Here is a 115343-nt window from a genome sequence, read left to right on the forward strand (position 1 = left end):
AAACTGGAGCCGCTGCACTTAAGTAAAATTGAAGCCACCATGAGCTTCACCATCGCTAAAGGCATGGTGATGCAGACGGCGGGTAAACACTATCCGGCGCCCATCACCGCGGAGAAAACCATCGAAGCCGCCGCACGTCTGGGCCGTGACGAAGCACTGAAATTAGAAAACCAAAGTTTCGTTCCGCTGGCTCACACCAACGAAGCGCGTGCCCTGGTGGGTATTTTCCTCAACGATCAGTTCGTGAAGGGCAAAGCGAAGCAGCTGACCAAACATGTCGAGACGCCAAAACAGGCTGCGGTGCTGGGTGCGGGCATTATGGGCGGCGGTATTGCGTATCAGTCGGCATGGAAAGGCGTGCCGGTTGTCATGAAAGATATCAACGACAAATCCCTGACGCTGGGCATGACGGAAGCGGCCAAGCTGCTGAACAAACAGCTGGAGCGCGGCAAGATCGACGGTCTGAAGCTCTCCGGGGTGATCTCTACTATTCATCCGACGCTGGAATACAGCGGTTTCGATCGCGTGGATGTGGTCGTCGAAGCGGTAGTTGAAAACCCGAAAGTGAAAAAAGCGGTGCTGGCGGAAACAGAAGAGAAGGTTCGCCCGGAGACTGTGCTGGCATCCAACACCTCTACCATACCAATCAGCGAACTGGCCAGCGTGCTGAAGCGCCCGGAAAACTTCTGCGGTATGCACTTCTTTAACCCGGTGCACCGTATGCCGCTGGTTGAAGTGATTCGCGGAGAAAAGACCTCCGATGAAACGATCGCCAAAGTGGTGGCGTGGGCCAGCAAGATGGGCAAAACCCCGATTGTGGTGAATGACTGCCCGGGCTTCTTCGTCAACCGCGTGCTGTTCCCCTACTTTGCCGGTTTCAGCCAGCTGCTGCGCGACGGGGCGGATTTCCGCAAGATCGACAAAGTGATGGAAAAACAGTTTGGCTGGCCAATGGGCCCGGCCTATCTGCTGGATGTTGTCGGCATTGATACCGCCCATCACGCCCAGGCAGTAATGGCGGCTGGTTTCCCGGCGCGGATGCAGAAAGATTACCGCGATGCCATCGACGCACTCTTTGAATCGAATCGCTACGGTCAGAAAAACGGCCTCGGCTTCTGGCGTTATAAAGAAGACAGCAAGGGCAAACCGAAGAAAGAGGAAGATGCCACCGTGGACAGCCTGCTGGCAGAGGTCAGCCAGGCGAAGCGTGATTTCAGCGACGAAGAGATCATTGCCCGCATGATGATCCCGATGGTCAATGAAGTGGTGCGCTGTCTCGAAGAGGGCATTATCGCCAGCCCGGCGGAAGCCGATATGGCGCTGGTGTACGGCCTGGGCTTCCCTCCGTTCCACGGCGGCGCGTTCCGCTGGCTGGATACGCTCGGCAGCGCCCGCTATCTGGATATGACGCAACAGTACGAGCATCTCGGCCCGCTGTATCACGCCCCGGAAGGTCTGCGTGCCAAAGCGCGTCACAACGAAGCGTACTATCCTCCGGTTGAGCCTGCCCGTCCGGTTGGCGCAATCAAAACGGCTTAAGGAGTCACAATGGAACAGGTTGTCATTGTCGATGCAATTCGCACCCCGATGGGCCGTTCGAAGGGCGGCGCATTTCGTAACGTGCGCGCGGAAGATCTCTCCGCACATTTAATGCGTAGCCTGCTGGCGCGCAACCCGGCGCTGGAAGCCACCGCGCTGGACGATATCTACTGGGGCTGCGTACAGCAGACCCTGGAGCAGGGTTTTAACATTGCCCGTAACGCCGCGCTGCTGGCGGAAATCCCGCACTCAGTACCGGCTGTCACCGTCAACCGCCTGTGCGGTTCGTCGATGCAGGCCCTGCACGATGCGGCACGCATGATCATGACCGGCGACGCGCAGGTGTGCATGATTGGCGGTGTGGAACACATGGGCCACGTGCCGATGAGCCACGGCGTCGATTTTCATCCCGGCATGAGCCGTACCGTGGCGAAAGCCGCGGGCATGATGGGGCTAACGGCAGAGATGCTCTCCCGTCTGCACGGCATCAGCCGTGAAATGCAGGACAGCTTTGCCGCCCGCTCGCACGCCCGTGCCTGGGCCGCGACGCAGTCCGGCGCCTTCAAAAATGAGATCCTGCCGACGGGCGGCCACGATGCCGATGGCGTGCTGAAACAGTTCTACTTCGACGAAGTGATCCGTCCGGAAACCACCGTTGAAGCGCTCTCCGCGCTGAAACCGGCCTTTGATCCGGTGACCGGCACCGTGACGGCGGGCAGCTCTTCCGCCCTCTCCGATGGTGCTGCCGCCATGCTGGTCATGAGCGAAAGCCGCGCCCGCGAGCTGGGTCTGACGCCGCGCGCCCGTATCCGCTCGATGGCGGTCGTGGGCTGCGATCCATCGATTATGGGTTACGGCCCGGTACCGGCCTCAAAGCTGGCGCTGAAAAAAGCCGGGCTTTCCACCAGCGATATCGACGTGTTCGAGATGAACGAAGCCTTCGCCGCGCAGATCCTGCCGTGCATTAAGGATCTGGGCCTGATGGATCAGATCGACGAGAAGATTAACCTCAACGGCGGCGCCATTGCGCTGGGTCACCCGCTGGGCTGTTCCGGGGCGCGTATCAGCACCACGCTGATTAACCTGATGGAACGTAAAGATGCTCAGTTTGGTCTGGCGACTATGTGTATCGGCCTGGGTCAGGGGATCGCGACGGTGTTTGAGAGGGTGTAATCGAAGAATATTCCCCTAAATCATTCGCATTGCATCGCGGCGGCAACTGCGCGAATCCCCGGGAGCATAGTTAACTATGTGACCGGGGTGAGCAAAGGCAACCAACAAAGAGGCAGCGTGAATGATGACGGGGAAAGTTTTAGTTGCCGTTTTCCCGCCTGTCAGGGGCGGGTTTTTTTCGTCTCAAATAAAGGCAAATGCGTCGCCAAACAGACGATCTTCACGCGCGCCACGTTCATTGCAGAACAGGTTACGGGCAATTTTCGCCATTTCGAAACGACCGGCAATATAGATATCGTGATTTACCAGGGTGCCATGATCCTGCAATACCGCCGTTAACACGGTGCCGCTGCGGCCGCGCCATCCCTCTTCCGGCTGCTCCACCACCGGCTCAACGCGCAGGTTTGGATGGGTCACGCTCAGCGCTTCCAGCTCGGACAGATCGTAAAGGTGCTTCGACTCGCGGCCACCCCAGTAGATGGTGATATCCCGGTCCGGATTACGCGCCAGCGCCGTCAGCAGGATAGAGCGCGCGTAGGAGAAACCGGTGCCGCCGGCAATCAGGATGAGCGGACGCTCTTCGTCATCGCGCAGCCAGGCTTCCCCGTGAGGCATATCAACTTCAATCACGTTCTCTTTCAGAATGCGATCCATCACCGCCATCGCATACAGGTTGAGCTCCGACGCCCCAATGTGCAGCTCGATAAACTCTTGCTCATCCGGCGTGGAGGCCATTGAGAAAGGGCGCTTATCCCGTTCATCCATCACCACCATCAAATACTGGCCAGCGCGGAAGGAGAACGCCGATTCAGGTACTAAACGGACGCGATATACAGTGTCGGTGATAGCGTCTACCGAGGTCACTTTACAGCTTAAGGTTGTCATTCGCTCTCTCTGTCGGGAAGTCTATAGGGCATAACGGGCGCATTCAGGCGTCTTTACCGTTATTCATTATGGCCAGTTCATCCCAGATCGCGTCAATTCGCGCAGTCACCTCAGGATCCTTTTTGATCGGTCGACCCCATTCACGTTGGGTTTCGCCGGGCCATTTATTGGTGGCATCCAGTCCCATTTTTGAGCCAAGACCGGAAACCGGCGAGGCAAAATCCAGGTAATCAATTGGCGTGTTTTCGACTAACACGGTATCGCGTGCCGGATCCATACGGGTGGTAATGGCCCAGATTACGTCATTCCAGTCTCGGGCGTTGACGTCATCATCGCAAACGATCACAAACTTGGTATACATAAACTGGCGCAGGAAAGACCATACGCCCATCATCACCCGTTTAGCGTGACCCGCATACTGCTTCTTAATGGTTACTACCGCCAGGCGATAAGAGCACCCTTCCGGCGGCAGATAGAAATCAACGATCTCCGGGAACTGTTTTTGCAGAATAGGCACAAACACTTCGTTGAGCGCCACGCCCAGTACGGCAGGTTCATCTGGTGGACGGCCGGTATAGGTGGAGTGGTAAATCGCATCTTCCCGCTGGGTAATGTGCGTCACGGTAAATACCGGGAAGTTGTCTATTTCATTGTAATAGCCGGTGTGGTCGCCATACGGCCCTTCCGGGGCCATCTCTCCAGCTTCGATGTAGCCTTCGAGGACGATTTCAGCGCTGGCGGGCACTTCCAGATCGTTAGAAACGCACTTCACCACTTCGGTTTTGGTGCCACGCAGTAACCCGGCAAAGGCATATTCCGACAGCGTGTCGGGCACCGGCGTCACTGCGCCGAGTATAGTGGCCGGATCGGCACCCAGCGCCACAGAGACCGGGAAGCGTTCGCCCGGATGCGCAGCACACCACTCCTGGAAATCAAGCGCGCCGCCGCGGTGCGACAGCCAGCGCATAATGAGTTTGTTTTTACCGATCAGCTGCTGACGGTAGATCCCAAGATTCTGGCGCTCTTTGTGCGGCCCGCGCGTTACGGTCAGGCCCCAGGTGATCAGCGGGGCGGCGTCTTCTGGCCAGCACTGCATGATGGGAATTCGGGTCAGATCGACCGCATCGCCTTCCACGATTTTCTGCTGGCAGGGGGCACCACGCAGCCGTTTGGTCGGCATGTTCAACACCTGCTTAAACTGCGGCAGCTTATCAAAGAGATCGCGAAAACCTTTTGGTGGCTCAGGCTCTTTCAGAAAAGCCAGCAGCTTACCTACTTCACGCAACGCGCTGACATCCTCCTGCCCCATCCCCATCGCCACACGCCTCGGTGTGCCAAACAGGTTACAGAGCACCGGCATGGTGTAGCCTTTCGGATTTTCAAACAGCAGCGCGGGCCCACCGGCACGCAGGGTGCGGTCGGCAATCTCTGTCATCTCCAGATAAGGATCGACAGGCAGGGTAATACGTTTGAGTTCGCCCTGCTTTTCCAGCAGTTCCAGGAAGTCGCGTAGATCGTTGTATTTCATGCAGTTAGTCAAGCTCTCTCTGTATGCGGTTCATTATACGGCGTAAGACTGCGTGATGCTGTATTTTTGTTAAATTAGCGTGAAGATTCACGGCTTCTTCTGCGTACTGCCATTATAATCAGCTTAGCGATCCCGCCAGGGTTTTGATATGCTTGCCGGCATAACAAGCGGAAAAGAGTCATTATGCGGGCCTGGTATTTACTGTATTGCAAGCGTGGGCAACTTCAGCGTGCTCAGGAACATCTGGAACGCCAGGCAGTGAACTGTCTGACGCCTGTGATCACGCTGGAAAAAATGGTTCGCGGTAAACGTACAACCGTCAGCGAGCCGCTGTTTCCTAACTATCTGTTTGTTGAATTCGACCCTGAAGTGATCCACACCACCACCATCAATGCGACGCGCGGCGTCAGCCACTTCGTGCGCTTTGGCGTTCATCCGGCCACGGTGCCCTCTTCCGTCATCCACCAGCTCTCGGTTTATAAACAGCCAGAAGGCATGACCGATCCTGATACGCCCTTCTCCGGCGATGATGTGGTGATCACCGAAGGGGCGTTCGAAGGGCTGGTAGCGATTTTCGCTGAGCCGGATGGGGAAGCCCGCTCCATGCTGCTGCTGAACTTGCTGAATAAAGAAGTGAAGCAGAGCGTGAAAAACACCAGTTTCCGCAAAGTTTAAAAGTCGACGCCAAACAGACGACGCACGTTGTCATCCGTCTGCGCAGCCAGCCACTGCGTCTCTTCGCCGCGCCAGTGGGCCACCCGCTCAAGTATATGGCCCAGCCAGGCTGGCTCATTACGCCGTGAGGCCGGTTTAGGGCTGAGATCGCGCGGCAGCAGGTACGGCGCATCGGTCTCAATCAGCAGGCGTTCGGCAGGAATAACCGGTAACAGTTCACGCAGCGCCAGCCCGCGCCGTTCATCGCAGACCCAGCCGGTGATCCCCAGATATAAGCCACGATCCAGACAAGCTATCGCCTCCTCACGCGTGCCGGTAAAACAGTGCAGCACCGCGCCGGGCAGTTTATCCAGCCAGGGTTCCAGCAACGCCAGAAAGCGTTCGTGAGCGTCACGGCAGTGCATAAATACTGGCATACCCAGCTCCGCGGCCAGTGCAAGCTGGGCGCTAAAGGCATGCTCCTGCTCGGTGGGGGTGGAGAAGTTGCGATTAAAGTCGAGGCCACACTCTCCGATTGCCACGACCTCAGGCGAGGCGGCTAACGCCCGCAGCGTATCTGCGCTCTCTGTCGTCCACTGGCTGCTGTCGTGAGGATGAACGCCTGCCGTTGACCAGCAGCGATCGTAACGTTGCGCCAGCTGCTGCGCCTGCTCACTTTCATGCAGGTTGGTGCCCGTCAGCAGTAAGCCCTTTACCCCGGCAGCGAAGGCCCTGGCAACGACCTCATCGCGATCCTGGGCAAACTGGGGACTGGTCAGGTTCAGACCGATATCAAACATACTCGCTCCCATATGACAACCGCCCTGGCGGGCGGTTGGTTTTATTCTTCTGACTCTTCCTCGTGATCTTCACGTCGCTTTCCAATATAGAAGCGCGAGAAGAAGACGCCGACCTCAAACAGGCAATACATCGGGATTGCCAGCAGGGTTTGCGAGAAGACATCCGGCGGCGTTAGCATCATGCCAATGACGAAGGCACCCACCAGAATGTACGGACGCTTTTTACGCAAGTCTTCCGGCGTGGTGATCCCCACCCAGCAGAGCAGCACGATGGCAACCGGCACCTCAAACGCCACGCCGAAGGCCATAAACAGCGCCATCACAAAGCTCAGATAACTGGCAATATCCGTCGAGACCTGGACCCCTACCGGCGCGGTGTTTGCCAGGAAGCCAAAGGCCAGGGGGAAAACCACGAAGTAGGCGAAGGCCATGCCGATATAAAATAGCAGCGAGCTGGAGACCAGCAGCGGGATCACCAGACGGCGTTCATGCTTATACAGCGCAGGGGCAATAAAGGCCCAGACCTGGTAAAGGATCACCGGGGCAGAAGCAATCAGCGACACCCAGAAGGTCAGCTTAATCGGCGTGAAGAAGGGCGACGCGACATCGGTCGCAATCATGGTTGCACCCAGCGGCATCTGTTTAATCAGCGGCGCAGAGACCACCTGATAGATGTCGTTGGCGAAATAGACCAGGCCTATAAAAATGAGGAAGACCGCAATAATGCAGTTCAGCAGGCGCTTACGCAGCTCGATCAGGTGCGTAATCAGCGGTTGAGTTTCATCTACTGCCATATTTACGCTTTATCACTCGACGAGGGGGACGCATCAGCGACGGGGGCAGGCTTCTTCTCTGCGGACGCTGGCGTCGGTTCTGAATTTTTGATCACCGGCTCTGAAGGCGTCTGTTCGGGCGCACTGGCCTGGTGTTCTGCGGTAGCAGGCGTCACGCCTTCGTGCTGCGCTTCGTTATCTTTGACCAGCGGATTGCGAATGGTGTTGGCTTCATCACTCGCTTTTTCCGGGTCGTTAACGCTGTAGGAGCGCTTCATGGATTCCGCCGCTTCGCGCAGTTCATCCATGGAGGCTTTGAGTTCCGGCGTCAGGTTATCCATGCTCGCCTTCTCCACTTTTTTCAGGCTGTCCTGAAACTCCTGCAGCTTAAGCTCCTGCGCCAGCTCGTTTTGAACCGTTGTCGCAAGCGAACGTAGCGCCCGCACCCAGCCTGCAATTGTTTTTACTGCCACCGGCAAACGCTGTGGCCCCAGTACAATGAGGCCAATCACGAATACCAGCAGCAGTTCGCTAAAACCAATATCAAACACGGATTACACCTGCTCGTTATCGTGGCGTTTAGCATTTTCCTTTTTGACGTCGTCTGGTTTATCGGCGATAGATTTAGCAGTGAAATCCGCGTCCTGGCTGGATTTGTCCTGCTTCTCGTCATCATCTTTGATCGCTTTCTTGAAGCCTTTGATGGAGGCGCCAAGATCGGAACCGATAGAACCCAGTTTTTTGGTACCGAAAAGCAGCACGACGATGACGGCAATAATCACCAATTGCCAGATACTGATACCACCCATACTTCTTCCTCAGTTGTAGATGATAAATTAATCAGGCCGCATTATACGTTATGCGGCCCTGCGATAGCGATGCAATTCAGCGTGTTTTACGCCATCCTGCCAGCCAGACCACCACTCCACCGGCCATCAGCCAGGCGGGCATCAACTCCCAGTCAGGACGGTTGATTAGCAATAGCGTGCCGCTTAACAACAGCGTGGCGCCTATGCCAAACAGATACCGTGACTGGCCCTGACGCACATGATTGGTTTGCAGCTCACGAGCGATTTTATCTACGCTATGTTGCAAGTTTTTGCTCTGACGCAAACTGTCGTACACCAGTTCCGGCAGTTCGGGCATTTTTTCGATCCAGAAAGGTGCTTTCTCTTTCAGGGAGCGGACCAGGGCAGGCAGCCCAACCTGGTCTTTGATCCAGGACTCAAGGAACGGTTTTGCCGTTTTCCATAAGTCTAACTGAGGATAGAGTTGCCGCCCCACCCCTTCAACGTAAAGTAATGTTTTCTGAAGTAAAACTAATTGCGGCTGCACTTCCATATTGAAGCGTCGGGCGGTATTGAACAGGTTCAGCAGCACATGGCCAAACGAGATCTCCGCCAGCGGTTTCTCGAAAATAGGCTCACAAACCGTCCGAATAGCGAACTCAAACTCTTCGACGTTGGTGTCCGGAGGAACCCAACCGGAGTCGACGTGCAGTTCAGCCACTTTACGGTAATCGCGATTGAAGAAGGCGATAAAGTTCTCGGCCAGATAGCGCTTATCTTCTTTGTTCAGCGAGCCGACGATACCGCAGTCAATGCCGATGTATTGCGGATCTTCCGGGTGCTCGTAGCTAACAAAGATATTGCCCGGGTGCATATCGGCATGGAAGAAGCTGTCGCGGAACACCTGGGTAAAGAAGACCTGTACGCCACGCTCGGCCAGCAGCTTCATGTTGGTGCCCTGCTTTTCGAGGGTCGCGACGTCCGATACCGGGATGCCGTAGATGCGCTCCATCACCATCATGTCCTGGCTGCAATAGTCGGAGTAGACCTCCGGCACATACAGCATCGGGCTATTTTCAAAATTGCGGCGCAGCTGAATCGCGTTCGCCGATTCACGCAGCAGATTCAGCTCATCAATCAGCGTCTTTTCATATTCACGCACCACTTCCATCGGACGCAGGCGACGGCCATCAGGCAACAGACGCGGCACCCAGCGAGCCAGACGGTAGATGAGTCTCATGTCGGCTCTGATGATCGGCAGAATATCCGGGCGGATCACCTTGATGACCACCTCTTTGCCGTTCTCTTTCAGCCGCGCGGTGTGAACCTGGGCGATAGAGGCCGAAGCCAGCGGTTGGATGTCGAAGTCATCGAACCAGCTTTCTACCGGGATATCACCCATCGCCTTTTCGATCTGCCGCTTTGCCAGCCGGCCATCGAACGGGGCGACTTTATCCTGCAGCAGAGCCAGCTGATCGGCAATCTGGGGAGGGAAGAGATCGCGGCGGGTCGAGAGCATCTGGCCGAACTTGATCCATACCGGACCCAGCTCCTGCAACGCCAGCCGCAGCCGCTCACCGAGCAGCTTGTCTTTATGGCGATTTGGCATCCAGAATAGCGTTTGCCGCCAGAGGCGCAGCGGCAAGGTAATACGCATTCGAGGGATCAACTCATCGAGCCCGTAGCTCAAAAAGGTGCGGATGATAAAATAGAGGCGCCGAATTTCACCTGGCGTCATTTGCCCTCCAGCTTTTCAAGCCTTTTAGTCAGTGCATCAACCGAACGTTCAACCGCTGCGGTTTCTTCTGCAAACCATGCTGCTTCCAGCGGCCCGGGAGCCATGCGCCACTCTTCGGTAAGCACCTCCGCAGCATAGCGCTGCTGACGCTGAAAACCTTTTTTCAGCAATGAGGCACCGCCGCGCAGCACTTTACTGATCCCCTCTGCGGCAATATCGCCCGTCCAGGGAGCCAGCAGTTCAGCCGGATCAAATTCCGCCAGGTCAGCCAGCGAAACGAAGTTTTGTACCACCTGGATATCGCCGTCGACTTCCAGCTCACCGCTACGGATGAGGGCGGTGAGCTGCTGGCGATCGCGCAGTTTAGGCAGCGTACTCATATGGGTGATAACAGAGCAGTCAGCCTCGCCCTCCCACTCGCCCAGCACGTCGAGCTGACGCTCGCTAAATACCAGCACCAGCGGGGTCGAAAACTCTTTTACCACCACGCGCAGCACTTTACCGTTCAGTCGCTGGCGTGCCGTTTTGAGCGCGGGCGAGCGATACAGAAAGGTATTGAGTACGTTTTCAACACCGGCTGTGATCAAGGGTTTAAACGGCATCTGCCACCTCCACTCAGAACTTGTACCCGCGATGCAGGGCGACAACGCCCGCGGTCATGTTGAAGTAATCAACATTGTCAAAGCCCGCATCCTGCATCATAGCCTTTAACGTGTCCTGGTTAGGGTGCATACGGATGGACTCGGCCAGGTAGCGATAGCTGTCGGCATCGTTAGCAACCACTTCACCAATGCGCGGCAGAATGTGGAAAGAGTAAGCGTCGTACGCTTTGCTCAGGGGCTCAATAATCGGTTTAGAGAACTCCAGCACCAGCAGGCGTCCACCCGGTTTCAGCACGCGGTACATGGAACGCAGCGCTTTCTCTTTATCGGTGACGTTACGCAGACCGAACGAGATGGTGATGCAGTCAAAAGTGTTATCCGGGAAAGGCAGCGCCTCGGCGTTCGCCTGGACGTACTCAACGTTGCCGACCACACCGAGATTGCGCAGTTTCTCACGCCCCATTTTCAGCATGGAGTCGTTGATATCAGCCAGCACAACGCGGCCTGTTTCCCCTACCAGACGCGAGAATTTCGCGGTAAGGTCGCCGGTCCCGCCCGCCAGATCAAGCACGGTTTGCCCACGACGCACGCCGCTACAATCAATAGTGAAGCGCTTCCACAAGCGATGAATGCCGAATGACATCAGGTCATTCATTACATCGTACTTCGCCGCCACGGAATGGAATACGTGGGCCACCATGTCAGCTTTCTGCGCTTTAGCGACAGTCTGAAAGCCAAAGTGCGTTGTGTCTTGTGAATCTTCAACCATCTCAGAGCCTGCTTATCAATCAAATGTACGAGAAGTGTAACAGATTGGGCGAATTTGCCCTACGATTCAACCACCCCAGGAATAACGCCCTACAGGTCTGCCGACGCGTGTGCCTCTGCTAACGTATTGTTTGTCTTTTGAACATCGCCCTCGCCACGCAACCGGTACTCTTCATCCTGCGCGGTGGCCTGCTCGACTAAATCCGGATTAATCTCGCGTTTAACCTCCACGCCAAGGCTGCGGAACGATTCGGCCTGAGCCAGCAAGTTGCCGCGACCGGAGGCCAGCTTTTTCATCGCCTGACGATAGTTATCCTGGGCGCGATCCAGACTCTGCCCAACGGACGACATGTCATCGACGAACAGGCGCATTTTGTCGTACAACCGGCTGGCGCGATCGGCAATCTGCTGGGCATTGCGGCTCTGATGCTCGTAGCGCCAAAGATTAGCAATGGTACGCAGCGCCACCAGCAGCGTGGTCGGGCTGACCAGCATAATGTTGTTTTTTAACGCTTCGGAGATCAGCTCCGGCTGGCGGTCCAGCGCCAGTAAGAAGGCGGGTTCAACCGGGATAAACATAAGCACATAGTCAAGCGAACGCAGGCCGGGTAACTGCTGATAATCTTTACGCCCCAGCAGGCGAATGTGGTTCCGCACCGAGGCGATATGCTCCTGCAACGCCGTCTCGCGGGTGTAGTCGTCCTCGGCATTAAAGTAACGCTCATAGGCCACCAACGTCATTTTGGCATCGATGACCACATCCTTCTCCTGCGGCAGGCGGACAATGACATCCGGCTGCATCCGCGCGCGAGATTCTGTTTCGATACTGACCTGGGTCTGATATTCATGCCCTTCACGCAGGCCGGAAGCTTCCAGTACGCGGGTCAACACCACTTCGCCCCAGTTGCCCTGGGTTTTATTGTCGCCTTTCAGCGCCCGGGTCAGGTTGATCGCTTCCTGGGCCATCTGGGCATTTAGCTGCTGGAGATTGCGAATTTCATGGGCCAGCGTGTGTCGCTCCCGCGCCTCCTGGCCAAAGCTGTCCTGCACCTGGCGACGAAAACCGTCCAGCTGTTCGCGCAGGGGAGTCAGCAGACCGTTCAGGCTCTGACGGTTTTGCTCGTCAACACGGCGGTTGCTCTGCTCAAAGATGCGGTTCGCCAGGTTTTCGAACTGCTCGCTCAGGCGCTGTTCGCTGTTGATCATCTGGCGGATTTTATCTTCCGCATGCAGTTGGGTGGATTCCAGGCGGGTGGTGACTTCGCGCAGGTCGGCTTCCAGCGAGGTGTTGATATCCCGCAGATTACGCAGTTCGTTATTGAGTAGCTCGCACTCGTCGCGCCAGTGTCCGCTTTGCGCCGCCTGTTGTTTCAGCGCGCTTAAGGCAGCCACCATCTCCTCACGTTCGGCCAGCTGATCGGCTTTTTGCTGAGCATGCTGATAGCTGGCGAACAACCAGCCCACGCCGACGCTGACCAGCGCGATAACGACATAAAAAAGGATGGAAATATCCACGACGCCCCCTGCATCAAGGTATGACCCGCACAAAATAGAATTGTGCTGTATAAACGTCCAGTTTGAAAAGGGTTTTCTGCGAGGGGCTACGCAAAGAAAAAGGCCGAACGGGTCGGCCTTTGGCAAAGAAAAGGAGTAATTAAAGCAGGCGGCGGGCCGCTTCCACCACGATTTTCACCGCGTGGCTTTCGGTCTGCTTCATGGTCTCGGCGTTCGGGATCTCTTGCTGGGTACGGTTCACAATGACACCCGCAACCATACCGGCACGCAGACCCTGGCTTGCACACATGGTCAGCAGCGTAGCGGATTCCATTTCATAGTTCATAACGCCCATAGACTGCCACTCTTCCATCGAGCCTTTGAAACGGCTGACCACGCGACCGGAGAAGGTATCGTAGCGCTCCTGGCCCGGGTAGAAGGTGTCTGAGGAGGCGGTCACGCCAACGTGAGTGGTTGCGCCGACGGATTTCGCGGCTTCCACCAGCGCGGTGGTGCACTCGAAATCGGCCACTGCCGGGAACTCCATCGGGGCAAAGTGCAGGCTCGCGCCGTCCAGACGCACGGACGCGGTGGTGACCAGTACGTCGCCAACGTTGATGTGCGGCTGGATCGCACCGGTCGTACCGATACGCAGGAAAGTACGGATGCCCAGCTGTGCCAGCTCTTCAACGGCAATAGAGGTAGACGGGCCACCGATACCGGTTGAGCAGACGATCACCGCTTTGCCATCCAGCTCTGCCCGCCAGGTCGTGAATTCGCGATGGGCTGCCAGCTTAACCGGCTTATCCATCAGCGCGGCGATCTTTTCCACACGCTCAGGATCGCCAGGGACGATAGCGAGCGTAGCCCCTTGTAAATCATTTTTAGTGAGGCCGAGATGAAAAACATCAGACTTAGACATAGAAAACTCCTCTGTGGGTCAGTTTGTCAGCAGAAGCAAAGCGGTACTTTACCGGAGCATATAGCTTAATTTCGTGACAGATATCACCGCGAATGAAATTGATTGCATTTAATTACCATGAAATAGTGATTAACATCACATTAACGACTTATATCGTTATCTGTTGCACAAAAGATAGCCTGTTTCGGGCACTGTGGATTGTTAACCTGCGGACTATATTTACTTTTGCGCTAATTGGTACGGAGAATGCCATGACTGGAACATCTGGATTTGCCCCTGCTGCTGATCTGCAAGCCTCAACCGTTGTCACTACCCCCGACGAGGCGATTACCGCCGGGGAGACCTCGATTCCGACCCAGGGCGATAATATGCCTGCTTACCATGCCCGGCCCAAAAATGCGCAAGGGGCATTGCCGATCGTCATCGTGATTCAGGAAATTTTCGGCGTACATGAGCATATTCGCGATATCTGTCGCCGCCTGGCGCTGGAAGGCTATCTGGCGGTCGCGCCGGAGCTCTACTTCCGTCAGGGCGATCCGAACGAGTACAGCGACATCCCTACCCTGTTCAGCAATCTGGTCAGTAAAGTGCCGGACGCGCAGGTGCTGGCGGATCTCGATCATGTCGCCAACTGGGCAGCGCGCAACGGTGGCGATCCTCATCGTCTGCTGGCGACCGGTTTCTGCTGGGGCGGACGGATCAGCTGGCTCTATGCCGCCCATAACCCGCAGCTGAAAGCAGCCGTGGCGTGGTATGGCAAACTGGTCGGCGAGAAAACCCTGAACTCACCAAAGCATCCGGTGGATGTGGCTACCGATTTAAACGCCCCCGTGCTGGGGCTCTATGGCGCCGAAGACACCGGCATTCCACTGGATACCGTCGAGACGATGCGTCATGCCCTGCGCGCGGCGAACGCAACGGCGGAGATTGTGGTCTATCCGGGAGCGGGTCACGCGTTTAATGCCGATTACCGTCCGAGCTATCACGAAGAGTCAGCGAAGGATGGCTGGCAGCGGATGCTGGCGTGGTTTGCGCAGTATGGCATTAAAAAATAATACCCTTACGCCCGGCACGTCTGCCGGGCGTACAATCCATGGTTATTAATTCCAGCAATATAAACATCTATTTATATATTCTACAGAGAGGATCACTATTTAAATAACAATCGCCTCCCTGATTTTGTGAGCCATCATAAATTACAAACGCTTTAGGAAATTAACCATACAGTTATGCTTTTCTCTCCTGTATGTGGGGCGTACGCTGGCATTCATATTACTTGCCAAACAGGAGGTTACAGGATGGCTATACCGGTATATCTTTGGTTAACAGACCATACAGGAAATCAGGTTAAAGGTTCAGTTGATATACAAGGAAGAGAAGGAAGCATTGAGATTATAGAGTTTATGCATTCTGTCGATCTTCCCACGGACAACCTTACAGGTAAAATTACTGGCAAACGTATCCATGGTGACTTTGCTTTAATCAAAGAAATTGATAGCTCATCGCCTTACCTTTATAAAGGCGTATCTACTGGTCAAAAATTTAAGCAAGCAGAGCTTAAGTTTTTCCGTATCAATTATAATGGTCAGGAAGAGGAATATTTCCGTATAATGATGGAAAATGTCAGGGTTAATGGAATAGAACCGTTAATGTTCGACATTAAAAATACCACCTTTGAAAGGCACAATCACCTTGAAGCCTTTTATTTAGCTTATGAAATAATCACATGGCACTATCTGGATGGAAATATTATTCATACAGACAGATGGGATGCTGAGGAGGAGGCTACGGTATGACGTGGGTTTATAAAGTAAGTTCGCACTCATTTTATCTGGATGGCACTTATCAGTTTGATGGTCAGTATGCAGGTAGGCCTGGGTTTAAAAACGACTCAGCAAATGAATGTGTAAAAAACAAAGGCCCGCTACCAAGAGGAACGTATACAATAGGACCCGCTTTTTATCATTCTAAAACCAAAGCATGGACAATGAGATTAACTCCCTACGCCGGGAACGATATGTGCGGTCGGGATGGCTTCATGATACATGGGGAAAGTTCATTGCATCCGGGAGAGGCATCCGACGGATGTATCATCCTAACTTTATCCAGTCGTAAAATCATTGCTGCAAGCAGTGATAAAATACTCGTTGTGGAGGATTAATGCTTAATAAAAAATCTCTCTACCTATTGATTATTTATCCTTTTCATACGCACGCAAATAATAATGGATGTGCTATTGTCGGTGCGTCAATGGAGACCGCTTTATTCAATGCCATTTCGCGAGACTTACAAATTGATACGTCGACTATTCAGCGAAACAAAACAACCATTAAAATTATTGACCTTTCTCCTGTATCAAAACTGTACGCGCAATCATTAGCAAAAATCGATTATGAAATGGCTGTGGCACAGGGAAAAGCGACAATACCCGAGGGTGCTTACCTGGACAGTTATTATGAAAACAACACTCAATCCCTCACTGTAAAATACACTTATATCAACAAGAAAAAAAAGGAAGATATATTCATTGCTTCTAGCCTTATAAATGACGATGAATGCTCAGTCAGGTTTAATGGTTATATGGTAATAGCAAGAGAGTTTTAATTATTCAGGAGGGTCATACTTAGGCCGGGCAGGCCTCGCGCCGCCCGGCAATTATTCTCCGGAATTAACCCTGCCGCAAATTCTGCGCCGCTTTCACCATATTCGCCAGTGCGGCGCGCGTTTCAGGCCAGCCGCGGGTTTTCAGGCCGCAGTCCGGGTTCACCCACAGGCGCTCTGCCGGAATGCGCTGAGCCGCTTTTTGCAGCAGGGCTTCAATCCACTCTACGCTCGGGACGTTCGGGGAGTGAATGTCATAGACGCCCGGGCCGATCTCGTTCGGGTAGTCGAACTCTTCAAACGACTCCAGCAGCTCCATATCCGAGCGTGAGGTTTCGATGGTGATCACGTCGGCATCCAGCGCGGCGATGGAGTCCATGATGTCGTTGAACTCGCAGTAACACATGTGGGTGTGGATCTGGGTCTCATCCTTCGCCACCGCAGCGTTGATGCGGAAGGCTTCCACCCCCCACTTCAGATAGGCATCCCAGTCGCTGCGACGCAGCGGCAGCCCTTCGCGCAGTGCCGGTTCGTCAATCTGAATGATGCCGATACCAGCGGCTTCCAGATCCGCCACTTCGTCACGCAGCGCCAGCGCGATCTGCTTCGCGATGGTCTCACGCGTCACATCCTCACGCGGGAAGGACCAGCAGAGAATGGTCACCGGCCCGGTCAACATGCCTTTTACCGGTTTGTCGGTCAGGGACTGGGCATACTTCGCCCACTCGACGGTGATCGCTTCCGGGCGGCTGACGTCCCCGATCACCACCGGCGGTTTCACGCAGCGGGAGCCGTAGCTCTGCACCCAGCCATTCTGGGTAAAGACGAAACCGTCCAGATGCTCACCGAAGTACTCCACCATGTCGTTACGCTCGGCTTCGCCGTGGACCAGCACATCCAGCCCCAGGCGCTCCTGCTCCACAATCGCCTGCTTGATATGTTCGGCGATGCCGGTGCGGTAGTTGCCTGCATCCAGATTGCCCTTTTTGAAGTCCAGACGCAGGCCACGGATCTCGGTGGTCTGCGGGAAGGAGCCGATAGTGGTGGTTGGCCAGGCCGGGAGTTTAAAGCGGGCACGCTGGGCTTCAGCACGCACCTCATAAGGACTCTGACGCTGGCTCTCCTTCGTGGTGATGGCGGCCAGACGTTTCTCAACCGCCGGGTTGTGCACGCGGGTAGAGTGGCGGCGGGCCTGAATTGGCGCGCTCCATGCGGTAATCGCCGCCGTATCGCCGCTGTTCAGCGCATCGCGCAGCAGGGCCAGCTCTTCGCATTTTTGCAGGGCAAAGGCAAACCAGCTCTTCACTTCGGCATCCAGACGGGTTTCGACGCTGAGGTCGATCGGGCTGTGCAGCAGGGAGCAGGATGAGGCGATCCACAGATCGCGTTTGCCAACGATCTCTTTAATCTGACCATATTTTTCTGTCAGATCGGCGCGCCAGACGTTGCGACCGTTCACCAGCCCGGCAGAGAGCAGCCAGTCGGACGGCAGACGGGAATGGAGTTCTGCCACGTCATCTTTACCGTGCACCAGATCAACATGCAGTCCCTGCACCGGCAGCGCAGTGATGGTATCGAGATTTGGCGTCACGCCTTCGAAATAGGTGGTGAGCAGCAGCTTCACCTGGCCCGCGAGGGCGTCGTATGCCGGTTTGAAGGCATCCAGCCATGCCTGCGGCAGCTCCAGCACCAGCGCCGGTTCGTCGATCTGTACCCACTCAACGCCGCGTTTCGCCAGTTCGCCCAGCACCTGCTGGTACACCGGCAGGATCTCATGCAACAGGCTCAGGCGATCAAACTGTTCGCCCTTCACTTTACCGAGCCACAGGTACGTTACCGGCCCCAGCAGAACAGGTTTCACCTGATGGCCGAGGGCCAGGGCTTCGTCCACCTCATCCAGCAACTGGGTCCAGGTCAGTCTGAACTGCTGGCCCTTCACGAACTCCGGCACCATGTAGTGGTAGTTGGTGTTGAACCATTTGGTCATCTCTGCCGCCGCCGCGGGTTCACCCGTTGGCGCACGGCCACGGCCAATGCGGAACAGGGTGTCGATATCTACCGAGCCATCGTTGTTCTGATGACGAGCCGGCACGTTGCCCAGCAGCAGGCTGGTCGTCAGAACATGGTCGTACCAGGCGAAATCGCCCACCGGCAGCAGGTCAATGCCCGCCTGCTTCTGCTGATCCCAGTGGCGGGCACGGAGTTCGCGTCCCACCGCCAGCAGTTCATCACGGGTGGCGTTACCCGCCCAGTAGCTTTCGAGCGCTTTTTTCAGCTCGCGGCGCAGGCCGACGCGCGGGAAACCGAGGGTATGGTTGCGAATTGTCATGATGTGCTCCTTATGGAATTTTCAGTATTTAGCCGTCCAGATGTTTACACTTCCATAATGTGTAGGTACTGTATATTCCTCAAGCGCAAATTGTTCATGGCGAAGTGAAGGACATTCATGATCGAGATAAAACACCTGAAAACGCTCCAGGCGTTGCGGAACTGCGGCTCTCTTGCGGCGGCGGCGGCGGCGCTGCACCAGACGCAATCCGCCCTTTCCCACCAGTTCAGCGATCTGGAACAGCGCCTTGGCTTTCGTCTGTTTGTGCGTAAGAGTCAGCCGCTACGCTTCACGCCGCAGGGTGAGATCCTGCTGCAGCTGGCGAATCAGGTGTTGCCGCAGATCGCCAGCGCGTTGCAGGCCTGCCATGAGCCCCAGCAAACCCGGCTGCGCATCGCCATTGAGTGCCACAGCTGTATCCAGTGGCTGACACCCGCGCTTGAGAACTTCCGCCAGAGATGGCCGCAGGTGGAGATGGACTTTAAATCCGGCGTGACCTTTGACCCGCAACCGTCACTCCAGCAGGGCGAGCTGGATCTGGTCATGACCTCGGATATTCTGCCGCGCAGTGGCCTGCACTATTCGCCGATGTTTGATTTTGAAGTACGGCTGGTGCTGGCCCCGGATCATCCGCTGGCTGCCAGAACGCGCATTACGCCGGAAGATCTGGCGACCGAAACGCTGCTGATCTACCCGGTCCAGCGCAGTCGTCTGGATATCTGGCGTCACTTCCTGCAGCCGGCGAGTATCAGCCCGCAGCTGAAAAGCGTGGACAATACTCTGCTGTTAATTCAGATGGTGGCGGCCCGCATGGGTATTGCCGCGTTACCACACTGGGTGGTGGAGAGCTTTGAACGCCAGGGCCTGGTAGTGACCAGAACCTTGGGCGAGGGATTGTGGAGCCGGTTGTACGCCGCCGTACGCGATGGCGAGCAGCGTCAACCGGTTACCGAGGCCTTTATTCGCTCAGCGCGGAATCACGCTTGCGATCATCTGCCGTTTGTCCGGAGCGCGGAGCGACCCAACGGCGATGCACCCACAGTGAAGCCAGGATCACCGTCCCCCCAATAATGAAGCTCGGCCAGTGCGGTTGTTCCTGCCAGATGGCGAGGTTCACCAGCAGGCCTGCCGGGACGTGAACGTTGTTCATAATCCCGAGCGTTCCGGCATCAACCTGCGTGGCGCCATAGTTCCACATGAAGTAACCCAGCCCGGATGCCACCACCCCCAGCCAGACCAGCACGCTCCACTGCACCGTCGTGGTCGGCAGTTTTTGTGGGTTCCCCAGCATAAACCACGCCGCGACCGCCACAATCGCCGCCCCCATATAAAACCAGGCAAAGGCGTTGTGCTGCGGCATCGGACGGGTTTCCATCAAACGCTTATACCCCACCATGCCGATGGCAAAGCTGATGTTGGCGAGCTGGACAAACATCAGCCCGGTCCAGAAGTGGTCGCTCACTTTGTCGTAGCGAATGATCGCCGCACCCACCACCGCCAGCGCCGCGCTCAGCAGGTAGCCCCAGCGCAAACGGCGTTTGCTCAGCAGATCGTAAATCAGCGTGATATAGAGCGGCGTGAGCACGGTAAACAGCAGGAATTCCGATACCGACAGGTAGACGTAAGCGCGGAAGCTGAACAGGTACATGATGCCGAGCTGCATCGCGCCTACCAGCATGTACAGCAGAAGGGTTTTCAGCGTTTGTCCGCGCGTACGCAGGAACGGCAGGAACACCAGCGCCGCCAGCCCTACGCGCATCAGCACCGAGAAATAGCTGTCGACATATCCGGCGAGATATTCACCGATAAGGCTAAAGGAGAAGGCCCACAGAATAGTGGTGATAATGAGTAGCGCCACAATGCTTGTCTCTTGAAAAGATGGACAGGCATTGTAGCGAACTCCGCGGTTGACAACTGAACGTTAAACAACCAAATGAAGATTATTCAAGAAACAGCTTACGCAGATATTTTGGCACCGCGTTATCGCCGTTAGTGCCGATCACTTCCAGCTCCGGGTGCAGATCTTTCAGGCGCTGGTGGGCGTTTTCCATGATGCAGCCCTTGCCCGCCATGGAGAGCATTTCGGCGTCGTTCATGCCGTCGCCAAAGGCGATGCAGTCCTTAAGATCAAAGCCCAGGCGTTTGGCTACCGCTTCAAGGGCATGCCCCTTGGAGACGCCGCCCGCCATCACTTCCAGGCAGGTCAGCGTGGAGAAGCTAACGTTAACCCGATCGCCCCAGCGGGCGTTAATCGCCTGCTCCAGCGGCAGCAGCGCTTCGTGGCTGTCGGTGGTGAAGAACACCTTGCTGATGCCTTCCGGCTCCAGCAGACCCGGCTCATACAGCGAATAGTTGAATACCGCCTCTTTAAAGAAACGCATCTCGTCCGGGCGGTGACGGTTCATAAACCACTCGTCGTCGCGATAGACGTTGGTGATGATGTCGGGGTTGTTGTGCATGATCCCGAACAGATCGGTGGCGATGTCGCGATCGAGGTTATGGGTGAAGATCAGATTACCGTCCAGATCGTGCACGCGGGCGCCGTTGGAGGTGATCATATAGGATTTGATCTCCAGATTATCGCGGATCTGCCCCACATCAACGTGGTGGCGACCGGTGGCGAAGACAAAATTCACGCCTCGGGCGGTCAGGAGTTTCAGGGTCTCTTTCGCGTAGGGCGATAAAGTGTGATCGGGGGAGAGCAGCGTGCCATCTAAATCAGACGCGACAACCTGGTACATAGAAAAATTTAACCTCTGGTGAATATCAGTTATGCCTGTCGAAAAAGTCGACGATGGCGTGGAGTGCGACCGATCGCATGGCGTCCTTTTCGAAAAGGATCTCATGGTACGCGCCGTTTATGACCAGCGGTTTACCCCCTTCGCAAGGGTGACCGGCTGCGGCCCGGCGTTCACAGAAGCGGTCGTGCATGCGGTTATCCACCACCCGCTCCTCTTCAGCCTGAAGGATGAGCGTGGGCGTATCGTCCTGACCGGCACCCGCCAACACCTCTTCACCCGCCAGAATACCTTCGCGTACCCAATGCCAGGTGGGGCCGCCAACGCGCAAGCGCGGCTCATCGGCATAGAAACGCAGGTTGCGGCGATAACGCTGCTGGCTGTGGGTTAAGACGTTGATGGCAAACGGCAAAGCCCGCCAGCGTCCTGTTCCGATGGCGTAGCCTTCACGAATGCGCTGATGGCCCTCAGCCCAGTCGAGAAGATGGCGCACCATCCAGTCCGGAAAACGTATCACAATGCCATACATCGGCGCGGTAAGCGCAATGGCATCGCACTGGTGATCGTAGCGCTGCAAAAAGAGCGTAGAGATGGCGCCGCCCATGGAGTGCGCAAGAATATAGCGCTTGCGCCACGGGCCGGGCTGCACTTCCTGCTGCCAGAATGCGGCCAGATCGTCGACGTAATCGCTGAAGTTTTCCACGTGGCCACGATGGGTATCCGGCAACATCCGACCGGAAAGTCCCTGCCCGCGATGGTCGATAATTAACACATCAAAACCCAGATGGAACAGATCGTACGCCAGCTCGGCATATTTGATGTAGCTTTCGATACGTCCGGGGCAGACGACAATCACCCGGTCATTTTTTTCATCACGGAAACGAACGAAGCGTACCGGGATATCCCCAACGCCCGTAAACTCATCTTCCTCGCGCTGGCGCCAGAAATCGGTCAACGGTCCCATGGAGAAAGCAGCAAATGCCTTTTCTCGCGTTTCCCAGTCCTTATTCAGCTGAAACATCGGGTTTACGCCCCTGTAAGCCAAGGAATATCGTTTTTTTGTGACAGGCCGTAAAATGACGCAACATTAGCGTATTGTGGCATAAAAATAGACGATTCGGGAGTTTCAAATGACCTTTGAGTGGTGGTTCGCCTACCTGCTGACATCCATTATCCTCAGCCTTTCACCGGGCTCAGGGGCGATCAATACCATGACCACCGCCATGAACCACGGCTATCGCGGCGCAGCGGCGTCCATTGCCGGCTTGCAAACCGGGCTGGCTATTCACATTGTGCTGGTCGGCGTGGGGCTCGGCACGCTCTTCTCCCGTTCGGTGCTGGCCTTCGAAGTGCTGAAATGGGCCGGGGCAGCCTATCTGATCTGGCTGGGTATTCAGCAGTGGCGCGCCGCAGGGTCCCTTGACCTCAACACGCTCGCCCAGACGCAAAGCAGGGGAAAACTGTTTAAGCGGGCGGTATTTGTGAACCTGACCAACCCGAAGAGCATCGTCTTTCTTGCCGCCCTGTTTCCGCAGTTCATCGTGCCGCATCAGCCCCAGATCATGCAGTACGTGGTGCTCGGCTTGACCACTGTTGTGGTCGATATCATTGTGATGATTGGCTATGCGACGCTGGCTACGCGGATTGCGGCATGGATTAAAGGGCCTCGTCAGATGAAGGCCCTGAATAAAGTGTTCGGTTCGCTGTTTATGCTGGTGGGTGCGCTGCTGGCATCAGCAAGGCACGCTTAACGCGACAGGATCAGGTGAATGCCGAAGCCGGCGAATAACGCGCCGGCAACGCCGTCAATCCACTTCGCCAGACGTTGGTAGCCGCGTCGCATGGAGGGTAACGCAAACAGGCTTGCCACCACGGTGAACCAGGCAAACGTCTCCAGGACGATCAGCAGGAAAATGCCCCAGCGCGCCCCAGCACCGACATCCTCACCCACGAACAGTGAAAATACCGAGCCGAAATAGATAATGGCTTTTGGATTAGCGAGGTTCGTCAGCAGCCCTTTCACAAAGCTGCGTCCGCTGGCCGCCAGCTCCATTTTAGGCTCAGACGCTTCGTTATCCTCTTTTTTGAACGCCCCGCGCAGCATCTGATAGCCCATCCAGCACAGATAGAGACCGCCGCCGACCATAATGATGTTATGCAGCCAGGCCATCTTAGCGAGGATCAGGTTCAGGCCCAGCAGGGCCAGGGCAGCCCAGACCATAACGCCAAGCGTAATGCCCAGCACGCCCATCATCGCCTCTTTGCGCGAACGGCTCACCGCCGTTTGGGACACGAAGAAAAAGTCGGGGCCAGGGCTCATCAGCGCCACAATATGCACCAGCGCCACGGTCAGAAACAGGGTTAACATAATTAACTCGCGGGGAAATAGTTCAGGGAGCAATCATCCTGGCACTTTTTTGCCGGGCTGACTACTCCTCATCATCACCATCGGTATGAGAACGAATAAGCGCCATAAACTCTTTGCCGAAGCGCTCCAGTTTGCGGGTGCCCACGCCGTTGACGCTGAGCATTTCGCTGGCGCTGAGCGGCATCTGCTCGGCCATCTCAATCAGCGTGGCATCGTTGAACACCACATAAGGTGGGATATTCTCTTCGTCGGCGATGGCTTTGCGCAGCTTACGCAGCTTGGCAAACAGCTTACGATCATAGTTGCCGCCGTAGGATTTCTGCATCACACGCGGTTTCAGCGCCACCACGCGCGGCAAGGCGAGCTGCAATTCGACTTCGCCGCGCAGCACCGGACGGGCGGCTTCGGTGAGCTGCAGCGCGGAGTGCTGGGCAATGTTCTGGGTGGCAAAGCCCAGGTGGATAAGCTGGCGGATCACGCTGACCCAGTGCTCATGGCTCTGATCGCGGCCAATGCCATACACCGGCAGCTTGTCATGCCCCATCTCGCGGATGCGCTGATTGTTGGCGCCGCGCAGCACTTCCACCACGTAGCCCATCCCGAAGCGCTGATTGACGCGGCCAATGGTGGAGAGCGCCTTGCGGGCGTCCATCAGCCCGTCGTACTGCTTCGGCGGGTCGAGGCAGATATCGCAGTTGCCGCACGACTCCTGGCGCCCCTCGCCAAAATAGTTCAGCAGCACCAGACGGCGACAGGTTTGCGCTTCGGCAAAGGCGCCCATCGCGTTGAGCTTGTGACGCTCGATATCCTGCAACTGCCCCTGCGGTTTCTCTTCCAGACAGCGACGTAGCCAGGCCATATCCGCCGGATCGTAGAAGAGCATCGCCTCGGCGGGCAGGCCGTCACGCCCGGCACGGCCTGTCTCCTGGTAGTAGGATTCGATATTGCGCGGAATGTCGAAATGCACCACAAAGCGCACGTTCGGCTTGTTGATACCCATACCGAAGGCGACGGTCGCCACCACAATTTGCAGATCGTCGCGCTGGAATTTCTCCTGCACGTCGGCACGGATGTGGTTTTCCAGCCCCGCATGATAGGCCGCGGCGCTGAAGCCGCGGCTTTGCAGACGGGCGGCGGTGTCTTCAACCTTCGCCCGGCTGTTGCAATAGATAATGCCGGATTTACCGCGCTGCTCCTGGACGTAGCGCAGGAGCTGATCGAGGGGCTTAAATTTCTCCATCAGCATATAGCGGATATTCGGGCGGTCGAAGCTGCTGACCTGGATCAGCGGATCGTTGAGCCCCAGCAGACGGACAATATCCTGCCGGGTGGTGTCGTCGGCGGTAGCGGTAAGGGCCATAAACGGCACCGACGGGAAGCGCTGACGCAGCTGACCGAGGGCGGCATACTCCGGGCGGAAATCATGCCCCCACTGGGAGATACAGTGCGCTTCGTCTACCGCCAGCAGTACCGGGTTCCAGTGCGCCAGATGCTCAAGGAAGTTATCCAGCATCAGACGCTCCGGAGCGATATAGAGCAGACGAACCTGCCCGGTGCGGCACCCGGCCATCACCTCCTGCTGCTGCTCGCGGGTCTGGGTAGAGTTGAGGCAGGCCGCCGCCACGCCGTTCGCCAGCAGCTGGTCGACCTGGTCTTTCATCAGCGAGATCAGCGGTGAAACCACCACCGTCAGGCCATTCAGTACCAGCGCGGGAACCTGATAGCACAGCGATTTACCGCCGCCTGTCGGCATGACCACCAGACAGTCACGCCCCTCAAGGGCCGTGTTGATGATGGTTTCCTGGCCCGGGCGGAACTGGTGATAGCCAAAGGTTTCATGCAAAACCTGTTTAGCCAGCGACTCCTGATTAACGACTTCCGCCTGCACCACATCAACCCCATTTGCCCGAAATTAAAACAGGCGCTATTTTCAGCGCCTGCGAGAGAAACTTCAACGTTTAAGAGAAAAACATTCGAGGAGGCTAGAAAAGATCGTTCAGCATCACGCCCACACCCACGCGGGTCTGGTTGAAGTTGTAGTCGATGAGGGATTCACCATAGCCGCTGTAGACCTGGGTATACAGACGAACATGTTTGGTCAGCGGGTAGCTGACGCCCATCTCTGCGCCGCCATAGCCGGTGTTCCAGTTGTACTGCCCTTTCACACTCAGCACCGCTTCGCCCAGCTGATAGCCCACCCGCAGCTGGTAGTAGCCCATGTATTTGGTGATATCCGGGTTATCGTCGATGTTACCCACTACATACCAGGGCTTCACCTCCACCAGCCAGTTGCCGTTCTGCGCCATCAGGCGGCTATAGATACGGTTCCAGCTGCGCGAGGTGGGATCGGAGCGACCGTTGGATTGATGGTTGTAGCCAAATTCCACGTCCCGCAGCGTCCAGCCCGCCAGCGAGTAGTCGGTGGCGAAGCCAAGGAACAGCTGCGGCTCGTAGTTGGTCTCACGGAACGGCGACGATTCATCGCTGTTAGATAACTGCCACCATGACTTCTGCGTATAGGAGGCGCCCAGAATGGAATTCTGCCCCAGAATCCCGCGCCACAGCGGGAAGGCGAGACTCAGCTGGAATTTCACCTCATCTTTCTGCGAATCGTCGGCCCAGTCATAGGTTTTGATCGCCTCTTTATTGAGGTCGCTGGTCACGGTATAGATCAGGTAATTGCTGTCGTAAGGATAGAGCGTAAAAGGATTATCGTGCTCCTCCAACAGGTTAGCGATGATGCTGCCCCGCACGGCAGGCACCTCCTGAGTTGTCGCGTCCTGCGCAAATGCCGAAAGAGGCAGCGCAGCCGCCGCCATGAGTACGGCCTGATATGTCCGCATCGGTGTTGCTCTCCTGCAAAGCGTTTTAATGAGAAATATTTTGATCCCTTTTAGCATATTTAATGATGAGTGGCTTCACCTGTGCTCCGAATCTGGCAATTCAATTTGATGGGGCATAAAATCAACATTCTTTTAACAATAAGGATGTGACGTGTTATGTCTGCCACGCTTACTGCCGAAGAAGCGCTGAAGCTTGTCGGCGAGATTTTCGTCTACCACATGCCGTTCAACCGTGCTCTGGGGCTGGAGCTTGAGCGCTACGAAAAAGATTTCGCCCAACTGAGCTTTAACAATCAGCCAATGATGGTCGGTAACTGGGCTCAAAGCATTCTGCATGGCGGCGTTATTGCCTCCGCCCTCGACGTTGCAGCCGGTCTGGTCTGCGTTGGCAGCACCCTGACCCGCCACGACACCATTAACGAAGATGAGCTGCGCCAGCGCCTGTCGCGAATGGGAACCATCGACCTGCGCGTCGATTATCTGCGTCCGGGTCGCGGCAATCGCTTCACCGCCAGCAGCAGCCTGCTGCGTGCAGGCAATAAAGTCGCCGTCGCCCGCGTGGAACTGCATAACGAAGAGCAGCTCTATATCGCCAGCGCAACTGCCACTTATATGGTGGGTTGAGAGGGTAAAATCAGGTAAAATTGCGTGACATATTTGTAACGGATTTTCCTGATGGATGCTAAACAGACGCGGCAGGGCGTTTTACTCGCGCTTGCCGCTTATTTTATCTGGGGTATCGCGCCCGCCTACTTCAAGCTGATTCACTACGTTCCTGCCGATGAAATTCTCACTCACCGCGTGATCTGGTCGTTTTTCTTTATGGTGGCCCTGATGAGCGTAAGCCGTCAGTGGTCAGGGGTGAAAACGCTTCTGCAAATGCCTAAGAAAATTTTCCTGCTGGCGCTCTCCGCCGTATTGATTGGCGGCAACTGGTTGCTGTTCATCTGGGCGGTGAACAACCAGCATATGCTGGAGGCGAGCCTCGGCTATTTCATTAACCCGCTGGTGAATATCGTGCTGGGGATGTTGTTCCTCGGCGAGCGCTTCCGTCGGATGCAGTGGCTGGCGGTGCTTCTCGCCTTTTGTGGCGTGCTGGTTCAGCTGTGGACCTTTGGCTCGCTGCCGATCATCGCTCTGGGGCTGGCGTTCAGCTTCGCCTTTTATGGTCTGGTACGTAAAAAAATCGCCGTCGAAGCGCAAACCGGGATGCTGTTTGAAACCCTGTGGCTGCTGCCAGTGGCCGCCATTTATCTGTTTGCTATCGCCGACAGCAGCACCAGCCATATGGGCAGCAACCCGTGGACGCTGAACGTGATGCTGATGGCCGCCGGTGTGGTCACGACCATCCCGCTGCTCTGCTTTACCGGTGCGGCAACGCGCTTGCGCCTGTCAACGCTGGGCTTCTTCCAGTATATCGGCCCGACGCTGATGTTCCTGCTGGCGGTGCTGTTCTACGGCGAAGTGCCGGGTGCGGATAAGATGGTGACTTTCGCGTTTATCTGGGTGGCGCTGGCGGTGTTTGTGGCGGATGCGATTTATACCCAGCGCAGGACGCGCAGAGGGCTGTAGTGCTTTTTTGCCGGATGGCGCTTCGCTTATCCGGCCTACGGGTTCGTGCTTTTCCAGGCCCGGTAAGCGTAGCGCCACCGGGCGCAACACTCACAACCAGTTACGGCGCTTGAAGTAGAGATACGGCGCCAGCCCGGCAAGCACCATAAAGACAATCGCCCCCGGGTAGCCAAAGCTCCACTTCAGCTCCGGCATAAACTCGAAGTTCATCCCGTAGCTGGACGCCACTAAGGTAGGCGGCAGGAAGACCACCGACACCACTGAGAAGATCTTGATGATGCGGTTCTGCTCGATGTTGATAAAGCCCATCGCCGCCTGCATCAGGAAGTTCACCTTCTGGAACAGGGATTCGTTGTGCGGCAGCAGGGATTCGATATCGCGGAGGATCTCACGCGCCTGCTCCAGCTGCCCACCCGGCAGACGTGCCTTGCGCACCAGGAAGTTCAGCGCGCGCTGGGTATCCATCAGACACAGACGGACTTTCCAGCCGATATCTTCCAGCTCTGCCAGCGTTGACAGCGCTTCATCGTACTCATCGCCCTGATGCCCTTCCATGATCACCCGGCTCAGCTCTTCCAGATCGCTGTAGATGTTCTCAATCTCATCCGCCAGCTGTTCGATTTTGGTTTCAAACAGGTCAAGCAGCAGCTCATAGGCGTTGCCGTCCACCATCGCCTGGTTACGGGCACGCATACGGTAGAGGCGGAACGCAGGCAGTTCACGCTCGCGCAGGGTAAACAGGCGGCCATCGCGGATGGTAAATGCGACGGTGGAGTTACCGGCGTGATCTTCGGCATCTTCAAAGAAGAAAAAGGAGTGAATATGCAGGCCATCTTCGTCTTCAAAGAAACGGGCCGATGCTTCGATGTCTTCCAGTTCCGGGCGGGTGGCCAGGCTTTGTCCGAGCTCAGATTGTACGCGCAGGCGTTCGTCGTCATCCGGTTCGACCAGATCCACCCAAACGGCATCAATGAGGGGTTGTGACTCTTCAGCTTCAAGCCGAATCAGTCGGTTTTTTTCCAGTTGAAATGCGCTCAGCATGACCGGGACTCCCAATGCAAAAAATATCGGACAGTTCGGTGGGCACACAGAAACAATTTGGGTTTCAGACCATTAAACAGCCTGACTCAGCGCGACGGGAAGAAGTGTCGCTGACAACCACTAAGGCCATCAGCGTGAGGAGATAGCCTTAGGAGTTGTTCCTGGATGACAGGGAATTGAGCCAGTATCTACTGGGTGTGTCCAAGGCGAATGTCCTCTTAGCGTAATCGTGCGCGCATGTTACGCCAGCAGTCACGGCGGCGTCAACTCGCAACGGAACGCTGAAGGGTAATAAATAGCCTTATACATATAAGGCTAGCAGATAGTTACAAAATAGTGATATTTTTCTGAAAGTTACACGGTTTCCAGCCTGGCGTAAGCGGCCACAAGCCATTTGATGCCCTGCCCCTGGAACGCCACCTGCAGACGGCTGTGCTCGCCACTGCCTTCCAGATTGACGATGGTGCCTTCGCCAAATTTGGCATGGCGAACGCGCTGGCCCAGCTTAAAGCCGCTGTCGCTTTCCGAGACCGGCGTCCCCAGACGCTGATGGCTCACCGGGCGGCTGATGCTTGCGCGCAGGCGTACCTCTTCCACACACTCCTCCGGCAGCTCGCCGACAAAGCGTGACGGGCGGTGATAGACCTCTTTGCCGTACAGACGGCGGGTTTCGGCATAGGTCAGGGTCAGCTTTTGCATCGCGCGGGTCACGCCCACATAGGCCAGACGACGCTCCTCCTCCAGACGTCCGCCCTCATCCAGCGACATCTGGCTCGGGAACATCCCCTCTTCCATGCCGACGATAAATACCTGCGGGAACTCCAGACCTTTGGCCGAGTGGAGGGTCATCAGCTGCACCGCGTCCTGCCAGGTGTCGGCCTGCCCTTCGCCCGCTTCCAGCGCGGCATGGGACAGGAACGCCTGCAGCGGCATCAGGTCTTCATCTTCTTCGTTGTAGCTGAACTGACGCGTGGCGGTCACCAGCTCCTCTAAGTTCTCGATACGGGTCTGGCCTTTCTCGCCTTTCTCCTGCTCATACATCATGCGCAGGCCGGAGTCTTTGATCACCCGGTCGGTCTGAACGTGCAACGGCATGTCGGCGGTTTCCTGGGCCAGAGCTTCGATCAGCTCCAGGAAGCGCTGGAGCGCGCTGGCTGCGCGTCCGGCAAGCGCCCGCTCCTGCAGCAGCTCGCGACACGCCTGCCACAGCGTCAGCTGGCGATCCCGGGAGGTCTGACGCACCACATCCAGGGTGCGATCGCCGATGCCGCGGGTTGGCGTGTTGACCACGCGCTCGAAGGCTGCGTCGTCGTTGCGATTGGCGATCAGACGCAGATAGGAGAGCGCGTCTTTGATCTCCTGACGTTCGAAGAAGCGCATGCCGCCGTAGATGCGGTAGGGCATGCTGGCCTGTAGCAGCGCCTCTTCCAGCACACGCGACTGGGCGTTACTGCGATAGAGGATGGCGCATTGCTCCAGCGCCCCGCCGTTGTCCTGCCAGGTTTTGATCCGGTTGACCACAAAGCGGGCTTCATCCAGCTCGTTGAAGGCGCAGTAGAGGGAGATCGGCTCGCCGTCGATGCCCTCGGTCCAGAGCTTTTTGCCCAGGCGCCCGTTGTTATTTTCAATCAGGGCGTTGGCGGCGCTCAGAATGTTGTTGGTGGAGCGGTAGTTCTGTTCCAGGCGAATGGTCTCTGCGCCCGGGAAATCCTTCAGGAAGCGCTGGATGTTCTCGACCTGCGCGCCGCGCCAGCCGTAGATCGACTGGTCGTCGTCGCCGACGATCATCACTTTGCTGGAGTCGCCCGCCAGCAGGCGGATCCAGGCATACTGAATGTTGTTGGTATCCTGGAATTCATCGACCAGGATGTTGGTAAAGCGTTCGCGATAGTGCTGCAGAATATGCGGTTTGTTGAGCCACAGTTCATGAGCGCGCAACAGCAGCTCGGCAAAATCTACCAGTCCTGCGCGATCGCAGGCTTCCTGGTAGGCCTGGTAGACCTTCTGCCAGGTCTGCTCTATCGGGTTACCAAAGCTCTGGATATGGTGCGGACGCAGCCCTTCGTCTTTCTGGCTGTTGATGTACCACATCGCCTGACGCGGCGGCCACTGCTTCTCGTCGAGGTTCATCGCCTTGATCAGGCGCTTCAGGAGACGCAGCTGGTCTTCGCTGTCGAGGATCTGAAAGTCCTGCGGCAGGTTAGCGTCCAGGTGGTGCGCACGCAGCAGGCGGTGCGCCAGCCCGTGGAAGGTACCCACCCACATGCCGCCCTGGCTGGTGCCCATCAGCTGGGCGATACGGTGGCGCATCTCCGCCGCCGCTTTGTTGGTGAAGGTCACCGCCATAATGGAGTATGGCGAACAGTTCTCCACGCTCTGCAACCAGGCAATACGGTGCACCAGCACGCGTGTCTTACCACTGCCCGCCCCAGCCAGTACCAGCATGTTGGTGCGCGTCGCGGCAACCGCGTCACGCTGTTTGTCATTGAGGCTGTCGAGCAGGTAAGAAACGTCCATTGGCACCGTCACGTAGTAATCAGGAAGACTGCAAAACGCCCGCTGGCGCTTCGCTTACCGGGCCTTCGACCGCAAAACCCTGGTAATTTATACAATATTACTGGTGATTATATCAGCGTGGTGAGGGATGCCAACCGTGAAATTTCCAGGTGCGGCAGCAGACGGCTGTCCAGCGTAGTCATCAGATCGGCATTTTCAGGCTTGATCCAGCAGGCCTGCATGCCGCAGCGGATCGCCCCAGCAACATCGGTGGTCAGGTCATCGCCCACGTGAAGAATATTCCCCAGCGGCAGGTCGAGCTTCTCCGCCGCCAGATGGTACATATCGTTAAAGGGCTTCGAGCGCCCATGCGGGCCTGCGCGCAGCACAAACTGGAAGTAGTCGCCAAGGCCGAACAGTTCCGGCTGGGCATTGCCGTTGGTGATAGCCACCAGCGGCCACTTTTCGGCAAGCGCAGCCAGCGTGTCGTGCGTCTCCTGCGGGACGTCGATACGGCTGCGCCATGTCGCGAAGTGCGCCATCGAGGCTTCTGCGCCAAGCGCGGCCTCGGCAGCGGTCAGACCCGCGTTGAGCATAGCCAGCTCAACGGCCCGACGGCGCCATTCCGTCACATCGTGATAGATTTCCGGCTCGGTCTGCCGTAACGCCTGGCGAAGACGGTGAAACTCTTTGTTTTCCAGCGCTTTTAACGCCGGATGATAGTTTTGTACAAAGGCCAGTGCTTCCTGCTCGGTTCGCAGGATCACCTGACGGTTGTCGTAAAGGGTGTCATCAAGGTCAAACGTCAGGGCAGAGATTTGGCCTAATGGACGATAAAAACGCATTATTTCCCCCGTTTGGCGCGTGGATGCGCCGCGTCGTACACCGAGGCAAGGTGTTGAAAATCGAGATGGGTATAGATTTGGGTGGTGGACAAGTTGGCGTGGCCCAGCAGCTCCTGGACGCCACGCAGGTCACCGCTGGACTCCAGCATGTGGGTGGCGAACGAATGGCGCAGTTTATGGGGATGGACATGGCTGTTCAGCCCCTGCTTAATCCCCCACTCGGCAAACCGTTTTTGCACGTTACGCGCCGAGATGCGCTTGCCGAGCTTCGAGAGGAAGAGCGCCTCCTCTTCGGTACCAAACAAGCCGCGCAGATCGAGCCAGTGCTCAATCCACACCACGGCATTGCGGCCAATGGGCAAGCGCCGCTCTTTGCTGCCTTTGCCCATCACCCACACTTCCCCGGTATCCAGATCGAGATGTTTGATATCCAGGTTAACCAGCTCGGAAAGACGCAGGCCGGCGCCGTACATCACCTCCAGCATGGCGCGGTCACGCACCGCCAGTGGATCGTTGAGATCGATATCCAGCAGGCGGTTAACGTCATCCACGTCGATATTTTTGGGCAGATGGCGCGGCGCCTTCGGGGCGGCGATCCCTTTGGCCGGATTGGCGCTGAGTTCGCCCTGGCTGACCAGCCAGTCAAAGAAGCTGCGCAGTGCCGAGAGCCGAAGCGCAAGGCTGGCCGGGCCTAACCCTTTACGGCGGCTGCGCACGGCAAACGTGCGCACCGTGGCGGCATCACATTGTTGCCAGCTCGTCAGGCCGATTTCATCGGCTAACTGCATGATGGCATCAAGCTGACGCTGATAGTTCAACAGGGTGATCGGGCTGAGCTGGCGCTCAATGCCCAGATAGCGCAGAAAACGGGTAACGGCAGGTGCCAGCTGAGCGTCCGTCATACGCGTTCAATCCAGCGCTCCAGCAGCTCGGGCAGCATCTGCGCAATCTCCTGCAGCAGTTGTGTGCCTTGTCCCTGCTGGTAATGATGCGGATCGCGGCTGGTAAACAGCATTACACCAAGCTCGCCGTCGCGTCCCATCAGCGACATGGCTACCGACCCGATGGCTTTGGCCTCTGGCAGCACCACCAGGAGTTCAGGACCATTCAGCTGTCCAAGATAGTGGTCCGCTTGTCCCATACGCTGAATGCGCAGCGGCTCAAACGCCTGACGCGACAGGGCCAGATGGGTAAAACGTGAGGGTGCGCCAATGCGCCAGCGGTCCGGGAAGAGGCGTATCGTGGCACCCGCCAGCCCCAGATCCCGCGCCCAGCGATGCAAACGGAGAAGAAATTCGTCCAGGCTGCTGGCCGACGCCAGCCGGGATTGCAGGTGCAGGAGGCGATAGAACAGCCCTTCATTACTGCTCGCCTGCTCCATCAGCAGGGAGATGTTCTCTTCAAGATGGTTTATATGGTTGCGCGCGCGCGCCATATGCCACTCAACCAGCGAGACCGTGCCGCGGATCGGGTGCGGGACGCGCATCTCTTCAACGACACGCGCATTGCGAATAAAGAAATCAGGATGGCGCAACAGGTAATCAACAACCGCCCGGTCGTCCATTGCCGTCAGCGTCTCCTGCAGTTCTTCTCCTGGTTGTTTCATAGATGGATAAACCCGTCATAAACTTGTGTCGCCGGGCCGGTCATATAGAGCGGCTGGCCCGGGCCTTTCCAGGCGATATCGAGACGCCCGCCTGGTAAATCCACGCGAACCTCTGGTGCCAGTAAACCCTGCGTAATCCCCACCGCAACGGCCGCACAGGCACCGCTGCCGCACGCCTGCGTCTCGCCTGCGCCACGTTCAAAAACGCGCAGACGGATGTGTTCGCGGGTGAGAACCTGCATAAATCCAATGTTGGCGCGTTCCGGAAAACGCTCATGGCTCTCCAGCACCGGGCCGAGGGTTTCGACGGGCGCCGTCGCCACGTCATCAACCTGAATCACGCAGTGCGGGTTCCCCATGGAGACCACGCCGCACAAGACTGTCTGTTCCGCCGCGCGCATGATATAGGTCTTTTCCGCTTTGTTGGCGCGGAACGGCACCTGCGAGGGTTCGAAGTTCGGCTCGCCCATATTCACCCGCACCAGCTCGTCGTCGGTCACGCTCAGTACCATCCGTCCGTTGGCGGTGCTGACGCGAATATCGCGCTTGTTGGTGAGCCCCTTCAGACGGACAAAACGGGCAAAACAGCGCGCGCCGTTGCCGCACTGGTAGACTTCGCTGCCGTCGGCATTAAAGATGCGATAGTGAAAATCGAGATCCGGATCGTAGGGCGGCTCAACCACCAGCAGCTGATCAAACCCCACCCCCAGGTGCCGATCGGCCAGACGGCGGATCAGCTCCGGGGAAAAGAAGACATTCTGCGTTACCGCGTCGACGACCATAAAGTCATTGCCAAGGCCATGCATCTTAGAAAACTGCATTATTTACTCCATTGCGCGGACAGGAGCGCTTGTCAGTAATTGACCTGGCTTGGACCGTTGTTGTCGCCACGATCGTTACGATCCGGCATCGTGGTTTGCACTGGGCTTTCCACTTTTTTGGTCGGCGGTGGTGCGGTTTCATCTGCTGGCGGGAAATAGAGCGGCCCTTTCAGACCACATCCGGTCAGGCTAAACAGCGTAAGGAGAACGGCAAGCGTTCGAAAAACGTTTTTCATTATCATGTTGCCTGTAAGTTCAAATCTGTTTTCTATCATCGCAGGAGAAGGCACAAAAGCAAGAGTTTGCCGCTAACCTGCAACCGGAATTATTTAGCGTTATACTGCCGCCATCACGAAAAACAGGAACAGAACCATGAATGACAGTGAATTCCATCGCCTCGCCGATAACCTGTGGCAAACCATCGAAGAACGCCTGGATGACTGGGATGGCGACAGCGACATCGATTGTGAAATCAATGGCGGCGTGCTGACCATCAGCTTTGAAAACGGCAGCAAAATCATTATTAACCGCCAGGAGCCGCTTCACCAGGTCTGGCTCGCCACCAAACAGGGCGGCTACCACTTCGACCTGAAAGGCGACGAGTGGATTTGCGATCGCAGCGGTGAGACCTTCTGGGATCTGCTTGAGCAGGCTGCGACGCAGCAGTCGGGTGAAGAGGTTAGCTTCCGCTAAGGCTGTTTTGCCGGATGGCGCTTCGCTTATCCGGCCTACGGGTTCGTGCCTTTGTAGGCCCGGTAAGCGTAGCGCCACCGGGCAATGGCCGTCAGGAGAAATACTGCTGCAACAGCGGGGTACTGGCGTCCTGTCTGTCAGGGACGACCGGGGTAATCGCCTGGGTGCGGAACGGGATCACCTGCGCACGGCCATCCACCTTCACAATCTGATAGAACTGCGGCAGGTTGAAGTTGATAAAACTTGAGCCGTAGGTGAAGCGGTCATGGGAAGAGGAGTAGAAGCGGCTGACGTCGCGCACCAGCTCCTCTTTGCTGCCTTCACAGTGGTGATACACTTCGGCGCGGTTGGTTTCGTCGAGGATGTAGATATTGAACCCGGCATCCTCCCCCGTCTCCTCAAAGAAGAACTGAATAATCCCTTCACTGGCGAAGCCGTCCACCACCTGCGGCAGTTTAACGTGGTTGGTCTCAACCTGTACCGACAGACCGTGCAGTTTGTTGTGCGAAATGGCGCCGTAAAACTCAATGGCGTTTTCCAGCTTCTGCACCGAGACGTTCAGACGTTCAAAGAAGAGGCCCCAGGTCTGGCCGGAGACGCGCAGCGCTTTAAAGCGCCCGGTTTCCTGACGGGTACTGGAGAGGCGCAGATCGATACATTCAGAGACCAGCTGCTGTACGCGGGTACGGATCAGGCCGCGCAGATGCTGGCTGTAACAGAAGACCTCGACGCTGTCCGGCGGCGCGGCATCCTGGTGCATTTTACCGAGAATCGTTTTCAGCGCTTCGATCATCGCCTGCTCGCCGTTGAAGTGCAGGGTACGCACTTCGTTCCACGAGTTGCGGTAGAGCAGATCGACGCTGCCCACCAGGCAGTTTTGCTGCTCGCCAAAGCTGAAGACGTCCAGCTTGCGGAAATCAAAATGGACCACCTGATTGCGGAACGCCGCCGTCGGGTCATATTCCAGGTTGACGATAATCGCCAGATGGCGAATTTCGCACGGACTGTAGAGCGCTTTCGGCGTAGGCGCAGGCAGACGCAGCGGGAAGTGGTGCGACACATCGGCGACCATTTCCTGCAGCTTGGCTAAATCGACAATCTCGTTACCTTTAATAAACAGACGCGTGCGGGAGGTCAACAGGCCGTTGAACCAGGCCCACGCCACCAGCTTGTTCAGGTAACGGTTATATTCCAGCGGCTGATGGCTGATGATCGAATCCATGCTCGGCGCACGGTTATACAGATACCAGCCGGTACGGTTAGCACGACCCGGTGGAACATAGATAAAGGTCAGGTTCGGTTCAGACAGGTCCGGCGAAATCTGTGGGTTCACCAGCGTCACTTTACCCGGCAGCGCTTCAAACGCCGCGTACAGCTTACGGGTCAGCACCCCGATGTCCTGCGGGCTGGCGGAAACGCTGAGGTTGTTACGACGGGCAAAGCGGATCAGGTTACGGTAGCTCTGCATCATTGCATCGAGCAGTTCGTTGTGCGCTTCACGCACCTGATCGATCTTCCAGTTGGCGCGGTTATCCAGCATCGACAGGCGCTCTTCGTCCCATCCCCACTCTTTAACTAACTGACTGACCACTTCACGACGCCAGCCGACGCAGGCGCGTTCGCGGCTGAGCTTCTCACAAACTTTAAGATAGAAACATCGACGGACCAGATCGAGACGGGTCGGATCGTCGATGGCTTTCAGGTATTCGGTGACGCGCTCAAGCATCATGCAGTAGGCATCAAGACCGAAAGAGACAATCTCGCCATCATGCAGACGCTGTTTAATGTCTTTCGCCAGCAGGCGCGGGGTTGGGTATTCCCAGGAATAGGCTTCGAGCAGCAGCGTTTTCAGCACCGCTTTGTACGGGGAATCGATACTTTTATAGAGCTGCCACAGGCTGGCGCCAAAGTACTCTTCCGCAGAGAGCGAGCTTAAGCCCCCCAGGTCCAGCCACTCGTTTGGCGTCAGGACACCCTGGGCATAGAGCTTCATGACGTAATCGTCGTAATGCTCCTCTTCGTCGCACGGCACCATACTCCACAGGATACGCTTCCCGGCCAGGCGCACGGCGGTACGGTAAAATTCATCCAGCAACAGGATGTGCTGGGTCGAGCCGCAGTCTTCGCCCCCCAGACTGCCGCTTTCATTATGGCGGAAACGGTTTTCATCAATCAGGAAGAAGCTGACTTCCACGCCGAGCGATGCCGCCCAGCTCTCCAGCAGGCTGCATTTACGCTGCAGCAGTTGACGTTCTTCATTATCAAGCCAGGATTGATGGCAGACCCAGATATCGAGATCCGACGAGCAGCTTTGCCCCACCGAAGAGGTGCTGCCCATGGTGTAGACGCCGGTGATAGGCAGTTCGCCTTTTGGCGACTCCTGCGCCGGCATACCGCGATAGAGTTCCAGCTCTTTCAGATAGTGCTGTTGGGTTTCATCAGGCGTGAAAAGGCAGATGCCTTTGGGAACGTTACCATCGAGGTAACCTGGCATCAGCGGATGGTGATAATGCAACAATGTCGGCAGCAGACTGTAAACCTGCTGGAAAGCAGGTCCCATTGCAGCAAGCGCGCGATCGACGCGCAGTTGATTGATGGCATCCAGTCGCTGTTTCAGAGTCTCAATATAGAGGTACAAGACGTATCGCCTGATGTTCAGAAAGCGCTCACCTTCAGCAAGACCGAGGATTACGCGTTCACAGTATTTCGAAAGTAGCCGTCACCCTTTTTCGCCCTTATCTTTATGGTCATGGAGACGAAAAAATGGTCTAAAACGTGATCAATTTAACACCTTGCCGTTTGACCGTAAAGAAAGATGCGCTACATACAAGTGTAGCACCGTTCTGAACGTGTAAATTCCTGAATACGGCAGCAGGCAACCTGAATCGCTGCCCTGTCCTGAACCCCTTCTACGTCCGTAAACCTGACAGTCCTGAGACAACAATGTTAGGATGGTCAGCAGACGATTAAGACGGTAACAAGCATGTTAGACAATGTTTTAAGAATTGCCACACGCCAAAGCCCCCTTGCGCTCTGGCAGGCACATTATGTTAAGCAGCGCCTTGAGGCCTGCCATGCAGGTTTGCGTGTAGAGCTGGTGCCGATGGTGACGCGCGGCGATGTCATCCTTGATACACCGCTGGCGAAAGTGGGCGGGAAGGGTCTGTTCGTAAAAGAGCTTGAACTGGCACTGCTTGAAGGTCGCGCCGATATCGCGGTTCACTCCATGAAGGACGTCCCGGTTGATTTCCCTGAGGGGCTGGGTCTGGTCACCATTTGCGAGCGGGAAGATCCACGCGATGCCTTTGTCTCGAATCACTACGACTCCCTGGATGCTCTGCCACAAGGGAGCATCGTTGGCACGTCAAGTTTACGCCGCCAGTGCCAGCTGGCCGAGTATCGCCCGGATCTCATCATCCGCTCCCTGCGCGGTAACGTCGGCACCCGCCTGAGCAAGCTGGATAATGGTGAATATGACGCCATTATTCTGGCGGTAGCTGGCCTGAAACGCCTGGGCCTGGAGTCGCGTATCAAGGCGGCGCTCTCCCCGGAACAGTCGCTGCCGGCCGTGGGCCAGGGCGCGGTGGGCATTGAGTGCCGGCTCGACGATACCCGTACCCATGCGCTGCTGGCACCGCTCAATCACGACGAGACCGCAATCCGCGTGCAGGCGGAGCGCGCCATGAATACCCGCCTGGAAGGGGGATGTCAGGTGCCGATTGGCAGCTATGCTGAATTAACAGATGGCGAACTGTGGCTGCGCGCGCTGGTTGGCGCGCCGGACGGTTCGCAGATGGTACGCGGCGAACGTCGCGGCAAACCGCAGGACGCCGAACAGCTGGGTATTTCGCTGGCGGAAGAGCTACTGGATAACGGCGCCCGTGAAATTCTCGCGGATGTCTATAATGGAGAACCCCCGGCATGAGTATTCTCGTCACCCGCCCTTCTCCCGCAGGAGATCAGTTAGTGAGCCGTCTGCGCGCACTGGGGCAGGTGGCGTGGAGCTTTCCGCTGATTGAGTTTTCCCCGGGCCGGGAACTTCCCCTGCTCGCGGGCCATCTTGCCGCGCTGCGGGCCGATGACATGCTGTTTGCCCTGTCGCAACATGCCGTGGCATTTGCCCACGCCCGGCTGCAGCAGGAAGGCCAGCGCTGGCCGGATGCGCCACGCTATTTCGCTATCGGCAGAACCACCGCCCTGGCGCTGCATACCGAAAGTGGCAAAGAGATTCGCTATCCGCTGGATCGGGAAACCAGCGAAGTGTTGCTACAATTACCTGAATTACAAACCGTTGTGGGAAAGCGCATTCTGATTTTACGCGGCAACGGTGGGCGGGAACTGCTGGGCGACACGCTGCGCGAGCGCGGAGCAGAAGTGACATTTTGCGAATGTTATCAACGTTGTAATAAATACTATGACGGTGCAGAAGAGGCGATGCGCTGGCAGTCGCGCGGCGTCACTACCCTTGTGGTGACCAGCGGCGAAATGTTGCAACACCTCTGGTCGCTGATCCCACAATGGTATCGTGAAAACTGGTTACTCCGCTGTCGGCTTCTGGTCGTCAGTGAGCGTCTGGCGAACCTCGCCCGGGAACTGGGCTGGCAAGATATTCGGATCGCTGATAACGCCGACAACGATGCGCTGCTGCGCGCATTACAATAACTCTCATAATGGGAAGCCATAATGACGGAACAAGAAAAATCCTCCGCCGTGGTTGAAGAGACCAGGGAGACTGTGGACACCACGCCACAGCCAGAAACGACAGAGAAAAAGCATGGCAGCAATAAAACCAGTCTGGCGTTAAGCGCGATTGCCATCGCCATTGCGCTGGCCGCTGGCGTCGGTCTGTATGGACTGGTGAAAAAACAAGCGACCAATCAGGTTGCCACGAACGACGAACTGGTGACGCAAATCACCGCCATGCAACAGGCGCAGCAGTCGCAAAAAGCCGAGCTGGATGGGGTGATCAAACAGCAGGCCGATCAGCTGGCCGCCGCCACCCGTAAGCAGGACGAGCTGACCAAACAGCTGGATGAAATGCAGCAAAAAGTGGCGGCTATTTCCGGTACCGATGCCAAAACCTGGCTGCTGGCGCAGGCTGATTTCCTGGTCAAACTGGCCGGGCGCAAGCTGTGGAGCGATCAGGATGTCACCACCGCTGCCGCGCTGCTGAAAAGCGCCGATGCCAGCCTGGGCGACATGAACGACCCAAGCCTGATCACTGCCCGCCGGGCACTCACTGCGGATATCGCCAGCCTGTCGACCGTATCGCAGGTGGATTATGACGGCATCATCCTGAAAGTGAATCAGCTGTCGAACCAGATCGATAACCTGCGTCTGGCAGATAATAACGACGACGACTCCCCGATGGATTCCGACAGCAGCGAACTCTCCAGCTCATTGAGCGAGTGGCGCATCAACCTGCAAAAAAGCTGGCAGAACTTTATGGACAGCTTTATCACCGTTCGCCGCCGCGATGAGACCGCCGTGCCGCTGCTCGCGCCGAATCAGGACGTCTACCTGCGCGAGAACCTGCGTTCACGTCTGCTGGTGGCCGCGCAGGCTGTGCCTCGCCATCAGGAAGAGACCTACAAGCAGGCGCTGGATAATGTCTCCACCTGGGTACGCGCTTACTACGATACCGACGATGCCACCACTACCGCTTTCCTCGAAGAGGTGGACAAGCTGAGCCAACAGAACATCACCATGAACGTTCCGGATAAGCTGGAGAGCCAGCCGATTCTGGAGAAGCTGATGCAGACGCGCGTGCGTAACCTGCTGGCACAGCCGGGCGAAGCGGCGGAGCAGTCTCCTGCCCCAGCTCCAGCTCCCGCCCCTGACAGCGCACCGCAAGGAGAGTAATTATGTTAAAAGTTTTATTACTCTTCGCACTGCTGCTCGCCGGGATCGTGCTGGGTCCTATGCTGGCGGGTCATCAGGGCTACGTGCTGATCCAGACCGATAACTACAATATCGAAACCAGCGTCACCGGGCTGGTGATCATTTTGATCCTGGTGATGGTGGCGTTTCTGGCGATCGAGTGGATCCTGCGCCGCATCTTCCGTACCGGGGCCCATACCCGCAGCTGGTTTGTCGGACGCAAGCGCCGCCGTGCCCGTAAGCAGACCGAACAGGCCCTGCTGAAACTGGCTGAAGGGGACTATCAGCAGGTTGAGAAGCTGATGTCGAAGAATGCCGATCATGCTGAACAGCCGGTGGTCAACTATCTGCTGGCGGCGGAAGCCGCACAGCAGCGCGGCGACGAAGCACGTGCCAATCAGCATCTGGAGCGTGCCGCCGAGCTGGCTGAAAACGATCCGATCCCGGTTGAGATCACCCGTGTGCGCCTGCAGCTGGCGCGTAACGAAAACCATGCCGCCCGTCACGGCGTCGATCGCCTGCTGGAGATCGCGCCGCGTCATCCGGAGGTGCTGCGTCTGGCTGAGCAGGCCTATATCCGCACCGGCGCGTGGGGCTCGCTGCTGGACATCATCCCGTCGATGGCGAAAGCCGACGTCGGCGATGAAGAGCAGCGCGACAGCCTGCAACGTCAGGCATGGATCGGGCTAATGGACCAGGCGCGAGCCGATCAGGGTAGCGATGGCCTGAAGGCCTGGTGGAAAAATCAGAGCCGCAAAACGCGCCAGCAGGTGACCCTGCAGGTGGCGATGGCGGAACACCTGATTGAGTGTGACGATCACGATACCGCCCAGAGCATCATCCTTGATGGCCTGAAACGCCAGTACGACGATCGTCTGGTGATGGTGATCCCACGCCTGAAAACCAATAATCCGGAGCAGATCGAGAAAATGCTGCGCCAGCAGATCAAAACCGTGGGCGATCGCCCTCTGCTGTGGAGCACTCTGGGTCAGTCACTGGCCAGACATGGCGAATGGAAAGAGGCCAGCCTCGCCTTCCGCGCCGCGTTAAAACAGCGCCCGGATGCGTTCGATTATGCCTGGCTGGCGGATACGCTGGATAAACTGCATCTGCCGGAAGAGGCTGCCGAAATGCGCCGCGACGGTCTGCTGCTGACATTACAGAACAATCCCCCGCAGCAATAATTGCACAGGAGGCCTGACGGCCTCCTTTTTTATTTGCTACATTCTTAGCATCTTCTTCAGAGACCCACTCCGCCAATGTAACGATCTCCTTTCATTGAACATTTTTTCTGTACACGCCTTTTACGGCGTGGATTAAATCGTTTTTGAAAGGATCGTTTCATGAACACGCTTTTGTATGCGCTTTTTCACGCGCTGCGCTGTCATCGCTGGCTGCGCCTGCTGGCCTGCGCTTTTCTGTTTACCTCTGTGGGAAATGGCTTAACCCAGGTGATGGTCTTTGGTCTGCTGCTGGAGTGGCAGGCTCCCGCCTCTTTACTGACCCTGGCATATCTGTTTGCCCTGCTACCGGGATTTCTGGGCAGCCTCGTCGGGGAGAAGTTCTGTATGCGTTTTTCACCCATCGGCCTGCTGCTCCTGACAGAGTGGCTGGGTCTGCTCGCCCTGCTGTTTCCCCTGCTGGGCATTCAGTTTCACAGCATGGTAGCGCTGCTGGCGGTGCAGTCCACCGAGGCCTTTCTGACGGGCATGAGCTGGCCCGCGCTGGCCCTGCTGTTCCGGCGAGGATTGTCCGAAGCCGAGCTGCCTGCGGCGACCTGCCTGGAGACGATGATTTTTGCTTCGCAGGTGCTACTGGGCACCGGGCTGGGTATGGTGCTGTTTCATCATCTGCCCGCGCTGGCACTGCTGGGGATCGACGCGCTCACCTTTGCGGGCTCCTTGCTGTTGCTGCGCCTCACTGGCAGCGCGTTGCCTTCTCTGGCGCCTGAGCAGGCAGCAGAAACCGAAAGACCGGTGGCGATGCGCTGGCAGGCACTGGGAGCGCAGCAAAAACGCAGCCTGTTGCTGCTTCCTGCCCTCGCCGCCGTGGGTTCACCCGCTATGGCGCTGCTGCCTGCACTGGCGCAGCAGATCGAGCCGAATGATGCTGCCGGGCTGGCCCTGCCTCTGCTTTTTGCCCGCAGCATGGGACAGCTGTGCGGCCCGCTGCTGCTGAAAAGAGAGAGCCTGCCCCGCTACGCCGGGCAAAACCGCCTCCTGCTAACCTGCCTCGGCCTCTTTTTACTTGCCTACGGGACGATCCCGCTGCTATCGGGGATGCAAGCGCTGGGGGTCGTTTTTGTCGCCCATCTCGCTTCGAACGTCGTTTTTGCGGTGGGTACTTTTAGCCTGTTAAGCAGCTTTCAGGCTAACCTGATCTCCTCGGCCAGCGGCAGGGCCTGGCGATGGCAAACCGCCAGCGCATCACTCTTTACCGGCCTCACGGCACTGGTTGCTGACGTGCTGGGGCCGCTACAGGCGCTGTATGGCGTTTCGGGCTGTGCCCTGCTCATGGTGGTGGGGATCCTGACGCGCTACTGCAGATAAGGCATAAAAAAACGCCTGCTAAAAAGCAGGCGTTAAACAGGTCTGTTTGACAACTTGTGGTGCTTCACTCAACGTTGTGTCCAGGGTGTTTGATGAGGCCGAAGCGACATCTGTCAGTGGACGATAAGCACCGTAAATGGCTCTGCGTCATTCCGGAGTTTATGAGGCACTAAGGCGAACATAAGAGGTGGAATGAGCATCTACACGCATATTATTGCATGCAATGTGCCAATGTTGCATTACGAAGTTGTATGTATCTCAACTTTTTAAGATAAAAGGAAATTATCCCTGTCAGTCAGGAAACGGGCGGCAGAATGGGCCAATAATCAGGCCAAAGTGTCTCCAGGAAGAGACAGGCTGACGGATAAAGCGATATATTGATTCATTTCAATAGGTTATATGTCACTTATTCACGACAGGCCAGGATATCGCTGTCGGCAATAAACAACAGGGGCAGGAAAAGCAGAAAACAAAAAACCCCGCCGAAGCGGGGTTCAAAATTGGTCGGCGAGAGAGGATTCGAACCTCCGACCCACTGGTCCCAAACCAGTTGCGCTACCAAGCTGCGCTACTCGCCGATATACTGCTTTTTTGAATTTTTAGTTCAATTCATTAAAAGTCGTGGTGCGAGGGGGGGGACTCGAACCCCCACATCCTAAGGACACTAACACCTGAAGCTAGCGCGTCTACCAATTCCGCCACCTTCGCAATTCACAACTCTTTAAATAATGGGGTGGCTAATGGGATTCGAACCCACGACAACTGGAATCACAATCCAGGGCTCTACCAACTGAGCTATAGCCACCACTACTTGATTCTTTACTCTTTCACGCGGTTCTGCCTACTTAACAGACCACCGCAGCTCCAGCACCGGGTGAATGGTGCGCCCGACAGGATTCGAACCTGAGACCTCTGCCTCCGGAGGGCAGCGCTCTATCCAGCTGAGCTACGGGCGCTTAGCGCCGTTGCGGGGCTGGATATTACGGAGGTCTCGGTCTGCTGTCTAGTGCTTTTTTAAAATAAATGCGCGTTTGCTTAGACTTTGCGCACTTTGCCGCATATTACTGCGTTTTGACCCTTTCCACGTGTCGCCCCAGGCCAAATAGCCTGTATCCCGCGCTAACGGCCGCCAGGAATATCGCCCCGACATACAGCGACATGCGGGTGTCTTCGTTGAAGTACATGCCGATCAGCACGCAGATCAGGAACGCCATCGTTAAATAGTTAGCCCATGGAAAGAGAATGGAGCGGAACGGATGGCTGGCAATCGCGTTTTTATGCGCCTGACGAAAACGCAGCTGGCTAATCAGGATCACAAACCACGGCACCATACCTGGCAGAACGCTGGCGCTGTAGACATAAACGAAGACACGCTGCGGGTTCGGGATGATGTAGTTCAGGCATGACCCCACCAGCAGAATAATAATCGAGATGGCAACGCCCACCACCGGCACTCCGGCGCCGGAGACTTTCCCCACCGCCGCCGGCAGCTGACGGTTGTTCGCCAGCGCGTAGAGCATACGCCCGCAACTATACATGCCGCTGTTACAGCCGGAGAGCGCCGCCGTCAGCACCACAAAGTTGATAATCGCCGCCGCTGCGGTAATGCCGATTTTGGCAAAGGTGAGCACGAACGGGCTGCCGTTACTGCCAATCTCATTCCACGGGAAGATAGTGACGATTACAAAAATCGCGCCGACATAGAAGATGAGGATACGCCACAGCACCTTGCCGACCGCGCTGCGCAGGGTCACCTGCGGGTTTTTCGCCTCCCCGGCAGTGATCCCGATAAGCTCAACCCCCTGATAGGACGCCACCACAATGCAGAGCGCCGTCAGGAAGCCCTTCCAGCCGCCAGCAAAGAAGCCGCCGTGTTCCGTCAGGTTGCCAAAGCCAATCGCCTGGCCCCCGTTACCCAGGCCGAAGAAGATCACCCCCACGCCGATGACAATCATCACGATAATGGTGGTTACTTTAATCATCGCAAACCAGAATTCGATCTCACCGTACAGACGCACGGCGGCGAGGTTCGCCAGCGCCACCAGCCCCACGGCGATAAGCGCAGGTATCCACTGTGCCATCTCCGGGAACCAGAACTGCACGTAGACCCCAATGGCGGTGATCTCCGATATGCCCACCGCCATCCACATAAACCAGTACGACCACGCCGTGAGATAGCCAAAAAACGGGCTTATGTAGCGATGCGCATAAACGGCGAACGAACCGGCGACCGGCTCGAGGAACAGCATCTCCCCCATGGAACGCATGATAAAGAAGACGAACAGCCCGGCGATGATATACGCCAGCAGGACCGACGGCCCGGCCCATTTCAGGGTGCTGGCGGAGCCCATAAACAGGCCCACGCCAATCGTCCCGCCAAGGGCGATAAGTTCGATATGACGAGCTTCCAGCCCACGCTGAAGCTCCGGTTTTTTCTCTGACATAAATCCTCGGTTGTGCTTGCGACTCTCCCGGCCTGCGCCGGTTATTGTTATAGGTACAGATGCGCTATCACAGGCTGTGCGTAATGGACCGTTTATGTTTACGGGTGATGCAAAAACAGCCTGGTACGGTAGTGACGGAGGGGAATGGTTTCTTAAATTTTGTGAAATGGCAAACGATGCGTTAAAAAAATGAATGTATTGTTGAGAAAAGCAGCAGATTTACGGGCGGATTGCAGCGCGAGCAGTATATCGCGCTGCGATTCAGATATTACAGGCGTCCGGAGTAGTGCCAGCCGAGATAACGCAGCAGACGGAGCTGGCGGGTGATCCGGCTCGGCTGGGATAACAGGCGATAGAGCCACTCCAGCCCCAGGTTCTGCCACACTTTTGGCGCGCGCTTTACGTGGCCGGTAAAGACATCGTAAGTGCCGCCCACGCCCATATAGAGCGCATCCGGATAGACCTGACGGCAGTCGCGCATCAGGATCTCCTGGCGCGGTGAACCCATCGCAACGGTGATGATCTTCGCCCCGCTGTCTCGAATACGGGCAAATAGCGCCTGCTGCTCGTCAGGGCTGAAATAGCCGTCCTGGCTGCCGACGATATTCACCTGCCACTGATCACGCAATTTCTGCTCGGTTTGCGCCAGCACCCCAGGTTTGCCGCCGACGAGGAAGACTGGCGTACCGTCTGCCCCCGCCCGCGCCATCAGCGCTTCCCAGAGATCGGCCCCCGCGACGCGAGAGATGTTCGCCCCCGGGTACTTCTTACGCACGGAGCGCACCACGCTTATCCCGTCCGCATATTTAAATTCGGCCGCCTCGATGAGGTCGCGCACCTGGGCGTTATCCTCAAGGGTAAGCATTTTTTCTGCATTGATGGCCACCAGCGTGCCGGTTTTGATCCCGTCCCCGGCACAGAGATAGTCCAGCGCATGCTGCATATCACGCCAGCCAATCAGCTTCAGGCCCCGCAAGTAATACTGCGGTGCTGAGGTATTATCAGTCATTATTATCCTTACTCAGACTCGCGAAAGCGCCCTGCCGTTTACCGGTTCGCGCTTATGCACTAACCCGGCGCTGTCGAACAGCCAGTACAGCAGCTTCGCCATCAGCAGACAGGCGCCAAAAACCACCATGAAAAAGACCACGCGGGAGACGAACGAATCCAGCCCTTCTCGCGCCAGTACGATCATATTGAAAATGGCACCGAAACAGAAACTATGCAAAATCGCTGCCTTATAGCGGTTGGTCTCCTGATTGCCCAGCGTATAGAGCCAGTCGAACCATTTTATAATCAGCCCAACGGCAATCGCCCCAGGCAGGATAAACCAGCCGCCGCCCATCACCACCAACGAACCGATCAGCGTCGGTGAGATTGCCAGCCCGGAGTGGTTGTTCAGCACTTCCCAGGTAAAGTAGTTTGCCGTATTCAGCACCACGCCCGGTCTGTCCGGCCACAGCCAGGTGGGGATAAAGACATAAAAATCGCGAACAATGGGCGCCAGCCCCTGAAAATCGATTTTGTCGTAGTTCTGCAGCAGCAGGGCTAAGTTTTCCCACGGCGAGAAGGTGTCGCGGGTGAGGTACAGGAAGGTGTAAAACGCTTCGTCGCCGCTGACATCCATGCCGTAGCGCTTCAGCGCCAGCCAGAACATCCCTACAATCCCCAGCACGCCCGCCGCAGCCAGCATCCACAGCGAGATCCAGCCGCGAATAATGCCAATAAACAGGAAGATCGCGAAGGCGATAATGATGTTTGCGCGCGTGCCGCCGACAATCATATAGGTCAGCAGGCCAAACGCCACGGTACTGACCAGGAAGAAGAGCCACGCCCGGGCATCCTGACGCAGGAAATAGATCACCAGCATCGCCGGAATGAAGAAATAGAAGAAGCGCTTAAGCGCCACCCCGGAGACTTCGCTGGAGAAGATCTGGCTGTAGGAGTGAAGCTTGAACAGCAAAAAGCCGTTGTGCATGAAGAAGATACCGACAGTGACAAGGGCAATGCCCATCAGCATCATCCAGGTCAGATGCGTCTCAACCCGGTTCATGGTGAACAAAGGCCGTCGCGATGCGTCGCTGCTGGCCGGTTTCAGCCGCGTCTTATAGGCGACGTAATAGACCCCATAGAAGCAGGTCGCCGACAGCAGCGCCTGCATCAGGATCTCCGGCGGTACGACGGCCACATCGAAGCGGAACACCAGCACGCTGGTCAGCGGGAAGCCGAAGTAAAAGGTCAGCAGAAACAGCAGCGAGAAGAAGACGTTGAAGTTAAAGCGCACCCGGCGGAATTCAAACCACGTCAGCGTGGCGATAAACAAGGCGCTCAGAAGCCAGATGACCAGCAGGCCGCTAAATTGCAACTGGCTCATGCATTCTCTCCTGAGGCGATCCGCAGCGCCTGGTGCCATGGCGTAAGGTAGTTCGGGCTGAAGAAGTCGATGGCGTTTTTATCCACCTGCGCAAGCTGTCGCTGGGCTTCACGCACCACCTCTTCGTTCAGGTCATCGGTGGTAAACAGCACCGGAATGTGCTGTTCGGTCATGTCCTGCCAGAACGGGTTGTCGCGATTAAGCACACAGGGAATGCCCGCCTGGATCAGCAGACAGAGCGTGCCGATCCCCTGCTGGCGCGCGAAAATGAAATAGCCCAGATCGCACTGACGCAGCAATGCCAGGTAGTCATCAAAGGCCAGCTTATCGCTGAGGATCTGCAAATTGTCCGGGCTGAATAATGCCTGTCCACTCTGACGGACTTCATCGATGTATGCCGCGTTATTAGCAGGATAGCCCATCGGCACGATCACGTTGACCGTATCGCCAAACTGCTGATGAACCGCCTTCAGGGCCGCAATATGTTCGTTACTGCGATCCCCGGAATTACCCACCAGAATCGTCAGTTTACCCTCCCGTTTCACCTCCCGGGCTAACCCGTTCAGCGACGGGTCTATGCGGGTCGGGAAATAGAGCAGCTCACCGCGCACGTTCGGGTGCTGTTTTGCGAAATAGTTTAAATCGCCGCGGGTGGCAAAGATGCAGCCCACCCGCCCCTGCGCCATACGCCGCAGCGGGTAGAAGAGACGGAACTTCCAGCCCCGGGAGACTTCATACAGGTCGGCGCCCCAGATATGCCAGTTAAACTGCGCGGGCCTGATCCCACCACTCAACAAGGCCAGCCACAGGCCGGTATTAAACTGCCCGTGAAAAAAGAACCGCTGCTGGCGGTTGGCTTTGGCTTTGGCGATCACCGCTTTCGCAAGCGTAGCTTTGTCCGGCCAGAAGGTCAGCTGCAGTGCCGGGAAGGCGGCGCTAAGGCCGGTGTCCTTACCCACCACCATAAATTCGCGCGCCAGCGCGCTGCCGGGAGCCAGTTCATCATTAAAGAACCGCAGTACGGTCTGGTTATGGTGTGGGATATCCGATCCCAGGACGTGAATCAGTGCAGTCATGCGCGTTTATGCCAAAGTAAAAAGACGCCGCAACAGGCAGCAAAATAGACAATATAGGTGGCCATATAGGCCTGAGCCGCTCCCAGCGCGCCATGCGCGGAGATCAACCAGTGAGAGAATGCCGTCAGCAACGCAAACTGGCTGATTTCCGCCAGAATGTAGAGCCGCAGCGACGCTTTAGCAATCACCAGATAGCCAAAGACGTAAGCGCCTACTTTCAGTACGTCCCCCACCAACTGCCAGGCGAACAGGTCGCGCATCGCGGTAAATTTGGCGGAAAACAGCAGCCAGATGGCGACATCGCGCAGCAGCCAGACGGTAAAGCTGGCAACCGCCACCGCCGGTAAGACGAAGCGCAGCGAACGGAGGATCTCGCGGGTGATCTCCTGCCGGGCGGTGAGCCGTGAGAGCGTGGGCAGCAGGTAGACGCTAAAGGAGGCGGTAATAAACTGCAGATAGGCATCGGAGATGCTGCTGACCCCCTGCCAGATCCCCACCTCATCCCAGCTGTAGTGCGCCGCCAGCAGGTTTCGCATCATCACGTAGGCCACCGGCAAGGTGACGGAGGTGATAAGCGCCATCAGGGTAAATTTGCCCAGCTGCCCCGCCAGAAGCCGATCCCATCCGGGCTTCAGATAGTGTAGCGGAATTGTGCCCCTGCGCATCAGCATAAACGCCGCCGGAACGACCACCAGCGCGGGCACCAGCGCCAGCCCCAGCAGTGCGCCTTCATAGCCGCCCAGCCGGTAGCAGACGTAATAGGCAACCACCCCGATGACGCTACCGACGATGAGCGCCAGCGCATTGCCGGCAGCATCGCGAAAGCCTTTCATCAGCGCCAGCAGCAGGTTCGCCCAGGCGATGCCCATCTGCACCAGCGCCACCAGCCTTACCAGACCCTGATAGCCCGTGTGACCGAACAGCCCCTGGCTGATGGGTGCTGCCGCCAGTAAAAAGATGACCGCCAGCAGGGTGGAAAAGCCCAGCACCATCGCTGATGAGGTACCCACCACCGTGCGTAATTGCGCCTTATCGTCATGATATTGCGCCACGTACTTGGTCACGCCGTTAAAGATCCCCGCCCCGGCCAGTACACCGAGGACGGTGACCAGCTGGCGAAAGTTCCCCGCCTGCCCGACACCCGCCGGGCCAAAGGAGACGGCCAGCAGTTTTACCACCAGCAATCCCGCGCCGATCTTGACGAGTGTGGACGCGGCGGTCCACACCGATGCTTTCGCCAGAGACATATCAGCCGAAATAACTCAGAAGGGTATTGATCACCGTGCGCTGGTTGACCGCCGCGAGGTTGTAGAACAGCGGTAAGCGGAGTAACCGCTCACTTTCTTTGGTGGTAAAGCGATCTTCACCCACGAACTGACCAAAGGCTTCCCCCGCCGGGCTGGAGTGCAGCGGAATATAGTGGAACACCGCCAGAATTTCGGCCTCTTTCAGATATGCAATAAGCGCGCTGCGATCGTCGTTATCCCGCAGCTTGATATAGAACATATGGGCGTTATGGACGCAATCCGCCGGAATGGTCGGCAGCTCGATACGGCCCTTGCGCGCCAGGGGAGCCAGCGCATCGTGATAGGTCTGCCACAGCGCCAGACGCTGCTGGTTGATACGGTCTGCCGCCTCCAGCTGTGCCCACAGGTACGCCGCCTGCAGATCCGCCATCAGATAGCTGGAGCCGATATCGCGCCAGGTGTACTTATCCACCTGCCCACGGAAGAACTGGCTGCGGTTGGTCCCTTTCTCGCGGATGATCTCCGCACGCTCCACCAGGGCGCGATCGTTAATCAACGTCGCGCCGCCTTCTCCGCCTGCGGTGTAGTTTTTGGTTTCGTGGAAGCTGAAGCAGCCGATGTGCCCGATGGTGCCCAACGCGCGGCCCTTGTAGGTGGACATAACTCCCTGTGCGGCATCTTCCACCACGTACAGGTTATGCTTTTTGGCAATCGCCATGATGGTGTCCATCTCGCACGCCACCCCGGCATAGTGTACCGGCACGATGGCGCGGGTCTTGTCGGTGATCGCCGCTTCAATCAGCGTCTCGTCAATGTTCATGGTATCCGGACGGATATCGACAAAGACGATTTTCGCCCCGCGCAGCACGAAAGCGTTGGCGGTGGAGACAAAGGTGTAGCTCGGCATGATCACTTCATCGCCAGGACCGATGTCCAGCAACAGGGCCGCCATCTCCAGCGAGGCGGTGCAGGAGGGGGTCAGGAGGACTTTCGCGCTCTGAAAGCGCTGCTCCATCCACTGCTGGCAACGGCGCGTATAGCCGCCATCGCCGCAAAGTTTGCCGCTGCCCATCGCAGACTGCATGTAATCGAGTTCGGTGCCCACCACAGGAGGCGCATTAAATGGGATCATCTTGTCACCTGTATAGCCAGTAAGCGGTCGTTTCGATGTTGCCGCCGCTTGCGATATAACGTTTAAGCGCGGCGGTGTTGCCCATCTGGGTCGCCACCCGCAAAGTAGAAATCTGCTGTTGCTGCGCCCAGTGCAGCGCCGCCTGCATTAACTTCTCGCCCATGCCGCGCCCGGCCAGCAGACCGATACGCGCCTCGTTGTCGCTGAGCTTGCGCAGGGAGACAAAGCCCTGGATGGCGCCATCCGGCGCGCGGAACACCAGGCAGAGATGGTCGAAGGTGCCTTTTACCGCATTCTCGATCCACTGGGCATAGAAGCGACCGCTGTCGTCAGGTGCGTACCAGGGGGCGCGAAAGCGGCTCTGCGCAAAGGCCTGAGCAGCCAGCTGGCGCAGCGCCGGGATATCCTGCTCCATCGCAGGTTCCGCGCCAGGGCAAGCGTGGTGCGTCACGGTAATGGCGAGATCGACTTCGCCTTCCACCAGCCTGAAGCCCTGCGCCTGTAAGGCGTCCAGCCAGTCGGCGCGGGTGGCCGGAATTTTAGCCTGCACCCGCTGCCAGGCGTCCAGCCCGGAAGCCGTCAGCAGCGGAGCATCATCAGAGAGGCGCACAAGCGCCGTGGGAAGGGCAAAAAACTCGCTTTCCCACTCCAGCGGCTGTAACGCACCGTGGAGCTGACTCAACGCCAGACCCCTTTGGTATCAACGATAAATTCCTGACGGACGGCCTCGCCCTGGATCGCTTTAAACTCGTTATGGTCCACCAGCAGCACCAGCACATCGGCGGTTGCCAGCGCCTCTTCAACGCTGGTCAGGGCGCAGTGTCCAGCCAGTTTTTTCGGCAGTTCATGAATATTGGGTTCCACCACCTGCGTTTCACCGCTGTGCCAGTCGGCAATCATCTCAGCAATTTCCATCGCCGGGCTTTCACGCAGATCGTCAATGTTCGGCTTAAAGGCGAGACCAAAACAGGCGATGGTCACCTCGTTCGCGCGCTTGCCGCTTTGGGTCAGGTAATCTGCCAGGGTGGCTTTCACCTGGTTCAGTACCCAGTGCGGCTTGCTGTCGTTAACTTCGCGGGCGGTACGGATAAGACGCGCCTGCTGGGGGTTCTGCGACACGATAAACCACGGGTCGACCGCGATGCAGTGCCCGCCTACGCCCGGCCCGGGTTGCAGGATATTCACGCGCGGATGGCGGTTCGCCAGACGAATCAGTTCCCAGACGTTAATCCCCTGATCGGCGCAAATCAGCGACAGCTCATTAGCAAACGCAATGTTCACGTCGCGGAAGCTGTTTTCGGTGAGTTTGCACATCTCAGCGGTACGGGAGTTGGTCACCACGCACTCGCCTTCGAGGAAGATGTTATACAGCTCGCTGGCGCGGGCGGAACAGACCGGAGTCATGCCGCCAATAACCCGATCGTTTTTAATCAGTTCGACCATCACCTGCCCCGGCAGCACGCGCTCCGGGCAGTAGGCGACGTTGATATCGGCCTGCTCGCCCGCCTGCTGCGGGAAAGTCAGATCCGGGCGCGCCTCAGCCAGCCACTGGGCCATTTGCTCGGTGGCACCCACCGGTGAGGTGGATTCGAGGATCACCAGCGCGCCTTTTTTTAGTACCGGGGCGATGGATTTCGCTGCCGCTTCGACATAGGCCATATCCGGCTCATGCTCGCCTTTGAATGGCGTCGGCACAGCAATCAGGTAGGCATCGGCAACCACTGGTGTGGTACTGGCCCTGAGGTATCCCCCTTCAACGGCGGTTTTTACCACCTTGTCGAGATCTGGCTCAACGATATGAATTTCACCCTTGTTGATCGTCTCAACCGCATGCTGGTTGATATCAACACCCACTACCTGTTTTTGACGGGAGGCAAATGCCGCCGCCGTGGGCAGCCCAATGTAGCCAAGACCAATGACAGAAATGGTAGTAAAACTCATAGCGATACCCGATTGTGTTTAAGTGCGTACAAAATGCGGTCACAGGCCTGGCCATCACCATACGGGTTATGGGCCCGGCTCATGGCCTGATACTCTTCGTTGTTATGTAGCAGGCGCGTCACCTCTTCCACGATGGCTCGTGAATCGGTCCCCACCAGCCTTACCGTCCCCGCTTTAACCGCTTCAGGACGCTCGGTGGTTTCACGCATCACCAGCACCGGTTTCCCCAGTGAAGGCGCTTCTTCCTGAATTCCGCCTGAGTCCGTCAGGATCAGCCAGGCATGGTTCATCAGCCAGACGAATGGCAGATAGTCCTGCGGCTCAATAAGTATGACGTTTTTGACATGCCCCAGGATGCGGTTGACCGGCTCGCTGACATTAGGGTTCAGATGCACCGGATAGACGATCTGGACATCTTCGTTACGCGCGGCGATTTCAGCCAGCGCATGGCAAATTTGCTCGAAGCCCTGGCCAAAACTTTCCCGCCGGTGTCCGGTGACCAGAATCATCTTTTTACCGTTAGCGAGGAACGGATACTGTTCGGCCAGTTGCCCACGCAGGCTGTCGTTCGCCAGCACCCGGTCGCGCACCCAGATCAGCGCGTCGATCACCGTGTTGCCGGTGACAAAAATGTGCTGGTCGTTAACGTTTTCGCGCAGCAGGTTCTGACGGGAGTTCTCGGTTGGCGCAAAGTGATACATTGCCAGATGCCCGGTCAGGGTCCGGTTCGCCTCTTCTGGCCACGGGGAGGAGAGATCGCCCGTGCGTAAACCGGCTTCGACATGTCCAACCGGAATACGTTGATAGAATGCCGCCAGACTGGTGGCGATGGTGGTGGTGGTATCGCCGTGCACCAGCACGACATCCGGCCTGAACGATTCCAGAATAGGTTTTAAACCTTCCAGAATACGGCAGGTAATTTCGGTTAGCCCTTGCCCCGGCTTCATAATATTGAGGTCGTAGTCGGGAACAATGGAAAAGAGTTTTAGGACCTGATCCAGCATCTCCCGATGCTGCGCGGTAACGCAAACTTTCGCCTCAAAATAAGGGTCGCTTGCCAGCGCATGGACCAGAGGCGCCATCTTGATGGCTTCCGGCCTTGTACCAAAGACAGTGAGTACTTTCACATCGATTCTCTTCGATTAAGCGATGAAGGCCAGCAGCCTTCATCGTAGACGGCGTTCTTAAATTTTGCGACGACGGGTTAATGCCACGCCTGCGCCAATTAAAGCACCCACAATCCCCCACATAATCATCAGGAATGCGCGACGTGGACTATCGCGTTTTACAGGTTCTTCAGGTGTTCGCAAATAACGATAGGTCTGAAAACGCGGGTCCAGTGTCGGACCGACGTTGAGGGTGTTGAGCATGGCGCGGTTCTGGTCGTAATCGAGGTCAAAATCTGGCCCAACGGCCTGCAGATTTTCCAGGCGCGCCTGGAGCATAGGACGCCCCAGCAGGAACATTTCAGAATCGGGCAGTTCATCGGCAGGCACATCGGTTTCACTGCGCGAGATATTGCTCTTTTCAGCAATCTTCAGCGCCTGATCGAGGTTATGTACCCGGCGGTTAAAGATGGCTTTGGCGACCTCTTCCTGACGTTTGACCTGCGCTTTCATCTGCACGGTACGCGCCGCCCAGGCGCCTTTCAGCTCATCATTAAGGTGGCTTGCTGCGCGCTGGCTGGCGAAAGCGACATACTGACGCAGCAGGTTATTCGCGTCCGGCGCGGTTTCAGCGATCAGCTTGACGCTGTCGTTGATGTTGCGCAGCGGATCGCCCGCCATAAACTGAATGTTGTTGATCAGCTCATCCAGCAGGGCTGCATCGGCTTTGCTGTTGCCGACCATTCTCTGTTTGAAATAGTCGGTCTGGTTCCAGAAATCACGGCGCGTATCCCAGGAGGCGAGCTGCATAACAAACTCTTTGTAGGACTCGTCCATTACCGAAGTCTGGTCGGCGGTCGCAGGATTCGCTTTTACATCCAGATTCTGCAGAAACTGTTGCTGAGAGTAGAAACCTCCAAGCATATTCACCGTAGGACGGTCGGTAATCGCCGTCGCACTCCACTCTTGTCTGGCGAAAAAGGTATAGGCCAGAGCGATAAGTGCAAAGCCCAGCGCAATACCTGCAATCCAAAACTTGCCCGCCCATAACACGCGGAACAAGCCACGAACATCCAGCTCATTCTCAGTTACCACTGATTTTGCTCCCGCCAACGGTTGAGTCATTACAGTCCCGATTTACTTAGTTAAAGTTGGGTTATTGCCATTATTTCTACGCATACGGCGTTTTACGCGTTTAATAAAGCGCGCTACTTTCCATGCGCGTTTAATACAGTAGCCGTACAGGAAAAATGCAAGCAAGAATAATACCAACATTACCCATTCAGGAATGAAATGTGCATATTCTGCGGCAACGCCAATCCCGGCTAACAGCGCAGCGGCCAGCGTAATCAAGACAAATGCCTGTCGTGAGGTGAAGCCGGCACGCATAATAAGATGATGAATATGCTGGCGGTCTGGGGAGAAGGGACTCATGCCTTTACGCAGACGGCGGTACATTATTGCCACCATATCCATCAATGGAATGGCGATGATCCACAGTGCCGTCACCGGACTGATTGGATGGGTGTTACCCTGAGTAGTTTCCAGCAGGATCCAGATGATGGTAAAGCCAATCAGCGTACTGCCGGCATCCCCCATAAAGACCTTGTAGCGACGTCCCAGGACACCGAGGTTAAGGCAGATATAAGGCAGAATGGCGGCGATCATCGCGAAGCACCACATCGACAGGCTGTACTGGCCATCAAACCAGAGGATGATGCCGATAGCCGCGAAGGAGACGCTGGAGAGCCCACCAAGCAGACCGTCAATGCCGTCTACCATGTTAAAGGCGTTAATCGCCGCCCATACGGCAAACAACGTCAGGAAGTAGCCGAATGGCCCCAGTACCATCTCCCAGGTGCCAAAGATGTAGCCCAGGCTGCTGAGATAGAGTTTCCCTACCACCATCATGATGACGCCGATAGCCGCCTGAACCGCGGCGCGGAATTTGACGCTGATATCGTATCGGTCATCCAGCGCGCCAACCAGCACCAGCACGCCGGCACAGGCCAAATAGAGTGCCGCATGAGGGATATAATAATCCGCAATGGCGAAGGTGAAGCAGATACCCGCGTAAACCGAGATCCCACCAACCAGCGGAATCAAGCCTTGATGGCGTTTACGATAATTGGGCTTATCCACCAGTCCGACTCTCTTCGCGACCTTACGGGCGAGGAATAAAAAACAGGTGGTAAAAAGAAAAATACTGATTAGCTCAGTCACCGCAGTGAGTAGATTCACAATGGATGCTCTCAACAAATGTTAATCCCGAAAGTATAACCTTGAAGGCTCGGCTCAAGAAGGAAAAAGCAGGCCTCGCCCAAGTCCCTTTGTTTATTTTTCAGACAATTACTTTTCTGCTTTGACGAACATTCCGATTTTCGTCCCCGGCAGTATAATTTGACAGCTTACTGTTACAGCGTATAAGCCATAAAAGAAAAACGCCACGTAAAAACGTGGCGTTTCGGCGCTTTATTTATATTACGAGCGTTTCATCATATCGAAGAAATCATCGTTAGTTTTCGTCATCGCCAGCTTGTTAATGAGGAACTCCATCGCGTCGATTTCACCCATTGGATGGATAATTTTGCGCAGGATCCACATTTTCTGCAGCTCTTCCTGAGTGGTGAGCAGCTCTTCTTTACGGGTACCGGAACGGTTGTAATCGATAGCCGGGAAGACGCGTTTTTCAGCGATTTTACGCGACAGGTGCAGTTCCATGTTGCCTGTACCTTTAAACTCTTCGTAAATCACTTCATCCATCTTCGAACCGGTGTCGATCAGCGCGGTTGCGATGATGGTCAGGCTGCCGCCCTCTTCCACGTTACGCGCAGCACCGAAGAAACGCTTCGGACGATGCAGGGCGTTGGCATCCACACCACCGGTCAAGACTTTACCGGACGCTGGAACCACGGTGTTGTAGGCACGCGCCAGACGGGTGATGGAGTCAAGCAGGATGATAACGTCTTTCTTATGCTCAACCAGACGCTTCGCCTTCTCGATAACCATTTCAGCGACCTGAACGTGGCGGGAGGCCGGTTCGTCAAAGGTCGACGCTACCACTTCACCTTTCACCAGACGCTGCATCTCGGTCACTTCTTCCGGACGTTCGTCAATCAGCAGTACCATCAGTACGCAGTCTGGGTGGTTATAAGCGATGCTCTGCGCGATGTTCTGCAGCAGCATGGTTTTACCCGCTTTTGGCGGCGCGACAATCAGACCACGCTGACCGCGACCAATCGGCGAAGCCAGATCCAGAACGCGAGCGGTTAAATCTTCGGTAGAACCGTTACCACGCTCCATGCGCAGGCGAGAGTTCGCGTGCAGCGGCGTTAAGTTTTCGAACAGGATCTTATTGCGCGAGTTTTCCGGCTTATCGTAGTTAACTTCGTTAACTTTCAGCAGCGCAAAGTAGCGTTCACCCTCTTTAGGAGGACGAATCTTACCTGAAATGGTGTCACCAGTGCGGAGGTTGAAACGGCGGATTTGGCTGGGAGAAACGTAGATATCATCAGGACCGGCGAGGTAGGAGCTGTCTGCAGAGCGGAGGAAACCAAATCCGTCCTGCAATATCTCCAGCACACCGTCGCCAAAGATATCTTCGCCACTCTTTGCGTGCTGCTTCAGGATGGCAAAAATGATGTCCTGCTTGCGCATACGAGCCTGGTTTTCCAGCCCCATATTTTCGCCGAGAGTGATCAGCTCAGAAACCGGCGTATTCTTTAATTCGGTAAGATTCATAATGGTGTGGGTTCTTAAACTCGGGGTAATACTCGAACTTAATTTGTGAATGGTATGGCAGGGTCATCCATGCCTGTTAACGGCTATCAACTCATGTCTGTTCGCTGTCTGCTCACAGGGAAAGCACAGAACTGAAACGACAAGACGGATTGAGTGACAAGCCCGGAATCTATCCACTTCTCGCACTGTTTATGTCAACAACGGGAAGTATCGGGTAAAACAAGATTCAAACAACAAGGTATGTTTAAAACGAAGTCATAGGTAACTTAGCACGACTCAAGCCGGGCGTCCAGAGATCCAAACAATTTAGAAACCCTGGACGCACAGACGAGAAGCCTTACGCCAGATTGGCGTCCAGGAACTCTTTCAGCTGACCTTTGGACAGGGCGCCCACTTTGGTCGCTGCCACTTCACCGTTTTTAAACAGCAGCAGAGTCGGGATGCCGCGGATGCCATATTTTGGCGCGGTGCCCGGGTTCTGGTCGATGTTCAGTTTAGCCACGGTCAGTTTGCCCTGATATTCGTCGGCGATCTCATCCAGAATCGGGGCGATCATTTTGCAAGGACCACACCATTCAGCCCAGAAATCGACGAGGATCAGCCCGTCAGCTTTAAGTACGTCCGTGTCAAAACTGTCGTCAGTCAGGTGAATAATTTTATCGCTCATATATAACTCCACAGGAATAAGCCTGGCGCGTTGATCTTGCATCCATCAACGACCTGTTGATGTCGCATTAACCAACTAAAGGTTGACTTTATTTCACCGGATACGCTTTCGTAAAGCAATAGTAAGCTGATATTCTACCACACTATGAGCAAAACACATTTAACAGAACAGAAGTTTTCCGACTTCGCCCTGCACCCAAAAGTGATCGAAGCCCTTGAAACAAAAGGGTTTCATAACTGCACGCCCATTCAGGCTCTCGCCCTTCCGCTGACGCTGGCGGGTCGCGACGTTGCAGGGCAGGCGCAAACCGGTACCGGCAAAACGATGGCGTTTTTAACGTCAACGTTTCATTATTTACTCTCTCATCCGGCAATTGCTGACCGTAAAGTTAACCAACCGCGCGCGCTGATTATGGCACCGACGCGAGAACTGGCGGTCCAGATCCACGCTGATGCAGAACCCCTGGCGCAAGCTACCGGCCTGAAACTCGGCCTGGCCTACGGCGGTGACGGTTATGACAAACAGCTGAAAGTGCTGGAAAGCGGCGTCGATATTCTGATCGGCACCACCGGCCGTCTTATCGATTACGCGAAGCAGAACCACATTAACCTCGGCGCTATCCAGGTTGTGGTGCTGGACGAAGCCGATCGCATGTACGATCTCGGCTTTATTAAAGATATCCGCTGGCTGTTCCGTCGCATGCCTGCCGCTAACCAGCGTCTGAATATGCTGTTCTCGGCCACGCTCTCTTATCGCGTCCGTGAACTGGCGTTCGAACAGATGAACAACGCCGAATACGTCGAAGTGGAACCGGAACAGAAAACCGGCCACCGTATTAAAGAAGAGCTCTTCTACCCTTCTAACGAAGAGAAAATGCGTCTGCTGCAGTCGCTCATTGAAGAAGAGTGGCCGGATCGCGCGATCGTTTTCGCCAACACTAAACACCGCTGTGAAGATATCTGGGGCCACCTGGCTGCGGATGGACACCGTGTTGGTCTGTTAACGGGCGATGTCGCACAGAAAAAACGTCTGCGCATTCTTGAAGAGTTTACCCGTGGCGATCTGGATATTCTGGTTGCAACGGATGTCGCCGCGCGCGGCCTGCACATCCCGGCGGTCACGCACGTCTTCAACTATGACCTGCCGGATGATTGCGAAGATTACGTTCACCGTATCGGCCGTACTGGTCGTGCAGGTGCAAGCGGTCACTCCATCAGCCTGGCCTGTGAAGAGTACGCGCTGAATCTGCCCGCCATTGAGACCTATATCGGCCACTCAATTCCGGTCAGTAAATATAACCCGGAAGCGCTGTTAAGCGAGCTTCCGCCGCCGAAGCGCCTGACCCGCGCGCGTTCTGGCAATGGTCCGCGCCGTAACAGCGCACCGCGTAATCGTCGTCGTTCAGGCTAAAAATATGCTCCGGTCTACCTCGCTCTATGCAGCTATTGATTTAGGTTCGAATAGTTTTCATATGCTGGTTGTGCGCGAGGTGGCGGGCAGTGTTCAAACGCTGGCGCGTATTAAGCGTAAGGTCCGCCTCGCGGCGGGCCTGAGTGCTGATAATCAGCTCTCTCCAGAAGCCATGGAGCGCGGCTGGCAATGTCTGCGTCTTTTTGCCGAGCGTCTGCAGGATATCCCTACCCAGCAAATCCGTGTTGTTGCTACCGCCACCCTGCGTCTGGCGGTGAATGCCGGTGAATTTATTGCCACTGCCCAGCAGATCCTGGGCTGCCCGATACAGGTGATCAGCGGTGAAGAAGAAGCCCGCCTGATTTATCAGGGGGTAGCGCATACCACGGGCGGTGACGAGCGTCGTCTGGTGGTGGATATCGGTGGTGCAAGCACTGAACTGGTCACCGGTAATGGCGCTCAGGCGACATCCCTGAACAGCTTATCGATGGGCTGTGTCACCTGGCTTGAACGCTACTTCACCGATCGAAATCTGGCGCAAGAAAACTTTGATGACGCGGAAAAAGCCGCGCGCGAAGTGCTGCGTCCGGTGGCCGATGAACTGCGTTATCACGGCTGGAAAGTCTGCGTTGGCGCGTCCGGCACCGTCCAGGCGCTGCAGGAAATCATGATGGCGCAGGGGATGGATGAGCGCATCACGCTGGCGAAACTTCAGCAGTTAAAACAGCGCGCGATCCTCTGTGGCCGCCTGGAAGAGCTGGAAATTGAAGGACTCACCCTTGAACGCGCGCTGGTCTTCCCGAGCGGGCTGGCGATCCTGATTGCCATTTTCACCGAACTGAATATTCAGTGCATGACCCTTGCGGGTGGCGCGCTGCGGGAAGGGCTGGTCTACGGCATGCTACATCTGGCGGTCGATCAGGATATTCGCGACCACACCCTGCGCAACATCCAGCGCCGGTTTATGGTCGATATTGAGCAGGCGCACCGGGTCGCCAGGCTTGCGACAAAATTCCTCGATCACGTCGAAAATGAGTGGCATATTGAGCCTATCTGTCGCGAACTACTCCTGAGCGCCTGTCAGCTACATGAAATTGGCCTGAGCGTCGATTTCAAACAAGCGCCGCTGCACGCGGCGTATCTGGTACGCAATCTCGATTTGCCCGGCTTTACCCCGGCGCAAAAGAAACTCCTGGCGACGCTGCTGTTAAACCAGACCAACCCTGTCGATCTCTCTTCGCTCCACCAGCAAAACGCGGTTCCGCCGCGCGTGGCGGAACATCTGTGCCGCCTGCTGCGTCTGGCGATCCTCTTTGCCAGCCGTCGCCGGGACGATCTGTTGCCGGCCATCACGCTGAAGGCGGAAGGAGAGAAACTGACGCTAGCCTTACCGGAAAACTGGCTCGATACGCATCCGCTGGGCGCCGAAATGCTGGTACAGGAGTCCCAGTGGCAGAGCTACGTGCACTGGGCGCTTGAGGTTCATTAATTACGACGATATGCCCGGTAGCGCTACGCATACCGGGCCTTCAGCCTAGCGGTTTTTCGCTTTTTCCATCATGGCGCGAATATTGGCGATGCTGGCCTGCCCTTTGTGCATCCGCTCTTCGGCGGTGATGACCTTACGTTCCTGCTCCCAGCGCACATCATCCTGAGGTAACTCCAGCAGGAAACGGCTCGGCTCCGGGCGTACCAGCTCTCCATACTGGCGCCGCTCCTTACACAGCGTAAATGTCAGCTCTTTTTGCGCCCGCGTGATGCCCACATAGGCCAGACGACGCTCTTCATCGACGTTGTCTTCATCAATGCTGCTCTGGTGCGGCAGTAAGCCCTCTTCCATACCCACCAGATAGACATACGGGAACTCCAGCCCTTTCGAGGCATGCAGGGTCATCAGCTGCACCTGATCCGCCTCCTCTTCGCTTTCACCACGCTCCATCATATCGCGCAGGGTAAAGCGGGTAACCACCTGGGTCAGGGTCATCGGTTCATCGATCTCCGTCCCTTCCAGCATCTCAGTCATCCAGGTGAAAAGCTGGTTGACGTTCTTCATCCGCATCTCGGCCGCTTTCGGGCTGGCGGAAGTTTCATACAGCCAGGATTCATAGTCGATGCCGCGGATCAGATCCCGCACCGCATTAATCGGCTCCCGCTCGCTGAGCTGCTGGATCTCGCGCAGCCAGTGGGTAAAGCGGGTCAGCGATTCATAGCCACGCCCGGTTAAGGTCTGGCTCAGACCCATATCGAAACTGGCCGTTAACAGGCTCTTGTTGCGGGTCATCGCCCACTCGCCCAGTTTTTGCAGTGTCGCCGGGCCAATCTCGCGCTTCGGCGTATTGACGATCCGCAGGAAAGCACTGTCATCGTCCGGGTTGGTCAGTACCCGCAGGTAGGCGAGCAGATCCTTGATTTCCGGGCGCGAGAAGAACGAGGTTCCGCCGGAAATTTTGTACGGGATGCGGTTCTGCATCAGCATCTTCTCAAAGACGCGCGACTGGTGATTTCCGCGATAGAGAATGGCGTAATCTTTGTAGTTGGTTTTGTTCACGAAGTGATGGGCAATCAGTTCGCCCGCCACGCGCTCGGCTTCGTGATCTTCATTGTTGGCGCTGAGCACCTTCAGCTCCGTGCCGTATCCCAGTTCGGAAAAGAGGCGTTTTTCAAACACATGTGGGTTATTGGCGATCAGGATGTTGGCCGCCTTCAGAATACGCCCGGATGAGCGGTAGTTCTGCTCCAGCTTGATCACCTGCAGCGCCGGGAAGTCCTTACTGAGCAGGACCAGGTTCTGTGGACGAGCGCCGCGCCAGGAGTAGATCGACTGGTCATCGTCACCCACCACGGTGAAACGCGCCCGCTGACCCACCAGCAGTTTCACCAGCTCGTACTGGCTGGTGTTGGTGTCCTGATATTCATCCACCAGCAGGTAGCGGATCTTGTTCTGCCAGCGCTCACGCACCTCTTCATTGCTTTGCAGCAGCAGCGTGGGCAGCAGGATCAGGTCGTCAAAGTCGAGCACGTTGCAGGCTTTGAGATGATCGTTATACAGGCTGTAGCAGTGGGCGAAGATCCGATCCCGCTCCCCTTTGGCGCTTGCGGCGGCCTGGGCAGGGCTCATCAGATCGTTTTTCCAGTTTGAGATCGTGGAGATCAACTGCTGCAGCACCACTTTGTCATCTTCGATCAGCCCTTCGGTCAGCTCCTTGAGCAATGCCACCTGATCGGTATCGTCAAACAGCGAGAAGTTGGCTTTCATCCCCAACGCCGCATATTCGCGCTTTATGATATCCAGCCCCAGGGTATGGAAGGTGGAGATCATCAGGCCGCGGGCCTCTTTGCGCCCTAACGTCTGCCCGACACGCTCTTTCATCTCGCGCGCCGCTTTGTTGGTAAAGGTCACCGCGGCGATGTGGCGTGCCTGATAGCCGCAGCCGCGGATCAGGTGGGCGATTTTGTTGGTGATGACGCGGGTTTTACCGGAACCCGCCCCTGCCAGCACCAGGCATGGTCCAGTAACGAATTCGACCGCTTGTTGTTGTCCAGGGTTTAAACGCATGGGAATATTGCTCAATCTTCGAACGGGGTGGGGATTGTAGCAGAAAGCCGGGCGCAGATTTACCGGCTAATGATAAAGTGAACAAAACGCGATTTACCCCGAGAGCAGAACCATGAAAAAGAGCGCAGCGGCCCTGCACATTCTGGTAAAAGAAGAGAAGCTGGCGCAGGAGATCCTTGCCAAACTGGAACGCGGCATCAGCTTCGATCATCTGGCGAAGCGCTACTCTAAATGTCCCTCCGGGCGCAACGGCGGCGATTTAGGGGAATTTAAGCAGGGTGTGATGGTGGGCCCTTTCGATGAGGCGGTTTTTAGCTGCCCGCTGCTAAAACCCTGCGGCCCGGTCAAAACGAAGTATGGCTACCATATCATTAAGGTGCTGTATCGCCGCTAACGCGTGGTATATTGCGCCCCGATTTAACTCAACCCTTCAAGGCACGATCATGGCAAAAACAGCAGCAGCACTGCATATTCTTGTTAAAGAAGAGAAACTGGCTCTGGATCTTCTGGAGCAGATTAAAAACGGCGCCGACTTCGGCAAGCTGGCGAAGAAGCACTCTATTTGCCCGTCAGGCAAACGCGGCGGCGATCTGGGTGAATTCCGCCAGGGTCAGATGGTTCCGGCGTTCGATAAAGTGGTCTTCTCCTGCCCGGTGCTGGAGCCAACCGGCCCGCTGCACACTCAGTTCGGTTACCACGTTATTAAAGTGCTGTACCGCAAATAAAAAGCCGGGTGGCGGCTTCGCCTTACCCGGCCTACTTGATACAGCTTTGTAGGTCGGGTAAGCGCAGCGCCACCCGACATGAGGTTTTAGCCTGCTACTGCGATACGTTTCATATCGGTCATATAGCCACGCAGTTTGTGACCTACTTTCTCGATCTCGTGGCTGCGAATCGCTTCGTTCACGTCACGCAGTTGGGCATTATCTACCGCACCTTCGGCAATCGCTTTGCCCAGAGCGCCTGGCTGCAGGGTGGTCATGAACTCTTTCAGCAGCGGTACGCAGGCATAAGAGAACAGGTAGTTACCGTATTCAGCGGTATCGGAGATAACCACGTTCATCTCATACAGACGCTTACGGGCGATGGTGTTCGCAATCAGCGGCAGTTCGTGCAGGGATTCATAGTAAGCAGACTCTTCGATGATGCCGGAATCCACCATGGTTTCGAACGCCAGCTCAACGCCCGCTTTCACCATCGCAATCATCAGAACGCCTTTATCAAAGTACTCCTGCTCGCCGATTTTGCCTTCATACTGCTCAGCGGTCTCAAACGCGGTCTTACCGGTCTCTTCGCGCCAGGTCAGCAGTTTCTTATCGTCGTTGGCCCAGTCAGCCATCATGCCGGAAGAGAACTCGCCAGAGATGATGTCGTCCATATGTTTCTGGAACAGCGGTGCCATGATGGTTTTCAGCTGCTCGGACAGGGCGAAGGCACGCAGTTTCGCCGGGTTAGACAGGCGATCCATCATCAGGGTGATGCCGCCCTGCTTCAGCGCTTCGGTGATGGTTTCCCAGCCGAACTGAATCAGTTTTTCCGCGTATGCCGGGTCAGTACCCTCTTCCACCAGCTTATCGAAGCAGAGCAGAGAACCGGCCTGCAGCATGCCGCACAGGATAGTCTGCTCGCCCATCAGGTCAGACTTCACTTCGGCCACGAAGGAGGATTCCAGCACGCCCGCACGGTGGCCGCCGGTAGCTGCTGCCCATGCTTTGGCGATCGCCATCCCTTCGCCTTTCGGATCGTTTTCCGGGTGAACCGCGATCAGGGTCGGCACACCGAAACCACGCTTGTACTCTTCACGCACTTCGGTACCCGGGCATTTTGGCGCCACCATCACGACGGTGATGTCTTTACGGATCTGCTCGCCCACTTCAACGATGTTGAAGCCGTGGGAATAACCCAGCGCCGCGCCATCTTTCATCATAGGCTGTACGGAACGCACAACGTCAGAGTGCTGTTTGTCTGGCGTCAGGTTAACAACCAGATCTGCCTGTGGGATCAGCTCTTCGTAGGTACCCACTTTGAAGCCGTTTTCGGTCGCTTTGCGCCAGGAAGCACGCTTCTCAGCAATCGCTTCTTTACGCAGGGCGTAAGAGATATCCAGGCCGGAGTCGCGCATGTTCAGGCCCTGGTTCAGACCCTGTGCGCCACAGCCGACGATGACCACTTTCTTACCCTGAAGGTAGCTTGCGCCATCGGCAAATTCATCGCGCGCCATAAAGCGGCATTTGCCCAGCTGCGCCAGCTGCTGGCGCAGGTTCAGTGTGTTGAAGTAGTTAGCCATGGTGATACCTCGTGATGTTGTGTGTCTTATTGTTCGGTTCGCTGTTCAGCGAGAATGTACCCACATTACAACAGGAAATTTATTGCGGAAATTGATATATTCACAACGTCACGTTGCAATATTTGCAATGTAAAAAGGGGGAGTGGAATCGGTGGATTTACGCGATCTAAAAATGTTTTTGCATCTGGCGGAAAGCCGCCATTTTGGCCGCAGCGCGCGGGCGATGCATGTCAGCCCCTCCACGCTTTCCCGCCAGATCCAGCGTCTGGAAGAGGATCTCGGCCAGCCGCTGTTTGTGCGTGATAACCGCACGGTGACGCTCACCGAAGCGGGGGAAGAGTTGCGTACGTTTGCCCAACAGACGTTATTGCAGTATCAGCAGCTGCGCCACACCATCGACCAGCAGGGGCCCTCTCTGTCCGGCGAGCTCCACATCTTCTGCTCGGTGACCGCCGCCTATAGCCATCTTCCCCCCATTCTTGACCGCTTCCGCGCGGAACATCCCTCGGTTGAAATTAAACTCACCACCGGCGATGCCGCCGATGCGATGGAAAAGGTGGTGACGGGTGAAGCGGATCTGGCCATTGCCGGCAAACCGGAAACCCTGCCGGGGGCGGTGGCCTTCTCGATGCTGGAAAATCTGGCCGTAGTACTGATCGCTCCGGCGCTGCCCTGCCCGGTGCGCAACCAGGTGTCGGTGGAGAAGCCCGACTGGTCAACGGTGCCCTTTATCATGGCCGATCAGGGGCCGGTGCGTCGTCGCATTGAGCTGTGGTTCCGTCGTCAGAAAATCAGCAACCCCTCCATCTATGCGACAGTGGGCGGCCATGAGGCGATGGTCTCAATGGTGGCGCTCGGCTGCGGCGTGGCGCTGTTGCCGGAAGTGGTGCTGGAGAACAGTCCGGAGCCGGTGCGCAATCGCGTGATGATTCTGGAGCGCAGCGACGAGAAAACGCCTTTTGAGCTTGGCGTCTGCGCACAAAAAAAGCGGCTGCATGAGCCGCTTATTGATGCGTTCTGGAAGATATTGCCCAACCACTAGCCCGCCAGGAAGAAACGGAACGCCGGGTTGTGGGTTTCGTCATGACACTCGTAGCCCAGTTCGTTCAGCCGCGTTTCGAAATCCGGCTCGTGCTCGCCCAGTTCAAACGCCGCCAGTACCCGACCGTAGTCGGTGCCGTGGCTGCGGTAGTGGAACAGGGAGATGTTCCAGTGCGTGCCCAGGGTATGCAGGAACTTCAGCAGCGCACCCGGCGACTCCGGAAACTCAAAGCTGAACAGACGCTCCCGTAACGGTTTAGACGGACGCCCGCCCACCATGTAGCGCACGTGCAGCTTCGCCATTTCATCATCAGAGAGATCCACCACGCTGTAGCCACCTTCATGCAGCAGGCTGAGGATCTCTTTGCGCTCTTCCAGACCGCGGCTTAAACGCACGCCGACAAAAATGCAGGCATCTTTAGCATCGGCAAAACGGTAGTTGAACTCGGTTACCGAACGGCCGCCCAGCAGCTGGCAGAACTTGAGGAAGCTGCCCTTCTCTTCCGGGATGGTCACCGCCAGCAGCGCCTCACGCTGCTCACCCAGCTCGCAACGCTCGGAAACGTAGCGCAGGCCGTGGAAGTTGACGTTAGCGCCGGAAAGGACATGGGCCAGACGCTCGCCGCGAATATTGTGCTGGGCGATATATTTTTTCATCCCCGCCAGCGCCAGCGCGCCGGACGGCTCTGCCACCGCGCGCACATCCTCGAAGAGATCTTTCATCGCCGCGCAGATCGCATCGCTGTCGACGGTGATGATGTCGTCGAGATACTCCCGGCAGACGCGGAAGGTCTCATCCCCGATGCGTTTCACCGCCACACCCTCGGCAAACAGCCCGACGCGCGGAAGATCGACCGGATGACCCGCATCCAGCGCCGCCTTCAGGCAGGCTGAATCTTCCGCTTCCACGGCAATCACTTTGATCTGCGGCATCAGCTGTTTGATGAGTACCGCCACGCCCGCCGCCAGGCCACCGCCGCCGACCGGAACAAACACCCGGTCAAGATGGGCATCCTGCTGCAGCAGTTCCAGCGCCAGGGTACCCTGCCCGGCAATCACCATCGGGTGATCGAACGGCGGCACCCAGGTAAAGCCCTGCTGCTGTGCCAGCTCGATCGCTTTGGCTTTCGCTTCGTCAAAATTGGCGCCGTGGAGCAGCACTTCACCGCCAAAACCGCGCACCGCATCGACTTTGATATCCGCCGTGGCAACCGGCATTACGATCAGCGCTTTTAACCCCAGACGCGCGGACGAGAACGCCACCCCCTGGGCATGGTTGCCCGCAGACGCCGTGATCACACCACGCGCTTTTTGCTCATCGGTCAGCCCGGCCATCATCGCGTAAGCGCCGCGCAGCTTAAAGCTGTGTACCGGCTGACGGTCTTCACGTTTTACCAGAATGACGTTATCGAGGCGCGCCGAGAGCTTTTCCATTTTTTGCAGCGGCGTGACCTGCACCGCTTCATAAACCGGCGCGCGTAGTACCGCCCTGAGATATTCCGCCCCCTCGGGGGCGGCGGATAAGGGTTGGGATTCGGCCATCATTAGCCCCCAAGTTTAGATTTATCGCGCACTGCGCCTTTATCTGCACTGGTCGCGAGGGTCGCATATGCGCGCAGGGCGAAGGAGACTTCACGCTGGCGATCTTTCGGCGTCCAGGCTTTATCCCCACGCGCTTCCTGTGCTTCGCGGCGGGCTGCAATTTCCTGGTCGCTCAGTTTCAGCTGAATACCGCGATTCGGAATATCGATTTCAATCAGGTCGCCATCTTCGATGATCGCGATGTTGCCGCCGCTGGCCGCTTCCGGCGAAACATGGCCAATAGAGAGACCGGAGGTGCCGCCGGAGAAGCGACCGTCGGTGATCAGCGCACAGGCTTTACCGAGGCCCATCGATTTCAGGAAGGTGGTCGGGTAGAGCATCTCCTGCATTCCAGGCCCGCCTTTCGGCCCTTCGTAGCGGATCACCACGACATCGCCTTCAACCACTTTGCCGCCGAGGATCGCTTCTACCGCCTCATCCTGGCTCTCGTAGACTTTTGCCGGACCGGTAAATTTCAGAATGCTGTCATCAACGCCTGCGGTTTTAACGATACAGCCGTTTTCCGCAAAGTTGCCGTACAGAACCGCCAGGCCACCATCTTTGCTGTAGGCATGTTCCAGCGAGCGGATACAACCCTCTGCGCGATCGTCATCCAGACTGTCCCAGCGACAATCCTGCGAGAACGCCTGGGTGGTACGGATACCGGCCGGACCGGCGCGGAACATCTTTTTCACTGACTCATCTTTGGTCAGCATCACGTCATACTGATCCAGCGCCTGCGGCAGCGTCAGGCCCAGCACGTTTTTCACATCGCGGTTCATCAACCCGGCGCGATCCAGCTCACCGAGGATCCCCAGCACGCCACCGGCACGGTGAACATCTTCCATGTGATATTTCTGCGTGCTTGGCGCAACCTTACACAGCTGCGGCACTTTGCGGGAGAGCTTGTCGATATCACTCATGGTGAAATCGATCTCCGCTTCCTGCGCGGCGGCCAGCAGGTGCAGAACGGTGTTAGTGGAACCGCCCATAGCGATATCCAGCGTCATGGCGTTTTCAAATGCCGCTTTGCTGGCGATATTGCGCGGCAGCGCGCTGGCATCGTCCTGCTCGTAGTAGCGTTTGGTCAGCTCAACGATGCGTTTACCGGCATTGATAAACAGCTCCTTACGATCGGCGTGGGTCGCCAGCAGCGAGCCGTTACCCGGCTGAGATAAGCCCAGCGCTTCGGTCAGACAGTTCATCGAGTTGGCGGTGAACATCCCGGAGCAGGAGCCGCAGGTCGGGCATGCTGAACGTTCAACCTGTTCGCTCTGCTCGTCGGAGACTTTCGGGTCCGCGCCCTGAATCATCGCGTCAACCAGGTCGAGCTTGATGATCTTATCGGAGAGCTTGGTTTTACCCGCTTCCATTGGGCCGCCGGAGACGAAGATCACCGGAATGTTCAGGCGCAGGGAGGCCATCAGCATCCCCGGGGTGATTTTGTCGCAGTTAGAGATACAGACCATGGCATCGGCACAGTGGGCGTTCACCATGTACTCCACCGAGTCGGCAATCAGCTCGCGCGACGGCAGTGAATAGAGCATGCCCCCGTGCCCCATTGCGATCCCGTCATCCACGGCGATGGTGTTGAACTCTTTTGCCACGCCGCCGGAGGCTTCAATCTGCTCGGCAACCAGCTTCCCGAGGTCGCGCAGGTGCACGTGGCCCGGCACAAACTGGGTAAAAGAGTTGACCACGGCGATAATCGGTTTCCCGAAATCGGCATCGGTCATTCCGGTAGCGCGCCACAGCGCGCGGGCACCCGCCATATTGCGGCCGTGAGTGGTGGTGGCGGAACGGTACTTAGGCATGCGTTATTTACTCCCGTCTATCTGGTAAATGGGACGGTGCGTGCCGTCCCATATTTATGCTTATGGATTAACCTGGTCCAACCAACCCCATTTATCTTCGGTTTCGCCGGTGAAGAGGCCGAAGAAGGCTTCCTGGATACGTTTAGTGACCGGGCCACGGCGGCCTTCACCGACCTGGATGCCGTCGACGCTGCGTACCGGGGTGATCTCTGCTGCGGTACCGGACATGAACACTTCATCGGCCAGATACAGTGATTCACGGGACAGCACCTGCTCGCGCACTTCAATGCCCAGATCCTGCGCCAGTTTGATAATGGCGTCGCGGGTGATCCCTGGCAGGGCGGAAGAGGTGAATGGCGGGGTGAAGAGGACGCCATCTTTCACTTCAAACAGGTTCTCACCCGCACCTTCAGAGATATAGCCGTTCACATCCAGGGCGATACCTTCCTGATAACCGTGACGGCGCGCTTCGCTGCCTACCAGCAGGGAGGAGAGATAGTTACCGCCCGCTTTGGCTGCGGTCGGGATAGTGTTTGGCGCCACACGGTTCCAGGAGGAGACCATCGCATCGATCCCCTGTTCCAGCGCTTCGGCGCCCAGGTATGCTCCCCACGGGAACGCGGCGATGATCACATCGGTGGTGTAACCGGCTGGCGGGTTGACGCCCATACCCACATCACCCACGAAAACCAGCGGACGAATATAGGCGCTGGTCAGGTTGTTTTTACGCAGCACCGCGCGGCAAGCTTCCATCAGCTCGTCGACGCTCTGAGAAACAGGGAAGCGATAAATTTTGGCTGAATCACGCAGACGTTGCATGTGTTCACGATGACGGAACACCACCGGGCCTTTGTGTGAGTCGTAGCAACGGATACCTTCAAATACAGAAGTACCGTAGTGAAGCGCATGGGACATCACGTGGACTTTAGCGTCCTCCCAGCGAACCATCTCACCATTGGACCAAATGAAATCAGCTTTTTTCGTCGTCATTTTTCTTCCTTTGCGCTCAGGCGCGAATTTGTTGTGTTTGTGATGAAGCGGCACGCTGCTGGATATCAACCCGGGCGACGTCGACAAGTTTGCTCAACTGGCTAAACAGTAATTCGACGGGGCGCTGACTGGCAACGGTCAATTCAATATTTATGTTCTGCGCGTCGGTGGCGGTTTCCATGTTCATCGAACAGATCTGGAACCCACGATGGCGCACCACGCGCAATACACGTTCTAACGTTTCCGGGTTGAAGCGAGCCTGAACGGCGACCTGATGTTGCATCATGATAATTTCTCCAGCATTTGTGAGTTACTGGCGCCGGGCGGCACCAACGGCCAGACATTCTCAAGCTCGTCGATTGAGACATGAAGCAGGTAAGGCCCCTTGCTGGACAACATTTCATCAAGTGCCGCTTCAACCTGGTCTTTACGGGTGATGTGCTGGCCAGGGATGCCGAAGGCGCTGGCCAGAACGAGGAAATCGGGGTTATCGGTCAGGGTGGTTTCGCTGTAACGCTCCTGGAAAAAGAGCTGCTGCCACTGGCGAACCATGCCCAAACGTTGGTTATCCAGCAGCACGATCTTCACCGGCAACTGCTTACGCTTGATGGTGCCGAGCTCCTGTACGTTCATCATGAAGGAGCCGTCACCGGAGATGCAGATGACCGTATCGTCCGGGCGCGCTACCTGCGCCCCAACGGCGGCAGGCAGACCAAAGCCCATCGTGCCTAAGCCGCTGGACGTGATGAAATTTTCCGGGCGCGTGTAGGTCATGTGCTGGGCTGACCACATCTGGTGCTGGCCCACGTCGGTGGTGACTACGCTGTCGGCTGGCTTACGATCCGACAGCTGTTTCAGCAGCAGCGGCGCATAGATAGCTTCACCCGGATGGTCATAGCGCCAGGCATGTTCGCGGCGCATCGCTGCCGCATGCTGACGCCAGGCGTCAATCGCTAATGGCTGTTGCAACGCAGGCAACACCGCGTTGAGATCCCCTTGCAAAGCCACATGCGCCTGACGGAGCTTATTCATCTCTGCCGGATCGATATCCATATGAATAACTTTTGCATTCGGCGCGAAGGTATTCAGCTTGCCAGTGACACGATCGTCAAAGCGCGCGCCCACAGCGATCAACAGGTCGCACTCCTGCACCGCAAGGTTGGCCGCTTTCGTGCCGTGCATCCCCAACATACCCAGATAGTACGGGTAGTCGGCATCCACCGCGCCCAGCCCTTTCAGTGTGCAGGTCGCGGGCATTTGGGTAACCGCGATAAATTCACGCAGGGCTGGAACGGCCTGCGCCATCCCAACGCCGCCGCCTACGTAGAGGATCGGTTTTTGCGCGTGGGTCAGCATCTGGCTCGCTTCATCTGCTTCGGTATGCGGGAAATCATCGGCGTTCTCAACGGTAGAGAAGTGAGGCTCCAGCTCGCCCAGCGCAACTTGGATATCTTTAGGAATATCAACCAGAACCGGACCAGGACGGCCTGAGTTTGCCACCTCAAATGCCTCCGCCATGACGCGAGGCAGCTCTTCGAGTGACTGGACGAGGAAGCTGTGTTTCGTACACGCCAGTGACAAACCGAGAACGTCCACTTCCTGGAAAGCATCGGTGCCGATGAAGGGAGAGGCAACCTGACCGGTGATGGCCACAACGGGAACGGAATCGAGCAGTGCGTCAGCCAGACCGGTGATGAGGTTGGTCGCGCCCGGGCCAGAGGTCGCCATACAGACGCCAGTTTTCCCCGTAGCACGCGCATAACCGATGGCCGCCATTGCTGCGCCCTGCTCGTGTCGGCACAACAGATGTTCCACGCCGCCGTCATACAGAGCATCGTAAATCGGCATAATTGCACCACCCGGGTAACCGAATACTGTCTCGACTCCCTGCGCTCGCAACGCATGTACTACCCATTGTGCGCCATTCATAGTTACTTCCCCGTCGTAAATCGGGAGAAACAGAATTTTATGCTGTTACTCATCCTCTGCTCCTCGCTTATGTTTTAAGGTCATAAAAAAACCCCCGGACCTTTCGGTGCGGGGGTCTTAGTTCGTTAAGGCTTGATTATTAAGCCTTTCCTCGTCCAAGTGCAGCCCCGCACGGTGGGATAATAATCACCACCACGCTAATCACGACCAGGCTAATCACTCGTAGAAGGGCTGTCATTTGCTGTTCTTTTTGCATCTTGTTCGAAGGAATACCTAAAGAGTTATCACAGATATCGAATCAAACACAACATTTTTTTATAATTCATTTGCTTATTACGCTAATAGTTTAGATAAAAATCATTGTTTTTTATGACAAAAATAGAAAATGAATTATTTTCATTTTTTCCTGGGCAATGAGGGTGAGAAGACAAGCTTATTACCCTTTTGCGAGCAGGCCTCCATGGTGATGAAAACATTACAATTAAGGGAAAATATTCATGAACAGGCCACGTAAAAACGCGAACTGACGGTAAAAATCGCGTCGGACAGATGACATAGTGGCACGACAAGGAGGCCATTTATGTCATTGTCGGTTGTCTATACCCGCGCTGCATTAGGCGTTGAAGCACCGCTTATTTGCGTAGAAGTTCATCTCAGTAATGGCCTGCCTGGCCTGACGCTGGTCGGCTTGCCCGAAACTACCGTTAAGGAGGCCAGAGACCGGGTACGCAGCGCGATCATCAATAGTGGTTATACCTTCCCGGCCAAAAAGATCACCATCAATCTGGCCCCAGCCGATCTCCCTAAGGAAGGGGGACGATACGATTTACCTATCGCCATCGCGCTTCTCGTCGCCTCTGAGCAGCTCTCCTCCTCCAGGATAAGCGCATATGAGTTTGTGGGTGAGCTGGCGCTTACAGGCGCGTTAAGAGGGGTTCCTGGCGCGATATCTGGCGCTCTGGCGGCTATACGCGCCGGGAGAGAGATTATCGTCGCCAGAGATAATGCTGCTGAAGTCAGCCTTATTGAAGAAAAAGGCTGCCTGGTTGCTGAACACCTCCAGGAAGTATGCGCTTTTCTTGAGGGATGTCATGAGCTGGCCGCGCCCGTTGGGGAGCCGTTTGTTGCCGAACATAACGAGTGTGACATCAGCGATATCATCGGCCAGGAACAGGGTAAGAGGGCGCTGGAGATCACCGCAGCTGGTGCGCATAACCTGCTGCTCATTGGCCCACCCGGCACCGGCAAAACCATGCTCGCGAGCCGGCTCAACACTCTGCTGCCGCCACTCAGTAACCATGAGGCGCTGGAAAGCGCGGCTATCGTAAGCCTGGTCAGCGCCACATCAATGTATAAACAATGGCGTCAGCGCCCTTTCCGGGCCCCGCATCATAGTGCCTCGCTGGTAGCCATGGTGGGTGGAGGTGCAATCCCCGCGCCGGGAGAGATCTCACTGGCACATAATGGCATTCTGTTTCTGGACGAATTGCCCGAGTTTGAGCGTCGCGTGCTGGACGCCTTACGCGAGCCCATTGAATCCGGGCAAATTAATATCTCCCGCACGCGCGCCAAGATCAGTTATCCGGCACGCTTCCAGCTTATCGCCGCCATGAACCCCAGCCCAACGGGGCACTATCAAGGCAATCATAATCGCTGCTCGCCCGAGCAGACGCTCCGCTATCTGGGTCGCTTGTCCGGGCCATTCCTCGACCGCTTCGATCTATCGCTCGAGATCCCACTCCCGCCGCCAGGCTTACTAAGCCAGGCGCATAAAACGGGGGAATCAAGCCTCACCGTGCGAAACCGAGTGATTGCCGCACAGGAGAGGCAGCTGGCAAGGCAGAAGAAACGTAACGCGCATCTGGATAACGCTGAGATCCGCACTTTTTGCCGGCTAGCGGCAGATGACGCGCTGTGGCTGGAGGAGACACTTACCCATTTTGGTCTGTCAGTACGTGCGTGGCAGCGGTTGTTAAAAGTTGCCCGTACTATTGCCGATCTGGAGGAGTGTGAAAATATTGAACGCAGGCATCTACAGGAAGCGCTGAGCTATCGCGCTATTGACCGCCTGCTGCTACACCTGCAAAAGATGCTGGCATAAAAAAAGGGGCCTTAGCCCCTTTTTATTAATCGTCTGAATCGGTGTAGTCTTCCGCACCTTCCATCTGTGGTTTACCACCAGACAGAGTATGGAAACGCTTTGGACGCTTGATACGCGCCATATATTTGATCCATACGCGCTCCGCTTCCGTTACTGGCTCGCGCTCGCCACGGCAGACGGCAACAAATGATTTTTCGTCTTCAGTGGAGGGTTCACGTTTTCCCAAATCCAGTTCATTGAAGGCATAACCATGGCGCTCAAGCAGTTGTGCCTCTTTGATGGTGAAATCACCATGGCGAGAAAATCCGCGTGGATAATTTTTGTTGTCGAAAAAACGATTAGTCGTCGTAAAGCTTTCCGCCATCCTACACGCTCCTATATCTTTGGCCGAGCTATTTATGGCGCGGAGTATTAGTTACGCTTGACAGAGCGTCAAACAAAACATTTAAATCATAACGACAAATAATTTTGCGGAGAATACCGTGGATACGGAATTGCTAAAAACTTTTCTCGAAGTGAGCAGAACTCGCCACTTTGGGCGCGCCGCAGAAGCGCTTTATCTGACGCAGTCGGCAGTGAGCTTTCGTATTCGACAGCTTGAAAATCAGCTCGGTGTAAACCTTTTCACCCGCCATCGCAACAACATCCGCTTAACGCCAGCGGGAGAGAAACTTCTGCCGTATGCCGAAACGCTCATGAACACCTGGCAGGCGGCACGTAAAGAGGTTGCTCATACCTCAAAGCATAATGAGTTCTCTATCGGTGCCAGCGCCTCGCTATGGGAGTGCATGCTTAGCCCGTGGCTGAGTCGGCTATATCGCTCTCACGGGCATCTGCAGTTTGAGGCGCGTATTGCGCAACGGCAGTCGCTGGTTAAGCAACTTCATGAAAGACAACTGGATCTTCTGATCACTACCGAAGCACCGAAAATGGATGAATTTAACAGCCAGGTTCTCGGCCAGTTCAGTCTGGGACTCTATGCGGCGGAACCTTCCGCTCTGAAAAGCGACCTGAATTATCTGCGCCTTGAATGGGGCCCCGATTTCCAGCCGCATGAGGCGGGGTTGATTGCAGCGGACGATGTTCCAGTCCTGACAACCAGTTCTGCTGAAATAGCCTGCCAACAACTCGCAGCGCTTAAAGGTTGTACCTGGCTGCCACAACGCTGGGCCAGTAATAAACCAGGCCTGTATGCGGTCACCGATTCAGCCCTGCTCCAGAGGCCGCTATACGCTATCTGGCTTCAGAACAGTGACAAACAGGGGCAGATCAAAGATCTACTTAAAATCAGCGTGATGGAGTGAATCAGCCTGTTGCAGGGACGCAATTAAAGGCTTAAAGAGGGGAAAGTTGAAATATTACAGGCAAAAAAAAATCCTTCGCCGAAGCAAAGGATTCTTTATATGGCAGGGGCGGAGAGACTCGAACTCGCGACACCCGGTTTTGGAGACCGGTGCTCTACCAACTGAGCTACGCCCCTAAATTTCTTACTACTAAGCCTGCTAATGTAGCAGGCTTAGTTTAAATAAGTGGCGGAACGGACGGGACTCGAACCCGCGACCCCCTGCGTGACAGGCAGGTATTCTAACCGACTGAACTACCGCTCCACCGAATACTTCTACAACTACCGGTTTATTGCCCCGGTTTACTACGTAATTTGATGCCTGGCAGTTCCCTACTCTCGCATGGGGAGACCCCACACTACCATCGGCGCTACGGCGTTTCACTTCTGAGTTCGGCATGGGGTCAGGTGGGACCACCGCGCTACAGCCGCCAGGCAAATTCTTGGTGCTCTGTACGCAATACTTTATCGCATCAGCCGCGTTGGCTGCGCTCGTAAAGTCAGTCACATACTTCAGTATGCTCCTTCCTTTCCTTCGCTTGCCGCCTTGCTGCTGCGCAAACTATTGTGTACTTAACTCTGAATCAATGCTGAAAATTTTCTCAAACCCACCGAAACAGCTTCGGCGTTGTAAGGTTAAGCCTCACGGTTCATTAGTACCGGTTAGCTCAACGCATCGCTGCGCTTACACACCCGGCCTATCAACGTCGTCGTCTTCAACGTTCCTTCAGGAGCCTTAAAGGCTCAGGGAGAACTCATCTCGGGGCAAGTTTCGTGCTTAGATGCTTTCAGCACTTATCTCTTCCGCATTTAGCTACCGGGCAGTGCCATTGGCATGACAACCCGAACACCAGTGATGCGTCCACTCCGGTCCTCTCGTACTAGGAGCAGCCCCCCTCAATTCTCCAGCGCCCACGGCAGATAGGGACCGAACTGTCTCACGACGTTCTAAACCCAGCTCGCGTACCACTTTAAATGGCGAACAGCCATACCCTTGGGACCTACTTCAGCCCCAGGATGTGATGAGCCGACATCGAGGTGCCAAACACCGCCGTCGATATGAACTCTTGGGCGGTATCAGCCTGTTATCCCCGGAGTACCTTTTATCCGTTGAGCGATGGCCCTTCCATACAGAACCACCGGATCACTATGACCTGCTTTCGCACCTGCTCGAGCCGTCACTCTCGCAGTCAAGCCAGCTTATGCCATTGCACTAACCTCCTGATGTCCGACCAGGATTAGCTGACCTTCGTGCTCCTCCGTTACTCTTTAGGAGGAGACCGCCCCAGTCAAACTACCCACCAGACACTGTCCGCAACCCGGATTACGGGTCTACGTTAGAACACCAGCCATTAAAGGGTGGTATTTCAAGGACGGCTCCACGCAGACTGGCGTCCACGCTTCAAAGCCTCCCACCTATCCTACACATCAAGGACCAGTGTTCAGTGTCAAGCTATAGTAAAGGTTCACGGGGTCTTTCCGTCTTGCCGCGGGTACACTGCATCTTCACAGCGATTTCAATTTCACTGAGTCTCGGGTGGAGACAGCCTGGCCATCATTACGCCATTCGTGCAGGTCGGAACTTACCCGACAAGGAATTTCGCTACCTTAGGACCGTTATAGTTACGGCCGCCGTTTACCGGGGCTTCGATCAAGAGCTTCGCGTTGCCGCTGACCCCATCAATTAACCTTCCGGCACCGGGCAGGCGTCACACCGTATACGTCCACTTTCGTGTTTGCACAGTGCTGTGTTTTTAATAAACAGTTGCAGCCAGCTGGTATCTTCGACTGATTTCAGCTCCACCCGCAGGGGCTTCACCTACATATCAGCGTGCCTTCTCCCGAAGTTACGGCACCATTTTGCCTAGTTCCTTCACCCGAGTTCTCTCAAGCGCCTTGGTATTCTCTACCTGACCACCTGTGTCGGTTTGGGGTACGATTTGGTGTTACCTGATGCTTAGAGGCTTTTCCTGGAAGCAGGGCATTTGTTGCTTCAGCACCGTAGTGCCTCGTCATCACACCTCAGCGTTAAAAAGGTACCGGATTTACCTGGAACCTCCGCCTACATGCTTAAACCGGGACAACCGTCGCCCGGCCAACATAGCCTTCTCCGTCCCCCCTTCGCAGTAACACCGAGTACAGGAATATTAACCTGTTTCCCATCGACTACGCCTTTCGGCCTCGCCTTAGGGGTCGACTCACCCTGCCCCGATTAACGTTGGACAGGAACCCTTGGTCTTCCGGCGAGCGGGCTTTTCACCCGCTTTATCGTTACTTATGTCAGCATTCGCACTTCTGATACCTCCAGCATGCCTCACAGCACACCTTCGCAGGCTTACAGAACGCTCCCCTACCCAACAACACATAGTGTCGCTGCCGCAGCTTCGGTGCATGGTTTAGCCCCGTTACATCTTCCGCGCAGGCCGACTCGACCAGTGAGCTATTACGCTTTCTTTAAATGATGGCTGCTTCTAAGCCAACATCCTGGCTGTCTGTGCCTTCCCACATCGTTTCCCACTTAACCATGACTTTGGGACCTTAGCTGGCGGTCTGGGTTGTTTCCCTCTTCACGACGGACGTTAGCACCCGCCGTGTGTCTCCCGTGATAACATTCCCCGGTATTCGCAGTTTGCATCGGGTTGGTAAGCCGGGATGGCCCCCTAGCCGAAACAGTGCTCTACCCCCGAGGATGAGTTCACGAGGCGCTACCTAAATAGCTTTCGGGGAGAACCAGCTATCTCCCGGTTTGATTGGCCTTTCACCCCCAGCCACAGGTCATCCGCTAATTTTTCAACATTAGTCGGTTCGGTCCTCCAGTTAGTGTTACCCAACCTTCAACCTGCCCATGGCTAGATCACCGGGTTTCGGGTCTATACCCTGCAACTTAACGCCCAGTTAAGACTCGGTTTCCCTTCGGCTCCCCTATACGGTTAACCTTGCTACAGAATATAAGTCGCTGACCCATTATACAAAAGGTACGCAGTCACACCCGAAGGTGCTCCCACTGCTTGTACGTACACGGTTTCAGGTTCTTTTTCACTCCCCTCGCCGGGGTTCTTTTCGCCTTTCCCTCACGGTACTGGTTCACTATCGGTCAGTCAGGAGTATTTAGCCTTGGAGGATGGTCCCCCCATATTCAGACAGGATACCACGTGTCCCGCCCTACTCTTCGAGTTCACAGCAAGTGTGCTTTCGTGTACGGGAGTATCACCCTGTACCCTGCGACTTTCCAGACGCTTCCACTAACACACAAGCTGATTCAGACTCCGGGCTGCTCCCCGTTCGCTCGCCGCTACTGGGGGAATCTCGGTTGATTTCTTTTCCTCGGGGTACTTAGATGTTTCAGTTCCCCCGGTTCGCCTCGTTAGCCTATGTATTCAGCTAACGATAGTGTGACGAATCACACTGGGTTTCCCCATTCGGACATCGCCGGGTCAAGGGTTCATATCACCTCGCCGGCGCTTTTCGCAGATTAGCACGTCCTTCATCGCCTCTGACTGCCAGGGCATCCACCGTGTACGCTTAGTCGCTTAACCTCACAACCCGAAGCTGTTTCACTTCGTGTTGTGAAAATTTGAGAGACTCGAACACACCTTCATCTGTTCTTATTACGGAGAACAGACACAGTGTGTCGTTTCAATTTTCAGCTTGATCCAGATTTTTAAAGAGCAAATATCTCAAACATGACTCTGAAGTCAGTTTTGAGATACTGTTTGGTTGTGCCTTTCACTCACACCCAGCAAGTGGCGTCCCCTAGGGGATTCGAACCCCTGTTGCCGCCGTGAAAGGGCGGAGTCCTAACCGCTAGACGAAGGGGACACGAGGTGTCACGACTTCGCAGCCGTCTTGCTTTCTACTTTCTATCAGACAATCTGTGTGGACACTACAAAGGCAGGTTCTTTAAGGTAAGGAGGTGATCCAACCGCAGGTTCCCCTACGGTTACCTTGTTACGACTTCACCCTAGTCATGAATCACAAAGTGGTAAGCGCCCTCCCGAAGGTTAAGCTACCTACTTCTTTTGCAACCCACTCCCATGGTGTGACGGGCGGTGTGTACAAGGCCCGGGAACGTATTCACCGTAGCATTCTGATCTACGATTACTAGCGATTCCGACTTCATGGAGTCGAGTTGCAGACTCCAATCCGGACTACGACGCACTTTATGAGGTCCGCTTGCTCTCGCGAGGTCGCTTCTCTTTGTATGCGCCATTGTAGCACGTGTGTAGCCCTACTCGTAAGGGCCATGATGACTTGACGTCATCCCCACCTTCCTCCAGTTTATCACTGGCAGTCTCCTTTGAGTTCCCGGCCTAGCCGCTGGCAACAAAGGATAAGGGTTGCGCTCGTTGCGGGACTTAACCCAACATTTCACAACACGAGCTGACGACAGCCATGCAGCACCTGTCTCAGAGTTCCCGAAGGCACCAAGCCATCTCTGGCAAGTTCTCTGGATGTCAAGAGTAGGTAAGGTTCTTCGCGTTGCATCGAATTAAACCACATGCTCCACCGCTTGTGCGGGCCCCCGTCAATTCATTTGAGTTTTAACCTTGCGGCCGTACTCCCCAGGCGGTCGACTTAACGCGTTAGCTCCGGAAGCCACGCCTCAAGGGCACAACCTCCAAGTCGACATCGTTTACGGCGTGGACTACCAGGGTATCTAATCCTGTTTGCTCCCCACGCTTTCGCACCTGAGCGTCAGTCTTTGTCCAGGGGGCCGCCTTCGCCACCGGTATTCCTCCAGATCTCTACGCATTTCACCGCTACACCTGGAATTCTACCCCCCTCTACAAGACTCAAGCCTGCCAGTTTCAAATGCAGTTCCCAGGTTGAGCCCGGGGATTTCACATCTGACTTAACAGACCGCCTGCGTGCGCTTTACGCCCAGTAATTCCGATTAACGCTTGCACCCTCCGTATTACCGCGGCTGCTGGCACGGAGTTAGCCGGTGCTTCTTCTGCGAGTAACGTCAATCACTGTGGTTATTAACCACAATGCCTTCCTCCTCGCTGAAAGTACTTTACAACCCGAAGGCCTTCTTCATACACGCGGCATGGCTGCATCAGGCTTGCGCCCATTGTGCAATATTCCCCACTGCTGCCTCCCGTAGGAGTCTGGACCGTGTCTCAGTTCCAGTGTGGCTGGTCATCCTCTCAGACCAGCTAGGGATCGTCGCCTAGGTGAGCCATTACCCCACCTACTAGCTAATCCCATCTGGGCACATCCGATGGCAAGAGGCCCGAAGGTCCCCCTCTTTGGTCTTGCGACGTTATGCGGTATTAGCTACCGTTTCCAGTAGTTATCCCCCTCCATCAGGCAGTTTCCCAGACATTACTCACCCGTCCGCCACTCGTCACCCGAGAGCAAGCTCTCTGTGCTACCGTTCGACTTACATGTGTTAGGCCTGCCGCCAGCGTTCAATCTGAGCCATGATCAAACTCTTCAATTTAAGTTTGATGCTCGTGAATTAAACTTCGTAATGAATTACGTGTTCACTCAGAGACTTGGTATTCATTTATTGTCCGAGGACATTAAGAATCCATGTCACTTTGAGTGCCCACACAGATTGTCTGATAAATTGTTAAAGAGCAGTGCAACGCGGCTTTCGCTCACCGTTGCGAGGTCCCGTATATTACGTTTTCCTCATTCAGAGTCAAGCGATTATTTCGCGCTTTTCTCTGCCGGGTATTCATCGCTGAACCCCGCTGACCCGGCGGCTTGCGTGCCGTTGTTCCGTGTCAGTGGAGGCGCATTATAGGGAGTTCTCCGGCGCTGACAAGAGCTAATTTAAAAAAACTTTTCAACTGTCTTTTTTTTGCGCAAAAACGTGCTACACCGCTAGTTTTTCGAGCGTTTCGAAGCCATAACGATGTAAAACGGGTAAAAGTTGCTCAGTCTCAGCGGTCAATGCCATGCAATAAGCGATATTTGCGTCGGCAGATTTTGCGTCTGGCGCTTCATGTTCAAGTAGCCACGCTGTGCGACGGGCAATCGCTGCCCCTGAATCCACCAGCCGGGTGCCTTCCGGAAGTACGGCCAACAGCTCTTCCTGTAGCAAAGGGAAATGCGTACAACCCAGCACCACCGTATCCGGCGGCTCCGCCATCCGCAGCCATGGACGCAGAATACGGCGCAGCTCTTCCAGCGAGACCGCTTTGCCGTGCAGTTTGGCTTCCGCCATCTCAACCAGCTCGGCAGAACCTAACATCGCAATCTGGCATTCATTTGCAAAGCGTTCGATCAGTTCGCGGGTATAAGGCCGCTTAACCGTACCGCGGGTAGCCAGGAGCCCCACCACGCCATTTGCCGTCAGGCGCGCAGCAGGTTTAATTGCCGGCACCACGCCCACAACCGGGAACGGGAACTTTTCGCGTAGTGCCGGGAGGGAGACCGTACTGGCGGTGTTGCAGGCAATCACCGCCAGTGCGAGGGGATACTGCTGTTGCACAGCGGTAACGATCTCAACGACGCGTTCAACAATAAACGCTTCGCTCTTTTCCCCGTAGGGGAAAGCCACGTTATCGAAGGCATAGATGTAATGAAGATCCGGCAGAAGTTGCCGAATCTCATCATAGACTGAAAGCCCACCGACACCGGAGTCAAACACCAGTACGGTGGGACGTGGGTCAGAAGGTGTAGCTGCCAGACAAGGTGTATTCCCGTCCTGCAGTTTCGTAGCCATAAACTGTCTCGTAGTCTTTATCGAACAGGTTGGCTATTTTACCACGAACTGTAAGGTGAGAGGTGACAGGATATGAAACAGCGAGATCCCACAAACTTACCCCACCCATTTTCACTCGCTCTGAGGTGAACGTATCAGGATCGTACGCTACATCATAACGGGTACCCAGGTAGCGGTAGGCCAGATTCCAGTCGAGATCCCACACCTGCGTATCCAGCTGATACTTCACCTGCTGCTTCGAACGGCGGGCAAGCACTTCGTTCGTTTTGGCATTGCGCGGATCCACGTAGTCATAAGAAATCTGATGGCCTACCGGGCCAGTATCAAACTGCGCCGTGGCTTCAATACCTTTGATACGTGCTTTATCAACGTTGTAGTAGCGGAACGTACGCGGGTCGCTGCTGATCAGGTTGTCGATATCGTTACGATAACCCGATACACGCCAGGTCACCGGGCCGGTCAGCCCCTCGAAACCGCCTTCCCACTGCTTGCTCTCTTCCGGTTTCAGATCCGGGTTGCCGTAGCTCGCACTGTGGATTTGGCTCATGGTCGGTGCTTTATAGGCGGTGCCGTAGGACGCGATGATGCGATAACCGTCAATGAACTCCCATCCGGCGCTGGTCTGCCAGGTGTTATGGTTACCAAAGTTAGAGTTGTCATCATTACGCGCGGCCGCTTCCAGGGTCACGCTATCGAACTGCTGCAGGGCGGACAGAAATACCCCAGTGTTGCGCTGCTCATAGCCTTTATCCAGATAACCCGTTCCCGCCTGGGTTTTTTGCTTCTGCCAGTCCAGACCGGCGCCGATATTGCCGTGGCCCACCGTGACGGTGTTCATCCACTGGGCCGTGTACTGCTTAACGTCATCCATGGTAGCAGAGGAAGCATAGCGGCCTTTGCTCGGATCGTAGTTCTGGTCTTTACTGCGACCGTAACCGGTCACCAGTTGTGTCTGGTAGATCCCCTGGTTATAGCGCAGGCCGGTGTCCCAGTTCTGGCTGTAAAGCTGACGGGTATCAGGCAGGCCATCGACCATAAAGTTGTTGTCATAATGCTCATAGCCGTCATACGCGGTGCGGTTGTCGTAGCCGAGGCCACGCACGAAACCGCTCAGGCTGTCAGTGAATTGCTGCTCAACCGAGCCAAACAGCGACTTACTCATAAAACCGTCACGGTCGGGCTGGCGTGGCGCATCCGCCGCATCAATATCAAAGCCGCGGGTATAGGTATAGTTACCGCCCAGGGTAATTTTGGTTTTATCCAGCACCTGCTGGAAGGAACCATCATAGGATTGATAGCCTTTCGAGCCGACGCTGGCGGTGATTTCCGCCCCTGGCGTGTCCCGACCCGTAATGATGTTAATCACGCCGCCAATCGCATCTGAACCATACAGGGCCGAACGCGGGCCACGGATGTATTCAACACGCTGAATAAGCGAAACGGGGATTTGGCTGAGATCCGGTGAATTACTGATCCCGGCGTTATTCAGTGGAATGCCATCAATCAGCACCAGCACATGGCGGGATTCCGTGCCGCGAATAAAGGTAGAAGAGGTGGCACCTATTCCACCGCTTTGGGCGATATCAACGCCCGGTAAGCGCGACATCACTTCAACGACGCTTTTAGCCTGCCAACGCTCGATATCTTCCCGGGTAACGACAGAACTCGGAGCCAGAACGGTATTTGCAGGTTGTGCAACACGGTTTGCCGTCACCACCAACGAGTCTGCGCCATCCTGCGCCCAGCCCGAAAATGCCGTGACGGAAAGCGCCGTCAACAGCGATACTTTTTTAATCATTGTAAAAGCATCCACAATATAAGAAGGATGCCGCAGGCCTCATCGATAGCACGCGATGATGAAACCAAATGCGACGTGATCCCGGCAGGTCTTCGGGCTAGGTGGCGTTTAGTGGATGTAGACTTCCCATTTTCACAGTGTCTGTTAACTCATCCCGCCAGTCTTTACCGCTGCGCGTCAGCTCCAGATTTGCACTGGATTCCCTTTTCACTCATAAGAGACCGGAAACATAATGCTACATTTAGACACGTATAGATGTCCAGACTGCCGTTGACCATTAAGGCTGGACATCCCCTGTACAATCCCTACAATCCCCGCGTAATTCATCATCAACAGGAAGCATCATGACTCCAGAACACCTCCCGACAGAACAGTACGACGCGCAACTGGCAGAGAAAGTCGTCCGTCTGCAAAGTATGATGACGCCTTTTGCTGCGCCTGCGCCTGAGGTGTTCCGCTCCCCGGTTAGGCACTATCGTATGCGTGCCGAATTCCGCATCTGGCACGACGGCGACGACCTGTACCACATTATTTTCGATCAGCAGACCAAAAGCCGGATCCGCGTGGACAGTTTCCCGGCGGCCAGCGAGCTGATTAACCAGTTGATGACGCTGATGATGGATGGCGTGCGCAATAATCCGCTGCTGCGCCATAAGCTCTTCCAGATTGACTACCTGACCACCCAAAGCAATCAGGCCATCGTCTCGCTGCTGTACCATAAGGCGTTGAACGACGAGTGGCGCCAGGCCGCAGAAGCCCTGCGTGATGCGCTGCGCGCGCAGAACATCAATGTGCATCTGATTGGCCGCGCGACCAAAACCAAAATCGCGCTGGATCAGGACTATATAGACGAGCGCCTGCCGGTGGCGGGGAAAGAGATGATCTACCGCCAGGTGGAGAACAGCTTTACGCAGCCGAACGCTGCCATGAACGTGCAGATGCTGGAGTGGGCGCTGAACGCCACCGAGGGCGCAACCGGGGATCTGCTGGAGCTGTACTGCGGTAACGGCAACTTCTCGCTGGCGCTGGCGCGTAACTTCGACCGCGTACTGGCCACCGAAATCGCCAAGCCGTCGGTCGCCGCCGCGCAATACAACATTGCAGCGAACCATATTGATAATGTGCAGATCATTCGCATGTCGGCGGAAGAGTTTACTCAGGCGATGAAGGGCGTAAGGGACTTTAATCGTCTGCAGGGGATCGATCTGAAGAGCTACCAGTGTGAGACCATTTTCGTCGACCCGCCACGTAGTGGGCTGGACAGCGAAACGGAGAAGATGGTGCAGGCGTACCCGCGTATTTTGTATATCTCCTGTAATCCGGAGACCTTGTGCCAGAACCTGGAAACATTAAGCCAGACGCACAAGGTTGAACGTCTGGCTCTGTTCGATCAGTTCCCGTACACGCACCATATGGAGTGCGGAGTGTTACTGACGGCTAAAAACGCATAGGCCGGATAAACGAAGCGCCATCCGGCGCTTTTTGGCAGGTGGCGCTGCGCTTACCTGCCCTACAGAACAGCAAGATGATTACTCTGGCAGCTGCTGCTTACGGTTACGCATTTTAATGCCAATCCAGAACACCAGCGCCACTGACAGCACAGCCGGCAGGAAGTTAGAGCCAATGTCCGGATACTCTGCGCGCACCACGGTGCTATACAGCAGGACGCCCAGTACAAAGAACGCCGCCGACAATGCCGGTAACCCCACCGGCATGGTGCGATTCTGATAACGCTGATGCAGACAGTACACCGTCAGCACCAGAGAGATCATCGGGAAAACCGAGAACGGTACAATAGAGCTAAAAAGCGCTGCGAACGTACCGTTAATGGATAAGCCAGCGATCAATGCCAGCAATAATGTTCCTTTATCCTGTCCTGTCTGTTTCATTACTCACCTTTCACTCATCGGATTGATGCGCCAGTTTTTCTTGTTCACGGCGATACCAGTAATAAGCCCCTTTAGAGATCATCCGCAGTTGCAATACCAGTCGCTCTTCGAGTTGCTTGCGTTGTTCAACGCTCACATCCAGTGCTTCGGCGCCCGCACTGAAGACTATTGTTACCATCGCCTCGGCCTGCGCCTCAGTGAAGGCGCGCGGCATATGGTTTTCGAGTTCAAGATAGTCGGCAAGTTCCGCAATAAAATGCTGAATCTCGCGGGCCACGGCGGCACGAAACGCGGCCGAGGTGCCTGAGCGTTCCCGTAACAATAAACGAAACGCGTTGGGATTATTGCCGATAAACTCCATAAAAGTGGAAACAGAGGTGCGGATCACGCTACCCCCTTTGGCGATACGCTGACGCGCCTGGCGCATCAGCTGGCGCAGCATCAGCCCGCTCTCATCCACCATGGTCAGACCCAGTTCATCCACGTCACGGAAATGACGATAGAAAGAGGTAGGCGCAATCCCGGCTTCGCGTGCGACCTCGCGCAGGCTCAGACTGGCAAAACTTCGCTCAGCACTCAGTTGACTGAATGCAGCCTCTACCAGCGAACGCCGGGTTTTCTCTTTTTGTTGTGCTCTTACGCCCATCACGATAGTTGAATCCTTCCAAAGGCCCGCAGGCACTATACCAGAGAATAAAATTAATCGGATTACCTGGCTTACAGAATGAAGGTTTACATGTTGTTTGTGCTCCACCGCGCGAAAAGAGCACAACGATAATTGGGTTATCCTGTCAATGATGTTACTATTCTGTTGCTTTTATGTATAAGAACAGGTAAGCCTTACCATGTCACATTCCTACGATTACGACGCAATTGTTATTGGTTCCGGCCCCGGCGGCGAAGGCGCTGCTATGGGACTGGTTAAACAGGGAGCCAGAGTAGCGGTTATTGAGCGCTACCATAACGTTGGCGGCGGCTGTACCCACTGGGGCACTATCCCTTCCAAAGCCCTCCGCCACGCCGTCAGCCGCATTATTGAATTTAACCAGAACCCTCTTTACAGCGATCACTCCCGTCTTCTTCGTTCCTCCTTTGCCGATATTCTGAATCACGCGGATAACGTGATTAATCAGCAGACGCGCATGCGCCAGGGTTTTTATGAGCGCAACCACTGCGAAATTCTGCAGGGCAGCGCGCATTTTGTGGATGAACATACGCTGGCGCTGGAGTGCCATGACGGTTCTGTTGAAACCATCACCGCAGAGAAATTTGTGATCGCCTGCGGCTCACGCCCGTATCGCCCGGCTGATGTCGATTTCTCTCACCCGCGCGTGTACGACAGCGACTCCATTCTGAGCCTGCACCATGAGCCGCGCCACGTACTCATCTACGGCGCCGGGGTGATCGGCTGTGAATATGCCTCTATCTTCCGCGGTATGAACGTGAAGGTCGACCTGATTAACACCCGCGATCGTCTGCTGGCCTTCCTCGATCAGGAGATGTCTGACTCGCTCTCGTATCACTTCTGGAACAGCGGCGTGGTGATTCGTCACAACGAAGAGTACGAGAAGATTGAAGGCTGTGATGATGGCGTCATCATGCACCTGAAATCGGGTAAAAAGCTGAAAGCCGACTGCCTGCTGTATGCCAATGGCCGTACAGGTAACACCGATTCGCTGGCGCTGGAAAACATCGGTCTGACCACCGACAGCCGCGGGCAGATCAAGGTGAACAGCATGTACCAGACCGCCCTGCCACATATCTATGCCGTCGGGGATGTGATTGGTTATCCAAGCCTGGCGTCAGCGGCGTATGACCAGGGGCGCATTGCGGCTCAGGCGCTGGTGAAAGGCGAAGCGACAGCACACCTGATCGAAGATATCCCGACGGGCATTTACACCATTCCGGAGATCAGTTCTGTAGGGAAAACCGAGCAGCAGCTGACGGCCATGAAGGTGCCTTACGAAGTGGGTCGTGCCCAGTTTAAACATCTGGCGCGGGCGCAAATCGTGGGAATGAGCGTCGGTACGCTGAAGATTTTGTTCCATCGCGAGACGAAAGAGATCCTCGGCATTCACTGCTTCGGTGAACGTGCGGCGGAAATCATCCATATCGGCCAGGCGATCATGGAGCAAAAAGGTGGCGGTAACACCATCGAATACTTTGTTAATACCACCTTTAACTACCCGACCATGGCGGAAGCCTATCGGGTAGCGGCGCTGAACGGCTTAAACCGCCTGTTTTAAGGTGCTGTCGAAATGGCCATCCATTGCACCACGGATGGCCTCCGCCAGCTGCTCATAGCGGCTGCGCAGCGGTGAACCCGGACGATAAACCAGGCCAATGGTACGCCGCGGCTCCGGCTTGATGCATGGCAGATAGACCACGCCATCACGCTTATGTTCGCGCGGCACGGCCAGCGCAGGCAGCAGCGTAATACCGCTTCCTGCCGCCACCATGTTACGCAGCGTTTCCAGGCTGGTTGCGCGGAAGTGGGTATCTTCATCGGCACCGGCTTCAAAACAGAAGCCCATCGCCTGATCGCGCAGACAGTGACCATCTTCCAGCATCAGCAGCTTTTCACCGGCCAGATCGGCCATCGGCACGCGATCGCGGCTCGCCCATGGATGATCTTCATAGATCGCCAGCATCATCGGCTCATCAAACAGCGGCACTTCGATAAAGGCTTCGCTCTCTTTGACCAGCGCCAGAATGGCGCAGTCGAGCTTACCGCTATCTAACTGCGCCAGCAGCTGATGGGTTTGCGCTTCATGCAGGTACATTTCGAGTTTAGGGAACGTCTGATGCAGCATAGGAATAATATGCGGCAGCAGGTATGGGCCAACGGTTGGGATCAGGCCAATATGCAGCGGGCCGGACATTGTCTCCCCCTGCTGGCTTGCCATTTCCTTGAGCACTTTGACCTCGCGCAACACGGTGCGCGCCTGATCCACCAGCAGAAGGCCTGCCTGGGTGAACAGCACTTTACGACTGGTGCGCTCCAGCAGCATCACGCCAAGCTCGTCTTCCAGCTTACGAATCTGACCGCTAAGGGTAGGCTGGCTGACGTGGCAGGAGTCTGCCGCGCGGCGAAAATGGCGGTGTTCGGCTAACGCCACCAGGTATTCAAGATCACGAATATTCATTATTCATCCTCCGTCGCCACGATAGTTCATGGCGATAGATAGCATAGCAACGAACGATTATCCCTATCAAGCATTCTGTTGAATAATGCATCACAGAGACGAGGCGGCACCGATTACCCTTGAAGTCCTGTCCCGTCTTACGAGTTTCTCTCAAAACTCGCACAACTAAAGCCAACGTGAACTTTTGCGGACCCCGTGGTCCGCTTTTTTTTTGCGTAAAAAAGCCCAACACAGGGTTGGGCTTTGGTTTGTAGGTCGGATAAGGCGAAGCCGCCATCCGACATATCAGGCATTACACCAGACGGGTTTTCGCATCCGCAATGGCCTGTGCCACCTGCTTCGGCGACACGCCGCCTTTTGCGGCACGCTTGTCCAGACAAGACTGCAACGCCAGGATCGGGTAGACATCGTCGCCAATCACGTTACTGAATTTTTGCAGATCGGCAAGCGGGAGATCTTCCAGCGCTTTGCCCTGACGAATCGCTTCCACGACCGCTTCACCGACAATATGGTGCGCTTCACGGAACGGAACGCCTTTCGCCACAAGATAGTCCGCCAGCTCGGTGGAGTTGGCATAGCCCTGCTGGGCCGCTTCCTGGCAGCGCGGGCGTTTCACCTGAATGCCGTCCAGCACCAGGGCCGCCATATGCAGACAGTCCAGCCAGGTGTCGAGCGCGTCGAACAGCCCTTCTTTGTCTTCCTGCATATCTTTGTTGTAGGCCAGCGGCAGACCTTTCAGGGTCATCATCATCCCGGTCAGTGCACCCTGCACACGGCCACACTTACCGCGGATCAGCTCCAGCGCATCCGGGTTTTTCTTCTGCGGCATGAGGGAAGAGCCGGAGGTCACGCGATCAGACAGCTCAACAAATCCGGCTTCACCGGAGTTGAAGAAGATCAGATCTTCGGCGAAGCGCGACAGATGGACCATGCCGATAGAGGCGTTGGAGAGCAGCTCCAGCACGTGGTCACGGTCGGATACGCTGTCCAGGCTGTTACGGGTCGCAGAGGCAAAGCCCAGCCAGCCCGCCAGCTGTTCGCGGTCGATTTCATAGGCGGTGCCGGCCAGCGCGCCGCTGCCCAGCGGGCTCACGTCCAGACGCTTTAAGGTGTCCTGCAGACGGCTTTCATCGCGCGCCAGCATCTCGACATAGGCCAACGACCAATGAGCAAAGGTGACAGGCTGCGCACGCTGCAGGTGGGTATACCCCGGCATCACCGCATCCTGGTTATTCTGCGCGGTCTCCACCAGCGCGCTCTGCAACTGACGGTTAGCCGCCAGCAGTTCCGCCACGGTCTCTTTACACCACAGCTTCAGATCGGTTGCGACCTGGTCGTTGCGGCTACGGCCAGTGTGCAGCTTTTTACCCAGTTGGCCGACTTTGTCGATCAGTTTGCCTTCCACCCAGCTGTGAATATCTTCGGCATCGCTTTCAAGGATTTGCTGCGGGTTAAGACGCACCTCTTCCAGCAGATTGTTCAGCGCCTCTTCCAGCTGCAGCTGTTCGTCTGCGGTCAGCACGCCAACGGTGACCAGCGCTTTGGACCAGGCCACAGAGCCGACGATATCCTGTTCGGCCAGGCGGTAGTCGAAGCGCAAAGAGTCGTTGAACTGTTTGAACCGTTGATCCGCTGCCTGTGTAAAACGCCCACCCCAAAGTGCCATAACATCGTTCCTTTATTCGTTAGTTCTGCCGGGTGGCGCTGCGCTTACCCGGCCTACGGTCATTCATTAAAAACTTACGCTAGAATACGCGTGCCAATCGGCGTGCCGTTAAACAGCGCCGGAAGCTGCTCCGCGTGACGCCAGGAGGCGATATCCACCGGACGGCCCAGCGTGCGCGCCGCATCCAGCGCGGCGTTCACTTTGACAATCATGCCGTCAGTAATAATGCCCTGATCAATCAGCTGCTCGGCTTTTGCCGCGGTCATCTCCGCAATGCGCTGGCCTTTGCCGTCCAGAATGCCGCTCACGTCGGAGAGCAGGATCAGGTCTGCGCCCAGCGTTGCCGCCAGGGCGGTTGCCGCCTGGTCAGCGTTGACGTTCATCAGTTGCCCCTCTTCGGTCACACCGATAGAGCTGACGACAGGCAGGAAACCGCCTTCCAGCAGCGTATTGATCAATTTTGGCGAACCCGGCTGGGCCAGGCCAACGTGGCCAAGCTCTTCATCGAGCTGGGTCACCTTAACGCTGTCGCCATCGCCCAGGTAGAGACCGACAGAGGCGATATGGTGTTTCTTCGCCCAAGCCAGCAGGGTTTTGTTTGCCGTACCCGCCAGCGCACCGGTAATGATGTCGATCTGATCGGCAGGCGTCACGCGCAGGCCGTTTTTCTTTTTCACCGGCAGGTTCAGGCCTTTCATTAACTCATCGACCACACAGCCGCCGCCGTGAACAATCACCAGCGGGCGTTGATGTGATTCGCGATAGTTGACCAGCGCGGTAAACAGACGCTCCAGCGCCTCTTCGCTGTCCAGCAGTACACCACCAAGCTTGATAATTAATGGGTTCATCATCACACCTTAAATAAGAGACTGCGTTTCAGCATAGCCAAAACGAATATTTGCGCACTGCATTGCCTGGGCGGCAGCGCCTTTCAGTAAGTTATCTTCTGCGGCCACCACAATCAGGTGCTCGCCCTGCACGGCAAAACCGATGTCGCAGAACGGCAGGCCGACCACATTTTTCAGCGCGGGCACGCCTTTGTCATAGAGACGCACCAGCGGTTTATCCGCATACGCCTGGGTAAAAGCCTCGCTCACCTGCTCTTTGGTCACGCCAGGCTTCAGGCGGCAGGTGATAGTTTCGAGGATCCCACGCGGGAAACTGCCCAGGTGCGGCGTGAAAATCACCTCCGCGCCCAGATGGGTAGTAATTTCCGGGTGGTGGCGATGGTTAAACACGCCATACGGTTGCAGGCTCACTTCACAGAAGCTGTTGGAGATAGCCGCTTTGCGTCCTGCCCCGCTCACGCCGCTGGTGGCGTTGATCACTGGCCACTGGTTCAGATCCAGCAGACCCGCGTCGATCAACGGCTTCAGGGAGAGCTGCGCCGCCGTCGGGTAGCAACCCGGTACGGCAATCAGATTCGCTTCTTTCAGTTTATCTGCGCTCCACTCCGCCAGACCGTAGACTGCCTGTTCAAGCAGGTCCGGGTGCTGATGGGTGAAACCGTAGTATTTTTCATAGAACGCGGCGTCGTTCACGCGGAACGCACCGGAGAGATCGAACACCACGCAACCGGCCGCCAGGAACTGCGGCGCCAGATCGTGGCTGACTTCGTGAGCGGTGGCTAAAAACACCACATCCACGCCGTCGGTAAATTCGCTGATATCCGACATTGGCTGCAATGGCAGATCGACAATCCCTTTAAGCTGCGGATGTAAATCGGAAATTAACTTTCCTGCATCATTGCTTTGCGCTGAGACAGTCAAAGCGGTTATGGTCATATGAGGATGGCGATTCACGTAGCTTACAAGCTCTGCGCCCGCATAACCGCTAGCGCCTACAATCAGCGTATTCAACATCGGGTTCCTTTATGCTCAACGTTAATGTATTTTTATTCACATTTATTGCATGAATATTGATACTATCACGACCTAAGGTGTGTCAACAATGAAAATGAATTTACCGCCATTTATCGAGATCTACCGCGCCCTGATTGCCACGCCGTCCATCAGCGCAACGGAAGAAGCGCTGGATCAGAGTAATGAGACTTTAATCAATCTGCTGGCAGGCTGGTTCAGCGATCTCGGGTTTAAGGTGGAGGTTCAGCCGGTGCCGGGAACCCGTAACAAATTTAACCTGCTCGCCAGTACTGGCCAGGGTGCGGGCGGCCTGCTGCTGGCAGGGCATACCGACACCGTGCCGTTTGATGACGGACGCTGGACGCGCGATCCCTTCACCCTGACCGAGCACGACAACAAGCTCTACGGGCTGGGCACTGCTGACATGAAAGGCTTCTTCGCCTTTATCCTCGACGCGCTGCGTGACGTCGACGTGACAAAACTGAAAAAGCCGCTCTATATTCTGGCTACCGCCGACGAAGAGACCAGCATGGCCGGGGCACGCTACTTCTCGGAAAACACGGCGATTCGCCCGGATTGCGCCATCATCGGCGAGCCGACATCCCTGCAACCGATTCGCGCGCATAAAGGCCATATCTCTACGGCGGTGCGCGTGCTGGGCCAGTCCGGCCACTCCAGCGATCCGGCGCGCGGCGTTAACGCTATTGAACTGATGCACGACGCCATTGGCCGCATCATGACGCTGCGCGACGACCTGAAGGAGCGGTATCACTACGATGCCTTCACGGTCCCTTACCCGACGCTGAACCTCGGCAGCCTGCACGGTGGTGATGCCTCTAACCGTATCTGCGCCTGCTGTGAACTGCATATGGATATTCGCCCGCTGCCGGGCATGACCCTGAACGACCTCGACGGCTTGCTGAACGAAGCGTTGGCCCCGGTGAGCGAGCGCTGGCCGGGTCGCCTGACGGTCTCTGAGCTGCATCCGCCAATCCCGGGTTACGAGTGCCCGCCGGACCATCAGCTGGTGGAAGTGGTGGAAAAACTGCTCGGCGAGAAAACCGACGTGGTGAACTACTGCACCGAAGCGCCGTTTATTCAGACCCTCTGCCCGACCCTGGTGCTTGGCCCAGGCTCTATTAACCAGGCCCACCAGCCGGATGAGTACCTGGAAACCCGCTTTATCAAGCCAACCCGCGAACTGATCGCTCAGGTTGTGCATCACTTCTGCTGGCATTAATGACTGTTCCCCTCTTTCGCGAGAGGGGAAAAATCTCATGATCTTCGTCACATTCTCATAAGCATCTCTTATCTGACGCAAAGCGAATTAAATTTCGTAAATTGCCCCTATTTATTCGTTTGCTGAACCGTTTTCGCAGCAATTGACGACGGGGGTTTTACGTGGCTTTATAAAGGGAGATGACAAAATAATGTCCGCGAGATGGCTTTACGGGCATAAACAAAAATGATGGGGTGACTGGGTTTTTATGAACGAACAATATTCCGCGTTGCGTAGTAATGTCAGTATGCTCGGCAAGGTGCTGGGAGATACCATCAAGGATGCGTTGGGCGAGAACATTCTCGATCGCGTTGAAACAATCCGTAAGCTGTCCAAATCTTCCCGCGCGGGTAACGAAGCCAATCGTCAGGAGCTGCTCACCACGCTGCAGAACCTCTCCAACGACGAACTGCTCCCTGTTGCCCGAGCCTTCAGCCAGTTCCTGAACCTGGCAAACACCGCCGAGCAGTACCACAGCATTTCGCCGAATGGCGAAGGGGCCAGCAACCCGGAAGTGATTGCCCGCACGCTCAGAAAACTCAAGGACCAACCCGATCTTAACGAAGCCACCATCAAAAAGGCCGTCGAGTCCCTGTCGCTGGAGCTGGTGCTCACCGCCCACCCGACCGAGATCACCCGTCGTACCCTGATCCACAAAATGGTGGAAGTGAATAACTGCCTGAAGCAGCTGGATAACAAAGAGATCGCTGATTACGAACGTAACCAGCTGATGCGCCGTCTGCGCCAGCTGATTGCCCAGTCCTGGCATACCGATGAAATTCGTAAGCACCGCCCAAGCCCGGTTGACGAAGCCAAATGGGGCTTTGCGGTGGTGGAAAACAGCCTGTGGGAAGGGGTGCCAAACTACCTGCGCGAGCTGAACGAGCAGCTGGAAGAGAACCTCGGCTACCGCCTGCCGGTGGATTTTGTGCCGGTACGCTTCACCTCCTGGATGGGCGGCGACCGCGACGGCAACCCGAATGTGACTGCCGACATCACCCGCCACGTACTGCTGCTGAGCCGCTGGAAAGCCACAGACCTGTTCCTGAAAGATATTCAGGTGCTCATCTCTGAGCTGTCGATGGTTGAAGCCACGCCGGAACTGCGCGAGCTGGCCGGCGAAGAGGGTGCCAGCGAGCCGTACCGTTATCTGATGAAAAAACTGCGCGGCCAGTTGCTGGCAACGCAGGCCTGGCTGGAAGCCCGCCTGAAAGGCCAGCGTCTGCCGAAGCCGGAAGGACTGCTGAGCCAGAACGAGCAGCTCTGGGATCCGCTGTATGCCTGCTATAAATCGCTGCAGGCCTGCGGTATGGGCATCATCGCCAACGGCGAACTGCTCGACACCCTGCGCCGCGTGAAGTGTTTTGGCGTGCCGCTGGTACGTATCGACGTGCGTCAGGAGAGCACCCGTCACACCGAAGCGCTGGGCGAGCTGACCCGCTATCTTGGCATTGGCGACTATGAAAGCTGGTCAGAAGCTGACAAACAGGCCTTCCTAATCCGCGAGCTGAACTCCAAGCGTCCGCTGCTGCCGCGCAACTGGGAGCCAAGCAACGAAACTCGCGAAGTGCTCAACACCTGCAAAGCGATCGTTGATGCGCCGAAAGGATCGGTGGCCGCCTATGTGATCTCCATGGCGAAGACCCCATCCGACGTGCTGGGTGTTCATCTGCTGCTGAAAGAGGCGGGCATCGACTATGCGCTGCCGGTGGCACCGCTGTTCGAAACCCTTGATGACCTGAACAACGCTAACGACGTGATGACCCAGCTGCTGAATATCGACTGGTATCGCGGCTTTATTCAGGGCAAACAGATGGTGATGATTGGCTATTCCGACTCCGCAAAAGACGCGGGCGTAATGGCAGCATCCTGGGCGCAGTATCAGGCGCAGGACGCACTGATCAAGACCTGCGAGAAAGCCGGTATTGAACTGACCCTGTTCCACGGTCGCGGCGGCTCTATCGGTCGTGGCGGTGCGCCAGCGCATGCGGCGCTGCTTTCCCAGCCGCCGGGCAGCCTGAAAGGCGGTCTGCGTGTGACCGAACAGGGCGAGATGATCCGCTTCAAGTACGGCCTGCCGGAAGTGACCATCAGCAGCCTGTCGCTCTACACCAGCGCCATTCTGGAAGCCAACCTGCTGCCGCCGCCGGAGCCGAAAGAAGCCTGGTGCCATATTATGGACGAGCTGTCAGATATCTCCTGCGATCTGTACCGCGGCTACGTGCGTGAAAACAAAGATTTCGTGCCTTACTTCCGCTCGGCTACACCGGAGCAGGAGCTGGGTAAACTGCCGCTCGGCTCCCGTCCGGCCAAGCGTCGCCCGACCGGTGGCGTAGAGTCCCTGCGTGCCATTCCCTGGATCTTCGCGTGGACGCAAAACCGCCTGATGCTCCCGGCCTGGCTGGGTGCCGGTGCCGCGCTGCAAAAGGTGGTGGACGATGGCAAGCAGAGCGAACTGGAAACCATGTGCCGCGACTGGCCGTTCTTCTCTACCCGTCTGGGCATGCTGGAGATGGTCTTCTCCAAAGTCGACCTGTGGCTGGCGGAATACTACGACCAGCGCCTGGTGAAACCCGAGCTGTGGAAGCTGGGTAAAGAGCTGCGCGAGCTACTGGAAGGCGACATCAAAGTGGTGCTGGCTATCGCCAACGATTCCCACCTGATGGCCGATCTGCCGTGGATTGCGGAGTCTATCCAGCTGCGTAACATCTACACCGACCCGCTGAACGTTCTGCAGGCAGAGCTGCTGTACCGTTCACGTAAAGCGGAAGAAGAGGGTCAGGAGCCAGATCCGCGCGTGGAACAAGCGCTGATGGTCACCATCGCAGGCGTTGCGGCGGGGATGCGTAACACCGGCTAAGCGTAAACCTGATGTAATCAGGCCACACTATGTGTGGCCTTTTTTTATGCTTACAGGTAAGGTTTTGGCTTTGTTGCAACGGGAGAAGGTAAATTATGCAGCCAGATATCAGTCACATACTGGCAGAATTAATTGGTAGCCCTGTGCGGCTGGGTCATGTTCATTTTGCCAGCTCACCTTCTCCGGCCCCTGCCCTTGCATTACAGGTTGATTTCCCACGCCTTGAAATTATCCTGGAGGGCGTCGTTGAGGAGAGCGCCGCACCGGCGTTACAGCAGTACGACATCCTGTATATACCCGCGGGCGGATGGAATTTCCCTCACTGGCGACAGCCTGCGACAACCTTGAGTATCCTCTTCGGCAAACAGCAGCTCGGTTTTAGCGTCCTGCAATGGGATGGCGTCATGCACCGCAATCTGGCTAAACAACATGTTGCCCGGCGCGGGCCGCGCATTGGTTCTTTTCTGCTGCAAACGCTGCACGAAATGCAGATGCAGCCGCAGGAGCAGCAGACCGCGCGCCTGGTCGTCGCCAGTCTGCTGAGTCATTGCAACGACCTGCTTGGCAGCCAGATCCAGACGGCATCGCGCAGCCAGGCGCTGTTCGACGCTATTCGCAGCCACATCGATGATAATTACGCTTCGCCGCTTACCCGGGAATCCGTAGCCCAGGCGTTTTATATCTCACCCAACTACCTGTCGCATCTTTTTCAAAAAACCGGTGCGGTGGGCTTTAATGAATACCTGACGCATATCCGTCTTGAACACGCGCGTCAGTTACTTAAGGGCTATGATCTGAAAGTGAAAGAGGTGGCGCACGCCTGCGGATTTGTCGACAGCAACTATTTTTGTCGGCTGTTTCGTAAGAACACGGAACGTTCCCCGTCAGAGTATCGTCGCCAGTATCATAGCCAGTTGACCGGTAAGGCGGTTAAGTCAGATTAACCTGCGTGTGCTGAGGGGCGGTTAACAACTTCCGCACGGCGCTCATTACCTTGTGCGGCTCGCGCAGAAAGGCGTTGATACCACATTTCACATAACGACAATATTCAAAGCGTTCGCTACCCGCCAGTTCAATATCGGTGATTAACAGTGCCAGATCGGCACGATGGATATCCTCTTCTGTCAGCTCGTTTTCAATCCCTAACGCCCCCTGGGTTTCGATACGGACAGCCCAGTTCTCTTGCTGACAAAGTTTTTCCAGACGCTCGGCGGCCATGTAGGTGTGCGCCACGCCGCTCACGCAGGCTGTTACCGCCACCAGTTGTCTTCCCGTCATGACTGACATTGTTAACCTCCCACGGTTACCTGAAAACCTGCACGTTCTGCCAGCAGGCGTATGGCGGCAATCTCATTCGCATCCGGCGCGGCCACATCACGCATTAACCATGTTTGCCCTAGCAGACGGTATTTTGGTTCGCCATATTGATGAAAAGGCAGTAAATGCAGCTGCCGTATCCCTGAGGGTATCAGAAATTCCAGCACGCGCGTGATGTTGGCCGAGTCCAGTGTGTAGCCCGGGATAAGCGGAACCCGGGGGATGACGTTAACCCCCTCTGCCGCCAGGCTGCGCAAGTTCTGTAACACGCGGGGCAAATTCATATTCACGATAGCCCGCGCCTGCTCTGGTTCCATGATCTTCAGGTCGAACAGCACTTCATCGCACTGCTGCGCCAGCGGCAGCAAACGCGACAACGGCGCATCACCCGCCGTCTCGATTGCGGTATGCACGCCATAACGGCGCAAACGTTGCAAAAATTGTGTGGCGAAAGGCGCCTGCATCAGTACTTCTCCGCCTGACAGCGTGACGCCGCCGCCAGAAGCGCGAAAGAAAACATCGTCTTTCATCACCTCCTGTTCCAGCTCGTCGAGCGTCACATCCCGGCCGATCCGCTCAAACGCCCCCGAAGGGCACTCATCGGCATCGCGTAAACAGGGCGCGCAATGCAGGCATTTGCTCTCCCGGCGTACGGTTTCGATTTTTTGCGACATCGATTCAGGGTTGGCGCACCACGGACAGGTATGCGGGCACCCTTTAAAGAAGACCACGGTACGTATGCCGCGCCCGTCATTCAGGGAGTAACGCTGGATATTGAAGATGCGCGCCACAGGCGCGCGTGTCTCAATGACCTCACAGCTGATGCGCGGTGCGGCGGATAATGTCATCCTGGATCTCCTTCGACAACTCGACAAAGAAGGCGCTGTATCCGGCAACCCTGACCACCAACCCGGCAAAATCCTGCGGGCGCAGCTGGGCTTCACGCAGCGTATCTCCATTCACCACGTTGAACTGAACGTGCTGTAGTTTGAGCTGGGTAAACGCGCGCAGGAAATCGGCCAGCTTTTGCAGCCCGGCATCGCCCTCAAGCGTCGCCGGAGTAAATTTCACGTTGAGCAAAGTGCCATTGGAGAGCAGATAATTATCCAGTTTACTGACTGATTTCAGCACCGCCGTAGGCCCCTGCATATCCTGACCGAGCATCGGTGAGAGACCGCCATCCGCGAGCTGCTCCCCTGCCAGCCGACCATCTGGCGTAGCTCCCACTACGGCACCTAGCGGGACGTGCGCCGACACCGTATAAGAGCCCGGCGTGAATTGCCCACCTCTTGGATTGCGATATTTTTCGACCTCTTTGCAATAATGGCGCAGCAGTTCCGCACTAATATTGTCAACTTCGTCGATATCATTGCCATATTTATCGAAGCGGTTGATCAGACGCGCCCGGATTTTTTCTCCTTCCGGAGTGGCAAAATTGGCTTTCAATAGTGCCAGTAGCTCATCAAAACTTAAGCGCTGCTGCTCAAACACCATCCCTTTTAATGCATGTAGCGAGTCGCTCAGGTTGGCGATCCCAATGCCCTGCACACCAGAGAAGTTATAGCGGGCGCCGCCGTCGGTGATCTCTTTTCCGTTGTCCAGGCAATCGCTGATAAAGGAAGAGAGCAGCGGCACTGGCGCCCAGTCCCGATGCCCGATATCGCAGATATTGCTCCCTTCAACCATCAGGGCAATGTAATGGTTTATTTTGTGGCGAATATCGTCGAGCAATCCTTCATAGGTCAACCCGGCATTACCTTCGTTCTCCTGTATGGCTATTTCCATGACTTTCAGCAGGTTAAACATGGCGATATCGTGTAGACCGTAAGTTTTGCCCGGTATAGAAAGCTCAACGCAGCCAACAACGGCGTAATCCCTGGCATCTTCCAGCGACACGCCACGATTAAGGAATGCGGGCACCACCACTTCATCGTTAAAAATCTGTGGGATGCCGGTACCGAGGCGGATAGTCTCTGCCGTTTTCAGCAGGAAGGGCCTGTCGATCAGCTCGTTGACGCGTACGCCAAGATTGGGTTGCGGTAGCTGAACGCTCTGGTAGGCGTCCAGACAGAGAAATGACAATACGTTCACCGCGCTGCGGCCATTTTCGGTCAGGCCGCCTAACAGCGCGGTATAACCGGTCGGAAACCCGGCGAAATAGCGGGCGCTACTGGTGGAGCGTAGCAGCACCACGTCATTACATTTTACCCAGAGCGATTCCAGCAGCTCTTTGAGGAACGCGGCGTCTTCGCCCTGGGTGAGCGAAGCCTGGTAGAACGGCAGCATATATTGGTCGAAGCGACCAATGGAGAGCGAACTGGCGTTCGATTCATACTGCAAAATAATGTTCATATACCAAAACAGCTGACACGCCTGCCAGAAGGTCTGCGGCTTATGCTGCGCGTTATGCCGCGAGATCTCAGCGATGGTCAGTAGCTCCTGACGACGCGCGGCATCCGGGCAGTTTGCCGCCATCTGATCCGCCAGCAACGCATAACGCAAAATGTGGCGTTGGGAGGCTTCAAGCAGCAACAAGACGGCCTGGTAGAAGATGTTTTGTGGATCTTGCGCGCAGTGCGCGCGCATCTGGGCCACTAAGGCGCCCAAACCGTTATTCAACAAGCGCGGATAGTCGATGATAATGTGGCCCTGGCCTTTATCCGTCTGGTTAATACTGAATATTTGGGTGCCAACGGCGGCTTTTACCTCATCCGTCATCTGGCTGTTGATGAAGTCTTTCATCGAACGTTTTTCCCAGTAGGGATAAAGTTGTTCGCGATAGGTTTGCTTATCCTGCTCGCTGATTTCAAAACGGTCCTGAGGGCGGGTGGGGAATTGATCCAGCTCTTTCAGCAGCCAGTAGGGATCCATTTCCGGAGACATAATCCCGGCGCGCGGTTTCACCGTGCGGTTACCGGCAATCAACTCCTCATCACGAATCGCAATTTCTACGTGGTCAAGAATATACGCCGTCGCTTTCGCCCGGCGTATCATTACCGGTTCACCTTCCGTTTGTTGATGACTGGCGGTGTAAAGCACTGCGCGTTCGAGCGAAATCTCTCGTGGGTGAGCAAATAGCGCGTCTTTCAGGCGTTGGATACGGTTCGTCATGAGGACACTCCGGTAGAGGAAAACACTCCCGCCCCTCAGGGCGGGTGGAGATCAGGCAGTTTGCGCCAGATGCGCATCAATTTTGTTCATGATCGCTTCGGCGCGTTTTACCGCGTCGCTGATGTTGACGCGCACGATGGTTTTTCCAGTGAAGCGCTCTTCAAATTTGATGCCGATGTCTTTGGTCAGAATGACCATATCCGCCGCGGCGATCTCTTCGGCTGTAAGCTCATTCTCCAGACCAATCGAGCCCTGCGTTTCGACTTTGACTTCCCAGCCTTTCGCTTTCGCCGCGCTTTCAAGCGCTTCCGCAGCCATGTAGGTATGCGCTACGCCAGATGGACATGCGGTTACTGCAACAATTCGGGTCATGCTCTCTTCCTCACTCAGTTAATTTCAAAATCCAGATCCAGGTCGTCATCTTTTTGCGCAACCTGAGTCGTGTTCTTACGCGCCAGACTCTTCAGCACATTGACGCTCACTGCCGTTACCACCGCACCGACCACAATCGCAGCGATATAGCCCAGCTTGCCTTCCACGACGGGCAGCACAATCAGGCCGCCCCATCCGGCGTAACACTGCGCTCCAAGCATTGCCGCGGTCACGGCGCCACAGACGGAGCCCAGCATGATCGAGGGGATAACCCGCAGGGGATCGGCGGCGGCAAAAGGAATCGCCCCTTCGGTGACGCCAACACAGCCCATCACCAGAGCCGCTTTCCCGGCTTCACGCTCTTCGCCGCTGAAATTTTTACGATTAATCAGCGTTGCCAGGCCCAGCCCCAGCGGCGGCACACAGATGCCAACCGCGGCAATCGCCACGACGGTATAAACCCCCTGAGCCACACAAATCAGCATAAAGGCATAGGCAACTTTGTTGATGGGCCCACCCATATCGAAGGCCAGCATCAGCCCCATGATCACGGCCAGTACGACGATGCTTCCCTGCTGCATACCTTGCAGCCACTGGGTTAAGCCAGTTGTGAGCGCGCCAACAGGTTCACCCAACCCCCACATCATGATGCCTGCAGTAATAAAGGTGCCGATGATGGGGATGATGAAGATGGGCATGACGGAGCGCAGAACTTTCGCTACGGGCAGCTTTTTCAGGTAATAGACGACGATACCGCCCAGTACCCCGGCAATAATCGCCCCGAAGAACCCGGCGCCGAAGCTGTTGCCAACCCAGGCCGCAATGGCGCAGGGCGCCAACGCCGCGCGCTCAGCAATGGAATAACCGATGTAGGCGGCCAGGAATGGCACCATCAGCGTGAGTCCGGCAACACCAATATCAAACAGTTTTTTCAGATTGGGATCGGTCGCGGCATCCGGCACCGCGCCCTTGCCGTAGAGCATTACGGATATCGCCAGCAAGATACCGCCCGCCACGACAAAGGGGATCATATGCGATACCCCTGTCATCAGATGCTGTCGCGTGTTTTTAAGAATCTGCACCAGTTCTTTCATAGGTCGCTCCCGGGCTATGTTTGGCCCAAATCCATAACGATGTTGTGGCAAACAATAGGCAATCCGGCGGGGTACAGACAGTGGATAAAAACGCCATTTACTGGATTTTTGTAATATAGAAAGAAAAATGCGATCCGCCTCTTAATTTCTTCTCCTTCTGACTCGCGCCAGATAAAAGGCGTGTTGTGAACAAAGTCTCACTTCCAGCGAGACATTACATTTGTCCAGTTTTTGGCAGAAATGTCACATAGCGCGCATCCTCGCCACACTCGTATGCTGATTGCCATGTATGACTCGTGATTTCAGGAGTGGTTATGGCTCTGGTGGTGGAATTTACCTGTGATTTGCCTAATGGCGTTCATGCGCGGCCGGCAAGTCATGTTGAAACGCTGTGTAATTCATTTACGTCACAGATTGTGTGGCACAATCTGCGTAGCGGCCGGAAAGGCAGTGCGAAAAGCGCGCTGGCGCTGATTGGCACCGACACGCTGGCAGGGGATGCTTGCCGTCTGCTTATTACTGGCGCGGATGAACAGGATGCGCATCAGCAACTTGAAAGGTGGTTTAAAGAAGAGTTTCCTCACTGCGATGCTCCGCTGGCTGCAGCCATCAATACCGAACTTTCCCCGCTGCCTGAATCCTTAACACGCCTTAATCCCACGTTGTTTCGCGCGCTGGCGGTTTGCAGCGGTAGCGCCCAGGGGGTCTTAACGCTCCTGACCTCCCTTGATCTCAATGCGTTAACCGATTTACCCACTGCCGGAACCCAGGAAGAGGAACAGTCGGCGCTGGATAATGGCCTGAAGCTGCTGGTTAAAAACATTGAGCTGCGCATGCTGGATAACGACAGTACGGCCAGCGCCATTCTGGAGGCGCATCGCTCGCTGGCCACGGACGCCTCGCTGCGCCAGCAGCTTCTGGCAGGCATTAATGAAGGGTTAAGCTGCGCGCAGGCCGTGGTTAAGACCGCCAGCCATTTTTGCGCAGAGTTTGCCCGCTCCAGCAGCAGTTATCTTCAGGAGCGCGTGCTGGATGTACGCGATGTTTGCTATCAGCTGTTGCAGCACATCTACGGCGAGCAGCGCTTCCCGGTGCCGGGCCAGCTGACGCAACCGAGTATTTGCCTGGCTGACGATCTTACTCCCGGCCAGTTTCTCGAGCTTGATAAAACGCTGCTGAAAGGGTTGCTGTTAAAAAGCGGCGGCACCACGTCGCACACCGTTATTCTTGCACGTTCCTTTAATATTCCGACGCTGGTGGGGGTTGATAGCGAAAGCCTGCTCCAGTGGCGCAACCAGCCGGTATTTATTGACGGCAATGCCGGCGCGGTGGTGGTGAACGCCAGCGAAGCTGTGGCGCGTTATTACCAGCAGGAAGCGTATGTTCAGCAAGCCCTGCGTCAGCAGCAGAGCGTCTGGCTGAACCAGGAGGCGCGAAGCGCGGATGGCCTGCGTATTGAGGTGGCTGCCAACATCGCGCATGCGCTGGAAGCCCAGACAGCCTTTGGCAACGGCGCAGAAGCGGTCGGTCTGTTCCGCACTGAAATGCTCTATATGGACCGCGCCAGCGCGCCGAGTGAAAACGAGCTTTACAACATTTTTTGCCAGTCGCTGGAGAGCGCAGGTGGGCGCAGCATCATCGTGCGCACGATGGATATCGGTGGCGATAAACCAGTGGAGTACCTGAACATCCCGGCGGAGAACAACCCATTCCTGGGCTATCGCGCGGTACGTATTTACGAAGAGTACGCCGCGCTCTTCACGACTCAACTGCGGGCGATCCTCCGCGCATCAGCCCACGGCAGGCTGAAGATCATGATCCCGATGATCTCCTCAATGGAAGAGATCCTGTGGGTCAAAGAGAAGCTCGCTGAAGCAAAACAGCAGCTGCGCAGCGAACAGATCCCCTTTGATGAAAAAATCCCGCTCGGCATCATGCTGGAGGTGCCGTCCGTGATGTTCATCATCGATCAGTGCTGCGAAGAGATTGATTTCTTTAGTATCGGCAGCAACGACCTGACGCAATATCTGCTGGCGGTGGACCGCGATAACGCCAAAGTCACCCGTCACTACAACAGCCTGAACCCTGCGTTTTTGCGCGCGCTGGATTATGCCGTGCAGGCAGTCCACCGCCAGGGAAAATGGATTGGCCTGTGCGGCGAGTTGGGCGCCAAAGGCTCAGTCTTGCCGCTGCTGGTCGGCCTGGGGCTGGATGAAATCAGCATGGGTTCACCCGCGATCCCGGCAACCAAAGCGCGCCTTGCGCAGTTGGACAGCCGCGCCTGCCGTCAGTTGCTTAATCAGGCAATGAATTGCCGCACCTCGCTGGAAGTTGAACATCTGCTGGCGCAGTTCCGTATGAATCAACAGGACACGCCGCTGGTGACCCCGGTCTGCATTTCGCTGGATAACGACTGGCGCAGTAAAGAAGAGGTGCTGAAAGGCATGACGGATAATCTGCTCCTCGCCGGGCGCTGCCGCTATCCGCGCAAGCTGGAGGCCGATCTCTGGGCGCGTGAAGCCGTGTTCTCTACGGGCCTCGGCTTTAGCTTCGCCATCCCACATAGCAAATCTGAACATATTGAACAGTCGACCATTAGCGTCGCCCGATTAAAAACCCCGGTGCCATGGGGCGAGGAGGAGGCCCAGTTCATTATTATGCTCACGCTCAATAAACATGCCGCTGGTGACCAGCACATGCGCATCTTCTCGCGCCTGGCGCGCCGGATTATGCATGCCGATTTCCGCAACGCGCTGGTCAATGCCAGCTCCGAAGAGGCTATTGCCACCCTGCTGCAACATGAATTAGAACTGTAAAACGAGGAAGAGTCATGGAACTGTATCTGGATACCGCCAACGTGGCGGACGTTGAACGCCTCGCCCGCATCTTCCCCATTGCTGGCGTCACCACCAATCCGAGCATTATTGCCGCCAGCGGTGAGCCGCTCTGGGAAGTCCTGCCGCGCCTGCAGAACGTCATCGGCCCGCAGGGCATCCTGTTTGCCCAGACAATGAGCCGCGACGCCGAAGGGATGGTTGCCGAAGCCAGACGCCTGCGTAAAGCGATCCCTACTATCGTGGTCAAAATTCCGGTTACCGCTGAAGGGCTGGTTGCAATTAAAGTCCTTAAAAAAGAGGAGATTACTACGCTCGGCACCGCAGTTTACAGCGCCTCACAAGGTTTGCTGGCGGCGTTAGCCGGGGCGAAATACATCGCGCCCTACGTCAATCGCGTGGATGCCCAGGGAGGCGACGGGATCCGCACGGTACAGGAGCTGCAAAGCCTGCTGGAAATGCATGCACCAGAGAGCAGCGTGCTGGCCGCCAGCTTCAAAACGCCACGTCAGGCGCTGGACTGCCTGCTCGCCGGTTGTGAAGCGATCACCCTGCCGACTGATGTAGCGCAACAAATGCTCAATACGCCAGCGGTAGAGTCAGCCATAGACAAGTTTGAGCAGGACTGGAAAAACGCGTTTGGTAGCCTCAACCTGTAAAGGAGACATAGGATGGATCGTATTATTCAATCACCTGGCAAATACATTCAGGGTGCAGATGTGCTCTCACGCCTCGGCGACTACCTGAAACCGCTGGCGGCGCGCTGGCTGGTGGTGGGCGATAAATTTGTGCTGGGCTTTGCGGAAGAGACGCTGCGCCAGAGCTTTAAACAGGCGGAACTGTACGTAGAAATCGCGCCATTTGGCGGCGAATGTTCACAGAACGAGATCGACCGGCTGCGCAAGCTGGCGAAAAGTGCAGATTGCCAGGCAATCCTCGGCATCGGCGGCGGTAAAACACTGGATACCGCTAAAGCACTGGCGCATTTCATGGATGTCCCGGTCGCCATCGCCCCGACCATTGCCTCTACCGATGCACCCTGCAGCGCGCTTTCTGTTATCTACACCGACAGCGGGGAGTTTGATCGCTACCTGATGCTGCCGCATAACCCGAACATCGTGATTGTGGATACCAAAGTGGTGGCAGGGGCGCCTGCACGTCTGCTGGCAGCCGGCATCGGCGACGCGCTGGCAACCTGGTTTGAAGCCCGGGCCTGCTCACGCAGCGGCGCTACCACCATGGCGGGAGGCAAATGCACCCAGGCCGCGCTGGCGCTGGCCGAACTGTGCTACAACACCCTGATTGAAGAGGGTGAAAAAGCGATGCTGGCGGCAGAGCAGCATGTGGTGACTCCTGCCCTTGAGCGGGTCATTGAAGCCAACACCTATCTGAGCGGCGTCGGTTTTGAAAGCGGTGGCCTGGCAGCGGCCCACGCCATTCATAACGGCCTGACCGCCATTCCGGACGCCCATCATTACTATCACGGCGAGAAAGTGGCGTTTGGCACGCTGACCCAGCTGGTGCTGGAGAATGCCCCGGTTGAAGAGATTGAAACCGTCGCGGCACTCTGCCACAGCGTAGGGTTGCCCATCACGCTGGCGCAGCTGGATATTACCGAAGATATCCCCGCTAAAATGCGCCTGGTGGCGACAGCAGCCTGTGCGAAAGATGAAACCATCCATAACATGCCGGGCGGGGCAACGGCGGATCAGGTGTATGCCGCCTTGCTGGTGGCCGACCAGTACGGTCAGCGTTTTATGCAGGAGTGGGAGTAGCCCTTATTGCCGGGTGGCGGCTGCGCCTTACCCGGCCTACAAAACCCGTAGGCCCGTGCAAGCGTAGCGCCGCCGGGCAAAAAAATCCCCGCCGGAGCGGGGATTTTCCTGTTTACAGCAGATCGAACCGGTCGAGGTTCATCACTTTCACCCATGCCGCGACAAAGTCGTTCACGAACTTCTCGTGGGCATCGCTGCTGGCGTAAACCTCCGCCAGGGCACGCAGCACGGAGTTAGAACCGAACACCAGGTCGGCACGACTCGCCAGATATTTGACTTCCCCGCTCACACGATCGCGCCCTTCGAACAGCTCGCTGGATTCATCGGTGGCTTTCCACTGTGTGCCCATATCCAGCAGATTGACGAAGAAGTCGGTGCTGAGTACGCCCACGCGATCGGTAAAGACGCCGCTCTTACCGCCATCAAAGTTAGCGCCCAACACGCGCAGCCCACCCAGCAACACCGTCATCTCTGGCGCGGTCAGCGTCAATTGCTGCGCTTTATCAATCAGCAGCGATTCGGTGGTGGAGACGTCAATCGCCGCCCGGTAGTTACGGAAACCATCGGCAACCGGCTGCAGCAGCGTAAACATGCCGATATCGGTCTGATCCTGACGCGCATCAACGCGGCCTGGCGTAAACGGTACGGTGATGTTGAAGCCCGCCGCTTTCGCCGCCTGCTCAACGCCCACCACACCGGCCAGCACGATGATGTCCGCCAGCGATGCTTTATGCGCCGATTTATAGATCCCTTCCAGCACCGGCAGTACGCGCGCAGCCACGGCGTTGACATCCCAGCTACGCTGCGGTGCCAGCGCCAGACGTGCGCCGTTGGCCCCGCCACGCTTATCGCCACCGCGGAAGGTGGAAGCCGACGCCCATGCCACCGACACCAGCTCGCTGACCGACAGGCCAGAAGCCGCAATGTCCGCCTTCAGGCTTTCGATATCTTCAGCGGTCGGGTGGAAGAACGGCTGCGGCAGCGGATCCTGCCAAATCAGCTCTTCTTTCGGTACTTCCGGCCCGATATAACGGGAAATCGGCCCCATATCACGGTGGGTCAGTTTGAACCATGCCCGGGCGAAGGCTTCGTTAAAGGCCTGCGGATCGTTGAGGAAACGACGGGAAATTTTGTCGAATTCCGGATCGAAACGCAGCGTCAGGTCGGTCACCAGCATGGTCGGTTTACGTTTTTTCGACGGGTCGAAGGGATCCGGCATAATTTCCGGCGCATTTGACGCTTCGAACTGGATAGCACCAGCCGGACTGCGGGTTTGCACCCAGTCGTATTTGTAGAGATTTTCGAAGAAGTAGTTGCTCCACTGGGTCGGCGTCTGGGACCAGATCACCTCCAGGCCGGAGGTAATGGCGTCCGCCCCGATACCGGTACCGTGGGTGCTGGCCCAGCCCAGGCCCTGAGCCTCAAGCGGGCCGCCTTCCGGATCGACACCCACATGGCTGGCTTCCCCTGCCCCGTGGGTTTTACCCAGCGTATGGCCGCCTGCGATCAGCGCGACGGTCTCTTCATCGTTCATCCCCATGTTGCCAAAGGTGGCGCGGATAGCCGCTGCCGCCGACAGCGGTTCACCGCTGGCGTTGGGCCCTTCAGGGTTAACGTAAATAAGCCCCATCTCGGTGGCGCCAATGGCGCTTTTCGCCAGGCTTTCCGGATGGCGATGCTCCAGCCAGGCTTTCTCATCGCCCCAGTTAACGTCCAGATCTGGTTCCCAGACATCTTCGCGTCCGGCGCCAAAGCCAAAGGTTCTGAAGCCAGAGTTCTCCAGCGCCACGTTGCCCGCAAGAATAAACAGATCGGCCCAGGAGATTTTCTGGCCATATTTTTGTTTGATCGGCCACAACAGACGACGCGCCTTATCGAGGCTGACGTTGTCCGGCCAGGAGTTAAGCGGAGAGAAACGCTGTTGACCGCGGCCTGCGCCGCCACGCCCGTCGACAGAGCGATAGGTGCCCGCACCGTGCCACGCCATGCGAATGAACAGACCGGCATAGCTTCCCCAGTCTGCAGGCCACCACGGTTGGGAATCGGTCAGGAGCGCTTTCAGATCGCCTTTCAGAGCGGAGTAATCCAGCTTGCTGAATTCTTTGCGGTAATTGAAATCTTTGCCTAGCGGGTTGGAACGTTCGGAATGCTGGTTGAGAAGATCAATACGAAGTTGTTTAGGCCACCAGTCCCGGCTGTTGGTGCCGGCACCTGCACTCTTGTCATAACTGCCCTGATGGAAAGGGCACTTACCTGAATTCTGGTTCTCGTCGGACGTACTCATCGCTCTGCTCCCTCTATGGTTTTATCGTTAGGATATACACCACCGGGAATAAGAGATAATTGAAACAATCCACAGATTTGATAGTTAATACCGTTGTTATCCGGCTGAAATAAAAAAGCCCTCATCTTACTGAGGGCCTGGTTTTTACAGACCCGGGCGAACCCCTAACGTGTGGCAGATCGCGTAGCTCATTTCGGCGCGGTTGAGGGTATAGAAATGGAAATCCTTCACCCCTTCGCGGCTTAAAATCTTCACCATATCCATGGCGATACTGGCACCCACCAGCTTGCGGGTTTCGGCGTCATCGTCCAGGCCTTCATACATCTTCGCCATCCAGTGCGGAATGCGCACGTTGGTCATGTCGGCAAATTTCTTGGCCTGCTTAAAGTTAGAAACCGGCAGGATGCCAGGGATAATTTCCACGTCGATGCCGGCAGAGACGCAGCGGTCACGGAAACGCAGATAGCTTTCAACATCAAAGAAAAACTGGGTGATGGCGCGATTGGCACCCGCATCCACTTTGCGTTTCAGGTTGAGCAGGTCCGCCTGGGCACTTTTCGCTTCCGGGTGTACTTCCGGGTAAGCCGCAACGGAGATGTCGAAATCGCCCACCTCTTTCAGCAGCGCTACCAGATCGGTCGCGTACATATCCGGCTTACCGCTGCCCGGCGGCAGGTCGCCACGCAGGGCCACGATGTGGCGGATACCGTTATTCCAGTAATCCTGGGCGATGGTGCGTAGCTCGTCGCGGGTGGCGTCGATACAGGTCAGATGCGGGGCAGCTTCCAGACCGGTACGATCCTTAATGCCTTTAATGATACTGTGCGTGCGGTCGCGCTCGCCGGAGTTGGCGCCGTAGGTCACGGAGACAAATTTGGGTTTCAGGCTGCTCAGGCGATCGATAGAGGCCCACAGGGTCTGCTCCATTTCACTGGTGCGCGGCGGGAAAAATTCAAAAGAGACGTTAATCTGGCCGTTTACTTCAGCCAGGCTCTGATTCAGGGCTTCCCGCTGGTTGGCGTGAAAAAAGCTCATACCTTACCTCATCAATCGCGTGTCGTTGTTTGTTATGCTTCGAACTTCTATACGTTTAGACGTCCAGATGTAAAAATGACGGAAAAGCGGACTGGCGTCAACTGAAAATATCACCATTGACGGTGAGGAATGCTCAGGGAAGTTGAAAAAAGTTCAGGATGGGAAAAAAGAAGGCCCGGTAAGCGTTGCGCCACCGGGCATAGGGCTTTACAGCAGCTGCGCCAGACGGTTGATATCGGACTGGATCGCCCCGGCGGTCACGTCGCGGCCCGCACCTGGACCACGGATCACCAGCGGGTTATCGCGATACCAGCGGCTTTCAATGGCGAAGACATTATCGCACGGCAGCAGCGCCGCCAGCGGATGTTCCGGGCGGACAGCCTCAACCCCAACGCGCGCCTTGCCGTTGGCATCAAAACGCGCCACGTAGCGCAGCACCAGACCCATTTCGCGCGCCGCTTCCAGCCGCTGTAGCATCTGCTCGTTCAACGCTTCACCGTTCTCGAAGAAGTGATCCACAGACCCCTCTTCGCAACCCGCCGGCACCAGCGACTCCACGCGAACCTGACCCGGCTCGATGTCGTAGCCCGCTTCACGCGCCAGGATTACCAGCTTACGCATCACGTCTTTCCCTGAGAGGTCAACGCGGGGGTCAGGCTCGGTCAGCCCCTGCTGCCACGCCTGATCCACCAGGTCGGTGAACGGCACGGTGCCATCAAACTGCAGGAACAGCCAGGAGAGCGTCCCGGAGAAGATACCGCTGATCGCCAGAATGCTGTCGCCGCTATCGATCAGATCGCGCACGGTGTGATTCACCGGCAGACCGGCACCAACGGTGGCATTGTAGAGCCAGTGACGGCCCGTTTTTTCAAAGGCGTCATGGATTTGACGATAGTTACGGGTATTGCTGGCGCCCGCCAGCTTGTTAGCGCTGATGACGTGGAAGCCGTGGCTGGCGAAATCAAGATATTGATCGGCCAGCTGCTCGCTGGCGGTGACATCCAGCACCACCAGATCATCATAGGGGTGGGCGCGCATCCACAGGAAGAGCGACTCTTCATCCTGTTCGATGGCTTCATCGTTGAAGAAGGCCAGCGCACGGCTGGCGTCCAGCCCTTCATAACTGAGCAGGCTGCGGCGGCTGTCCACCACGCCCGCCAGTACAAATTCAAAACCGGTACGCGCTGACAGCGTGGTTTGCTCGCGGGCAAACAGCTCCAGCCAGCGGGAACCGATATTCCCTTTCCCAAACAGCATCAAACCGATGCGTTTTTCGGCGCGGAACAGCGACTGGTGCAGGCCCTGGATCAGACTCTCCGTTGGCCCGGTGCGCATGACCGCCACCAGGCTGATGCCCTCCTCGGACTGCCAGGTAAATTCAACCGACTGCCCCTTCAGCTGCTGCCAGAAACGGTGGCAGTGCAGTGGGTTACGGGTGACGCCCGCGCCCACCATCGCAATCAGCGCCAGCCCCTGACGCAGGCGAAGCTCGCCCGGCAGGCCCGCTTCATCCAGAATCTTCAGCGCGCTGTCGGCCACTTCGGCGGTGTAGCAGAACTGCAGCAGGTGACGATCGGTATGCACACCCACGGCCAGCGGGCGCACCTGGGCACGCTTGAGGATCAGGTCGATCTCTTTATGCGCCAGTTTGAAATCGTGGCCGGCGGGAACGAGGAACTCAATCAGGCAGATATCGTCATGGCTGGTGACAATACGCGCCCCCGTGCCGGAAGCCAGCACGCGCTCAATGCGGGTGGAACCCTGATCCGGCGTATAGCTACAGCGCAGCTGCAGATCGATATCGCTGCCGGAAACCGGCTGCAGGGTACGGGCGTGGAGAACCGGGGCCGCCAGACGGGCCAGCTCGCTGGCTTCATCGAGACGCAGCAGCGGCAGCAGGCAGGCATCTTTAACCTTACGCGGATCGGCGCTATAGACGCCCGCCACGTCGCTCCAGATCGTGACGCGCGACACGCCCGCCAGCGCACCAATCTGCGTTGCGGAGTAGTCGGAGCCGTTACGCCCCAGCAGCACGGTTTCACCCGCATTGCTGCGGCTGATAAAGCCGGTCACGACAATACGTTTATTCGGATGCTGCACCAGCAGCTGCTGGAGCAGCGGATAAGAGAGGCCTTCATCAACCTGTGGCTGAGCGCCACGTTCGGCACGCAGGAAGTCCCGCGCGTCCAGCCATGCGGCCTCCAGCCCCTGCTGTTGCAGAACCGCCGCCATCAGACGGGCAGACCACACTTCACCGTGGCCCACCACCTCGGCGTAAACGGCATCGGTCACGCCGCTGTCGAGTAACGCGGCCAGCCGCTCCAGATCCTGGATAAAGTGGCTGATCAGGCCATCGGCCACGTCGGCAGGCAGTAACCCGGCGATCAATTCACTCTGATAACGGCGTAACGCTTGTTGAACCTGATGCGCAGAGAGACGATCGGTCTGGCTTAACTTCAGCCAGCTAATCAACTGGTTGGTGGTGCTGCCCGCCGCAGAGACAACCATCATGTCCCC

The 115343-nt window shown here is 56.3% G+C and carries 98 protein-coding genes, 7 tRNA genes, 3 rRNA genes and 1 riboswitch (2 of these 109 cut by a window edge); of the genes, 32 read left to right on the forward strand and 76 right to left on the reverse strand.

Annotated features, from left to right (window positions below):
- Both fadB and fadA read left to right on the forward strand, forming a co-directional pair.
- Positions 1 to 1539, forward strand: the 3' portion of a protein-coding gene (gene fadB / locus C2U54_RS03565; RefSeq protein WP_103177413.1) for a fatty acid oxidation complex subunit alpha FadB. It extends 651 nt beyond the left edge of the window; only the last 1539 of its 2190 coding nucleotides appear in the window; its start codon lies off the left edge, out of view; its stop codon occupies positions 1537 to 1539.
- 9 nt (positions 1540 to 1548) lie between these two features.
- Positions 1549 to 2712, forward strand: a complete 1164-nt coding sequence (fadA, locus tag C2U54_RS03570) for an acetyl-CoA C-acyltransferase FadA (RefSeq protein ID WP_103177414.1) — start codon at positions 1549 to 1551, stop codon at positions 2710 to 2712.
- 183 nt (positions 2713 to 2895) lie between these two features.
- Here the strand turns inward: fadA and fre are convergent, their stop codons facing one another.
- Together fre and ubiD are read right to left on the reverse strand one after the other, a co-directional pair.
- Positions 2896 to 3597, reverse strand: a complete 702-nt coding sequence (fre, locus tag C2U54_RS03575) for an NAD(P)H-flavin reductase (protein ID WP_103177415.1) — start codon at positions 3595 to 3597, stop codon at positions 2896 to 2898.
- A 43-nt stretch (positions 3598 to 3640) separates the two neighbouring features.
- On the reverse strand, positions 3641 to 5125 hold the full coding sequence (ubiD, locus tag C2U54_RS03580) for a 4-hydroxy-3-polyprenylbenzoate decarboxylase (RefSeq protein ID WP_103177416.1): 1485 nt from the start codon (positions 5123 to 5125) through the stop codon (positions 3641 to 3643).
- A 183-nt stretch (positions 5126 to 5308) separates the two neighbouring features.
- On the opposite strand from ubiD, the gene rfaH reads away from it, so the two are divergent.
- Positions 5309 to 5800, forward strand: coding sequence for a transcription/translation regulatory transformer protein RfaH (gene rfaH / locus C2U54_RS03585; protein WP_103177417.1), 492 nt, complete (start codon positions 5309 to 5311; stop codon positions 5798 to 5800).
- Here the strand turns inward: rfaH and tatD are convergent.
- From tatD to udp, 9 genes are all read right to left on the reverse strand, one after another.
- Positions 5797 to 6579 carry a 3'-5' ssDNA/RNA exonuclease TatD gene (tatD, locus tag C2U54_RS03590; protein ID WP_103177418.1) on the reverse strand — a complete coding sequence of 261 codons (783 nt, stop codon included), beginning with the start codon at positions 6577 to 6579 and terminating at the stop codon, positions 5797 to 5799. The two genes, rfaH and tatD, sit on opposite strands and share 4 nt — an antisense overlap.
- A 41-nt stretch (positions 6580 to 6620) precedes the next feature.
- Positions 6621 to 7373 (reverse strand): Sec-independent protein translocase subunit TatC, encoded by a 753-nt coding sequence (gene tatC, locus C2U54_RS03595; RefSeq protein WP_103177419.1) that lies wholly within the window; start codon positions 7371 to 7373, stop codon positions 6621 to 6623.
- 2 nt (positions 7374 to 7375) lie between these two features.
- Positions 7376 to 7903 (reverse strand): Sec-independent protein translocase protein TatB, encoded by a 528-nt coding sequence (tatB, locus tag C2U54_RS03600; protein ID WP_103177420.1) that lies wholly within the window; start codon positions 7901 to 7903, stop codon positions 7376 to 7378.
- Positions 7904 to 7906: 3 nt separating this feature from the next.
- A complete protein-coding gene (tatA, locus tag C2U54_RS03605; protein ID WP_103177421.1) occupies positions 7907 to 8161 on the reverse strand; it encodes a Sec-independent protein translocase subunit TatA in 255 nt (84 codons plus the stop codon).
- Positions 8162 to 8237: 76 nt separating this feature from the next.
- Entirely contained in the window at positions 8238 to 9878 is a 1641-nt protein-coding gene (gene ubiB, locus C2U54_RS03610; RefSeq protein ID WP_103177422.1) for a ubiquinone biosynthesis regulatory protein kinase UbiB, read from the reverse strand.
- Positions 9875 to 10480, reverse strand: coding sequence for a ubiquinone biosynthesis protein UbiJ (gene ubiJ, locus C2U54_RS03615; protein WP_103177423.1), 606 nt, complete (start codon positions 10478 to 10480; stop codon positions 9875 to 9877). Before ubiJ ends, ubiB begins: the two co-directional genes overlap by 4 nt.
- A gap of 13 nt (positions 10481 to 10493) precedes the next feature.
- Positions 10494 to 11249 carry a bifunctional demethylmenaquinone methyltransferase/2-methoxy-6-polyprenyl-1,4-benzoquinol methylase UbiE gene (gene ubiE, locus C2U54_RS03620; RefSeq protein WP_103177424.1) on the reverse strand — a complete coding sequence of 252 codons (756 nt, stop codon included), beginning with the start codon at positions 11247 to 11249 and terminating at the stop codon, positions 10494 to 10496.
- An 89-nt stretch (positions 11250 to 11338) separates the two neighbouring features.
- A complete protein-coding gene (gene rmuC / locus C2U54_RS03625; protein WP_103177425.1) occupies positions 11339 to 12763 on the reverse strand; it encodes a DNA recombination protein RmuC in 1425 nt (474 codons plus the stop codon).
- A 139-nt stretch (positions 12764 to 12902) separates the two neighbouring features.
- Entirely contained in the window at positions 12903 to 13664 is a 762-nt protein-coding gene (gene udp / locus C2U54_RS03630) for a uridine phosphorylase (RefSeq protein WP_045417628.1), read from the reverse strand.
- Positions 13665 to 13915: 251 nt separating this feature from the next.
- Between udp and C2U54_RS03635 the strand changes: the two genes are divergently transcribed.
- The 4 genes from C2U54_RS03635 to C2U54_RS03650 all read left to right on the forward strand — a co-directional run bounded on the left by C2U54_RS03635 (position 13916) and on the right by C2U54_RS03650 (position 16268).
- On the forward strand, positions 13916 to 14719 hold the full coding sequence (locus C2U54_RS03635) for a dienelactone hydrolase family protein (RefSeq protein WP_103177426.1): 804 nt from the start codon (positions 13916 to 13918) through the stop codon (positions 14717 to 14719).
- Positions 14720 to 14962: 243 nt separating this feature from the next.
- Positions 14963 to 15460, forward strand: a complete 498-nt coding sequence (locus tag C2U54_RS03640; RefSeq protein WP_103177427.1) for an Hcp family type VI secretion system effector — start codon at positions 14963 to 14965, stop codon at positions 15458 to 15460.
- Positions 15457 to 15825, forward strand: a complete 369-nt coding sequence (locus tag C2U54_RS03645) for a tlde1 domain-containing protein (RefSeq protein ID WP_103177428.1) — start codon at positions 15457 to 15459, stop codon at positions 15823 to 15825. The genes C2U54_RS03640 and C2U54_RS03645 overlap by 4 nt, the downstream gene beginning before the upstream one ends.
- On the forward strand, positions 15825 to 16268 hold the full coding sequence (locus C2U54_RS03650) for a Shiga toxin A subunit (protein WP_103177429.1): 444 nt from the start codon (positions 15825 to 15827) through the stop codon (positions 16266 to 16268). Before C2U54_RS03645 ends, C2U54_RS03650 begins: the two co-directional genes overlap by 1 nt.
- A 64-nt stretch (positions 16269 to 16332) precedes the next feature.
- Here the strand turns inward: C2U54_RS03650 and metE are convergent, their stop codons facing one another.
- Positions 16333 to 18594 carry a 5-methyltetrahydropteroyltriglutamate--homocysteine S-methyltransferase gene (gene metE / locus C2U54_RS03655; RefSeq protein WP_103177430.1) on the reverse strand — a complete coding sequence of 754 codons (2262 nt, stop codon included), beginning with the start codon at positions 18592 to 18594 and terminating at the stop codon, positions 16333 to 16335.
- Between the two features lie 117 nt (positions 18595 to 18711).
- Here metE and metR point away from each other — a divergent pair, with 117 nt between their 5' ends.
- Positions 18712 to 19665, forward strand: coding sequence for an HTH-type transcriptional regulator MetR (gene metR / locus C2U54_RS03660; RefSeq protein ID WP_103177431.1), 954 nt, complete (start codon positions 18712 to 18714; stop codon positions 19663 to 19665).
- Here metR and C2U54_RS03665 read toward each other — a convergent pair.
- The 3 genes from C2U54_RS03665 to pldB form a co-directional block, all read right to left on the reverse strand.
- A complete protein-coding gene (locus C2U54_RS03665) occupies positions 19553 to 20452 on the reverse strand; it encodes a carboxylate/amino acid/amine transporter (RefSeq protein WP_103177432.1) in 900 nt (299 codons plus the stop codon). The two genes, metR and C2U54_RS03665, sit on opposite strands and share 113 nt — an antisense overlap.
- Positions 20453 to 20534: 82 nt before the next feature.
- On the reverse strand, positions 20535 to 21335 hold the full coding sequence (gene yigL, locus C2U54_RS03670; RefSeq protein ID WP_103177433.1) for a sugar/pyridoxal phosphate phosphatase YigL: 801 nt from the start codon (positions 21333 to 21335) through the stop codon (positions 20535 to 20537).
- A gap of 25 nt (positions 21336 to 21360) precedes the next feature.
- On the reverse strand, positions 21361 to 22353 hold the full coding sequence (gene pldB, locus C2U54_RS03675; RefSeq protein WP_103177434.1) for a lysophospholipase L2: 993 nt from the start codon (positions 22351 to 22353) through the stop codon (positions 21361 to 21363).
- A 109-nt stretch (positions 22354 to 22462) separates the two neighbouring features.
- On the opposite strand from pldB, the gene rhtB reads away from it, so the two are divergent.
- Positions 22463 to 23083 carry a homoserine/homoserine lactone efflux protein gene (gene rhtB / locus C2U54_RS03680; RefSeq protein ID WP_103177435.1) on the forward strand — a complete coding sequence of 207 codons (621 nt, stop codon included), beginning with the start codon at positions 22463 to 22465 and terminating at the stop codon, positions 23081 to 23083.
- Here the strand turns inward: rhtB and rhtC are convergent.
- The 3 genes from rhtC to pldA form a co-directional block, all read right to left on the reverse strand.
- Positions 23080 to 23700 (reverse strand): threonine export protein RhtC, encoded by a 621-nt coding sequence (gene rhtC, locus C2U54_RS03685; protein ID WP_103177436.1) that lies wholly within the window; start codon positions 23698 to 23700, stop codon positions 23080 to 23082. The genes rhtB and rhtC overlap by 4 nt on opposite strands.
- Positions 23701 to 23761: 61 nt before the next feature.
- Positions 23762 to 25591 carry an ATP-dependent DNA helicase RecQ gene (gene recQ / locus C2U54_RS03690; RefSeq protein WP_103177437.1) on the reverse strand — a complete coding sequence of 610 codons (1830 nt, stop codon included), beginning with the start codon at positions 25589 to 25591 and terminating at the stop codon, positions 23762 to 23764.
- Between the two features lie 91 nt (positions 25592 to 25682).
- Positions 25683 to 26543 (reverse strand): phospholipase A, encoded by an 861-nt coding sequence (gene pldA, locus C2U54_RS03695; RefSeq protein ID WP_103177438.1) that lies wholly within the window; start codon positions 26541 to 26543, stop codon positions 25683 to 25685.
- 156 nt (positions 26544 to 26699) lie between these two features.
- Between pldA and yigI the strand changes: the two genes are divergently transcribed.
- Together yigI and rarD are read left to right on the forward strand one after the other, a co-directional pair.
- The gene (gene yigI / locus C2U54_RS03700) at positions 26700 to 27167 is read left to right on the forward strand and encodes an acyl-CoA thioesterase YigI (protein WP_103177439.1); all 468 of its coding nucleotides are present in this window, start codon (positions 26700 to 26702) and stop codon (positions 27165 to 27167) included.
- Positions 27168 to 27218: 51 nt separating this feature from the next.
- Positions 27219 to 28115, forward strand: coding sequence for an EamA family transporter RarD (gene rarD / locus C2U54_RS03705; protein ID WP_103177440.1), 897 nt, complete (start codon positions 27219 to 27221; stop codon positions 28113 to 28115).
- A 90-nt stretch (positions 28116 to 28205) separates the two neighbouring features.
- Here the strand turns inward: rarD and corA are convergent, their stop codons facing one another.
- The 8 genes from corA to lptM all read right to left on the reverse strand — a co-directional run bounded on the left by corA (position 28206) and on the right by lptM (position 35160).
- Positions 28206 to 29156 carry a magnesium/cobalt transporter CorA gene (gene corA, locus C2U54_RS03710; RefSeq protein WP_039031208.1) on the reverse strand — a complete coding sequence of 317 codons (951 nt, stop codon included), beginning with the start codon at positions 29154 to 29156 and terminating at the stop codon, positions 28206 to 28208.
- 148 nt (positions 29157 to 29304) lie between these two features.
- On the reverse strand, positions 29305 to 29361 hold the full coding sequence (ysgD, locus tag C2U54_RS27680) for a YsgD/CorL family protein (RefSeq protein WP_212743980.1): 57 nt from the start codon (positions 29359 to 29361) through the stop codon (positions 29305 to 29307).
- A gap of 149 nt (positions 29362 to 29510) precedes the next feature.
- Positions 29511 to 31673 carry a DNA helicase II gene (gene uvrD / locus C2U54_RS03715; protein WP_103177441.1) on the reverse strand — a complete coding sequence of 721 codons (2163 nt, stop codon included), beginning with the start codon at positions 31671 to 31673 and terminating at the stop codon, positions 29511 to 29513.
- A gap of 107 nt (positions 31674 to 31780) precedes the next feature.
- Positions 31781 to 32497, reverse strand: coding sequence for a 5-amino-6-(5-phospho-D-ribitylamino)uracil phosphatase YigB (yigB, locus tag C2U54_RS03720; RefSeq protein WP_103177442.1), 717 nt, complete (start codon positions 32495 to 32497; stop codon positions 31781 to 31783).
- A complete protein-coding gene (gene xerC / locus C2U54_RS03725; RefSeq protein ID WP_103177443.1) occupies positions 32497 to 33399 on the reverse strand; it encodes a tyrosine recombinase XerC in 903 nt (300 codons plus the stop codon). Before xerC ends, yigB begins: the two co-directional genes overlap by 1 nt.
- Positions 33396 to 34103: a DUF484 domain-containing protein gene (locus tag C2U54_RS03730; protein WP_103177444.1), complete on the reverse strand. Its 708-nt coding sequence runs from the start codon at positions 34101 to 34103 to the stop codon at positions 33396 to 33398. Before C2U54_RS03730 ends, xerC begins: the two co-directional genes overlap by 4 nt.
- Positions 34100 to 34924 carry a diaminopimelate epimerase gene (dapF, locus tag C2U54_RS03735; protein WP_103177445.1) on the reverse strand — a complete coding sequence of 275 codons (825 nt, stop codon included), beginning with the start codon at positions 34922 to 34924 and terminating at the stop codon, positions 34100 to 34102. Before dapF ends, C2U54_RS03730 begins: the two co-directional genes overlap by 4 nt.
- Before the next feature lie 32 nt (positions 34925 to 34956).
- Positions 34957 to 35160, reverse strand: a complete 204-nt coding sequence (gene lptM, locus C2U54_RS03740) for an LPS translocon maturation chaperone LptM (RefSeq protein WP_103177446.1) — start codon at positions 35158 to 35160, stop codon at positions 34957 to 34959.
- Between the two features lie 136 nt (positions 35161 to 35296).
- On the opposite strand from lptM, the gene cyaY reads away from it, so the two are divergent.
- Positions 35297 to 35617 carry an iron donor protein CyaY gene (gene cyaY / locus C2U54_RS03745; protein ID WP_103177447.1) on the forward strand — a complete coding sequence of 107 codons (321 nt, stop codon included), beginning with the start codon at positions 35297 to 35299 and terminating at the stop codon, positions 35615 to 35617.
- 91 nt (positions 35618 to 35708) lie between these two features.
- Here the strand turns inward: cyaY and cyaA are convergent, their stop codons facing one another.
- Entirely contained in the window at positions 35709 to 38255 is a 2547-nt protein-coding gene (cyaA, locus tag C2U54_RS03750) for a class I adenylate cyclase (RefSeq protein ID WP_103177448.1), read from the reverse strand.
- 345 nt (positions 38256 to 38600) lie between these two features.
- Here cyaA and hemC point away from each other — a divergent pair, with 345 nt between their 5' ends.
- The 5 genes from hemC (at position 38601) to C2U54_RS03780 (ending at position 44046) form a co-directional block, all read left to right on the forward strand.
- Positions 38601 to 39542, forward strand: coding sequence for a hydroxymethylbilane synthase (gene hemC, locus C2U54_RS03760; RefSeq protein WP_103177450.1), 942 nt, complete (start codon positions 38601 to 38603; stop codon positions 39540 to 39542).
- Positions 39539 to 40279: a uroporphyrinogen-III synthase gene (gene hemD, locus C2U54_RS03765; RefSeq protein WP_103177451.1), complete on the forward strand. Its 741-nt coding sequence runs from the start codon at positions 39539 to 39541 to the stop codon at positions 40277 to 40279. The genes hemC and hemD overlap by 4 nt, the downstream gene beginning before the upstream one ends.
- A gap of 21 nt (positions 40280 to 40300) precedes the next feature.
- Positions 40301 to 41479 carry a uroporphyrinogen-III C-methyltransferase gene (gene hemX / locus C2U54_RS03770; RefSeq protein ID WP_103177452.1) on the forward strand — a complete coding sequence of 393 codons (1179 nt, stop codon included), beginning with the start codon at positions 40301 to 40303 and terminating at the stop codon, positions 41477 to 41479.
- 2 nt (positions 41480 to 41481) lie between these two features.
- Positions 41482 to 42681, forward strand: a complete 1200-nt coding sequence (gene hemY / locus C2U54_RS03775; RefSeq protein ID WP_103177453.1) for a protoheme IX biogenesis protein HemY — start codon at positions 41482 to 41484, stop codon at positions 42679 to 42681.
- A gap of 159 nt (positions 42682 to 42840) precedes the next feature.
- Positions 42841 to 44046, forward strand: a complete 1206-nt coding sequence (locus tag C2U54_RS03780) for an MFS transporter (protein WP_103177454.1) — start codon at positions 42841 to 42843, stop codon at positions 44044 to 44046.
- A 501-nt stretch (positions 44047 to 44547) separates the two neighbouring features.
- Here C2U54_RS03780 and C2U54_RS03785 read toward each other — a convergent pair.
- From C2U54_RS03785 to trxA, 17 genes are all read right to left on the reverse strand, one after another.
- Positions 44548 to 44624 (reverse strand) — tRNA-Pro (locus C2U54_RS03785).
- A 44-nt stretch (positions 44625 to 44668) separates the two neighbouring features.
- Positions 44669 to 44754 (reverse strand) — tRNA-Leu (locus C2U54_RS03790).
- A gap of 21 nt (positions 44755 to 44775) precedes the next feature.
- Positions 44776 to 44851: transfer RNA gene (locus C2U54_RS03795), tRNA-His, on the reverse strand.
- A gap of 74 nt (positions 44852 to 44925) precedes the next feature.
- Positions 44926 to 45002: transfer RNA gene (locus C2U54_RS03800), tRNA-Arg, on the reverse strand.
- Positions 45003 to 45107: 105 nt separating this feature from the next.
- On the reverse strand, positions 45108 to 46490 hold the full coding sequence (gene thrP / locus C2U54_RS03805) for a bifunctional threonine/serine APC transporter ThrP (RefSeq protein WP_103177455.1): 1383 nt from the start codon (positions 46488 to 46490) through the stop codon (positions 45108 to 45110).
- A gap of 268 nt (positions 46491 to 46758) precedes the next feature.
- Positions 46759 to 47499 carry a lipopolysaccharide N-acetylmannosaminouronosyltransferase gene (gene wecG / locus C2U54_RS03810; RefSeq protein ID WP_103177456.1) on the reverse strand — a complete coding sequence of 247 codons (741 nt, stop codon included), beginning with the start codon at positions 47497 to 47499 and terminating at the stop codon, positions 46759 to 46761.
- Positions 47500 to 47511: 12 nt separating this feature from the next.
- The gene (gene wzyE / locus C2U54_RS03815) at positions 47512 to 48864 is read right to left on the reverse strand and encodes an ECA oligosaccharide polymerase (protein ID WP_103177457.1); all 1353 of its coding nucleotides are present in this window, start codon (positions 48862 to 48864) and stop codon (positions 47512 to 47514) included.
- On the reverse strand, positions 48861 to 49940 hold the full coding sequence (locus C2U54_RS03820) for a TDP-N-acetylfucosamine:lipid II N-acetylfucosaminyltransferase (RefSeq protein ID WP_103177458.1): 1080 nt from the start codon (positions 49938 to 49940) through the stop codon (positions 48861 to 48863). Before C2U54_RS03820 ends, wzyE begins: the two co-directional genes overlap by 4 nt.
- Positions 49937 to 51187, reverse strand: a complete 1251-nt coding sequence (gene wzxE, locus C2U54_RS03825) for a lipid III flippase WzxE (protein WP_103177459.1) — start codon at positions 51185 to 51187, stop codon at positions 49937 to 49939. The genes C2U54_RS03820 and wzxE overlap by 4 nt, the downstream gene beginning before the upstream one ends.
- Before the next feature lies 1 nt (position 51188).
- Positions 51189 to 52319: a dTDP-4-amino-4,6-dideoxygalactose transaminase gene (rffA, locus tag C2U54_RS03830; RefSeq protein ID WP_103177460.1), complete on the reverse strand. Its 1131-nt coding sequence runs from the start codon at positions 52317 to 52319 to the stop codon at positions 51189 to 51191.
- 4 nt (positions 52320 to 52323) lie between these two features.
- Positions 52324 to 53001 (reverse strand): dTDP-4-amino-4,6-dideoxy-D-galactose acyltransferase, encoded by a 678-nt coding sequence (gene rffC, locus C2U54_RS03835; RefSeq protein ID WP_103177461.1) that lies wholly within the window; start codon positions 52999 to 53001, stop codon positions 52324 to 52326.
- Positions 52998 to 54260 (reverse strand): UDP-N-acetyl-D-mannosamine dehydrogenase, encoded by a 1263-nt coding sequence (gene wecC, locus C2U54_RS03840; RefSeq protein ID WP_103177462.1) that lies wholly within the window; start codon positions 54258 to 54260, stop codon positions 52998 to 53000. The genes rffC and wecC overlap by 4 nt, the downstream gene beginning before the upstream one ends.
- A complete protein-coding gene (gene wecB / locus C2U54_RS03845) occupies positions 54257 to 55387 on the reverse strand; it encodes a non-hydrolyzing UDP-N-acetylglucosamine 2-epimerase (RefSeq protein ID WP_103177463.1) in 1131 nt (376 codons plus the stop codon). The genes wecC and wecB overlap by 4 nt, the downstream gene beginning before the upstream one ends.
- Positions 55388 to 55444: 57 nt before the next feature.
- Complete coding sequence (gene wzzE / locus C2U54_RS03850; protein WP_103177464.1) at positions 55445 to 56491, reverse strand: ECA polysaccharide chain length modulation protein; 1047 nt, start codon at positions 56489 to 56491, stop codon at positions 55445 to 55447.
- A 12-nt stretch (positions 56492 to 56503) separates the two neighbouring features.
- A complete protein-coding gene (gene wecA, locus C2U54_RS03855) occupies positions 56504 to 57607 on the reverse strand; it encodes a UDP-N-acetylglucosamine--undecaprenyl-phosphate N-acetylglucosaminephosphotransferase (RefSeq protein WP_103177465.1) in 1104 nt (367 codons plus the stop codon).
- A gap of 240 nt (positions 57608 to 57847) precedes the next feature.
- Positions 57848 to 59107: a transcription termination factor Rho gene (rho, locus tag C2U54_RS03860; protein WP_001054528.1), complete on the reverse strand. Its 1260-nt coding sequence runs from the start codon at positions 59105 to 59107 to the stop codon at positions 57848 to 57850.
- A gap of 337 nt (positions 59108 to 59444) precedes the next feature.
- Complete coding sequence (gene trxA / locus C2U54_RS03865; protein WP_006179218.1) at positions 59445 to 59774, reverse strand: thioredoxin TrxA; 330 nt, start codon at positions 59772 to 59774, stop codon at positions 59445 to 59447.
- 144 nt (positions 59775 to 59918) lie between these two features.
- Between trxA and rhlB the strand changes: the two genes are divergently transcribed.
- Together rhlB and gppA are read left to right on the forward strand one after the other, a co-directional pair.
- The gene (gene rhlB, locus C2U54_RS03870) at positions 59919 to 61184 is read left to right on the forward strand and encodes an ATP-dependent RNA helicase RhlB (protein ID WP_103177466.1); all 1266 of its coding nucleotides are present in this window, start codon (positions 59919 to 59921) and stop codon (positions 61182 to 61184) included.
- Positions 61185 to 61188: 4 nt separating this feature from the next.
- Positions 61189 to 62673, forward strand: a complete 1485-nt coding sequence (gppA, locus tag C2U54_RS03875) for a guanosine-5'-triphosphate,3'-diphosphate diphosphatase (RefSeq protein ID WP_103177467.1) — start codon at positions 61189 to 61191, stop codon at positions 62671 to 62673.
- Between the two features lie 45 nt (positions 62674 to 62718).
- Here gppA and rep read toward each other — a convergent pair whose 3' ends face one another.
- Complete coding sequence (gene rep, locus C2U54_RS03880) at positions 62719 to 64740, reverse strand: DNA helicase Rep (RefSeq protein WP_103177468.1); 2022 nt, start codon at positions 64738 to 64740, stop codon at positions 62719 to 62721.
- Positions 64741 to 64852: 112 nt separating this feature from the next.
- Here rep and ppiC (C2U54_RS03885) point away from each other — a divergent pair, with 112 nt between their 5' ends.
- On the forward strand, positions 64853 to 65134 hold the full coding sequence (ppiC, locus tag C2U54_RS03885) for a peptidylprolyl isomerase PpiC (RefSeq protein ID WP_103177469.1): 282 nt from the start codon (positions 64853 to 64855) through the stop codon (positions 65132 to 65134).
- Between the two features lie 49 nt (positions 65135 to 65183).
- Positions 65184 to 65465 (forward strand): peptidylprolyl isomerase PpiC, encoded by a 282-nt coding sequence (gene ppiC / locus C2U54_RS03890; RefSeq protein WP_008501570.1) that lies wholly within the window; start codon positions 65184 to 65186, stop codon positions 65463 to 65465.
- An 86-nt stretch (positions 65466 to 65551) separates the two neighbouring features.
- On the opposite strand, the gene ilvC is transcribed toward ppiC (C2U54_RS03890), so the two are convergent.
- Positions 65552 to 67027: a ketol-acid reductoisomerase gene (gene ilvC, locus C2U54_RS03895; RefSeq protein ID WP_103177470.1), complete on the reverse strand. Its 1476-nt coding sequence runs from the start codon at positions 67025 to 67027 to the stop codon at positions 65552 to 65554.
- 151 nt (positions 67028 to 67178) lie between these two features.
- Between ilvC and ilvY the strand changes: the two genes are divergently transcribed.
- Entirely contained in the window at positions 67179 to 68069 is an 891-nt protein-coding gene (gene ilvY / locus C2U54_RS03900; RefSeq protein ID WP_103181002.1) for an HTH-type transcriptional activator IlvY, read from the forward strand.
- Here the strand turns inward: ilvY and ilvA are convergent.
- The 7 genes from ilvA to ilvL all read right to left on the reverse strand — a co-directional run bounded on the left by ilvA (position 68066) and on the right by ilvL (position 74620).
- Entirely contained in the window at positions 68066 to 69610 is a 1545-nt protein-coding gene (gene ilvA, locus C2U54_RS03905) for a threonine ammonia-lyase, biosynthetic (protein ID WP_103181003.1), read from the reverse strand. The two genes, ilvY and ilvA, sit on opposite strands and share 4 nt — an antisense overlap.
- A gap of 2 nt (positions 69611 to 69612) precedes the next feature.
- The gene (gene ilvD / locus C2U54_RS03910) at positions 69613 to 71463 is read right to left on the reverse strand and encodes a dihydroxy-acid dehydratase (RefSeq protein ID WP_103177471.1); all 1851 of its coding nucleotides are present in this window, start codon (positions 71461 to 71463) and stop codon (positions 69613 to 69615) included.
- A gap of 60 nt (positions 71464 to 71523) precedes the next feature.
- Entirely contained in the window at positions 71524 to 72453 is a 930-nt protein-coding gene (ilvE, locus tag C2U54_RS03915) for a branched-chain-amino-acid transaminase (protein WP_103177472.1), read from the reverse strand.
- 16 nt (positions 72454 to 72469) lie between these two features.
- Entirely contained in the window at positions 72470 to 72739 is a 270-nt protein-coding gene (gene ilvM / locus C2U54_RS03920) for an acetolactate synthase 2 small subunit (RefSeq protein WP_103177473.1), read from the reverse strand.
- Positions 72736 to 74382, reverse strand: coding sequence for an acetolactate synthase 2 catalytic subunit (gene ilvG / locus C2U54_RS03925; protein ID WP_103177474.1), 1647 nt, complete (start codon positions 74380 to 74382; stop codon positions 72736 to 72738). The genes ilvM and ilvG overlap by 4 nt, the downstream gene beginning before the upstream one ends.
- Positions 74383 to 74384: 2 nt before the next feature.
- Complete coding sequence (gene ilvX / locus C2U54_RS27620) at positions 74385 to 74435, reverse strand: peptide IlvX (protein WP_197090613.1); 51 nt, start codon at positions 74433 to 74435, stop codon at positions 74385 to 74387.
- 86 nt (positions 74436 to 74521) lie between these two features.
- On the reverse strand, positions 74522 to 74620 hold the full coding sequence (ilvL, locus tag C2U54_RS03930) for an ilv operon leader peptide (protein WP_001311244.1): 99 nt from the start codon (positions 74618 to 74620) through the stop codon (positions 74522 to 74524).
- 342 nt (positions 74621 to 74962) lie between these two features.
- On the opposite strand from ilvL, the gene C2U54_RS03935 reads away from it, so the two are divergent.
- Positions 74963 to 76483, forward strand: a complete 1521-nt coding sequence (locus C2U54_RS03935; protein WP_103177475.1) for a YifB family Mg chelatase-like AAA ATPase — start codon at positions 74963 to 74965, stop codon at positions 76481 to 76483.
- Positions 76484 to 76508: 25 nt separating this feature from the next.
- Here the strand turns inward: C2U54_RS03935 and C2U54_RS03940 are convergent, their stop codons facing one another.
- Positions 76509 to 76847: a DUF413 domain-containing protein gene (locus C2U54_RS03940; RefSeq protein WP_039031246.1), complete on the reverse strand. Its 339-nt coding sequence runs from the start codon at positions 76845 to 76847 to the stop codon at positions 76509 to 76511.
- 118 nt (positions 76848 to 76965) lie between these two features.
- On the opposite strand from C2U54_RS03940, the gene hdfR reads away from it, so the two are divergent.
- On the forward strand, positions 76966 to 77787 hold the full coding sequence (gene hdfR / locus C2U54_RS03945; RefSeq protein WP_103177476.1) for an HTH-type transcriptional regulator HdfR: 822 nt from the start codon (positions 76966 to 76968) through the stop codon (positions 77785 to 77787).
- A gap of 100 nt (positions 77788 to 77887) precedes the next feature.
- On the opposite strand, the gene C2U54_RS03950 is transcribed toward hdfR, so the two are convergent.
- The 8 genes from C2U54_RS03950 to btuB all read right to left on the reverse strand — a co-directional run bounded on the left by C2U54_RS03950 (position 77888) and on the right by btuB (position 86302).
- Positions 77888 to 77963 (reverse strand) — tRNA-Trp (locus C2U54_RS03950).
- 50 nt (positions 77964 to 78013) lie between these two features.
- Positions 78014 to 78090 (reverse strand) — tRNA-Asp (locus tag C2U54_RS03955).
- Between the two features lie 55 nt (positions 78091 to 78145).
- Positions 78146 to 78261 (reverse strand): 5S ribosomal RNA (gene rrf, locus C2U54_RS03960).
- A 196-nt stretch (positions 78262 to 78457) separates the two neighbouring features.
- A 23S ribosomal RNA gene (locus tag C2U54_RS03965) occupies positions 78458 to 81361 on the reverse strand.
- Between the two features lie 208 nt (positions 81362 to 81569).
- A tRNA-Glu gene (locus C2U54_RS03970) sits at positions 81570 to 81644 on the reverse strand.
- 87 nt (positions 81645 to 81731) lie between these two features.
- Positions 81732 to 83271, reverse strand: a 16S ribosomal RNA gene (locus tag C2U54_RS03975).
- Together the 16S, 23S and 5S rRNA genes with 3 tRNA genes alongside form the textbook arrangement of a ribosomal RNA operon.
- Positions 83272 to 83652: 381 nt before the next feature.
- Positions 83653 to 84504 carry a glutamate racemase gene (gene murI, locus C2U54_RS03980; protein WP_103177477.1) on the reverse strand — a complete coding sequence of 284 codons (852 nt, stop codon included), beginning with the start codon at positions 84502 to 84504 and terminating at the stop codon, positions 83653 to 83655.
- Positions 84449 to 86302 (reverse strand): TonB-dependent vitamin B12 receptor BtuB, encoded by a 1854-nt coding sequence (btuB, locus tag C2U54_RS03985; protein ID WP_103177478.1) that lies wholly within the window; start codon positions 86300 to 86302, stop codon positions 84449 to 84451. The genes murI and btuB overlap by 56 nt, the downstream gene beginning before the upstream one ends.
- 66 nt (positions 86303 to 86368) lie before the next feature.
- Positions 86369 to 86543, reverse strand: a riboswitch (cobalamin riboswitch).
- Positions 86544 to 86646: 103 nt separating this feature from the next.
- On the opposite strand from btuB, the gene trmA reads away from it, so the two are divergent.
- On the forward strand, positions 86647 to 87753 hold the full coding sequence (trmA, locus tag C2U54_RS03990) for a tRNA (uridine(54)-C5)-methyltransferase TrmA (protein WP_103177479.1): 1107 nt from the start codon (positions 86647 to 86649) through the stop codon (positions 87751 to 87753).
- Positions 87754 to 87831: 78 nt separating this feature from the next.
- Here the strand turns inward: trmA and C2U54_RS03995 are convergent, their stop codons facing one another.
- On the reverse strand, positions 87832 to 88191 hold the full coding sequence (locus C2U54_RS03995; protein WP_103177480.1) for a YijD family membrane protein: 360 nt from the start codon (positions 88189 to 88191) through the stop codon (positions 87832 to 87834).
- Positions 88192 to 88201: 10 nt separating this feature from the next.
- Entirely contained in the window at positions 88202 to 88840 is a 639-nt protein-coding gene (fabR, locus tag C2U54_RS04000) for an HTH-type transcriptional repressor FabR (RefSeq protein ID WP_032615233.1), read from the reverse strand.
- 196 nt (positions 88841 to 89036) lie between these two features.
- Here fabR and sthA point away from each other — a divergent pair, with 196 nt between their 5' ends.
- Positions 89037 to 90437: a Si-specific NAD(P)(+) transhydrogenase gene (gene sthA / locus C2U54_RS04005; protein ID WP_103177481.1), complete on the forward strand. Its 1401-nt coding sequence runs from the start codon at positions 89037 to 89039 to the stop codon at positions 90435 to 90437.
- On the opposite strand, the gene oxyR is transcribed toward sthA, so the two are convergent.
- The 4 genes from oxyR to argC all read right to left on the reverse strand — a co-directional run bounded on the left by oxyR (position 90420) and on the right by argC (position 94865).
- Positions 90420 to 91337, reverse strand: coding sequence for a DNA-binding transcriptional regulator OxyR (gene oxyR, locus C2U54_RS04010; protein ID WP_103177482.1), 918 nt, complete (start codon positions 91335 to 91337; stop codon positions 90420 to 90422). The two genes, sthA and oxyR, sit on opposite strands and share 18 nt — an antisense overlap.
- A gap of 292 nt (positions 91338 to 91629) precedes the next feature.
- On the reverse strand, positions 91630 to 93003 hold the full coding sequence (gene argH / locus C2U54_RS04020; RefSeq protein ID WP_103177483.1) for an argininosuccinate lyase: 1374 nt from the start codon (positions 93001 to 93003) through the stop codon (positions 91630 to 91632).
- Positions 93004 to 93077: 74 nt separating this feature from the next.
- Positions 93078 to 93854 carry an acetylglutamate kinase gene (gene argB, locus C2U54_RS04025; protein ID WP_103177484.1) on the reverse strand — a complete coding sequence of 259 codons (777 nt, stop codon included), beginning with the start codon at positions 93852 to 93854 and terminating at the stop codon, positions 93078 to 93080.
- Positions 93855 to 93860: 6 nt separating this feature from the next.
- A complete protein-coding gene (argC, locus tag C2U54_RS04030) occupies positions 93861 to 94865 on the reverse strand; it encodes an N-acetyl-gamma-glutamyl-phosphate reductase (protein WP_103177485.1) in 1005 nt (334 codons plus the stop codon).
- Positions 94866 to 94953: 88 nt separating this feature from the next.
- Between argC and argE the strand changes: the two genes are divergently transcribed.
- From argE to C2U54_RS04045, 3 genes are all read left to right on the forward strand, one after another.
- Entirely contained in the window at positions 94954 to 96105 is a 1152-nt protein-coding gene (argE, locus tag C2U54_RS04035; RefSeq protein ID WP_103177486.1) for an acetylornithine deacetylase, read from the forward strand.
- Between the two features lie 247 nt (positions 96106 to 96352).
- The gene (gene ppc / locus C2U54_RS04040) at positions 96353 to 99004 is read left to right on the forward strand and encodes a phosphoenolpyruvate carboxylase (protein WP_103177487.1); all 2652 of its coding nucleotides are present in this window, start codon (positions 96353 to 96355) and stop codon (positions 99002 to 99004) included.
- Between the two features lie 95 nt (positions 99005 to 99099).
- A complete protein-coding gene (locus C2U54_RS04045; RefSeq protein ID WP_103177488.1) occupies positions 99100 to 99948 on the forward strand; it encodes a helix-turn-helix transcriptional regulator in 849 nt (282 codons plus the stop codon).
- Here C2U54_RS04045 and C2U54_RS04050 read toward each other — a convergent pair.
- From C2U54_RS04050 to C2U54_RS04070, 5 genes are read right to left on the reverse strand one after another with little or no spacing between them, the layout of a single operon-like run.
- Positions 99935 to 100282, reverse strand: coding sequence for a PTS fructose-like transporter subunit IIB (locus C2U54_RS04050; protein WP_371816563.1), 348 nt, complete (start codon positions 100280 to 100282; stop codon positions 99935 to 99937). The genes C2U54_RS04045 and C2U54_RS04050 overlap by 14 nt on opposite strands.
- A gap of 11 nt (positions 100283 to 100293) precedes the next feature.
- Positions 100294 to 101169 carry a [formate-C-acetyltransferase]-activating enzyme gene (locus C2U54_RS04055; RefSeq protein ID WP_103177490.1) on the reverse strand — a complete coding sequence of 292 codons (876 nt, stop codon included), beginning with the start codon at positions 101167 to 101169 and terminating at the stop codon, positions 100294 to 100296.
- A complete protein-coding gene (locus tag C2U54_RS04060) occupies positions 101135 to 103432 on the reverse strand; it encodes a formate C-acetyltransferase (protein WP_103177491.1) in 2298 nt (765 codons plus the stop codon). The genes C2U54_RS04055 and C2U54_RS04060 overlap by 35 nt, the downstream gene beginning before the upstream one ends.
- 51 nt (positions 103433 to 103483) lie before the next feature.
- A complete protein-coding gene (locus C2U54_RS04065; RefSeq protein ID WP_103177492.1) occupies positions 103484 to 103804 on the reverse strand; it encodes a PTS fructose-like transporter subunit IIB in 321 nt (106 codons plus the stop codon).
- A gap of 14 nt (positions 103805 to 103818) precedes the next feature.
- The gene (locus tag C2U54_RS04070) at positions 103819 to 104898 is read right to left on the reverse strand and encodes a PTS fructose transporter subunit EIIC (RefSeq protein ID WP_103177493.1); all 1080 of its coding nucleotides are present in this window, start codon (positions 104896 to 104898) and stop codon (positions 103819 to 103821) included.
- A 314-nt stretch (positions 104899 to 105212) separates the two neighbouring features.
- On the opposite strand from C2U54_RS04070, the gene ptsP reads away from it, so the two are divergent.
- From ptsP to gldA, 3 genes are read left to right on the forward strand one after another with little or no spacing between them, the layout of a single operon-like run.
- Positions 105213 to 107714 carry a phosphoenolpyruvate--protein phosphotransferase gene (gene ptsP, locus C2U54_RS04075; protein ID WP_103177494.1) on the forward strand — a complete coding sequence of 834 codons (2502 nt, stop codon included), beginning with the start codon at positions 105213 to 105215 and terminating at the stop codon, positions 107712 to 107714.
- Between the two features lie 14 nt (positions 107715 to 107728).
- The gene (gene fsa / locus C2U54_RS04080) at positions 107729 to 108391 is read left to right on the forward strand and encodes a fructose-6-phosphate aldolase (protein WP_103177495.1); all 663 of its coding nucleotides are present in this window, start codon (positions 107729 to 107731) and stop codon (positions 108389 to 108391) included.
- A 12-nt stretch (positions 108392 to 108403) separates the two neighbouring features.
- Complete coding sequence (gene gldA, locus C2U54_RS04085; RefSeq protein WP_103177496.1) at positions 108404 to 109507, forward strand: bifunctional L-1,2-propanediol dehydrogenase/glycerol dehydrogenase; 1104 nt, start codon at positions 108404 to 108406, stop codon at positions 109505 to 109507.
- 112 nt (positions 109508 to 109619) lie between these two features.
- Here gldA and katG read toward each other — a convergent pair whose 3' ends face one another.
- From katG to C2U54_RS04100, 3 genes are all read right to left on the reverse strand, one after another.
- Entirely contained in the window at positions 109620 to 111791 is a 2172-nt protein-coding gene (gene katG / locus C2U54_RS04090) for a catalase/peroxidase HPI (protein WP_103177497.1), read from the reverse strand.
- A gap of 144 nt (positions 111792 to 111935) precedes the next feature.
- Positions 111936 to 112826, reverse strand: coding sequence for a methylenetetrahydrofolate reductase (gene metF, locus C2U54_RS04095; protein WP_032615268.1), 891 nt, complete (start codon positions 112824 to 112826; stop codon positions 111936 to 111938).
- 207 nt (positions 112827 to 113033) lie between these two features.
- Positions 113034 to 115343 carry the 3' portion of a bifunctional aspartate kinase/homoserine dehydrogenase II gene (locus C2U54_RS04100; RefSeq protein WP_103177498.1) on the reverse strand. The gene runs 123 nt beyond the window's last position, so the window shows 2310 of its 2433 coding nt (coding positions 124-2433); its start codon lies off the right edge, out of view; its stop codon occupies positions 113034 to 113036.

Origin of the sequence: Leclercia sp. LSNIH1 (assembly GCF_002902985.1) — a bacterium.
In the GTDB taxonomy this organism is placed as follows: Bacteria; Pseudomonadota; Gammaproteobacteria; order Enterobacterales; family Enterobacteriaceae; genus Enterobacter.

Coding starts and splice junctions, on each gene's coding strand:
- trxA (WP_006179218.1), bottom strand. CDS start 59,774: ATGAGCGATAAAATTATTCACCTGACTGACGACAGTTTTGACACGGAC.
- btuB (WP_103177478.1), bottom strand. CDS start 86,302: ATGATTAAAAAAGTATCGCTGTTGACGGCGCTTTCCGTCACGGCATTT.
- wecC (WP_103177462.1), bottom strand. CDS start 54,260: ATGAGTTTTACTACCATTTCTGTCATTGGTCTTGGCTACATTGGGCTG.
- tatA (WP_103177421.1), bottom strand. CDS start 8,161: ATGGGTGGTATCAGTATCTGGCAATTGGTGATTATTGCCGTCATCGTC.
- C2U54_RS03650 (WP_103177429.1), top strand. CDS start 15,825: ATGCTTAATAAAAAATCTCTCTACCTATTGATTATTTATCCTTTTCAT.
- pldB (WP_103177434.1), bottom strand. CDS start 22,353: ATGTTTCAGCTGAATAAGGACTGGGAAACGCGAGAAAAGGCATTTGCT.
- ubiD (WP_103177416.1), bottom strand. CDS start 5,125: ATGAAATACAACGATCTACGCGACTTCCTGGAACTGCTGGAAAAGCAG.
- gldA (WP_103177496.1), top strand. CDS start 108,404: ATGGATCGTATTATTCAATCACCTGGCAAATACATTCAGGGTGCAGAT.
- C2U54_RS03940 (WP_039031246.1), bottom strand. CDS start 76,847: ATGGCGGAAAGCTTTACGACGACTAATCGTTTTTTCGACAACAAAAAT.
- rep (WP_103177468.1), bottom strand. CDS start 64,740: ATGCGTTTAAACCCTGGACAACAACAAGCGGTCGAATTCGTTACTGGA.
- fre (WP_103177415.1), bottom strand. CDS start 3,597: ATGACAACCTTAAGCTGTAAAGTGACCTCGGTAGACGCTATCACCGAC.
- udp (WP_045417628.1), bottom strand. CDS start 13,664: ATGTCTAAGTCTGATGTTTTTCATCTCGGCCTCACTAAAAATGATTTA.
- rarD (WP_103177440.1), top strand. CDS start 27,219: ATGGATGCTAAACAGACGCGGCAGGGCGTTTTACTCGCGCTTGCCGCT.
- C2U54_RS04065 (WP_103177492.1), bottom strand. CDS start 103,804: ATGACCCGAATTGTTGCAGTAACCGCATGTCCATCTGGCGTAGCGCAT.
- lptM (WP_103177446.1), bottom strand. CDS start 35,160: ATGAAAAACGTTTTTCGAACGCTTGCCGTTCTCCTTACGCTGTTTAGC.
- ilvG (WP_103177474.1), bottom strand. CDS start 74,382: ATGAATGGCGCACAATGGGTAGTACATGCGTTGCGAGCGCAGGGAGTC.
- C2U54_RS03995 (WP_103177480.1), bottom strand. CDS start 88,191: ATGAAACAGACAGGACAGGATAAAGGAACATTATTGCTGGCATTGATC.
- wecG (WP_103177456.1), bottom strand. CDS start 47,499: ATGACTGATAATACCTCAGCACCGCAGTATTACTTGCGGGGCCTGAAG.
- hemX (WP_103177452.1), top strand. CDS start 40,301: ATGACGGAACAAGAAAAATCCTCCGCCGTGGTTGAAGAGACCAGGGAG.
- rffA (WP_103177460.1), bottom strand. CDS start 52,319: ATGATCCCATTTAATGCGCCTCCTGTGGTGGGCACCGAACTCGATTAC.
- ubiB (WP_103177422.1), bottom strand. CDS start 9,878: ATGACGCCAGGTGAAATTCGGCGCCTCTATTTTATCATCCGCACCTTT.
- ppiC (WP_008501570.1), top strand. CDS start 65,184: ATGGCAAAAACAGCAGCAGCACTGCATATTCTTGTTAAAGAAGAGAAA.
- gppA (WP_103177467.1), top strand. CDS start 61,189: ATGCTCCGGTCTACCTCGCTCTATGCAGCTATTGATTTAGGTTCGAAT.
- ptsP (WP_103177494.1), top strand. CDS start 105,213: ATGGCTCTGGTGGTGGAATTTACCTGTGATTTGCCTAATGGCGTTCAT.
- rfaH (WP_103177417.1), top strand. CDS start 5,309: ATGCGGGCCTGGTATTTACTGTATTGCAAGCGTGGGCAACTTCAGCGT.
- rhlB (WP_103177466.1), top strand. CDS start 59,919: ATGAGCAAAACACATTTAACAGAACAGAAGTTTTCCGACTTCGCCCTG.
- wzzE (WP_103177464.1), bottom strand. CDS start 56,491: ATGACTCAACCGTTGGCGGGAGCAAAATCAGTGGTAACTGAGAATGAG.
- cyaY (WP_103177447.1), top strand. CDS start 35,297: ATGAATGACAGTGAATTCCATCGCCTCGCCGATAACCTGTGGCAAACC.
- sthA (WP_103177481.1), top strand. CDS start 89,037: ATGTCACATTCCTACGATTACGACGCAATTGTTATTGGTTCCGGCCCC.
- rhtB (WP_103177435.1), top strand. CDS start 22,463: ATGACCTTTGAGTGGTGGTTCGCCTACCTGCTGACATCCATTATCCTC.
- C2U54_RS03935 (WP_103177475.1), top strand. CDS start 74,963: ATGTCATTGTCGGTTGTCTATACCCGCGCTGCATTAGGCGTTGAAGCA.
- yigL (WP_103177433.1), bottom strand. CDS start 21,335: ATGTACCAGGTTGTCGCGTCTGATTTAGATGGCACGCTGCTCTCCCCC.
- oxyR (WP_103177482.1), bottom strand. CDS start 91,337: ATGAATATTCGTGATCTTGAATACCTGGTGGCGTTAGCCGAACACCGC.
- metR (WP_103177431.1), top strand. CDS start 18,712: ATGATCGAGATAAAACACCTGAAAACGCTCCAGGCGTTGCGGAACTGC.
- thrP (WP_103177455.1), bottom strand. CDS start 46,490: ATGTCAGAGAAAAAACCGGAGCTTCAGCGTGGGCTGGAAGCTCGTCAT.
- pldA (WP_103177438.1), bottom strand. CDS start 26,543: ATGCGGACATATCAGGCCGTACTCATGGCGGCGGCTGCGCTGCCTCTT.
- ubiE (WP_103177424.1), bottom strand. CDS start 11,249: ATGGTTGAAGATTCACAAGACACAACGCACTTTGGCTTTCAGACTGTC.
- ilvC (WP_103177470.1), bottom strand. CDS start 67,027: ATGGCTAACTACTTCAACACACTGAACCTGCGCCAGCAGCTGGCGCAG.
- corA (WP_039031208.1), bottom strand. CDS start 29,156: ATGCTGAGCGCATTTCAACTGGAAAAAAACCGACTGATTCGGCTTGAA.
- C2U54_RS03730 (WP_103177444.1), bottom strand. CDS start 34,103: ATGAAACAACCAGGAGAAGAACTGCAGGAGACGCTGACGGCAATGGAC.
- ppc (WP_103177487.1), top strand. CDS start 96,353: ATGAACGAACAATATTCCGCGTTGCGTAGTAATGTCAGTATGCTCGGC.
- argB (WP_103177484.1), bottom strand. CDS start 93,854: ATGATGAACCCATTAATTATCAAGCTTGGTGGTGTACTGCTGGACAGC.
- C2U54_RS03820 (WP_103177458.1), bottom strand. CDS start 49,940: ATGACTGCACTGATTCACGTCCTGGGATCGGATATCCCACACCATAAC.
- katG (WP_103177497.1), bottom strand. CDS start 111,791: ATGAGTACGTCCGACGAGAACCAGAATTCAGGTAAGTGCCCTTTCCAT.
- argE (WP_103177486.1), top strand. CDS start 94,954: ATGAAAATGAATTTACCGCCATTTATCGAGATCTACCGCGCCCTGATT.
- ubiJ (WP_103177423.1), bottom strand. CDS start 10,480: ATGCCGTTTAAACCCTTGATCACAGCCGGTGTTGAAAACGTACTCAAT.
- ilvE (WP_103177472.1), bottom strand. CDS start 72,453: ATGACGACGAAAAAAGCTGATTTCATTTGGTCCAATGGTGAGATGGTT.
- C2U54_RS03640 (WP_103177427.1), top strand. CDS start 14,963: ATGGCTATACCGGTATATCTTTGGTTAACAGACCATACAGGAAATCAG.
- C2U54_RS04055 (WP_103177490.1), bottom strand. CDS start 101,169: ATGACATTATCCGCCGCACCGCGCATCAGCTGTGAGGTCATTGAGACA.
- dapF (WP_103177445.1), bottom strand. CDS start 34,924: ATGCAGTTTTCTAAGATGCATGGCCTTGGCAATGACTTTATGGTCGTC.
- ilvD (WP_103177471.1), bottom strand. CDS start 71,463: ATGCCTAAGTACCGTTCCGCCACCACCACTCACGGCCGCAATATGGCG.
- hemC (WP_103177450.1), top strand. CDS start 38,601: ATGTTAGACAATGTTTTAAGAATTGCCACACGCCAAAGCCCCCTTGCG.
- C2U54_RS04070 (WP_103177493.1), bottom strand. CDS start 104,898: ATGAAAGAACTGGTGCAGATTCTTAAAAACACGCGACAGCATCTGATG.
- trmA (WP_103177479.1), top strand. CDS start 86,647: ATGACTCCAGAACACCTCCCGACAGAACAGTACGACGCGCAACTGGCA.
- wzxE (WP_103177459.1), bottom strand. CDS start 51,187: ATGTCTCTGGCGAAAGCATCGGTGTGGACCGCCGCGTCCACACTCGTC.
- yigB (WP_103177442.1), bottom strand. CDS start 32,497: ATGCGTTTTTATCGTCCATTAGGCCAAATCTCTGCCCTGACGTTTGAC.
- wzyE (WP_103177457.1), bottom strand. CDS start 48,864: ATGAGCCAGTTGCAATTTAGCGGCCTGCTGGTCATCTGGCTTCTGAGC.
- C2U54_RS04045 (WP_103177488.1), top strand. CDS start 99,100: ATGCAGCCAGATATCAGTCACATACTGGCAGAATTAATTGGTAGCCCT.
- metF (WP_032615268.1), bottom strand. CDS start 112,826: ATGAGCTTTTTTCACGCCAACCAGCGGGAAGCCCTGAATCAGAGCCTG.
- murI (WP_103177477.1), bottom strand. CDS start 84,504: ATGGCTACGAAACTGCAGGACGGGAATACACCTTGTCTGGCAGCTACA.
- C2U54_RS03780 (WP_103177454.1), top strand. CDS start 42,841: ATGAACACGCTTTTGTATGCGCTTTTTCACGCGCTGCGCTGTCATCGC.
- tatC (WP_103177419.1), bottom strand. CDS start 7,373: ATGGCAGTAGATGAAACTCAACCGCTGATTACGCACCTGATCGAGCTG.
- metE (WP_103177430.1), bottom strand. CDS start 18,594: ATGACAATTCGCAACCATACCCTCGGTTTCCCGCGCGTCGGCCTGCGC.
- rhtC (WP_103177436.1), bottom strand. CDS start 23,700: ATGTTAACCCTGTTTCTGACCGTGGCGCTGGTGCATATTGTGGCGCTG.
- hemY (WP_103177453.1), top strand. CDS start 41,482: ATGTTAAAAGTTTTATTACTCTTCGCACTGCTGCTCGCCGGGATCGTG.
- ilvL (WP_001311244.1), bottom strand. CDS start 74,620: ATGACAGCCCTTCTACGAGTGATTAGCCTGGTCGTGATTAGCGTGGTG.
- yigI (WP_103177439.1), top strand. CDS start 26,700: ATGTCTGCCACGCTTACTGCCGAAGAAGCGCTGAAGCTTGTCGGCGAG.
- rho (WP_001054528.1), bottom strand. CDS start 59,107: ATGAATCTTACCGAATTAAAGAATACGCCGGTTTCTGAGCTGATCACT.
- xerC (WP_103177443.1), bottom strand. CDS start 33,399: ATGACGGACGCTCAGCTGGCACCTGCCGTTACCCGTTTTCTGCGCTAT.
- ppiC (WP_103177469.1), top strand. CDS start 64,853: ATGAAAAAGAGCGCAGCGGCCCTGCACATTCTGGTAAAAGAAGAGAAG.
- C2U54_RS03635 (WP_103177426.1), top strand. CDS start 13,916: ATGACTGGAACATCTGGATTTGCCCCTGCTGCTGATCTGCAAGCCTCA.
- uvrD (WP_103177441.1), bottom strand. CDS start 31,673: ATGGACGTTTCTTACCTGCTCGACAGCCTCAATGACAAACAGCGTGAC.
- fsa (WP_103177495.1), top strand. CDS start 107,729: ATGGAACTGTATCTGGATACCGCCAACGTGGCGGACGTTGAACGCCTC.
- tatD (WP_103177418.1), bottom strand. CDS start 6,579: ATGTTTGATATCGGTCTGAACCTGACCAGTCCCCAGTTTGCCCAGGAT.
- C2U54_RS03645 (WP_103177428.1), top strand. CDS start 15,457: ATGACGTGGGTTTATAAAGTAAGTTCGCACTCATTTTATCTGGATGGC.
- C2U54_RS04060 (WP_103177491.1), bottom strand. CDS start 103,432: ATGACGAACCGTATCCAACGCCTGAAAGACGCGCTATTTGCTCACCCA.
- C2U54_RS04050 (WP_371816563.1), bottom strand. CDS start 100,282: ATGACGGGAAGACAACTGGTGGCGGTAACAGCCTGCGTGAGCGGCGTG.
- ilvA (WP_103181003.1), bottom strand. CDS start 69,610: ATGGCCGAATCCCAACCCTTATCCGCCGCCCCCGAGGGGGCGGAATAT.
- hemD (WP_103177451.1), top strand. CDS start 39,539: ATGAGTATTCTCGTCACCCGCCCTTCTCCCGCAGGAGATCAGTTAGTG.
- argH (WP_103177483.1), bottom strand. CDS start 93,003: ATGGCACTTTGGGGTGGGCGTTTTACACAGGCAGCGGATCAACGGTTC.
- fadA (WP_103177414.1), top strand. CDS start 1,549: ATGGAACAGGTTGTCATTGTCGATGCAATTCGCACCCCGATGGGCCGT.
- argC (WP_103177485.1), bottom strand. CDS start 94,865: ATGTTGAATACGCTGATTGTAGGCGCTAGCGGTTATGCGGGCGCAGAG.
- ilvM (WP_103177473.1), bottom strand. CDS start 72,739: ATGATGCAACATCAGGTCGCCGTTCAGGCTCGCTTCAACCCGGAAACG.